This window comes from Deinococcus sp. JMULE3, assembly GCF_013337115.1.
In the GTDB taxonomy this organism is placed as follows: domain Bacteria; phylum Deinococcota; class Deinococci; order Deinococcales; family Deinococcaceae; genus Deinococcus.
Genome location: NZ_SGWE01000002.1, coordinates 1 through 113923 on the forward strand (window position 1 = coordinate 1; position 113923 = coordinate 113923).

General features: G+C 64.7%; 108 protein-coding genes and 2 pseudogenes (1 of these 110 cut by a window edge). 28 read left to right on the plus strand and 82 right to left on the minus strand.

Annotated elements, in window-relative coordinates:
- Positions 1-11: 11 nt before the first annotated feature.
- From EXW95_RS01355 to EXW95_RS01470, 24 genes are all read right to left on the minus strand, one after another.
- A complete protein-coding gene (locus EXW95_RS01355) occupies positions 12-263 on the minus strand; it encodes a hypothetical protein (protein ID WP_078305701.1) in 252 nt (83 codons plus the stop codon).
- Complete coding sequence (locus EXW95_RS01360) at positions 264-743, minus strand: hypothetical protein (protein WP_078305702.1); 480 nt, start codon at positions 741-743, stop codon at positions 264-266.
- Positions 744-783: 40 nt separating this feature from the next.
- Positions 784-5967 carry an N-6 DNA methylase gene (locus tag EXW95_RS01365; RefSeq protein ID WP_078305778.1) on the minus strand — a complete coding sequence of 1728 codons (5184 nt, stop codon included), beginning with the start codon at positions 5965-5967 and terminating at the stop codon, positions 784-786.
- 393 nt (positions 5968-6360) lie between these two features.
- Positions 6361-7311 (minus strand): ParB/RepB/Spo0J family partition protein, encoded by a 951-nt coding sequence (locus EXW95_RS01370; protein ID WP_078305703.1) that lies wholly within the window; start codon positions 7309-7311, stop codon positions 6361-6363.
- Positions 7308-8273 carry a ParA family protein gene (locus EXW95_RS01375; protein ID WP_078305704.1) on the minus strand — a complete coding sequence of 322 codons (966 nt, stop codon included), beginning with the start codon at positions 8271-8273 and terminating at the stop codon, positions 7308-7310. The genes EXW95_RS01370 and EXW95_RS01375 overlap by 4 nt, the downstream gene beginning before the upstream one ends.
- A gap of 94 nt (positions 8274-8367) precedes the next feature.
- A complete protein-coding gene (locus tag EXW95_RS01380; RefSeq protein ID WP_078305705.1) occupies positions 8368-9102 on the minus strand; it encodes a hypothetical protein in 735 nt (244 codons plus the stop codon).
- Between the two features lie 105 nt (positions 9103-9207).
- A complete protein-coding gene (locus EXW95_RS01385; protein WP_078305706.1) occupies positions 9208-9819 on the minus strand; it encodes a hypothetical protein in 612 nt (203 codons plus the stop codon).
- Positions 9820-10027: 208 nt separating this feature from the next.
- On the minus strand, positions 10028-10432 hold the full coding sequence (locus EXW95_RS01390) for a hypothetical protein (protein WP_144012361.1): 405 nt from the start codon (positions 10430-10432) through the stop codon (positions 10028-10030).
- Between the two features lie 81 nt (positions 10433-10513).
- A complete protein-coding gene (locus EXW95_RS01395) occupies positions 10514-11626 on the minus strand; it encodes a hypothetical protein (RefSeq protein WP_058979767.1) in 1113 nt (370 codons plus the stop codon).
- Positions 11627-11672: 46 nt separating this feature from the next.
- Positions 11673-13172, minus strand: coding sequence for a VWA domain-containing protein (locus EXW95_RS01400; RefSeq protein WP_240501493.1), 1500 nt, complete (start codon positions 13170-13172; stop codon positions 11673-11675).
- A 76-nt stretch (positions 13173-13248) separates the two neighbouring features.
- On the minus strand, positions 13249-14769 hold the full coding sequence (locus EXW95_RS01405; RefSeq protein WP_078305708.1) for an AAA family ATPase: 1521 nt from the start codon (positions 14767-14769) through the stop codon (positions 13249-13251).
- Between the two features lie 35 nt (positions 14770-14804).
- Positions 14805-15551 (minus strand): SprT-like domain-containing protein, encoded by a 747-nt coding sequence (locus EXW95_RS01410; protein WP_205684184.1) that lies wholly within the window; start codon positions 15549-15551, stop codon positions 14805-14807.
- A 34-nt stretch (positions 15552-15585) separates the two neighbouring features.
- Positions 15586-15873: a hypothetical protein gene (locus EXW95_RS01415; RefSeq protein WP_078305710.1), complete on the minus strand. Its 288-nt coding sequence runs from the start codon at positions 15871-15873 to the stop codon at positions 15586-15588.
- Positions 15873-16661 carry a ParB N-terminal domain-containing protein gene (locus tag EXW95_RS01420; RefSeq protein ID WP_174366045.1) on the minus strand — a complete coding sequence of 263 codons (789 nt, stop codon included), beginning with the start codon at positions 16659-16661 and terminating at the stop codon, positions 15873-15875. The genes EXW95_RS01415 and EXW95_RS01420 overlap by 1 nt, the downstream gene beginning before the upstream one ends.
- A 151-nt stretch (positions 16662-16812) precedes the next feature.
- Positions 16813-17493, minus strand: coding sequence for a hypothetical protein (locus tag EXW95_RS01425; RefSeq protein ID WP_078305712.1), 681 nt, complete (start codon positions 17491-17493; stop codon positions 16813-16815).
- A 37-nt stretch (positions 17494-17530) separates the two neighbouring features.
- Positions 17531-17854 carry a hypothetical protein gene (locus EXW95_RS01430; RefSeq protein ID WP_144012362.1) on the minus strand — a complete coding sequence of 108 codons (324 nt, stop codon included), beginning with the start codon at positions 17852-17854 and terminating at the stop codon, positions 17531-17533.
- Between the two features lie 68 nt (positions 17855-17922).
- Entirely contained in the window at positions 17923-18378 is a 456-nt protein-coding gene (locus tag EXW95_RS01435; protein ID WP_078305714.1) for a hypothetical protein, read from the minus strand.
- Positions 18379-18681: 303 nt separating this feature from the next.
- Positions 18682-19110, minus strand: a complete 429-nt coding sequence (locus EXW95_RS01440; RefSeq protein WP_058979406.1) for a hypothetical protein — start codon at positions 19108-19110, stop codon at positions 18682-18684.
- Between the two features lie 40 nt (positions 19111-19150).
- Complete coding sequence (locus tag EXW95_RS01445; protein WP_078305715.1) at positions 19151-19585, minus strand: DUF4326 domain-containing protein; 435 nt, start codon at positions 19583-19585, stop codon at positions 19151-19153.
- Between the two features lie 42 nt (positions 19586-19627).
- Positions 19628-20320: a hypothetical protein gene (locus tag EXW95_RS01450; protein ID WP_078305716.1), complete on the minus strand. Its 693-nt coding sequence runs from the start codon at positions 20318-20320 to the stop codon at positions 19628-19630.
- 214 nt (positions 20321-20534) lie between these two features.
- Positions 20535-21146, minus strand: a complete 612-nt coding sequence (locus EXW95_RS01455) for a hypothetical protein (protein WP_078305717.1) — start codon at positions 21144-21146, stop codon at positions 20535-20537.
- A 77-nt stretch (positions 21147-21223) separates the two neighbouring features.
- Complete coding sequence (locus EXW95_RS01460; protein ID WP_058979415.1) at positions 21224-21433, minus strand: hypothetical protein; 210 nt, start codon at positions 21431-21433, stop codon at positions 21224-21226.
- Complete coding sequence (locus EXW95_RS01465; RefSeq protein ID WP_160329956.1) at positions 21415-21552, minus strand: hypothetical protein; 138 nt, start codon at positions 21550-21552, stop codon at positions 21415-21417. The genes EXW95_RS01460 and EXW95_RS01465 overlap by 19 nt, the downstream gene beginning before the upstream one ends.
- Before the next feature lie 37 nt (positions 21553-21589).
- Positions 21590-21880, minus strand: a complete 291-nt coding sequence (locus EXW95_RS01470) for a hypothetical protein (RefSeq protein ID WP_078305719.1) — start codon at positions 21878-21880, stop codon at positions 21590-21592.
- Positions 21881-23020: 1140 nt separating this feature from the next.
- On the opposite strand from EXW95_RS01470, the gene EXW95_RS01475 reads away from it, so the two are divergent.
- The 3 genes from EXW95_RS01475 to EXW95_RS01485 all read left to right on the plus strand — a co-directional run bounded on the left by EXW95_RS01475 (position 23021) and on the right by EXW95_RS01485 (position 25291).
- Positions 23021-23509: a hypothetical protein gene (locus EXW95_RS01475; RefSeq protein ID WP_144012364.1), complete on the plus strand. Its 489-nt coding sequence runs from the start codon at positions 23021-23023 to the stop codon at positions 23507-23509.
- A gap of 188 nt (positions 23510-23697) precedes the next feature.
- Entirely contained in the window at positions 23698-24744 is a 1047-nt protein-coding gene (locus EXW95_RS01480; protein WP_174366046.1) for a transposase, read from the plus strand.
- Positions 24745-24772: 28 nt separating this feature from the next.
- Positions 24773-25291: a hypothetical protein gene (locus EXW95_RS01485; RefSeq protein WP_174366047.1), complete on the plus strand. Its 519-nt coding sequence runs from the start codon at positions 24773-24775 to the stop codon at positions 25289-25291.
- Between the two features lie 61 nt (positions 25292-25352).
- Here EXW95_RS01485 and EXW95_RS01490 read toward each other — a convergent pair whose 3' ends face one another.
- Genes EXW95_RS01490 through EXW95_RS01505 form a run of 4 tightly spaced genes read right to left on the minus strand, consistent with a single transcriptional unit; the run spans position 25353 to position 29997 of the window.
- Positions 25353-26375, minus strand: coding sequence for an AAA family ATPase (locus EXW95_RS01490; protein WP_078305722.1), 1023 nt, complete (start codon positions 26373-26375; stop codon positions 25353-25355).
- A gap of 2 nt (positions 26376-26377) precedes the next feature.
- Complete coding sequence (locus tag EXW95_RS01495; protein ID WP_078305723.1) at positions 26378-26773, minus strand: hypothetical protein; 396 nt, start codon at positions 26771-26773, stop codon at positions 26378-26380.
- Between the two features lie 5 nt (positions 26774-26778).
- A complete protein-coding gene (locus EXW95_RS01500; protein WP_078305724.1) occupies positions 26779-27285 on the minus strand; it encodes a hypothetical protein in 507 nt (168 codons plus the stop codon).
- A gap of 39 nt (positions 27286-27324) precedes the next feature.
- Positions 27325-29997: a type IV secretory system conjugative DNA transfer family protein gene (locus EXW95_RS01505; RefSeq protein WP_078305725.1), complete on the minus strand. Its 2673-nt coding sequence runs from the start codon at positions 29995-29997 to the stop codon at positions 27325-27327.
- 1354 nt (positions 29998-31351) lie between these two features.
- Between EXW95_RS01505 and EXW95_RS01510 the strand changes: the two genes are divergently transcribed.
- Positions 31352-32767 carry a hypothetical protein gene (locus EXW95_RS01510; RefSeq protein ID WP_144012365.1) on the plus strand — a complete coding sequence of 472 codons (1416 nt, stop codon included), beginning with the start codon at positions 31352-31354 and terminating at the stop codon, positions 32765-32767.
- A gap of 461 nt (positions 32768-33228) precedes the next feature.
- Here EXW95_RS01510 and EXW95_RS01515 read toward each other — a convergent pair whose 3' ends face one another.
- The 4 genes from EXW95_RS01515 to EXW95_RS01530 are packed head-to-tail and all read right to left on the minus strand — an operon-like array spanning position 33229 to position 37577.
- Entirely contained in the window at positions 33229-34287 is a 1059-nt protein-coding gene (locus EXW95_RS01515; RefSeq protein WP_078305729.1) for a hypothetical protein, read from the minus strand.
- A 7-nt stretch (positions 34288-34294) separates the two neighbouring features.
- The gene (locus tag EXW95_RS01520; protein WP_078305730.1) at positions 34295-36886 is read right to left on the minus strand and encodes a VirB4 family type IV secretion system protein; all 2592 of its coding nucleotides are present in this window, start codon (positions 36884-36886) and stop codon (positions 34295-34297) included.
- Positions 36887-37210 carry a hypothetical protein gene (locus EXW95_RS01525; protein ID WP_078305731.1) on the minus strand — a complete coding sequence of 108 codons (324 nt, stop codon included), beginning with the start codon at positions 37208-37210 and terminating at the stop codon, positions 36887-36889.
- A gap of 10 nt (positions 37211-37220) precedes the next feature.
- Complete coding sequence (locus EXW95_RS01530; protein ID WP_078305732.1) at positions 37221-37577, minus strand: hypothetical protein; 357 nt, start codon at positions 37575-37577, stop codon at positions 37221-37223.
- 142 nt (positions 37578-37719) lie between these two features.
- On the opposite strand from EXW95_RS01530, the gene EXW95_RS20320 reads away from it, so the two are divergent.
- Positions 37720-39477: a hypothetical protein gene (locus EXW95_RS20320; protein ID WP_217449152.1), complete on the plus strand. Its 1758-nt coding sequence runs from the start codon at positions 37720-37722 to the stop codon at positions 39475-39477.
- A 32-nt stretch (positions 39478-39509) separates the two neighbouring features.
- Positions 39510-40040, plus strand: coding sequence for a hypothetical protein (locus EXW95_RS01540; RefSeq protein ID WP_078305733.1), 531 nt, complete (start codon positions 39510-39512; stop codon positions 40038-40040).
- Here the strand turns inward: EXW95_RS01540 and EXW95_RS01545 are convergent.
- The 12 genes from EXW95_RS01545 to EXW95_RS01600 all read right to left on the minus strand — a co-directional run bounded on the left by EXW95_RS01545 (position 40019) and on the right by EXW95_RS01600 (position 51737).
- Positions 40019-40564 carry a hypothetical protein gene (locus tag EXW95_RS01545; protein WP_078305734.1) on the minus strand — a complete coding sequence of 182 codons (546 nt, stop codon included), beginning with the start codon at positions 40562-40564 and terminating at the stop codon, positions 40019-40021. The genes EXW95_RS01540 and EXW95_RS01545 overlap by 22 nt on opposite strands.
- Positions 40561-41511 carry a hypothetical protein gene (locus EXW95_RS01550; RefSeq protein ID WP_078305735.1) on the minus strand — a complete coding sequence of 317 codons (951 nt, stop codon included), beginning with the start codon at positions 41509-41511 and terminating at the stop codon, positions 40561-40563. The genes EXW95_RS01545 and EXW95_RS01550 overlap by 4 nt, the downstream gene beginning before the upstream one ends.
- Positions 41508-42164, minus strand: a complete 657-nt coding sequence (locus EXW95_RS01555; protein WP_078305736.1) for a hypothetical protein — start codon at positions 42162-42164, stop codon at positions 41508-41510. Before EXW95_RS01555 ends, EXW95_RS01550 begins: the two co-directional genes overlap by 4 nt.
- A 159-nt stretch (positions 42165-42323) precedes the next feature.
- Complete coding sequence (locus EXW95_RS20425) at positions 42324-43775, minus strand: transcription elongation factor (protein ID WP_240501494.1); 1452 nt, start codon at positions 43773-43775, stop codon at positions 42324-42326.
- A gap of 61 nt (positions 43776-43836) precedes the next feature.
- A complete protein-coding gene (locus EXW95_RS01565) occupies positions 43837-45840 on the minus strand; it encodes a hypothetical protein (protein ID WP_078305737.1) in 2004 nt (667 codons plus the stop codon).
- A gap of 100 nt (positions 45841-45940) precedes the next feature.
- Positions 45941-46414 (minus strand): hypothetical protein, encoded by a 474-nt coding sequence (locus EXW95_RS01570; RefSeq protein ID WP_078305738.1) that lies wholly within the window; start codon positions 46412-46414, stop codon positions 45941-45943.
- Between the two features lie 387 nt (positions 46415-46801).
- Positions 46802-47692 (minus strand): single-stranded DNA-binding protein, encoded by an 891-nt coding sequence (gene ssb, locus EXW95_RS01575; protein WP_078305739.1) that lies wholly within the window; start codon positions 47690-47692, stop codon positions 46802-46804.
- Between the two features lie 157 nt (positions 47693-47849).
- Positions 47850-48032 (minus strand): hypothetical protein, encoded by a 183-nt coding sequence (locus EXW95_RS01580; protein ID WP_055364262.1) that lies wholly within the window; start codon positions 48030-48032, stop codon positions 47850-47852.
- Between the two features lie 185 nt (positions 48033-48217).
- A complete protein-coding gene (locus tag EXW95_RS01585; protein ID WP_078305740.1) occupies positions 48218-49414 on the minus strand; it encodes a bifunctional DNA primase/polymerase in 1197 nt (398 codons plus the stop codon).
- Positions 49398-49862 (minus strand): hypothetical protein, encoded by a 465-nt coding sequence (locus EXW95_RS01590; protein WP_078305741.1) that lies wholly within the window; start codon positions 49860-49862, stop codon positions 49398-49400. The genes EXW95_RS01585 and EXW95_RS01590 overlap by 17 nt, the downstream gene beginning before the upstream one ends.
- Positions 49859-50698 carry a hypothetical protein gene (locus EXW95_RS01595; protein ID WP_078305742.1) on the minus strand — a complete coding sequence of 280 codons (840 nt, stop codon included), beginning with the start codon at positions 50696-50698 and terminating at the stop codon, positions 49859-49861. Before EXW95_RS01595 ends, EXW95_RS01590 begins: the two co-directional genes overlap by 4 nt.
- 1 nt (position 50699) lies before the next feature.
- Positions 50700-51737: a hypothetical protein gene (locus EXW95_RS01600; protein ID WP_254605451.1), complete on the minus strand. Its 1038-nt coding sequence runs from the start codon at positions 51735-51737 to the stop codon at positions 50700-50702.
- Between the two features lie 199 nt (positions 51738-51936).
- On the opposite strand from EXW95_RS01600, the gene EXW95_RS01605 reads away from it, so the two are divergent.
- Together EXW95_RS01605 and EXW95_RS01610 are read left to right on the plus strand one after the other, a co-directional pair.
- Positions 51937-52503: a hypothetical protein gene (locus tag EXW95_RS01605; RefSeq protein ID WP_078305744.1), complete on the plus strand. Its 567-nt coding sequence runs from the start codon at positions 51937-51939 to the stop codon at positions 52501-52503.
- Positions 52504-52996: 493 nt separating this feature from the next.
- A complete protein-coding gene (locus EXW95_RS01610; RefSeq protein ID WP_144012366.1) occupies positions 52997-55642 on the plus strand; it encodes a hypothetical protein in 2646 nt (881 codons plus the stop codon).
- On the opposite strand, the gene EXW95_RS01615 is transcribed toward EXW95_RS01610, so the two are convergent.
- A complete protein-coding gene (locus EXW95_RS01615) occupies positions 55605-56120 on the minus strand; it encodes a hypothetical protein (RefSeq protein WP_160329957.1) in 516 nt (171 codons plus the stop codon). The two genes, EXW95_RS01610 and EXW95_RS01615, sit on opposite strands and share 38 nt — an antisense overlap.
- A gap of 85 nt (positions 56121-56205) precedes the next feature.
- Here EXW95_RS01615 and EXW95_RS01620 point away from each other — a divergent pair, with 85 nt between their 5' ends.
- Positions 56206-56673, plus strand: coding sequence for a C39 family peptidase (locus tag EXW95_RS01620; protein ID WP_058979574.1), 468 nt, complete (start codon positions 56206-56208; stop codon positions 56671-56673).
- Positions 56674-56681: 8 nt separating this feature from the next.
- Here EXW95_RS01620 and EXW95_RS01625 read toward each other — a convergent pair whose 3' ends face one another.
- The 8 genes from EXW95_RS01625 to EXW95_RS01660 form a co-directional block, all read right to left on the minus strand.
- Entirely contained in the window at positions 56682-58097 is a 1416-nt protein-coding gene (locus EXW95_RS01625; protein WP_078305747.1) for a type II secretion system protein, read from the minus strand.
- A 34-nt stretch (positions 58098-58131) separates the two neighbouring features.
- Positions 58132-59136 (minus strand): hypothetical protein, encoded by a 1005-nt coding sequence (locus EXW95_RS01630; RefSeq protein ID WP_144012367.1) that lies wholly within the window; start codon positions 59134-59136, stop codon positions 58132-58134.
- Between the two features lie 62 nt (positions 59137-59198).
- Positions 59199-60071, minus strand: a complete 873-nt coding sequence (locus EXW95_RS01635) for a hypothetical protein (protein WP_078305749.1) — start codon at positions 60069-60071, stop codon at positions 59199-59201.
- Between the two features lie 81 nt (positions 60072-60152).
- A complete protein-coding gene (locus tag EXW95_RS21225; RefSeq protein WP_144012368.1) occupies positions 60153-60914 on the minus strand; it encodes a CAP domain-containing protein in 762 nt (253 codons plus the stop codon).
- A gap of 167 nt (positions 60915-61081) precedes the next feature.
- A complete protein-coding gene (locus EXW95_RS01645) occupies positions 61082-62872 on the minus strand; it encodes a prepilin-type N-terminal cleavage/methylation domain-containing protein (protein ID WP_078305751.1) in 1791 nt (596 codons plus the stop codon).
- Positions 62873-62966: 94 nt separating this feature from the next.
- A complete protein-coding gene (locus EXW95_RS01650; protein ID WP_144012369.1) occupies positions 62967-63365 on the minus strand; it encodes a hypothetical protein in 399 nt (132 codons plus the stop codon).
- Positions 63365-63760, minus strand: coding sequence for a Tfp pilus assembly protein FimT/FimU (locus EXW95_RS01655; RefSeq protein ID WP_144012370.1), 396 nt, complete (start codon positions 63758-63760; stop codon positions 63365-63367). The genes EXW95_RS01650 and EXW95_RS01655 overlap by 1 nt, the downstream gene beginning before the upstream one ends.
- Complete coding sequence (locus tag EXW95_RS01660) at positions 63757-64134, minus strand: type II secretion system protein (protein ID WP_078305754.1); 378 nt, start codon at positions 64132-64134, stop codon at positions 63757-63759. Before EXW95_RS01660 ends, EXW95_RS01655 begins: the two co-directional genes overlap by 4 nt.
- Before the next feature lie 466 nt (positions 64135-64600).
- Between EXW95_RS01660 and EXW95_RS01665 the strand changes: the two genes are divergently transcribed.
- Positions 64601-65647, plus strand: coding sequence for a transposase (locus EXW95_RS01665; protein ID WP_174366046.1), 1047 nt, complete (start codon positions 64601-64603; stop codon positions 65645-65647).
- Here EXW95_RS01665 and EXW95_RS21230 read toward each other — a convergent pair.
- The 6 genes and pseudogenes from EXW95_RS21230 to EXW95_RS01695 all read right to left on the minus strand — a co-directional run bounded on the left by EXW95_RS21230 (position 65581) and on the right by EXW95_RS01695 (position 70806).
- Positions 65581-66060, minus strand: a complete 480-nt coding sequence (locus EXW95_RS21230; RefSeq protein WP_174366048.1) for a transposase — start codon at positions 66058-66060, stop codon at positions 65581-65583. The genes EXW95_RS01665 and EXW95_RS21230 overlap by 67 nt on opposite strands.
- On the minus strand, positions 66057-66578 hold the full coding sequence (locus tag EXW95_RS01675) for a helix-turn-helix domain-containing protein (protein ID WP_078305756.1): 522 nt from the start codon (positions 66576-66578) through the stop codon (positions 66057-66059). The genes EXW95_RS21230 and EXW95_RS01675 overlap by 4 nt, the downstream gene beginning before the upstream one ends.
- A 199-nt stretch (positions 66579-66777) precedes the next feature.
- Positions 66778-67074: a hypothetical protein gene (locus tag EXW95_RS01680; protein ID WP_144012372.1), complete on the minus strand. Its 297-nt coding sequence runs from the start codon at positions 67072-67074 to the stop codon at positions 66778-66780.
- 80 nt (positions 67075-67154) lie between these two features.
- Positions 67155-68525, minus strand: a complete 1371-nt coding sequence (locus EXW95_RS01685) for a replication initiator protein A (protein WP_078305757.1) — start codon at positions 68523-68525, stop codon at positions 67155-67157.
- Between the two features lie 97 nt (positions 68526-68622).
- Positions 68623-69619 (minus strand): annotated as a pseudogene (locus EXW95_RS01690) (IS4 family transposase).
- Positions 69620-69843: 224 nt separating this feature from the next.
- Positions 69844-70806: a transposase gene (locus tag EXW95_RS01695; RefSeq protein ID WP_078305783.1), complete on the minus strand. Its 963-nt coding sequence runs from the start codon at positions 70804-70806 to the stop codon at positions 69844-69846.
- Between the two features lie 342 nt (positions 70807-71148).
- Here EXW95_RS01695 and EXW95_RS01700 point away from each other — a divergent pair, with 342 nt between their 5' ends.
- Entirely contained in the window at positions 71149-71631 is a 483-nt protein-coding gene (locus tag EXW95_RS01700; protein ID WP_078305758.1) for a hypothetical protein, read from the plus strand.
- A gap of 112 nt (positions 71632-71743) precedes the next feature.
- On the opposite strand, the gene EXW95_RS21115 is transcribed toward EXW95_RS01700, so the two are convergent.
- Complete coding sequence (locus tag EXW95_RS21115; protein ID WP_078305759.1) at positions 71744-72376, minus strand: J domain-containing protein; 633 nt, start codon at positions 72374-72376, stop codon at positions 71744-71746.
- Positions 72377-72686: 310 nt separating this feature from the next.
- Here EXW95_RS21115 and EXW95_RS01710 point away from each other — a divergent pair, with 310 nt between their 5' ends.
- From EXW95_RS01710 to EXW95_RS01755, 10 genes are all read left to right on the plus strand, one after another.
- Positions 72687-72956, plus strand: coding sequence for a transposase (locus EXW95_RS01710; protein ID WP_078305587.1), 270 nt, complete (start codon positions 72687-72689; stop codon positions 72954-72956).
- The gene (locus tag EXW95_RS01715) at positions 72953-73864 is read left to right on the plus strand and encodes an IS3 family transposase (protein ID WP_078305761.1); all 912 of its coding nucleotides are present in this window, start codon (positions 72953-72955) and stop codon (positions 73862-73864) included. Before EXW95_RS01710 ends, EXW95_RS01715 begins: the two co-directional genes overlap by 4 nt.
- Before the next feature lie 526 nt (positions 73865-74390).
- Positions 74391-75044 (plus strand): hypothetical protein, encoded by a 654-nt coding sequence (locus EXW95_RS01720; protein ID WP_144012374.1) that lies wholly within the window; start codon positions 74391-74393, stop codon positions 75042-75044.
- Positions 75041-75685 carry an MOSC domain-containing protein gene (locus EXW95_RS01725; protein ID WP_078305588.1) on the plus strand — a complete coding sequence of 215 codons (645 nt, stop codon included), beginning with the start codon at positions 75041-75043 and terminating at the stop codon, positions 75683-75685. The genes EXW95_RS01720 and EXW95_RS01725 overlap by 4 nt, the downstream gene beginning before the upstream one ends.
- Positions 75682-76359 (plus strand): hypothetical protein, encoded by a 678-nt coding sequence (locus tag EXW95_RS01730; RefSeq protein WP_078305589.1) that lies wholly within the window; start codon positions 75682-75684, stop codon positions 76357-76359. The genes EXW95_RS01725 and EXW95_RS01730 overlap by 4 nt, the downstream gene beginning before the upstream one ends.
- Entirely contained in the window at positions 76337-77686 is a 1350-nt protein-coding gene (locus tag EXW95_RS01735; protein ID WP_078305590.1) for a SidA/IucD/PvdA family monooxygenase, read from the plus strand. The genes EXW95_RS01730 and EXW95_RS01735 overlap by 23 nt, the downstream gene beginning before the upstream one ends.
- 63 nt (positions 77687-77749) lie before the next feature.
- Positions 77750-78937 carry an MFS transporter gene (locus EXW95_RS01740; protein WP_168174663.1) on the plus strand — a complete coding sequence of 396 codons (1188 nt, stop codon included), beginning with the start codon at positions 77750-77752 and terminating at the stop codon, positions 78935-78937.
- A 54-nt stretch (positions 78938-78991) separates the two neighbouring features.
- Positions 78992-80233 carry an ATP-grasp domain-containing protein gene (locus EXW95_RS01745; RefSeq protein ID WP_078305592.1) on the plus strand — a complete coding sequence of 414 codons (1242 nt, stop codon included), beginning with the start codon at positions 78992-78994 and terminating at the stop codon, positions 80231-80233.
- 7 nt (positions 80234-80240) lie between these two features.
- Positions 80241-81431, plus strand: coding sequence for a hypothetical protein (locus EXW95_RS01750; protein WP_144012329.1), 1191 nt, complete (start codon positions 80241-80243; stop codon positions 81429-81431).
- Positions 81428-82558 (plus strand): acetyl-CoA carboxylase biotin carboxylase subunit family protein, encoded by a 1131-nt coding sequence (locus EXW95_RS01755; protein WP_174366049.1) that lies wholly within the window; start codon positions 81428-81430, stop codon positions 82556-82558. The genes EXW95_RS01750 and EXW95_RS01755 overlap by 4 nt, the downstream gene beginning before the upstream one ends.
- A gap of 560 nt (positions 82559-83118) precedes the next feature.
- On the opposite strand, the gene EXW95_RS01760 is transcribed toward EXW95_RS01755, so the two are convergent.
- Complete coding sequence (locus EXW95_RS01760) at positions 83119-85029, minus strand: hypothetical protein (RefSeq protein ID WP_144012330.1); 1911 nt, start codon at positions 85027-85029, stop codon at positions 83119-83121.
- A gap of 257 nt (positions 85030-85286) precedes the next feature.
- Between EXW95_RS01760 and EXW95_RS21235 the strand changes: the two genes are divergently transcribed.
- Together EXW95_RS21235 and EXW95_RS01770 are read left to right on the plus strand one after the other, a co-directional pair.
- The gene (locus tag EXW95_RS21235; RefSeq protein ID WP_078305598.1) at positions 85287-85499 is read left to right on the plus strand and encodes a KTSC domain-containing protein; all 213 of its coding nucleotides are present in this window, start codon (positions 85287-85289) and stop codon (positions 85497-85499) included.
- A 117-nt stretch (positions 85500-85616) separates the two neighbouring features.
- Positions 85617-86987 carry an IS66 family transposase gene (locus tag EXW95_RS01770; RefSeq protein WP_254605453.1) on the plus strand — a complete coding sequence of 457 codons (1371 nt, stop codon included), beginning with the start codon at positions 85617-85619 and terminating at the stop codon, positions 86985-86987.
- A 31-nt stretch (positions 86988-87018) separates the two neighbouring features.
- Here the strand turns inward: EXW95_RS01770 and EXW95_RS01775 are convergent, their stop codons facing one another.
- Together EXW95_RS01775 and EXW95_RS01780 are read right to left on the minus strand one after the other, a co-directional pair.
- Entirely contained in the window at positions 87019-87156 is a 138-nt protein-coding gene (locus EXW95_RS01775; RefSeq protein ID WP_168174665.1) for a hypothetical protein, read from the minus strand.
- A gap of 228 nt (positions 87157-87384) precedes the next feature.
- Positions 87385-88431: a transposase gene (locus EXW95_RS01780; protein WP_174366046.1), complete on the minus strand. Its 1047-nt coding sequence runs from the start codon at positions 88429-88431 to the stop codon at positions 87385-87387.
- 180 nt (positions 88432-88611) lie between these two features.
- Between EXW95_RS01780 and istB the strand changes: the two genes are divergently transcribed.
- Positions 88612-89370 (plus strand): IS21-like element helper ATPase IstB, encoded by a 759-nt coding sequence (gene istB / locus EXW95_RS01785; protein ID WP_078305607.1) that lies wholly within the window; start codon positions 88612-88614, stop codon positions 89368-89370.
- Between the two features lie 100 nt (positions 89371-89470).
- Positions 89471-89806 (plus strand): annotated as a pseudogene (locus tag EXW95_RS20445) (IS4 family transposase); the annotation flags it as partial.
- A 43-nt stretch (positions 89807-89849) separates the two neighbouring features.
- On the opposite strand, the gene EXW95_RS01790 reads toward EXW95_RS20445, so the two are convergent.
- From EXW95_RS01790 to EXW95_RS01810, 5 genes are all read right to left on the minus strand, one after another.
- Complete coding sequence (locus EXW95_RS01790; RefSeq protein WP_144012332.1) at positions 89850-90578, minus strand: hypothetical protein; 729 nt, start codon at positions 90576-90578, stop codon at positions 89850-89852.
- A gap of 190 nt (positions 90579-90768) precedes the next feature.
- A complete protein-coding gene (locus EXW95_RS01795; RefSeq protein ID WP_144012333.1) occupies positions 90769-91353 on the minus strand; it encodes a hypothetical protein in 585 nt (194 codons plus the stop codon).
- Positions 91354-91592: 239 nt separating this feature from the next.
- Positions 91593-93341, minus strand: a complete 1749-nt coding sequence (locus EXW95_RS01800; RefSeq protein ID WP_144012334.1) for a hypothetical protein — start codon at positions 93339-93341, stop codon at positions 91593-91595.
- Positions 93342-93374: 33 nt separating this feature from the next.
- A complete protein-coding gene (locus tag EXW95_RS01805; RefSeq protein ID WP_174366050.1) occupies positions 93375-93524 on the minus strand; it encodes a hypothetical protein in 150 nt (49 codons plus the stop codon).
- Positions 93525-93725: 201 nt separating this feature from the next.
- Entirely contained in the window at positions 93726-95369 is a 1644-nt protein-coding gene (locus EXW95_RS01810) for a M3 family metallopeptidase (RefSeq protein ID WP_078305611.1), read from the minus strand.
- Positions 95370-95888: 519 nt separating this feature from the next.
- On the opposite strand from EXW95_RS01810, the gene EXW95_RS01815 reads away from it, so the two are divergent.
- Positions 95889-96668: a hypothetical protein gene (locus EXW95_RS01815; protein ID WP_144012335.1), complete on the plus strand. Its 780-nt coding sequence runs from the start codon at positions 95889-95891 to the stop codon at positions 96666-96668.
- Positions 96669-96773: 105 nt separating this feature from the next.
- On the opposite strand, the gene EXW95_RS01820 is transcribed toward EXW95_RS01815, so the two are convergent.
- The 7 genes from EXW95_RS01820 to EXW95_RS01850 all read right to left on the minus strand — a co-directional run bounded on the left by EXW95_RS01820 (position 96774) and on the right by EXW95_RS01850 (position 108114).
- A complete protein-coding gene (locus EXW95_RS01820) occupies positions 96774-98000 on the minus strand; it encodes a type II secretion system F family protein (protein ID WP_078305612.1) in 1227 nt (408 codons plus the stop codon).
- A gap of 115 nt (positions 98001-98115) precedes the next feature.
- Positions 98116-99213 carry a hypothetical protein gene (locus tag EXW95_RS01825; RefSeq protein ID WP_144012336.1) on the minus strand — a complete coding sequence of 366 codons (1098 nt, stop codon included), beginning with the start codon at positions 99211-99213 and terminating at the stop codon, positions 98116-98118.
- Positions 99214-99258: 45 nt separating this feature from the next.
- Positions 99259-101520: a type II secretion system protein GspD gene (locus EXW95_RS01830; protein WP_078305616.1), complete on the minus strand. Its 2262-nt coding sequence runs from the start codon at positions 101518-101520 to the stop codon at positions 99259-99261.
- 1521 nt (positions 101521-103041) lie between these two features.
- Positions 103042-103614, minus strand: a complete 573-nt coding sequence (locus tag EXW95_RS01835) for a type 4a pilus biogenesis protein PilO (protein ID WP_078305618.1) — start codon at positions 103612-103614, stop codon at positions 103042-103044.
- Positions 103611-104906 carry a hypothetical protein gene (locus EXW95_RS01840; RefSeq protein ID WP_078305619.1) on the minus strand — a complete coding sequence of 432 codons (1296 nt, stop codon included), beginning with the start codon at positions 104904-104906 and terminating at the stop codon, positions 103611-103613. Before EXW95_RS01840 ends, EXW95_RS01835 begins: the two co-directional genes overlap by 4 nt.
- The gene (locus tag EXW95_RS01845; RefSeq protein WP_078305769.1) at positions 104903-106033 is read right to left on the minus strand and encodes a type IV pilus twitching motility protein PilT; all 1131 of its coding nucleotides are present in this window, start codon (positions 106031-106033) and stop codon (positions 104903-104905) included. Before EXW95_RS01845 ends, EXW95_RS01840 begins: the two co-directional genes overlap by 4 nt.
- A 14-nt stretch (positions 106034-106047) precedes the next feature.
- The gene (locus EXW95_RS01850; protein ID WP_078305620.1) at positions 106048-108114 is read right to left on the minus strand and encodes a GspE/PulE family protein; all 2067 of its coding nucleotides are present in this window, start codon (positions 108112-108114) and stop codon (positions 106048-106050) included.
- Positions 108115-108251: 137 nt separating this feature from the next.
- Here EXW95_RS01850 and EXW95_RS01855 point away from each other — a divergent pair, with 137 nt between their 5' ends.
- Positions 108252-108800 (plus strand): HD-GYP domain-containing protein, encoded by a 549-nt coding sequence (locus EXW95_RS01855; protein ID WP_078305621.1) that lies wholly within the window; start codon positions 108252-108254, stop codon positions 108798-108800.
- Here the strand turns inward: EXW95_RS01855 and EXW95_RS01860 are convergent.
- The 4 genes from EXW95_RS01860 to EXW95_RS01870 are packed head-to-tail and all read right to left on the minus strand — an operon-like array spanning position 108780 to position 110197.
- Positions 108780-109232, minus strand: coding sequence for a DUF2227 family putative metal-binding protein (locus EXW95_RS01860; protein WP_078305622.1), 453 nt, complete (start codon positions 109230-109232; stop codon positions 108780-108782). The genes EXW95_RS01855 and EXW95_RS01860 overlap by 21 nt on opposite strands.
- Before the next feature lie 4 nt (positions 109233-109236).
- Positions 109237-109680 (minus strand): hypothetical protein, encoded by a 444-nt coding sequence (locus EXW95_RS01865; RefSeq protein WP_174366051.1) that lies wholly within the window; start codon positions 109678-109680, stop codon positions 109237-109239.
- A complete protein-coding gene (locus EXW95_RS20935) occupies positions 109677-109808 on the minus strand; it encodes a hypothetical protein (RefSeq protein ID WP_256434980.1) in 132 nt (43 codons plus the stop codon). The genes EXW95_RS01865 and EXW95_RS20935 overlap by 4 nt, the downstream gene beginning before the upstream one ends.
- Positions 109805-110197, minus strand: coding sequence for a hypothetical protein (locus EXW95_RS01870; RefSeq protein WP_078305624.1), 393 nt, complete (start codon positions 110195-110197; stop codon positions 109805-109807). The genes EXW95_RS20935 and EXW95_RS01870 overlap by 4 nt, the downstream gene beginning before the upstream one ends.
- Between EXW95_RS01870 and EXW95_RS01875 the strand changes: the two genes are divergently transcribed.
- Entirely contained in the window at positions 110196-111053 is an 858-nt protein-coding gene (locus tag EXW95_RS01875) for a hypothetical protein (RefSeq protein ID WP_174366052.1), read from the plus strand. The genes EXW95_RS01870 and EXW95_RS01875 overlap by 2 nt on opposite strands.
- A gap of 243 nt (positions 111054-111296) precedes the next feature.
- On the opposite strand, the gene EXW95_RS01880 is transcribed toward EXW95_RS01875, so the two are convergent.
- The 3 genes from EXW95_RS01880 to EXW95_RS01890 all read right to left on the minus strand — a co-directional run.
- Positions 111297-112169 (minus strand): site-specific integrase, encoded by an 873-nt coding sequence (locus EXW95_RS01880; protein WP_346417600.1) that lies wholly within the window; start codon positions 112167-112169, stop codon positions 111297-111299.
- Positions 112170-112669: 500 nt separating this feature from the next.
- Complete coding sequence (locus EXW95_RS01885; RefSeq protein WP_144012337.1) at positions 112670-113317, minus strand: hypothetical protein; 648 nt, start codon at positions 113315-113317, stop codon at positions 112670-112672.
- 277 nt (positions 113318-113594) lie between these two features.
- Positions 113595-113923, minus strand: partial view of an NAD(P)/FAD-dependent oxidoreductase gene (locus tag EXW95_RS01890; RefSeq protein ID WP_078305770.1) — the 3' portion only. 712 nt of this gene lie beyond the right edge of the window; 329 of the gene's 1041 nt are visible here — the last part of the coding sequence; the start codon falls outside the window, past its right edge — the gene reads right to left on this strand; it ends in the stop codon at positions 113595-113597.

Sequence of the window (113923 nt, forward strand, 5' to 3'; positions counted from 1 at the left end):
CGGGTGGGCCATCACTGATCATCTGGGGGCAGCGGATCGAAGTGTGCCCGTTCGAGGGGCGTGAAGAAGCCCCGAATGTCCAGCACGAATTCCGCTGGGGCGCCGCACTCGGGCCGCGCGAGAAACATGAAATCGATGATGCCGATCTCCCCGTGGCATTCCGGGTGCGGGCACCGGTCGTTCACGCGCACCAGGTCGCCCGCGTTCAGGCCGTCCAGGGTGAAGGTCGTGGGGGGCTCACCGGGCGAGTCCTGGCCGGGCACTCAGTTCAGCCCCAGGATGGCCCAGTCACGGGCCTCGGCGAGCGCTTCACTCGTGAGGTCCCCCTCCAGCTGCGCGCGTGCCCCGCCACTCAGGTCACTGGAGATCCCGCCGATCGTGCGGCAGGCCAGGTCCTCCCCGGCGGCGTTCGTGACCCGGCAGGTGATCCGCTGGACGTGCCACGTGACGCCGCACAGGGCCCGGCGGCGCGCGGCGCGCATCACGTCCGTGCGGGCTTCCCGCAGGGCCTGTTCGGGGGTGAACCCCAGGAACGTGATCCGCACGCGGGCTTCGTCCGCTTCACTCCAGGCGGGCGTGAAGTGCAGGCCGTCCCGGATGGGCACGCTGGTGGGGGTGGGTTCCGGGGTGAGGGTCCCCAGGGTGTGGTCGGCGACAAAGTCCTGCTGTGGGTCGGGCGTGTAGGTCAGGGTGGTGCTCAGGGGCAGCTGGGGCTGGTGGAAGGAGATCGTGGTGGTGTGCATGATGCCCGCGTGGCCCCCTGCTGGGGGCCAGAGCTCCTGATCAGATGGCTGCGAGGAGGAGCTGATCCATCCGGGCGCGGACTCGGGGGTCGTGCTGCCGGAGGAGCGTGCGGGTCTGCTCCGCGCGGGTGTGGTCGGGCAGGACCAGCGTGACCATCCGTACGTCCCGCTCGGCGCGGTACTCGACGATCACGAGCGGGCAGCCGTCCACCGCGCCGGGCGTGAGCGTGTCGCCCTGGATGGCGTACACCTGCGCGGGGCGGGTGGGGAGCTGCTCGGTGACGGTCAGGCCGTACCGCAGGCGCAGCGGGGGGCGCTGGACAGTCCGGACAGCGGGTGCGGGGCGCGGGGTGGGCATGGTCTCCCCCACCGGGTCTGCTGCCGCGACGGCCGGAACAGGCTGGATCTCCGGCACCGGGGCGAGCTCGATGGGGACCGCAGGCTGAGCCGGTGTCTGGGGCGCGACTTCAGCGCTCAGGATGCGCTCCTGAAGTTCGGCGCGCAGGCGGGTGAGGCCTTCCGCGCCGTACGCGCCTTCCACGCGGGTGGGCTGCACGTGCCGGGCCCTGGCAAGGTCCACGTGCGCGATGACGTCCACGTTCCCGCCCACGTCCGTGACCCGGATGCCCGTGTCTGCGCCGCGCAGGTCCCGGACGGTCACGGGGTTGCCCTGGTGCTCGAACGTCAGCCCGGCGTGGATGGGCAGGCCCTCCACCCACAGGATCGGCTGCTGAAGGCGGGTGAGCGCGGCCATGGGGTTCGCCACGGCGCGCAGGGCCTGCACCTGACCGTGCAGGCCGCGCAGGGCGGTCACCAGGCGATTGATCCCGGCGACGTCCTGCGTGCTCGGGCCGTGCTCGCGGCTGCGGGCGGTCCGGTCGCGCTTCTCCAGCAGGCTGAGCGCTTCGAGGTACTCGCGGATGACCGTGAGGTCTGCCAGCAGGCTCGCGGCGTGACTCTCCGCCTGCCGGGCCTCCCGCTTGGCGCGGATGGCGTGGCGGGTGGCGTCCGGGTTGCGGCTGAGCATGACGGCCAGTTCCTCGCCGTCGAAGCCCACGTCGGTGTTCTCGCAGCTGGTGAGGGTGGGGTCGAACACCTGCTGCGCCCAGCCCTTCTTGCCCATCATGTTCTGGAAGCGGATGACGTCGAAGCTGCCCCGGGCGAAGTACACGTGGTTGCGGATCTCCTTCACCCAGGTGCCCTGGCGGCGGCCGCGTCCGATGCGCTGCACGAACGCCATGTGGTGGTGCGGGTAGTCCAGATGGTGGAGGTCGGTGGCACCCTGGTAATTGCCGCCCTGTTCGATCACGCTGCTGCCGATCACGCAGGTCAGGACGCCACGGCGGAACCGGCGTTCGACCGTCAGGCGTTCCCCGCCCTGGTGCGTGCTCGCGGTGATGATCTCGATTTCACCGGCGGGGTACCCGGCCGCGATGAGCTGGTCGCGCAGGGCCGTGTACGTCATGCCGCCTTCGCCGCCGGTGTACATGAACACGACATTCCGGCCCCCCTGGGCGCGCGCGGCCAGGCAGGCCTCGACACACGCCGCGAAACGGGCATTCGGGGCCTGGACGTTCATCAGCGGGGGGTGCAGGGTGAGCTTGCTCAGGCGGGAGAAGATCGAGAACAGGTGCTTCTCCCCGTCACTCTCAGCCTCGCTGATGGTGGCCTGCTCCGCGTCGTACTCGTCCTGCACGACCGGGTGCAGGTCGAACAGGTGCTCGACGGTGGTCAGGGGCGGCAGGGGCATGCCCACCCGGTCGTGCATCTGGCAGGTGTCCTCCGTCTCCCGGATGACGTGCTGGCCGATGATGGCGCGCAACTCATCGAGGTTCCGGAAGCCTACGACGCACGAGCGGAACTCCACGTCACCTTCCGGGAGGGTGATCAGGCGGGGTTCGATCACGCAGAAGCGGGCGGTGAAGGCCTGCACGTTCGTGATGCCGTACGCGGGCAGCGCGTCGGTCACGAGGGAGAGCATGTTCCAGATCTCCAGCGGGCTGTTGGTGAACCACGTGGCGCTCAGGGCAACCGTGCACCCGCCACGCTCGCGGATGAAGCGGGCCTTATGGTTGCCGTCCAGCGCGCGGTTACTCTCCCCTCCTCCACCCAGGAATTTGGGGCTGGAGTCGCCGTACACGGCGGGCGCGGCGTACGTGTTCTTCAGGGCGTGCGCCTCATCCCACAGGACCGCGTCGATGCCGAGCGCTTCGAAGGGCACGTCGGTGCTCGTGGCGACCTTCACGCGCCCCAGGTGCCGCTGCGTGAACTTCTCGCCGGCCGCGAGCGCGCGGTGCCCACCCATCTTCCGGTGCCGCTCGTCGAACGTGGTTGTGGTGGCCAGTGCGCTCATCAGCGTCTCGTCGCTCTGTACGTACTTCTTGCGGGTCTCTTCGAGCATGGGGATCATCTCGAAGGCCTCGTACGTCATGATCACGAGGTCCGGGGGGCTGGTGAGCAGCGCGGCGATCTTCGCGCGGCGGCGGTCTCCGGTGTCCGTCAGGACCCTGGGTTCGCCGTCCTCGTCCAGCGCGACGCTGCCGTCCGGCGCACGGACGGGTTCCCCGCCGATCACGCTGATCCGCAACCCCGGGAGGGCCGTGGCGGCGTTCATGACCCAGTCCCCCAGGCGGGAGAGCGGCACGACCACCGCGGGCAGGCGGGCGCGGCCAGACTGGAGAAGCAGTTCAGCCAGCATCAGCGCGGTCAACGTCTTCCCAAGCCCAACTGAAAAGTCCAGGATGACGCCGTCCATACGCGCGGCGGCGCGGACGTGTCCGGCCTGGAAGGGATGCGCGAGCGGCCCCTGGTACCGGGGGAGCGTCAGGGGGCGCAGGTCGGGCGTGGCGGTCAGCAGGCCGTACCGGTGCTCGTTCAGGGTGAGTTCCACCGTGCCCACGTGCTCACTGCCGAGCAGCCACGTGCGGAAGTGCGCGGCGAGCTGCCGTTCGAACTGCACCGCGCGGGCCTGATGCGCGTGGCGTTCGGCCGTGATCTGCTCGGGCGTCTTCACGTCCTGGTTCACGACCGGTTCGACCGGCGTGCGGAAGTTCAGGTACGCCTCCAGTTCCCGCACGCGCCCAGGACTGATGGCCTGCCGCTCCTTCAGGGCGAGCTCGTCGTCCAGGGCGTTGCGCAGGCGCAGGGTGACACCGTGTTCACCGCGCGTCGCCTGGATGAGGTTCACTGGCGCACCGTCGGCGTCCCACGAGTTGCGCTTGACGGCCACGCAGGTCCCGAGGTTGGCGTTCACCCAGTCGGCCAGGACGTGCTCGGGGATCAGGGGGTCCCGCGCCTCGAGCGTCATGTCTGTGATGTCCACCCAGAGGGCGCGTTCCCGGCAGGTCTGCGCCTGCTGCAGGAGGGCCTGGCGCTCGGTGCCGGTGTGATCGGCGGCCAGGGTCTCGGCGAGGCGGGCCTTCTCGTGGGCGCGGCCCCGGTAGTACGTGCTGGCCGCCTCCCAGGTGTGCCCGGTGAAGGCGTACTGGGCGAGCAGGTGCGCGGCGGCGTCCCCATCCGTGACCTGAGCGTACCGGGCGAGGCTCGTGATGGTGAGCAGGCCGTACGCTTCGAGCTGCTGGGCGACCTCGCCGATCGTGCCGGGCGTGATGGGGGGCTCCCGGTCGGTGAGTTCGGTCAGGAGGGCCGGGACGTCCCCGTTCGCTTCGACGAGCGCGTGCAGGGCGGGCGCTGATTTCGCGGCGCGGCGCAGCAGGGTCAGGTCGTACGCGCCGTGCGTGCTCAGGTGGGTGTCGTGCAGGCGTAGGGCGGTGTCGCGCGCGGCGTGCTGCTGGCCACTGCGGGCCGCCGTGATGGCCTGGGCGACGGTTAGGGCGCTGAGTACGGCGGGGTTGCTCAGGTGCGAGCCGTACTGCCAGCGGCCGCCCTGGAAGCGGTACGTGCCGCACGCACTGGTCTCTCCGTCCGTGATGGGGTGCGCCTGGGGGCGGGCCTGCCGGGCACGGGCTTCGACGTCTGTGCCGAGCAGGGTCTGGATGGCCGCGAGCGCACCGGGCAGCGTGAGGATGTCGTTCACGCGCGCACTGGCCTGCTTGGTGAGGGTCTCCAGGTCCACGCGCAGCCCACCGGGGTACACGGGGTCGCCGAAGCGACCGTCCGCAATCTTGGCCTGGTGGCGGGGCGTGCCGAGGGGTTCCCCGGCGTACTGGAGCTTCCACTCGGTCCCGCTGCGGTAGAAGACGCCTTCCCCGTTCACGATCTGGCGGAGGTACCCGCTGTGCGTCAGGCGCTGCTCGCGCAGCTGGGCCTGCTCCTCATGCGTGAGGGCGTTCAGTGCTTCGGCCACGCCGGCATCGTGGCGGCGCAGCACCAGCAGGACGGTAGTGACGCCCGCCCCAGCCGCCCGGAAGGCCCCCTCGGGCACGGCGGACAGCATCAGGGGGTGCGCGAGGTCGATCAGCGCCTCGCGGTGCGGGCGGTCGCTGTCCACGCGGAACATGCTCTCGGGCACGACAACGGTCATCAGGCCGCCGGGGGTGACGCGGCGCAGGCCTTCGAGGACGAAGTACCAGTGCGCCTGCCGGAGGTCGGGGCGGTGCAATCTCGCCTGGGCGCCGCGTGTGCCGAAGGGCGGGTTGCCGATCACGAGATCGAACGGGGCGTCCTCGCTCTGCGTGGTGTACGTCTCAAAGGAGGCGTTCCAGACGGTCACGTGAGGGTGCAGAGCCTGCGCGACAGCGGCGCTGGTCTCGTCGAGTTCCACGCCGACCACGTCACTGAACTTGGGGGCGCGCGCGAGGAAGGCGCCGCCACCGCAGCTGAATTCGAGGATGCGGCGGGTGCTGCCGAGCGCCTGGCTGAGGTCGTACGCGACCTGCACGAGTTCGCCGGGGGTGTAGAAGGCGCTGGTGCTGGCGCTGTGCTCGCCGAGGCCACCTTCACCACTCCAGGCGCGCAGAGCGGCGTGATCGGCCGGGGTGACGCCGCGGGCGAGGATGTCGCGGACGGCCTGGTTGGCCTTCAGGCGAGCGTCCGTGCTGACGATGGGCAGAGCCTCTACGCCGTAGGGTTCGGCGCTGGAGGCGGGAGCGTACGTCGGCGCGGAGCGCATCCGGAATGCGTCGAGGGCTGGATCCACTGTGATCACAGCGGGGGCGGCCTGAGTGGGGTGTGCGGCGCCCTTGCTCTTGACCTTGCCCTGGCTGGCCTTGCGGGCAGGCTGGGCTGCGGGCGTGACGGCATCAAACAGACTGATCAGTGACATGTGCCCGACTGGGCCCGTGACCTGGTCACGGGCCATAGCTTCCTTACAACAGGGTTGACGCGCATCAACCCCGGGTATGGAGCTGGGTTGACGCGCATCAACCCCGGGGTATGAAGCTGGGTTGACGCGCATCAACCCCGGGGTACGAAGCTGGGTTGACGCGCATCAACCCCGGGGTACGAAGCTGGGTTGACGCGCATCAACCCCGGGGTACGAAGCTGGGTTGACGCGCATCAACCCCGGGGTACGAAGCTGGGTTGACGCGCATCAACCCCGGGGTACGAAGCTGGGTTGACGCGCATCAACCCTGGGATGCAAGAGCGAACCGGAAAAGGCTAATAGCTTGAGAGGAGGCGATATCGCCTCCTCTTGTTCATCTCGGCAAGGCCTGGCTCAGGATGGCGCGAACGCCTCCTCAAGCTGGCGAAGCAGGTCGTGCACGTGAGCCTGCTGCGCGGTGGTGAGCGCATTGAGTCGGGCGGGTTTCAGATGCCGGGTGACACGGAGAGCAGCGTCATAGACCTCAGGGCGTTCTTGTGCACCCTTGAGGACTTCGTTCACACGGTCCTTCGCGGTTCGGGTGCTCCAGGCACCATCGACGGCCTGCTGAAGGAGGGTGGACCGCTCCGGGCGTTCTCCTAGCCGCACAAGTTCCAGCGCGACAGTGGGCGCCACCGTCCGGCCGTACACCGCACGAATCTCTGCCGGGCGCAACCGCAGCACGCGGGCGTACTTGGTGTTGAAGGTAGAGAGACTGGCACTGGTAAGGACTTTAAGTTTATCCTGCAGGTCGTGGGGATCCTCGCCCGTCTTCAGGACGCGGCTCATCAAGCCAGGGAGGGCATCCATTTCGACATTCAGTTGGGCGGCGAGCGTCCGGAACACACCGCGCACCACCTCGAACTGATCGAGTTCCTCACGCTGCGTGTTCTCCAACGTGGACAGCGCGTCAAGCTGATCATCCCGGAAGCTGTAGACGCTCGCAAGGACGACGGTGTCACCGAGTAGACGGCGGCTGTGGTACCGCCGCCACCCAGCGACCAGTTGGTAGCGGTAGGGACCAGTGCGGTCAGGGTGGGGGCGCAGCAGGACTGGTTGTAGTTGGCCGTATTCCTGGATGGCCGCCATCAGGCCTGCGAGATCCGCCTCGCCGTATGGGTCATTCCCAAGGCTGCCTCGAGGGTTCCAGTCGCCCGTGATGTCGATCTCGCTGAGCGAGATCTCGTGCACGCCTGAGGCGTAAGCTGCCTTCACCACCTGATTCAGTTCGTCGTTTGACGCCTGCGCACGGATCTGCTGGTCGTGCAGGGAGAGACCACCTGGCCGGCCACGCCGACCACTCATGGGGCCACCAGCTGAGCCTGGCGGGCGGCAGCATGCACGACCGCGTCCGTGACGGCATTGATCTCCTGCACGGCCGGACTCTTGGGTCGGTACACCGCGACGGGCTGCATCGCGTTGGGCGCATCCTTGTAGATGCCGGGGCGGAAGGCGATGGGCGGCGCGGTGGGGCCGAGATCGGCATACACCTGCGTCAGGGCGTCGTATACCTCGGCGTCGTGGAGAAGATTTTTGTTGTAGCCAGTGACGACGAACAGACCGAAGTTCAGGCCCGGGTTGATGGCACGGGCCTGCCGAATGACCCGGCTGACGTTGTCGATGTTGTCCAGGCCCTTTGAGCCGGTGACAGGCATGATCATCAGATCGCTTGCGGCAATGCAGGCCAGGACGAGAGCGTTGTCCGCGGGGGGTGTGTCAATCAGGACGTAGTCGTAGCGGTGACTGAGGGCTTGAATGGCGCGGCGCAGTCGGCCCTGTTCTTCGGGGAGCTGTCCACTCAGGTAGAGTTCGGCGCCTTTGAGGTGGCGGTTCGAGGGGATGACGTCCATGTCGAAGGCTGGGATCGGTTGAGGGAGGGTGTCGGCGGTCTCGTCGAGCACCTGGCGGATGGTGGCCTGGACGCTCAGGGCTGTAGGGACCGAGCCGTCTTCAGGGGTTTGGAAGAGGCCGAGCCACCGCGTGAGGCTGGCCTGGGGGTCTGCGTCAATGAGGAGAACCCGGTGACCGCGAGTGGCGAGTGCGTAGCCCAGGTCGCGGGTGAGGCTGGTCTTGCCGCTGCCGCCAGCTTGGTTGTAGGTGGCGAGGACAGTCATGGTGGGGCGCATGGGGGTCTCCTTGGGTACGGTCGTGAGGGGAACGATGCGGGCTACGTCGGTGGCGTAGTGCCTCAGGGTGAACTCCTGCCCACGCTGCACCGCGCTCAGGACGGCGGGCAGTTGCTGGCGGAGTTGAGAGGTGAGCACCACGCCCTCCGGTCGCTGATCTGGGGTCCGCTTCTTTCGGGGCACGAGAGTAAGGTACAAATGTTGAACACTTTTTACAAGGTGCCCCGTGCATGCCTCAGAACAGCCGCTCAGTGCCGGGCTTCATCTCGCCCCACCGCGGGGCGGGGCGACGCCGCTCCCGCCAGTGCGCCACGCGCGCCGGGTCCAGCGTCATGGCCCGCAGGTCCGCCGCGCCCAGCAGCTTCTCATCCGCCGCGCCCCGCAGCCACGACCCGATCTCCCGCGCGCCCCGCTCCACGCCTCGGAAGCCCACGTACGTGCCGTCCACGCTGTCGCAATGGCAGAAACTCAGGTGCCGGACGCGCCGCGCGCTGTTCACGCGGCCCACGTGGGTTCGCAGGCCCTCGGCGTTCGCCCGTTCCAGGAGCGCTGCCCCCACCGCCTCCCGCCAGGGGTCACTGCCGCCCAGGAAGGCCACGTCGCAGGGCGGCAACTCCAGTTCCTCTGCACCGTCTTGCAGGCAGTACGCGAGGGGGAACCCCAGCTCGGCGAGTTCCGGCGCGGCCGCGTGGAATGCCGCGAGGGTGCTGCGTCCGCAACCGGGGACATCGGGGACCACCACGAACTGGCAGCGGGCGATCAACTCCGGGTCGTGCACGCGCCGCAGGTGCTCGACGAACTCGTCATAGTGGAAGCCGTGCTTGCTCAGGGCGTCGCAGTCCGACGCCCAGGGGCGCTGGGACGTCAGTATGCTGCCCAGTCCACCCACGCGCGGTCCGGTCATCACCCCAATGTCCGGGTGGGCGTCCAGGTCGTCCAAGTCACTGCTCGTGCTCGCGAAATACAACATGCGCGCTGGCGGGGCCGGGCCGCATCGCGGACAGGCCATCACTGACGTTCTCGAAGGGAAATTTGGCCGCACCTGCGGCCACTTCCTTGAGTTACACGTGCTGGATCACCAGCGGGGTGGGATGGTTCGTGTGGAGCGGCGCTCCAGCAGCGCTGCCGTGACGGCCTGGAGCGCGCGCGCGTGACTGAGCGCACTGGCCGGGTCAATCTGCGGCGTCTCGACCGTGTACCCCATGCCGGGCAGGCTCGGCAGGTACCGCGCGTACGGATTCAGTGTCCGGTCCTGCTCGTCCACGATCGCCTGGAGGTCCAGTGGCGTCAGGGGCGGTGTACCCAGTGGAAGGCTGGCGGCCACGGCCGCCGTGATGAAGCGCCCGGTCCACGCGATCAGGGTGACTGGACCGGCTGACCGCAGGGCCTCCAGCATTTGCGGGTACACCTGGGTGAAGGGTGGCTCGCTCGCGAGGTCCAGGGTCGTGAGGCCATGCCGCCGGTACGCACCTCCCTCGATGGGCCCGAGTGGCTGGGCGCGCCAGACGTGCTCGGCACCCGGGGTGATCAGGGCCAGTTCGATGACCTCGCCGGGTAGGCCGGTGGTGAGGACACCCACGAACGCGAGGGGCGCGCCGGGGAACACGCCATGGGTGTGGAGGGCGTCCGCGTAGAGGGTCATGCGCTGGGCGGCCTGCTCTTCGAAGGTCTTCGGGATCTCGATCATGGGGGTCTCCTGGTGGAAGGTCGTTCCATGCAGGACGTGGCCGCACGCGGTTCGCGTGCGGCCTGTGGTGGGATCATCGGTGGGGGAGGCGCGGCTGGTGCGGGCTGGGCCGGTGGGGGAGACTGCGGGGGGCACGGTGCGGGGCGCTCTCGCGGCGGAGTCGGGTGGGGTGCATGACCCTGACCTGGCCTCCGCCAGGAGGCCACGCCTAGAGAGGCGGCAGGCCGAGCAGATCGCGCAGGTTCAGGTTCAGTTTCGGGACGGCCTCGTCGTACGTCTCCCGGGCGAGTCGCTCGGCTTCCTCCATGCTGGTCGCTTCCCCGGTCGCGGTGCCGTTGTGGAAGACCGCGCCCCGGCGGACCAGGCCGCGCAGGGTGTGGCGGTGCAGGGCGCGCTCCACGCGCTCACCCTGGATGGCCACCCGGTACGCGTCAGCCCGTTCCGTGTCCTGCACGGTGGTCAGGACTTCCAGCCCGAGTTTCTCCACCTCGGCGGCGGTGCTGGGGACCATCCAGACGCGCTGCGCGGGGTACATGGCGCGCAAGGCGTCGACGATCGCCTCGCCGATCGGCCAGCGGTACGCGGCACACACGGGTCCATCCTTGCTGGTCATCACCTTGATCATGCTCAATGAAGAGCAACACGCCCCCCACCGTGTCAAGTGGGGGGCGTGGGAGCGGAGTTGAGACTCGCTTCAGGAGCGGGCCATCAGGGGCCAGCCTGCGTAATCCTGCGTGACGCCGAGCAGGGGGGTGAGGCGTGCGGCGTGCTGCACTTCCAGCTGCGCCGGCCAGAGGGCGAGGGAGTCCGGTTCCACGTCCTGGTGCTGCTCAGCGTGCAGCACGTCAGCCAGGGCCAGCACCCCGGCGCGGCCGAGCACGTCGCAGAAGTCCCCCTCCGCGAGGGCGGGGATCTGCCGCACGCGAGGCGCGCCCACACGGAATGCGAGGTCCTGGATGCGGGCCCGCATACGCTCGCCACTCTCGTCCGCGTCGGCGTACACCCATACCTCGCGGTCCAGGCCGTCGAGGAAGGGCGTGGTGTCGGTGCCGGGCAGGCCCTGCACGTCGAAGTCCAACCCCAACTCCCGGATGACTCGCCAGGCCGCGGCTGCGTTGAGTTCACCCTCGATGACCAGGAGGCGGCTGGCCTGTCCGTACCGTGGGTTGCACCAGGCGGGCGTGCCGTGGCCGGGAACCATGACGGAGTACTTGCTGCGCGCCGCGCCGTGCACACGACGCTTGAAGTTCACGACGCGCCCGGTGGGGCCCCGCACGGCGAAGACCAGGTCGTTCCCGAGGGCGGCAACGTCGAGTTCGCTGGGGGGCCACAGGCCGCGCCGGGCGAGGTCTTTCGCGGCCGGATGGTCCTCGTGCAGGGGGGTGAGCCGCCGGCGGAGGGCCTCCGCATCCCGGTGTGTGACCGCGCGCAGGTCCGCCAGTGCCTCCTGCGCGAGTGCGAGGACGTCCACGGGGGGTTTCTCGGTCGCGGTGCTGGGCGTGAAGCCCTGATCGGGCGTGCCCGTGAAGCGGAGGAGTTCCGCCCGGGCGTCCGGGCCGCTGAAGCCGAGGCTGATCAGGAAGGTGTAGGCGGTACCGCTCCCGGCGTTGCGCCCGCGCTTCTTCCACATCCACGTTCCGGCGCGGTTGCGCCAGACGCTGAAGCTGGGGTCGGCTTCCTGCATGCCGGGGCGGGGATCATGGATGGTGCCGCCCTTGGTGCCGAGGCCCCGGGCGGCCGGTGCGCCGCAGTGCGTGGCAATCAGGGCGCGCAGGTCGCAGGCATCGATGGCTGTGGTGAGACTCATACGCCTCCCGTGGCCCAGCCCTCTGGCTGGGCCACTCCTGCCGGGTTCAGCGGAGCAGGGTGCGCAGGAATGTCAGGACGTGTGTGGTGAGCTGAGCCGGATCGCTCATCAGCACGCAGGGGCCGAACGCGCGCTCGTACGCGGCGGCCACGTCCGGCTGCACGTCGAGCAGGATCGGCACGACGAGGCCATCATGCCGCGCGCGCAGCTGGGCGCACTGGGTGTAATCACGCTCCATGAGGGCGCCGTCGCTGAGGATCACGGTGATACTCCGGCCGGGCAGGACGGGGGACCACAGGCCCTGGAGTGTGGGGGCGAGGCGGGTGTTGCCGTACGCCTGCAGGTCCGCCACGGCATTCAGGGCGGCGGTGGGCAGCGTGCCCGTCTGAATGAGCGGCTGCGCATCATCGGCGAACGCAGTGGCCAGGATGGGCGTGCCGCTCTGCTGCGCGGCCAGCGTCAGGATGAACGCCATGCGCCGGGCGTGCGCGAGTCGATCCTGGTAATTCATGCTGCTGCTCACGTCGATCGCGAGCCGCAGGTGCGCCGGACCGGGACGCTTCACGCCGACCTTCAGGTCGAAGGGGCGCTCGCTGCCCGTTTCGTGCCGGTCGTACCGGTAGCGGCCTCGGTCGCGGCTGGGTTGCGTCCGGTCCGGCAGGGCCGGGGGGCACAGGGCTGCGGCGAGGCGGCGGGCCTCACCCTGCACCTGGGCCTGGAGGTGCTCGGCGCGGGGCGTCACCTGCGGATCCACCTCCGGTTTGATCGGGCGGGGCTCCGCACCGTGCAACTGGCCGGGCCCGTCTCCAGCGGCACTCCCCTGGAGGGATGGACCGGGTGTCTGCGGCAGCAGGGCCTGCCCACCTCCATCGAGGAAGAAACGGAACTCCTCGCGTTCGGGCGCCTGCTCGGGGAGATTCAGGATCTGCAGGATGCGCCGGGCGGCGTCGACGACCGCGTCGTACGTGGGGGCGACCCAGGCCTCCTCCACGATCGCCTTCACCTCGGGCCACAGGCCTGCGTCCGCCTGATCGGGCGTGAAGGACCAGATGGGGTGGTGGCAGGTGAAGCGGTGCAGGAGGCAACCACGCAGGACGTCCCCGCCCAGGCCACCCTGCTCGATGGCGTGCGCGGCGTCCACGTCCGCTGCCAGCTGGAACAGCGCCGTGAGGTGCGGGAAGTCCACGGCGGTGAGGCGCTCCATGCGTTCGTCCTCGAGCATGTTCACGAGCTGGCCGTGCAGGCCCGCGGGGAGCAGGCCGGAGTGGTGCGTGTGCCCGGCCTCGTGCGCGATGAGGGATTCGAGGTAGGTCTGCTGGAACTCGTGCAGGTCCGCCGGCAGGCCACGCACGTGGCGGGCGAGGTGCAGGGGCGGGTACGGGTACTCGGGGTTGCACACGACGACGTGATTGACCATGTCGACGTAGGCGGACGGTTCGCTGGGGGTGAGGGTGAGGCGGTAGGTGGGCCGCCAGGAGTAGTACCGCCAGGCGTCCCACGCCCACTTCTGAATGCGGGGGGTCTGCCACCATTTCTGCTGGGTCATGCGTATACCGTGGCCCCCAGCGTCTGGGGGCCAGAACTCCCCACATGAAGAAAGCCCCCCGGAGGGGGCCACCGCCTCACGCGGCCTTGTGAAGCAGGCCCTTGCGGAACTGTTCCTCTAGGCGGGCCTTCAGGGCGTTCACGGCCGCCGGGTCGGGCAGGCCCTCGTCGGTCAACTCGCAGCAGAACGGCGTGACGGTGACGAGCAGCGCCTCGCGCAAGGCGTTGGTCTCGGAGAGGCCCGCCTGGACGAGGTCCTGCACTTCCGCGAGGAAGTTCAGAGTGACACCGGTGTTCATGGGCCGGGCGAGCAGCTGCCCCTGGTCGACCGTCATGCTGCGTGTGGCCACTTCCAGGGCGTACGCGACACGCGCCGTCCCAGGTGTGGCCGCCTTCGCGTAGACCGGCATGATCACCGCCTCGGCAGGGTAGGAAACGAACATGACACGCTGGAAGCGCCGCAGGAGGGCGGGGTCGAGCTCGCCGCTCTGCGTGTACGAGCTGCCGGCGTTCGTGGTGCACAGGACGCTGAGCAGGCGCGTCGGGGCGTACAGGACTTCACCGGCGCCGGGGAGATCCAGGGTGTAGTACCGCCCGTCGGGCACGTCGACGCCCAGCGTGGCTTTGAGTTCCGTGGCGCTGACGTCGTCGAGCAGGCCGATCAGGGCGTTGCGGTGGTACGCGTCCAGGCGGAGCAGCTCGTCGATCAGGAGGGTGGTGCGCGTGCCCTGCTGCGCGAGGCGCATGGCCCGGGCGAGCGGGCCGTCCACCCAGCGGGCGCCCTGCAGGGTGGGGGAGATGAATCCGATCATGTCGCGGTCCTCCAGACCGGGGCGGCCCTTGAGGGACACGATGGTCGAACCGGTGGACAGGGCGACGCGCTTGCCGAGTTCGGTCTTCCCGCAGCCGGTGGGGCCGACGAGCAGGGCGCGGATGCCGTACGCGGCCCGCCGGGTGAGGCGGCCTTCCTCGCTGAGATCCGCACCGGGCTCGCCGGGCTGGCGGGGGGACTGCCCGAGGAGGACCGGGGAGTGCGTCCACGCGCTGGGGGCGGAGAGGGGCCCGGTGATCCAGGAGCAGGTATCCGCGTAGAGCTTCCCGGTGTAGTACAGGGTGTCCAGGACGCGCTGGAGATCATCCTTGAATTCAGCGGTGTGGCTGAGCGTGGCCAGTTGATCCTCAGTGGCGGGGAGGGTGACCGCGTGCTGGTCGATGGTGTGCAGGAGGGCACCCCACCGTTCGGCGAGTTCGGTGTGCTTGGCCGCGAGCTGGGCTTCGGCGATCAGGAGGATGTACGGGCGCACGGTCTGCCCGGCATTCACCCACGTCGCCTGGGCGGGGTGGGAGGCCATGAGGACGGGCTGCCCGTCCTTGTCGATGGTCTGGACGGTGAGGCGGTTGGGGATGCGTTCAGCCTCCACGCGGCCCAGCAGGACCTGGGCGACTGCTTCAGCCGCAGCCCACGGGATGATGCGCATCCGGTTGGACGTGTCGAGCTGGCTGTGCAGATGCTGTGGGATCTGCACCCGGCCGCCCTTCCCGAGCCCAGGGAACTTCGCCGTCTTGAAGGAGAACACGCTGCTGGTGTTGATGGTCATGCTCGTCTCGTGGCCCACCCGCGGTGGGCCAGCGCTCAGTCCTGCGCGGCACTGAGCGGTTGGTTGCAGGTCAGGCACGCCACGTTCAGGCCTGGTTTCCCCCACACCTGGACCTGGCACGTCTGGCACTGGTACTTCACCCGAGTGGGTCGCCTGGGCTGCACCGGGATCGGTTCAATGGACGCGCGGACGGGTGAGGGGGGTGCCGTCAGGGTGAACCACTCCACGCCCGGCACGGCGGTGGACTCTGGTTCCAAGTCAACCGTGGGGGCCTCCACGTGCAGTGCAGCTGCTGGCAGCAGCCGGTCGTACCACGTGACCACGAAACTGGTCGCCAGGAGCGCCCGGCACGCCGTGAGAAACGGGCCTTCCACGATGTAATCCGACATGGACTCCCCGGTGGTGCGCCCGCCCGGCGCGCCCGTCGTGGAGGGATGCAGGCCCAGTTCGATCATGCGGGTGGCCCACTGCCGGTTGTGATATCCCCGGCGGCCTGGCTTCCCGTGTTCGAACTGCCAGAGGTGAACCATCTCGTGCACGAGGGTACCGAGGGTCGCTTCCAGTGGCTGCACCGCGAAGTACGCCGGGTTCAAGGCGATCTCGTGCACTTCCGCGCCACTGGCGGACACGAACCGCCGTGGACTGAAGTACCCCGACGTCTTGTGCTTGCGTTGCAGGGTGATCAGTGCCGCAGGGAGCGTCCCCGCGAACAGGGCGGCATTGAAGTGATCGAACGCGGTCTGAAGTTCCGCGTAGGCCTGCGGGGTGGGATTGGATTGCACAATCCACACCCTGCGGGGCGTGGGGGTGACGACCTCAGAGGTCGAGGGAGACGTACCCCGGACCATGCCGGGCCGTCACCGCGTCGTGGAGTTCGGGCATCTCCTCCGGCCGGAGGGCCATGAGTGTCCGGCCCTGCGCGTCGAACGCGGCGAGCGTGACGTCGAGCACCGGACGGCGGTGGCGGCCGTGAGTGGTCAGCCGCTCGTGCCGCACGACTCGCGTCGCGGTGGGGTACATGCGGCGCACGGCCGGGTAGAGGGACTCGTGCAGGGTGCCCTGCCGTGTCCGGGTCTTCCGTTTCGTGCGTGGTGTGGGGGCCATCAGTGCACCACGGCGCGGTGGACGTGCGCCGCCTGCACGGGGGTCACGGGCGGCACCGACCCGGTGAGCACCTGCGTCAGGGCCTGCACGCTCACGCCCCGCCGTTCGCAGAGCGCCCGGACTTCCTCGGCGAGGATCGTCTCTGGGGGCAGCAGCGTGGGTGGGGGCGGCGCCGCGGCCATGAGGCGCGCCCCGAGGCTGCTGGCACGGGCCACGGTGACCACCTTCAGCTGCGCGGCCGTGAACGGCTTGCCCGCCTGGGCCGCCTCCCGGATCTCCCGCACGGCCCGCTCGGCGTGCACGCCCCGGAGTTTCGCGGCGCGCTCGGCGACACTCAGGCTCAGGGTGCGCGTCCCGATCAGGTCCAGGACGTCGCCCGGCAGACTGAGCAGGGACAGGCGGGCGCGGATGACTTGCACGGGAACGCCGGTGTTCGCGGCGATGCCCGACTCGGTGAGCGTCTGCGTGAGCGTGCCGTACAGACGGGCTTCCTCCACGGGGTTGGCACTGCGGTTGTGCACCCCGGCGACCACCAGGGCCCACTGCGCCTCGGTCAGTCCGGCGTACACGTCCGCCTGCACGTGCGTCCAGCCGAGCGACCGGGCGGCCGCGACGCGGCGATTCCCATCCCGGATGCGGTACTCGCCGCTGGGCAGGGATTCCAGCACGATGGGTTGGAGCTGCCCGGTGCAGCGCAGCGCGCCCTTGAGGTGGTTGCTGGCGCCGTGCGTGTCCTCGGTGAGGTCGTCGACGGGCACGGCGGTGCTGAAGGGCGTGGGCACGGTCACGTTGAGCAGGGGTGGGGGGCATCGGTCGGCATACGAATGTCATGGCCCCCGGGTGTCCGGGGGCCACCACTGCTGGAAGAGGCCGGAGGACTCAGTGCGAGCGGGAGCGGGCACCTCGCACTGGGCGTCCGGCGTGCGCCACCCCGGTCTGTTATTCCTGCGCGACGAAGACCGGGAGGCCGCTCTGTCCCGCCCGCTTCTCCCGGTCGGCCTGGACGCTGGGGTCGGGGTGCTGGATGACGGTGAGGGCCGTGATGGGCACGACCATGAACACGCCGAGCGCGTAGTCCGGGGCAGGGGAGAGGGGTGCCTTGACGGGGTAGGTGCCGTCCGCCAGTCGGCGCTGGCCGGGCCCGGCGTTCGGCGCGACGTGCCAGCCCAGACCGATGCAGCCCTCCTGCGCCGTGTGCCCCTTTCCGCATGGGCAGGCGAATCCGTCGGGGGTGGTGAGCGTGCTCGCGTTCTTGACGACGGCCCTAGGGTGCAGGAGGTACAGGCAACTCTGGGCGGTGAGATCCCCCAGGGGCGCGGTGCGACTGACCTTTCGACTGACGCCTTTGCGGCGCGCCTCTTCGATGAAGTCCGCCATCTCCGGGTAGGAGTCTGCGCCCACCCAGTCCAGGACATGCGTGACACCGTGCTCGTCCGTGAAGGTGCTGATACCGATGGCACTGACGCCCATCTCAACCGGGTCGACCTCAAGGGGCAGGTCCATCAGGCGGTCCTCGATGGGCGAGCCGCCCTTCATCAGGCCGCACTCCAGGTACAGTTCCCCGGCGGTGCGTCCACTGCCGCACAGTCGGCGACCTCCAGCTGCTTGAATTCCGTTCATGCGGGCGAGGTGGCCCCCGGGGTCGGGGGCCAGAGCTTCAGTCGTCCGCTTCGGGGATCGCCTGCCAGTCGTACGCGTGGCGAGGGTACGCGTCCAGGTGGGCGATGGCCGCCGCGAGAAACGCCCCTCGGCAGTCCAGGGGAACGCACGTCCGGAACTCGAAGTGGAAACCCTGGAAGGTGATGGTGCCCTCTGGCGTGGCGTCGATGCTGAGGCGTGGCCAGACACCCTGCGCCGTGGCATCCCGTGGGTGCATCTCGGTCCACATCAGGCCGAACTGCTCGGCCAGCGCCTCTATCGCGTCGTCATAACTCTCGCGCAGGCGGTCCAGCTGCGCACTCAGTGTTTCGTCCCCGGTCATGCAGACGAGGTGGCCCCCGACGCAGGGGGCCAGCACTTCACGGGCAGGTCGCCGGGCCGCTCAGCGCGTCACGAGGGTCGTGCCACAACCCGGACGGGCTGATCAGCAGGGCGTCCCAGCAGCTCGCCGTGCATCCAGATCCAGTGCACCTCGCCCGGGCTCCCCGTGTCCGCTTCGAGCAGGGCCTGGACGTCCGGTGGGAAGGTGCAGCGTGTGAGCAGTTCACTGGACGTGCCGACCTCTCCGGGAGGGAGGTGGACGTGCAGAAGGGGGGAGAGGAGCTGGGCACGCCCGAACGATGCGTGCCGCTCACCCCGGACGTCCCACGCCTGAGAGGGGGTGAGCACGAAGGGCGTCATGCCTTCCGCCCGTTCGAATTGGCCGAGGTCCCAGGCACTCGTCCCGGCATACCCAGCAGCGCGGGCGGCCTGCAAGGCGGTCGTGACACTGGGAGCGTAGACCGCGCACTGCCAGGTGTTCGGGCCATCGGGACCATCGGCGACGAGATCGAATCGGCTGAGCATGGGAGGGACGTGGCCTGCGGGCGCAGGCCAGGACTGGAGCGGTGAGCGGGGGTCTCGCACTGGGCGTTCGGCGTGCGCCACCCCGGTCCCTTCTCCTCCCGCGTGATGGAGGAGTGGGGCGATCCAGGGGGTCTACGACTGTCGGTGGTGGATTGCCGCCTTCGCGCGCAGGCCGCTTGCGGACTGCGTGCAGCCACCCCGCGGCGCGTTCCGGGTCTGGCGTTGCCGGGCTGCGGTGGGCGCGCCGTGCGCCCGCCGCCGTCCCCGCCCATGCCCCGCCGAACACTGGAGTCCTGGTGCAGCTCAGGGTTCGCCGGTCAAGTACGCACTGAGCGGGGTGAGCAGCGCGCCGCGGATGGGAGCGATCACGTCCTCCCAGTCGCGGGGCGTGGCGGCCGCCTGCAGCTGGTCGGTGAGGTCGTCGGCGGCCTGATCGGTTGGGGTGACGATGGTCACGCCGAGCACCTCGTACCCGCGTGGGGCCTGGTCGTGCAGGTGGATGATCCACACGGCCCAGCCCTTCTGGGCGGCGCGGCGGACATCGGCGGTGAACAGGCGGGCGGGGGCGCGGATGACCTGCCGGTCCTCGCGGGTCAGCAGGGCGAGGTCGAGGAAGCCGTTGCCGTCGGCGCGACCGAGGCGGTGCCCGTTGGGGGTGCAGTACTCGGCCGCTTCGAAAGCCGTTACCTCGAACGTGTCTTCAGGGGCGAGGGTCAGGGTGTACGGGTCCATGCCCGGCGCGTGGCTCCGGCCGTGCCGGGGCCAGGTCTGTTCAGGCGGGGCGGGGGAGCGTCTGCGCGTAGCCGAGGATGGCCGCGCGGATGTGCTCAGCGTGGCAGGGTCTGGGTGTGCACCAGCACTGGAGGTGCACGGGTCCCTGCGTGGCGAGGGCGGTGAGTCGCAGCACGGCACGGCGTTGTGGGGTATCCGTCCGGCACTGCTCCCGCAGGACGTGCAGGTACAGCGCGGCTGCCTCTCCCTGCTCGAAGCCGAGGCGGTGCAGCGCCCGCTGTGCCTGCTCGCGTTCGGTGCCCGTGAGGTGCGTCGCGTGGATCAGGTGACTCGTCCACGCGGCGGCCTCACTCGTCCAGCGGCTCCGTCCGATGACGGGCAGGGGGTTGCCGAGGACACTGCCCCGGCCTCGTCCGACGTACTCGATGTGTCCAGTGTCGTGGGAATCGCCGAGGCGGCCGACGGTGATGAGCATGACGCCAGACCGGCCCCACGCAGGGGTGGGGCCAGGACTGGGTCAGACATACGGAGCGCGGCCGTGCGGCCAACTCTCACCTGTCTCCAGGGTGAGCGCCTGCGAGAGGAGGAGCACGGTGCGGGTGGCCGCGTGCCCCGGGTCATACCAGCAGCCGTACGGGTACGGGTGATCGTGCCCGGTCGCGTCGAGTGCCGTCCGTGAGATGTAGAAGGCGAGCGTGTCCGGGTCAGTAATGCTGGGCGTGACGTTCAGGGTCCGCCAATCGAGCAGGCGTGCCTGCTTCTCGTTGCTGCCCGGCCCGACCGGGATAGGGGCAGGGAGCAGGGTGTGCAGGAAGGGATTCCAGGTGTTCACGGTGGCGAACAGGACGCCGCTCGTGGGTTCGAACAGGTGGCCGCTGGCGAGCACCGTGTCATCCCGAGCGCGCAGGGAGATCTCGTGTCCACCCTGCACGCAGAGGAACCAGTCGCCGCTCGCGGCGGGAGACTGTTGGAGGAAGCGCGTGGCGAGTGGGGGGCCGAGCAGAGGGGCAAGGCAGCGGTCCAGTTCCTCCGGGAGGAGGGCAGCCGCGTCCACGGTGACCCGGTCACCCTGGAGGGTGCCGAGGGCGCGGCCTGTCTCCGCGTCGAGGATCTGCCACGAGTCCTCCAGGGCCCGGAGGGCGGCTTTCGCGGTGAGGCCGAGGAGGGTGAGGCAGGTCGTGGCGTGCAGGATGAGGTTGGGTGGGCTCATGCGCGCGGCCTGGCCCGCGGTGCGCGGGCCACGACTGGCGGAGCATGAAGAAAGGGAGGGAGGCACGTGGCCTCCCCCCACCGGTCAAGTTCGGCGTAACTGATTCAGGCGCGTGTTGGCGTGCTGCTCGTCCATCCACGTGGCGCGTCGGCCGTCGGGGTGACGCCCGGTCGTCATGAGGCGCAGGAGGGCCTGGATCTCCCGTTCGCGGGGGTCAGTCTGCGGCATTGGCGACCCCCTGGGCGTTCAGGGCGATGACTTCCATCACGTCGAACGCACGCGCGCCGGCTGCCGTGTCCACGCGGTCGCGGCGGAGGATGCAGGTGAGGGTGAGTTCCGCGGCGGCGTGTCGGGCGCCCAGGGTGGGGGCGAGGGCGCGCCAGGCTTCGCAGTTGAAGTAGTGCGTGTGCCCCTTCCGGTCGCGCACGCCCACGCGCGCTTCAGTGACGCCGATGGGTTTACGCACGGGGTCGCGGGTGAGGAACGCGGCGAAGCGGAACTCGTTCACGGCCTGCAGGAGGAAGGGCGTGGACCCCTTGCGCGTGATCGGCCCGGCGTGGGGGGTGAGGGTCACGCCGAGCAAGCTCACGGCACTGGCCTTCTGCCCGTCGCGGCCCTGGAAGACCTGTTGGGTACCCATGCAGGTGATGCGCGCGACGCTCCCCTCAGCGGGCAGGGTGGCCAGTTTGCGGGGGCCGGTGAAGGTCACCGTGTGAATCCAGGTGACGCCCCGGTGCCCGTTGTCGGTGATCCCGGCGAGCTTCACGGTGGTCTGCGTGTCGGTGGTCGTGGCATTGAGAACGACGCCGGTCAGGGTGCCTTGCATGACGGCCGCGTGGCCCGCGGTGCGCGGGCCAGGACTGGACGGCAGGCGGTCCGGGCAGGGTGAATGCCGGGCCCTGTTCAGGTACGGATGATCACGCCCACCGGAGTCACCCGGGGCTCGGCGAGCTGGGCGTGATGCAAGGCGTCCTGGGCCAGGGTGCGAGCGGCGAGGCCCGCCCGGTAGTCGTCCGGGCAGGCGAGCGCCGTGCGTTGATGCTCCAGGGCCGCCTGTAGGAGGGAGCGGGCGAGCTGCTCATGCTCGCGGGGACTCATGGGGTACCGGACCATGCGGGGGTGCTCGCCTGGATGGTCGAGGACACGGTGAGAGACAGGAAGGCGAAGCCACCTGCCCAGCTGGTGACGATGACGGTGAGGGTGATCGCGCGGAGGTTCAGGCGTCGGTTCATGCAAGCCGCGTGGCCCGCGGTGCGCGGGCCAGGACTGTTAGAGGCGGCCGAGGTCGCGGACCTCATTCGGCACCGGACCGAGCGCGATGATGGCCGCCGTCAGCTCCGGCAGGGCGCGACCGGCGAGGCGGGTCACGTCCGCCGTGAGGTCCGCGATGGAGTACGAGAAGCGGCCGCCCGGGTGGTGGAAGAGGGACTCGAACACCGGGTCCTCCTGCCCTTCCCGGTACACGTCCAGGAAGTGGATGTTGAGAGGCGGATCGAAGCCCGCGTCGAACGAGAGGGTGGTGCCGTCGGGCAGTTGAGTGCTGGCGAGGACTTTCGACATGCGCCCGGCTGGGCCCGCGTGAGCGGGCCACCGCTGTGCTCCGGCTCCGTTTGAGCGCCCGCAACCCGGCCTGGGCTGCACGGTTCGACAGGCGCTGAGGCATGGGCCGGTGGCGCGAAAAGGCGGTGACTCACGCCACGCTCACAAAAGCTGGATGTGATACTGTAAAAAACGAACCACACCACAAAATCAATCACAGTAAAATCCCCAATTTGAAACGAGGCCGATGTAACGGTTTCCCCTTCACCACCAGGGAAAAAACAGCACTTCGACCGGGGGGTCCGAAACATCCCAGATGGGACGCTTATGTAACGCCCTTTTTCGACCAAACGAAACCCACATCACACATGAAGACGCCTCATCAAACATGTGAAAAACGCCGCGTTATTACGCGCTTGGACGGCAGGTCATCAGCTTTTTCGCGAGCAGCACCGCCAGTTAGAAAAGCTGGAACCAGAATCGCCAAGTTTTATTTGGCTCACTTAGAAAAGCTGGAACCAAGACCGCCATATCGGGGACAACCATCTGGAAAAGCTGGAACCAGCATGACCAAGCTGCGCGAAGTTTCCAAATTGAAGCTGAAATTAGGTCACATCAGATCAACTTGGCAAAACTGGAACCAGAACCGCCTAGTGGTATAAGAATTCCTGGAAGAGTTCGAACCAAGACCGCCAAGACATGCTGAGATCACTTGGAAAAGCTGGTACCTAAATCGCCACCTCATGCCCACCGACTGGTTCGATCGCGGTAGCAGGTTGAGCTGGGCGGTAGACATCTTCCTGGTACGCCGATGACTCCCGCGATACATCGTACGAATGCTCCCCTCTGAGACGTCTGAAGCGGAATGATGCAGAGGTCGTCGTGTGCCGCACGACTCCCTTCATCTCAGCTGTGAGCGGTGGGCTGATGCGGGCATACGCATCGAACAAGGAAGGCATGCTTGGTACTGCATGCGGGACTGAGTGCGACCTAGACGCGCCCAGGAATTGAGACTGTAGCGATGAGTGGCCTGCTTGTCCTCCGGGCTGACTCCCCGTGGCTCAATGGGATGCAGCAGATCAACTCGGGCTTCTGCCAAACCGATACCAGCAGTGCGCGCGAACTGCGAGTCGTCACCCCCAGGACATCTACGGTAGTCATATGACAAATCTTGAACTGGACCGTCAACCTGATTACGCCACCGTCAATGAACTGGCCGACCGCCTTGGGCTCGGCCGCCGGAGTGCCCTGAATGTGATGAATACCTGCGCCGCGCACCTGGGCATTCCCATCTACACGGCCGAACGCAATCAGCTGCAAATCAAGCGTGCGGACTTCGATCAAGTCGTTGAACTTGCCAACCTTCTCCGCAGTGTTGGCCTCAGTGTGCATCAGGTTGAAGCCATTCGGGCCTGCAGCAATCCTCTGCTCTGGACTTTGCTTGCTCGGCCAGTTCCTTCGTCCCCTACCGATCCTTACGATCCGATCACACGCATTGAGGCTAGCCTGACAGACTTTCTCCAGAAGCAGGAGGCCGTCATGAAGCAGCAGCTTGACCTCCTTCATCACGTCGTCAGTTTGCTCCCAGCTGCTCCAGCACCGACACCTACCCCGGTTCCCGCTGCTGTTCGCCGTGAGCCGCGCGAGTGACCGGACAGGCCGGTCCTCGCCGCCGCTGGACACGCCCGGCCCTCGTGCTGATCTTCGTCACGTTCCCACTCTGGAGTGCTTCATTCTGGCAAGAGTTTCCACGCGAGAGAGAACAGCGACCAGAACGAAGGCCCAAGAGGCAGGGGCTTGAAATTCCCCGGTCTCATGGGCCTTGATGCGAAGTGACTATGCCTCGCATCCCTAGCCTACCGCACAGCATCATCACCGCCCAGCTGAACCGGGTCACCAGCCTCAGTGGCCTCGTCCCCTACAGCACCCTGCGGAAAAGTGCCATCTCCAAAGAGATGGCACGGGACTCCTTCGCATCGACAGAAGACCTCCAGCGTCGAGCCAGGAACGCGCCTTCCGGCGCGTTCCTGGCCATCGATTTCGTCATGGTGCCCCACGCCGGACGGACGATGGAAGGCGTGAACTACCACTACAGCGGTCAGGCTCAGACCCGTCTGGGCCATCAGTTCACCTCCGCGGCCCTGGTCAGGTTCGGTGAAGATCCAGTTCCGTTGCTCGAGCGCTTCAAGGTTTCCCAGCCCCTTGAGACGACCTGTTACCCGTACCGCACCGCCACGCAGGAAATGATCCACGTCGTTCAGGATTGCCTCGCGGCGGGCGTCCCCATGGCGGGTCTGCTGCTGGATGGAGAGTTCGGGCGGGACGCGGCCGTGACCTTCAGTCGCGAGCATCAGATTCCGGTCTTGATCCGTGCCAAAGCCAATATGACCGTGCAGTTCGAGGGTGAGTCCCTCACCCTCGGTGCGCTGAGCCGGCAGTTCCCTCCGGAACGCTGTCACCTGTACGCGGAGTTCGGGTGGCGCGTCCGTCGATTGCCGGTTGCCCGTGAGGTCGGTGGGTTCGATGTCCTGATCGTGTGGCGCAAGGTGCACGGGGAGTGGACACGGTTTTTCCTGTTCAGCACGTTTGGTGGTGACGTCACGGTTCGCTCACTGCTGCGGGCCTGGAAGGCCCGCTGGGGAATCGAGGTGATCCACCGGTTCTTCAAGCAGAATCTGGGGCTGGGACGCTGTCATTGCCGGACGCTCCAGGCGCAGGAGAACTGGGTGTGGTGCGTGGTGGAAGCCTTTCACGCAGTGCTACGGGTGCGTCGGGAAGGACCGGGCATGACGTGGCGAGCCGCACAACGGCAGGCAGCTCAGAATGCCGAACAGTACGTCCTGACCGGCCTTGAGCAGGACGGACCCCTGCTTGACGCCGCGTGACACGACATCAGCAGGGAAGTGGAAACTCTTGTTCTGGCGAACTACCACCCGCGCCATGGACGCCCGGAACGAGCGTGAGGCCTGCCTCGCCTTCATTCACGCCCGCCCCGGCTGGACTACCGCCACTGACCTCGAGCGGCGTCTCGACGATCTCCAACTCACCGCAGATGCAGAGTTCAGTCAGGACCTCCAGGTCGCTCAGGCACAGCTCGCGGCGCATGCTGCACCGGCCGGACACATACGTCTGTACGGCCTCCCGGCTCACGCGACCCAACACTGGTGGTTCGGTCGGGCACAGCTTCCCGGCCGGGCCTTCACGCTGCGGGCGCCGGACTTCCAGCGCGTGCCGGGCCTGAGTGTTCTCGTGCTGGATCTGCCGTGGAAGGGCGGTGTGTTCCTGCCGGTGGAACTGATGACCCCCTGCGGGACGTACCACCAGACCGTCACGTTGCTCCTCCGGACAGACGATGTGGGCAGTGTGCGGATCAGGACGCAGAAGGGCCGCGTGCAGGTCAGCGAGCAGGTGATTCCCGTCACCCGTCCGTGATGGGCCCCGCACAAGAGAGGGGGGGAAGCCAGTGCTTCCCCCCCTCTTCCTGCTCTTCCTGTCACCCGGTCAAGGCCTGTTCGCGGTGCCCCCAGCGACTGCCCTGCGCCACGCTCACCTGCACTCCGGGCGGTAACCGGTCGTGGGCTACCTCGTCAAAACATTCCTCCAGATTCTCGAAGATGACGTACTCCCCGCGGCCGCGCACGAGGATGCCGAGGGACGCGACGGGCGGCCCAGTGATGCCGTCCTCGTTGCGTTGAATGAGCGGCCAGAGGGTCCGCTCGTCCTTCTCCTGGTACGCACTCCGGAGACTGCCAGCGTGCCAGGTCATGACCGCGCGCGCACCCCGAGACCGGGCGTATGCAATCGCGCGGGCGTCCCCCGGGCTGCTGACCTCGTCCACCACCATCCACCGCGGCTGGAAGTTCTTCACCGTCTGATTGAGCTTCTCGAACTGCAAGGTCGGGTCCCCGATCGGCACGCGACTCACCCAGTCCGTGATCGGGTGAGGCTGAAAGCCGTCCCCCAGAATCTCGTTCGAGGAGTCGTTCACGAACAGTCGCCCGGCCAGCCGCTCGCCCAGAATCCGGATGCAATCTCGCAGCAGCGCCGTCTTCCCACTCCCGGGAAGTCCCATGATCACCAAGCCATCCTGCGCGACCGACAGCCACTCCCGGAGCGGCTCAGCCAGACCCACGAAGGCCTTCGCCACGCGGACGGTGACGAGGCTCGTGTGCCCCATCGTGTCCAGTCGACCGAAGCGGTGCAGGGTGCCCTCCAGCCCCAGGCGTCCGTCCGCGCGCCACTGCCCCACGGAGTCCAGCACCTTCATGTCATCCAGGGTCAGTTCAATCGGATAGATGACGTGCGCGTGCTGGTACAGAACCTCCACGGGCCCGAACGCCTGCATGCGAATCTCCTCGACCTCCCGAATGCGGGACTCGACGAGCACCTGCACCCGGCCGGGCAACATGCGCAGCAGATGATCGAATTCACTCGCCGTGCTGACGTCGAACACCGGTTGTGGGGGCAGCGTGACCCGCCGCGTCACGCGGGCGATGCCTGGGATATCCGCGTGCATGATCAGGCCTCGCCGATCGTGACGGTGCCCCGTTTGAGCTGTGAGCTGGACCGGGCCGTGAGGGTGAGCGCCACGATGCCGAGGCCGAGCATGCAGCCGGTCATGCCGGCGGCGAACCACCAGACGCCCCAGATCACGGCGGCGATCAGGAGGAGGAGTTCGTAGCGGAAGGGGAGTGCGCTGAGTAGTCGGTCCATGATGGTTTCGTCCTCTGTGCCCCGTTTGTACTGGCTGAGATTGCGGGCATGCAGGAGCACGAGCATGACCGAGAAAGCGCCGACGAACCCTGGCAGGCCCGCGAACATGGGCCAGAACAGCAGGCCGATGAGCGTGACCCCGAGGAGGAGTTCGTAGCGGTACGTGATCCGTTGAAGCAGACGGTCGATGGTTGGTTCCATACCCCTCACCGTGCAGGACGTGGGGGTGACTGGCGTCCGGCGTTGTCGTACCGGAGTTTCAGCAGATCCACTCGCGGGGTAGGACCAGTCGCTGTGACCTGCGTCGCCCAGAGGTTCAACCGGGAGAGCGTGCCGGCATCCCTGGTGATCGCCACCGGTGCCGTGAGGTCGGCATCCAGTGCGGCACCCGAAGCCAGCCACGCCCCGTCCACGAGGATCCAGGGTGTCGTGATCGCCCCGGGGTAGAGGTACGTGTTGATGCCGCTGGGCCCGTGCGAGACGTTCAGCAGGTACCCGCCGCGCTTCACGGTGGCCCGCTCAGTAATGAGGAACACGCGGGTGCCTCGGGCGGCCGTCACCTTCAGTGCAGCAGCGACGGCCTCGTTCATGACACGGGGGAGAACGGCGATCACCTCCCGTCGGGCACCCTGAATGGACTTGGCCACATCGGCAGTGCTCTGCGCCTCCACGGAGGACGCGCAGAGCAGCAAGAGACAGAAAATTCGGCGCATGTCGCGAGCGTGACATGCGCCGGGGTGACGACTTGACCGTCAGGGCGAGCTGGGTGGCCCCCCCACGACACTGTTCACGAGGTCCGCCTTCGATTGCCGCTTTTGCTCCTTCCGGGACAGCTTGCCCTCCCCAGTCGGTTCGGCTTCTGCGGCCCGCGCCTGACGGACGGCGGCTGCCGTCGCAGCGAGTGACTGGACGGGGATCTGGTTGTGATCCCGACTGCCAATCCGCTTCTGCGGGAACCGGAGGACGCCCTCACCCCTGAAGATCTCCCGGGTGCGGGTCATAGTGCACAGCAGGGTCCCGTCGATCACCTGAGCGGCAAGCTCGGTCGGCGTGGTGGGGGGGTCGGTACTCGCGCACTGGGCTTCATACGCCGCACGCTCGGGCGTGCCGCTGATGCTCAGGGCGTTATCCCGGAGCCACCGGTAGACGGCGTAGGCGTCCGGATAGTCCGCCAGATCGGCTTTCAGGTCCTCGGGGAGGGCCGCCTGTGCCTTCTTGGTCAGGCGGGCGTGCGAGGTGGTCCGGGTGCGCTCGAGGAGTCCGCCGATCACCAATCGCGTGACGGCATTCTTGCCGTTGACGGTATCCGCATCATCATCCAGACGCACCGTCACCACCCGCTCCGGCAGTTGCAACTCAATCTCGATCAGTTCAGTCATGCACGCCCGCAGCCACTGCACCACCTCCGCGTCCGGCAGGTTGGCACCACTCCCCGTCGCGCCCTGGGCGGGAGCGGGCTGCGGTGCCGCCGACGCGGGGACGGGGCGTGAGGGCGTGCCCCGATGGTCCTGAGCCGGTACGCTCGTTGCGCCTGCGAGTGCACCGTCCTGGATGATCCGGGCCGTGTACGCCACCAGGCCGCCCGGGCAACGCGCGATGGTCTCCTGGTAGAACCCGTGAAGCAGGTTGGGCTTCGACCCTGGCTTGATGCCACTTCCCTCCACGGTCGCCATGGTCATGGGCGCGAGCTGCGTCCTGATCGGCTGGTGACCATTCACGCGGACCACCGCTTCGCCCAGCGTGAATTGAGAGAACTCCTCATAGGAGAGCAGGTCTCGCTCGACGAGCTTGGCGGACACGGCATTGCTGCCCTCGTGCTCCAGCACGCGGATGGAGCGGCTACCCGTCACCCCGACTTCCGTGGCGGTCGTCTTGCCGATCAGGTCCCGGATCTTCTTCGCGTCATCCCCATTGATGCCGCGCGGGAACACGATCACGCGGGCCACCACGTTCGTCGTGATGGCCTTCCAGTACGCCTCCCCGTATACCAGTTGGCCCTGCGCGTCGTTCTGAATCCCAAGGTGGTGGGAGATGTTGTACGAGCGCAGCGTCCCCAGGGACCGCATCATGTAGTTGATCTTCCCGATGCTGGGCAGCTCGTCCATCATGTACGCCAGGTGCACCCTGAGGCGGCCGCCCTGCTCCGCCGCTACACGCATGGCCGCTGCATCCAGCAGGCGTTTGTAGAGTCGGAAGAGCACCTCGCCTGAGCCGTCCATCATGTTCTTCTGGTTGATGCCCACCATCACCAAGGAGGGCTGACGGAAGCATTCCTCCAGTTGCGTGGTCTCGGTCGGAAGGCCACTCGTGGCCCGGACGACGTCTTGATTGAAGAACACCTTGAGGGCACTGATGATGCCGTTCTTGGTCTCGGCGAAGTTGCTCTCGCCCGCGTCCCGGTACCCGGTGAGGATCGCTTTCGCCTGCTCGTCCCTGGCCGTCTCGACCCATTCCATGAGGCGGTCGTCGGGCAGCATGGCGTGTTCCAGGACGTGACCCATGTGGGCCCGGTCGCCCATCTCCGTGCGGAGGAGCCACATCAGCGCGGCGATCATGAAGCGCTTCTTGTCGTTGTAGTGCTTCCCACGCTCCTCCATGAACTCTGGAGGTGGGAACACGGCGTCCGCCACCTCCAGCGCGTCCGAGAAGGAGAAGACGCCCGCGATCAGATTCACGCGCGCCCCATACGGCTCATACGGCGCGAGCAGCACCGTGCGCCGCTTCCGCGCGTGCCAGTACCCGATCGTCTCGTAGAACCCGCTGTCCTTCTGCGGCCACTTCACGTCGAACACCACGCACGTGATGCCCAGGTGCGCGCCCAGGAAGATGTTCGGCTGGAAGAACGACGTCGTCTTCCCGCTCCGGATGCCGCCCCACACCAGGGTGTTCTGGCACCAGTCCTCCAGCGGGATGTACATGGGCGGCAGGTCCTTGGAATCGAACGTGCCGCCCACCTCGCCGCTCTTGAGGTACCCGAGGAATCCGATGAACGGGTCGTTCGTGGAATCACTCCCGAACATGTACCGCTTCAGGGCCGCCTTGTTTTCCCAACGGGCAAGCCCTGGATCCTTCTGCGGGACCGCCTTGCGACTGGGGAAGAATTTCATCGTGAGGGGAATGGCGATGACGGGCAGCAGGAGGGCCAGCCAGTACCAGGCCATGCCCGCGGAGAACTGCGCGCTGAGCCAGGGGCCACACTTCTCGTCAGTTCCACAGGCGATCAGCAGGGCGGCCATGGCGTCCTCCTTCAACTGGCGGGCCTGCGCAAGGCCAGTGTGCTGGAAGATCAAGGCGGCCGACCGTTGACCGACGTCCAGGGCCTGCATGAGCAGGACGCCCACGGCGAGCATGGTGCTGCTCATGGCCGCAACGGCGACGGGACTCGGCGGGTTCGCCTGCGGCCGCTCCGGTTGAGAGGGCGTCACGGCGCGCTCCGGAGACGCCGCCAGATGGCCGGTACCGTCACGCTGACGGGAGGAGTGGGGTGGGTGCTGCAGGGCTGTGCGGGTGACGTGGGGGTGTAGAGCGGGGAGACGCGAACGGCGCCTCCCCGAACTCTCCACGCCGTTTGATGGGCGTGTGTCATGTTCAGTCCTCTTTCTGGTCTGACGTCGAGGGCGGATTCGTCTGTCCGGCGCTGGCAGGGGTGACCTTGGGTGCCGGGGCGGGGGAGACCCTGGGTGCAGGAGCGGGGGGTTCAGCGGGGGCTGGAGGCGTGGGCGTGCTTGCCGGTGTCGCTGCAGCAGACTGCGGGTTCGGCGTGACTGGAGCAGCCTGGGGTGCAGGTGCAGGCATCGGTGCCGGTGCAGGCGCAGGAGCAGGACGAGGTGCCGGTGCCGGAGTTGGCCGGGGTGCAGGAGCAGGAGACGCTGGTGTCGGTGCAGTCGGCACCGTAGGCGTCTCTGCAGGCGTCGATGGGGCCGGGGCAGGAGCTGGACGCGGCGCGGGGGCGGGAGACACTGGTGTCGGTGCAGTCGGCGCAGCCGGAGCCGAGGGGGTCGCGGCAGGCGTCGGTGCGGGTGCAGGGGGAGTGGGACGAGGTGCAGGAGTCGGTGTCGGGGTCGCTGGAGCAGTCGGGGCCTGTGCTGGCGTTGGGGCGGGCGCAGCAGCAGACGGCGTCTCACTCGCCGGTGCAGTGGTCGGCCTCGGGGCAGGCGGGGCTTCCGGAGTCGAGGTGGGCGCTGACGGGGCCGATGGCGCAGGGGCCGGGGAAGCGGTCGGCGCTGCCGCGGGCGTGCTCGCCGCTGCCGCTTCACGATTGGCCAGTCGTGCCTGGGAGATCTCGTTCCGGGACGGCGCACGTGCGGGCGTGGGCGCAGGGGCCGGTGCGGGCGCAGGTGCGGGGCTCGGGCCCAGCGGACTCACGTCCACCCCCGGAATCGCACGCCCTCCACTGGACGCCGCATGAATAGCCCGCCTCGGCACGCCCCCAAGGACCACTGCGGGTCTCGGACCCTGCTCTGCCCGCTGCCGGTTCCGTTCTGCTTCCACATCCAGTGGATTCGGAGCGGGTGGGGGTGCCTGGTTCGGCGTTCCGGAGTACGCCGGCAGGTTCGTTCCTTCTCCCCGGAGCGACTGGCCGTCTTGCGTTGCCTGCCGTGGGGTCACGATGGCGGGTCCCGGGCGGGCAGAACCTTCACTGCCGCCCTGGGCTCGCATGGCACTGATGGCCCGGCCGCTCGGGGGGCGGACGTCGTCGGCGTACGCGGTCGCGCCTCGGATCGCAGCAGCGCGGTCTGCCGTCGCAGTTGCCTCAGCCTCGGCAACGGTCACCCTGGGGTGCAGTTCTGCCGCGTCTGCGTCGCGCGGCCCGAACTGATTGGTACTGTCCGGTCCGCGCCTCGCCTGGATATCCTCGCGAATGGCCCGAATGTCACTCCGCACGGCCCGCGCGGGTCCAGCGACACCGGCCTCCCAGGCCTGGCCAGCCTTCTGCGCGTTGGCCGTTCCACCCCAGGCGGACGCGGCAACCTGCGCCCGAGCTGCCTGGAGGCTCTGACCGGCGGACGCCCGCACTGCCTTGGCGCCCGTGCTGAAGGATTCCTGGGCCTGGGTACCCACGGCCGTAGCGACGCCACGCCCGCCCGCGACCGCAGCGCCCGCGCGTCCCTGACCATTCTCGCGGGCACTCCGGAAGGCTGCGTACCCCGCGCCAATCGGCGTGCTCATGCTGGGTGCTGTGACTGCTTCGGGCGGAACATTGGGATTGGTGGCCGCCGCGCCCTGAGCGCCTTCCGTGACGGTTTCAGGAGGGACACTGCCGGATGCACTGACCGATCCACTGGGCACACCTGGTGCGGCACTCTCCCCGCCAGCGGTGCTCCCTCCAGTGGAGGTCCCGCCACTTCGTTTGCCGAGCATGCCGCCCACGGCTTTGGCCTGCACGGCTTTCATGAGCATTTCAGCGCCTGCCAGTTTCGCGGCGCCGCCCAGGACTTTCGTGAGCGCTCCAGTTTCCACGCCAGAGGACTCACCGCCGCCAGAGATCCCGATCAGTCCAGCAATGCCACTGGGCAATCTGCGGAGTGCGGACGCGGCAATCGACAGGCCGACGATCAAGGCGGCCACCATCAGGATCATCTGCCCGAACAGTTCTTTCAGGCTGCTCAGGTCGGACTGAATCGGGAGCATGACCTGCTCGTTGAGCTGGCACCCGATCTCCGTGAAGCTGCACCCCTGATCGATACTCCGCTGGTACCGTTGGAGGTTCGTGGCCACTTCAGCGTTCATCTTGGTCACCGTCGGCGTCAGGCGAGCCGCAGGGATGCTCAGGCCCACCGTGGTGACGCTCGCCACCCCAACCGGCATGAGCGCGGCCGTCAACATGGCCGCGAGGTACGAAGCACCAACGTACCCGGCGGGTTGGAATCGGCCCAGCACCAGGAAGGCAATGGCGATGGGCAACAGCAGCAGGGACAGTTGCAGACCGAACCCCACCGCGAAGATGATCCCGGCGAAAATGGCGAACAGCCCGTACAGGAGGAGGAAGCCGATGTTGAACACCCAGCCGTTCCCGGAGAAGGCCTGATTGATGCCAGCCTGATCCTTCTCCAGCTGCTGGGCGTACAGGCTGTTCACGAGGTTGGGGTCCTTCAAGTCGCCCGAAATTTCCCCAGCCTTGATCGCGTCCAGCTGCTTGCGGATCTCCGCTGCCTGAGAGCCGCGCGCGACGAGCAGGGCGACGTTCTTCCCTAACGCTCGTGTTTGCTCCTGCACGCTCGTCGGGCCTTCCGTCATGGCGCGGGTGCCTACAGCTGCTGACATGCTGTACAGGCTGACGAATCCTTCCATGGCACTGGCCTGAATGTCGGGCAACAGTCCCTTGTTCTCCCGGGCGGGGGACACGAGCAGGCCGATCACGGCGGCGATCATGAAGGGCATGAGCGCCTTCTCCGGCGCCCCACCCATGACCGCGGCGAAGAGCTTCCAGAAGAAGAACGCGGCCGTCAGGGTCAGGCCGACGGTCGCCATGCCAGTCCAGAGGCCCCACCGTGCCCAGAGGTCGATGTTCTGAGCGAAGAGGCAGGGCGCGTTGGGGAGGAACGCACTCAGGGTCACGTCAGCGGTTGACGCGACGGCTGCGGTGGGGCACTCGACGGGGGTGCCTGCGGCGTGCGCCACCCCGGCAAGCAGGACCAGCAGGGGCAGCGCACGAATCACTTGCTGCCGCCCATCAGGCTGCGGATGTCACTGCGCCGCTCATCACTCGGGCGGAGTGTCTGCCCGATGCTGTCCGCGAGCAGGTCCGTGCGTTTGACCATGGACTTGTACTCTTCCTCCTGGCGGCGCGTGGTCTCCTCGATGAGCTGCCGGTTCCGCGCGGTCCGCTCCCGCTCCTGCTGCTGGAAGTGACTGAGCAGCTGGTCGTTCTGCTCGTTCGTGATGGTCTGGTTCTGGCTGATCGTGGCGAGCTGCTGACTGAGGGCATCGAACCCACCCGCGTTGACGTTCAGTTGCTCGATGGCCATGGTGCCCAGGATCTTCAGGGCCCCCTCGGCACTCAGGGTCGCCTGGAGGTTCGCGGCCTGCCCGGGCGCGCGGCGGGCGGCGTCCGCGGCCACCTGACTGGTGCGGGTCACGAGTTTCATCGAGTCTCGCTGACTGGCGGCCATTTCACCCGCCTGCCGGATGCGGGTGCGGAGGCCTTTCAGTTCCTCCTCCCGCTGCACGAGGGCACGGTACCTCGGCATGTCCCGCTGGGACTGGGCCTGGCTGATCTGTGAGCGCACGTCCGCGATCTGCTGGTCTGCTGACGACAGGATGCGCGCGACGCTGCCCCGGGGGTCGTTCGGGTCGATGGTGCGGGCGTTCCCATTCAGGGAACTCAGGCCGCCGAACTGCCCGACCAGGCTGTTGATGCTGTTCACGCGGTCGGAGAAGTTGCTGTTACTGAACATCTGCCGGACCGTGTTCCGGGCTTCGTTGATCTGCTTGACGTACGCCATGCCACGGTTCCCGGCGTCGATGATGGGCATGATCGTCGTCTTCATGTCCATGTAGGTATTGACGATGGGTTTGAGCATCTGCGCGAACGGCCCGATGACGGGGACCATCGTGAGTAGATCAATGGCTTTGGAGAGCATGGCGATCGTGCTGTCGACAGTCATCATGACGTTGTTGGCGCCGTCGAGCGCCCCGCTGATGGGGTCGAGGATGTCGTCCTGGGCGAGTGCGGGGCCGGATATGAAGGCCGTGAGCGCCAGTGTTCGGGTCACTGCGGGTCTATGCGGCATGCTGCTCCTCCTGCGCGATGTGAATGGCGGCCCGGGCTTCATCCCCGGCGTACAGTTCTGCCGCCACGTGGGCCCGGTAGTCTGCTTCCTCCTTTTCACTGGTGCTCATCCAGTACGCCTCCCGGGAGAGCCACAGCTGGCCGACATCGCCGTCCAGGTGCCCACTCCCGCCGTTCTGGAGGACAAGGACCTCGCGGAACCGGTTCGCTTCGCCGCTCAGCGAGGCGTACAGGGCACGCATGGACGCATTCAGATCGAAGAGTGCGGCGACATCTTCTCGCTCGGACGGCTTGCTCTCCAGCAGGATGCGGGTGTTCGCGTTGTTGACGACGTCCTTATAGGCTTTTGCGGTCTCGATGTTCTGCATGGCCAGGATGGGAATCATCCCGAGGGAACGGCCCGTCATGAACAGGCGGTTGGTGAGCTGGACGAGACCGGGAAGCTCCTTCGCGACCCCCGCTTCTTCTATGACGATGACCTTCCGGCCTTCCATGTTCATGCTTCGATTCCAGACGAGTTCGTTGGTCAGCAGCGTCCCGATGGTCAGGAGCTGGGGGTGGTCAATCATGCCGCTGATATCGAGGTACAGGTACCGGGACTGAACGTTCACGGTGGTGGGGCCGTCCAACAGGCTCCCGATTGGCGTTTTTTCGGTGGTGTAGGCCCGGAGTTCGTTGGCGACGTCGCTCACCTCACGGCGCAGCTCCGACTCGGACTGGACGGGCTTGTCCCCCACGATGTTCAGACGCGAAATGATGTCCGCGAAGTCCGTCAGGGTCCCCTCGCCCGTGTAGCGGTCGACCACCTCACCGCCCCGGTCCACGGGCCGGGAGAACCGTCGGTAGAACACCTGGATGGCCTCGTGCAGAATGCTGACGCGCCGCCCACTCAGGTCGTTGATGCGCAGGGCGCGCATCAACTCCAGCAGGTACGAGATTTTTTCGGCAGTGACCGTGTCGTCCTCATCGCGAAGATCGAATGGATTGATGCGGACCCGCTCGCCGGAGGGGAGCCGGGCGTTGGGCTTGATGCTGACGATGGCATCGGCGGCACCAAGCGCCGTGAAGAGTGGGAGGTAGTCCCGTTTCGGGTCGACGACCGTCAGGGAGGCCTGATGTCGGTGCACCAGCCCGGCAGCGAGCATGGAGATCAGAACGCTCTTCCCCCCGCCACTGCTGCCCGCTACCACCACGCCCGCGTTGCGGATACCCGGTGCGACTGGCGAGATCGAGAACACGTTGCCCCGTCGGCCTCGCAGGGGCAGCACGCCTTCACGCGTTCCCGACCATGGACCAGCCTGCGGCATGCAATCGACCGCGTTCCGGTAGTACGCCGCCACCTGATACGCGCTGCGCTTCCCGCTGAAGGGCGCATTCTGCAGGTACAGGTGAATGCCGTCCGCGTGCGACGCGATGCGGGGCATGCAGCCCCCGACCGAACTGAAGGCCGCGAGTGTCCGCTCACGCCGTTCGTCCAGTTCCTCCTGAGAGCGAGCGAAGATGATGGCGTGCATGCTCATTTCCGTGAGGACCTGCCCCATCTCCAGGGCCTGCACCAGGGCCGTCCCTTCCGAGATGCGCGTGTACACTTCACGCCCGGCCTTCATGGAGGGATCACTGGCAGCCGTTTCCTGCTTGTCCAGTGACTCGTTGATCTGCGCGCGGACTTTCGGGGCGTCCACGACCAGGTACTCGACCATGAACGTGGAGTGCGTGCCGCCCAGGGCCTGGATGATTTCTTCCGTGGCACCGACGTGGGTGCTCCGGGTCGGCTTGAGGAACGACACGATGCCCACCCGGGTGTGGCCGACGGTGAAGCAGGCGTCATGGTCCAGATCGATACCGCTGCACGCGACCTGGGCGCGCATGGTCGCCACGAAGGGACGTGGCGCCTTGGGATTGTTCTTGAGCTTCTGGCCGACGCGGTAGGCGGCCAGGTCACCGGCGTCGAGATCCCGTTGATAGACGGGTTTCTCCGCGCTGGCCATACCCGGGTTGAAGTAATCGACGATACGCGCCCAGACGTCGTCACTGGACATGGGGCTCGTGCGCATACCGCCGAGGGTGAGCTGCCGGGCGAGGCGACTCTGGAGCGTGGCCGCTTTGGAGACCAGGGCTTGCAGGTTGACGTCCTTGTACGGCGTCTTCTTGGGTCGGCCGGGCACGGTGAGGGTCACCGTGAAGTAGGCCGAGCTGTCGCTGACCCAGTGGCCACGCCGCATGCGTTCGAGGACCGCGTGATTCGCCTGGAGCATCCGCTCGACGGGACTGCCATCCCGCTCGATGGGCGCGAGTTGGGCGAGTGCCGTCCGGGTGGCCGGGCGATTGTCCAGGTAGAAGCGCACCACGGCGCCGGCAGGCAGCGCTCCCTGAATCGCGGCCATGATGCGGTCCCGATTGGCCACCCGGACGTCCGGCGTGGCCCGGGCCGCGGACAGGAGATCGACGTTCAGCCCGAACGTCATCTTGTTGTCGAGCGTGAAGACCGTGCCGTTCTCGAGGCCGTGGTACGTCAACTGCTGGGTGAGGTTACTTTGGTTCTCCGCCACTTTCAGGGCGTTGCCGACGTCGTGGTAGGGCATTCAGTCCACCTTGAAGGGAATGGGTTCCGGGTCCGGACGGGTGGTGAGGCCGCCCCGGAAGTAGACGGTGGCGACGTAATGCTCCAGGAACACGGGGGGAAGCTGCTGGAAGATGTAGCGGACAATGGGCACCGTCACGAACCGGAACGAGGCCCACGCGACGGCACCCGAGACGACCGGGGCAAACCCCCAGTCGCCGAGGAGGAGCTGCATGAAGAAGTAAGGGAAGGCGGCCAGGACGACGGCGAGCATGAAATGCGTCACCTCGTCCAGGCCCGCCTTCGGGACCCCCTTCCGGTACTGTGGGAATGGAATCTCGTCCATACGTGGTCCGTCAGCAGACGATGCCGAACGACGCGCCCAGGGAGATCAGGGCGGGGATGATCACGACGGCGCCGATGCCCCGGAAGAGGTAGACGTTGCCGCCGCGGCCGCCGAAGATCATCAGGATCGCGCCGATGATGAAGAACACGAGGGCGACCAGCGTGACCCACTTGCTCTGGGGGAGGATGTTCACGTACTTGCAGAACACCCCGGCTTTGTCGTCCATGTTCTTCTGGAAGGCTTCGGGGGTGGCCTGCGCGAACGCACTTGAGGTGACGGCGAGGGTGAGCAGGACCACGAGGCGCAGGTACAGGGCGTTCACGGCGTGCAGGGCGGAAACGGGGCGGACAGGGTTCTGAGTGTTCATGGGTGGACCTCCATCCCGCACCGTGAGGGACGTAGGGGTGACCGCCCACGCAGGGGAAGTACCCCCCCCTTCGGGGGTATTCCAGATGCGCGTGGAAATTCGGGGTGCATGTCGTCACCCCGAGGACAGGCACGCTGACGGCATGCCATATCACGCTGAACACCGCGCCGAGATCGAACGTCAACTCCATGCCCTGGACCCCGACCTGACGCTGGTCGAGCCGGAGAGCCCCGAATTCTCGACCTTCCTCGGGCAGGTCTCCGCTCAGGACGCCACGCTCGCCCGGCGGATCAATGAGGCCGTGATCGACGAGCAGGCTGAGGAGGCCCGCGAGCTGTTCGGGAAGGCGAGTCAGAAGGGCAACGCCATGACGGTCCTGACCACGCAGTTCCAGCGAGCTCAGGGGAAAAGTGCACGAGGGAAGGGGCGGGTGCGTCCGGCCACGTTCGTCGTGGGCGCCGGAGGCCTGCTGCTTGCGGCCGTGCTGATCACGGCGGTCATGCCGGAGAAAAAGGCCGCCGCATCCAAGAGTGAAGAGGCCGTGTCGGAGGCCGTCACCCCCACGGTCGCGGCCGCGCCGACCAGTAGCCTGCCGCAGAGTACGCAGGACACCCCCACACCTGTTGAGCCGATCACGCCGAGCAGCACGCCGGTGGCTGCACCGGAACCCATCTCGCCGACACCGGTCACCCCTACGCCTGCTGCGCCAGCACCAGTCGAGCCGGTCACGCCCGTGCAGAGTGCATACCCAGACGTGACGCCCATGCCAGTCACCTCTGCGCCCGTCACCCCTACGCCGGTGCCCGTCACGTCGACGCGTCTCCCTGATCCGTACGGGGGTTCAGTTGCGGCCCCGCAGCCGATCACGGCGGCGCCCGTGCCCGTGACGGCCAGGGCCACCCCCGTGACGGTCACCCCTACGTCTGCCTTCACCGGGGTAGCCCCTGCTGCGTCTGCGGCACCCGTCGAACGACAGGCCCTGATCTCCCAGCAACCTGCAGGGGCAGCCAGTCAGCCGGAGACCCGTCCCGCGGTCGTGGCGACGACGCCCGCGCCAGCGACCCCGCGTGCGGCCTTGACTTCCACGACGCCTGCGGCATCGGCTGCACCCCAGGCGACGGGCTTGGTGTCTCGCGCGGCCACGGAGCGGCCATCTGCCAACGCGACGGGCGGTCTCGTTTCCAGTGCTGCTGCCACGCCCGCGCAGTCGGGTGCCCTGGTCAGCGCGAGCACTGCGACTTCGCAGGCCACCACGACGGGCGGCTTCGTGTCCACGAGTTCGGGGCGTACCGTGCAACCCGAACTCTCCACCCCGGCCACCCCTGCGTCTTCACCCGCCCCTACGCCCTCCGCAGCTCCTCAGGTGGCCGGTGATGCCCGCAGTGTGGCCATGCCGGGGAGTGTGGTGGAAGCGACCCTGACGACACCGGTCGCCGTGTATCCCGGAGTCACGCATCCCGTCTGGGCACGCTCTGCTGACGGGGCGATGTGGCGGGGCACGGCTTCCCTCGATGACCGTGGACGGATCCTGCTGGCCTTCACGATGCTGCTCACGCAGACGGGCACGCAGGTACCTGTCACTGCTTATGTGGAGTCGTCGGACGGCCCTGGTATTGGCGGGCGCGTGCGGACCGCGTCACCGAATGCCGCCAGGACGGCGCTGAATGGCCTGCTCACTGGCGTTCAGTCCTTCGTGCAGTCCCAGTCGGCCAAGTCAACGACGTACTCCGCGTCAGGCCTGGTCACGACGCAGGAGCGCCCGCAGAACTTCTGGCTCGCGCTGGGCGGCAACCTGGCCCAGGCGTTCGTCGTGCCGGACACCAAAGCGCAGGTCGTGCCCTTCGGACAGCTGCCCGCCGGAGAGCCGCTCGCCATCCGAATCGACGTGAGCGTGAAGTGATTCAATCACCTCCCAGCCCTCGCCCCACGCCCATGGACCGGCTCGCTCAGGCGAACCGGAATCGGCAGGCGATCGAGGAGCTGCTCGCAGTTGACGACGTGCTGACCGACGCGATGCTATCCAGGGTGGGGCTGGACGGCACGCGTTTCCCTGGGCTGACCCTGTCCGTGCAGCCCATGCGGAAGAGCTCCTGGACGGTGGACGTGACGTTTCGCGCAGCCTCGGACTCCAGGCTGCGGGACGCGCCGATCAGCTCCCTGTCCCACGCGGCAGGCACAGCGGCCATGCGGTGGCAGCTGGCCGCGAGTGCCGAGCAGTGGACGATTGACCGGGGCGGCCGTTTTCACCGACCGGACGCTGTCATGAAGGACGGGGAAGAGCTGGTCGCCATGGAGTACGACGCGGGATACGACCGCCGCACGATCCGCCGCAAGGTGCGTCAGTTCGAACCGTACAGCAGACTGGTCTGGGCGACCCCCAGCGCGATCCGATCCGCCCGGATGAAGGCGGACTACCCGCACGTAGAGGTCATCACGGTGGACTACTGGAGTGCCCAGACCTGAAGGTGACGCTGGTACTGGACCTGCCGGTCGTAGTTCTCGGGCCGGGTGACGACCAGAATGAGCGTGCTGGAGTGCAGTCGGAGGGTGCTGCGGTGCCGCCGGATGAGGGTGGCCACCCACTTCGTGCTGGGGGGCCCACTCGACACGCGGATGTAGAGCACGTGCTCTCGCCCGGCGGCATCGTTCAGGCGCAGTGAGCGGGACCCCACAAGGGTCACGGTGTACCCACGCGCGACGGCCATGAGGGTCGCTTCGCGCAGCGCCACTTCATCCGTAGCCGTGCTCGCGGAGAGGGGTTTCGGGTTCGTGAGCTGGCACGCCGCCCGGCCAGCCGTACCCAGGATGACCACAGGACCGAGGACGCCGTGCACGACCCGCAGGAGGTCCTGCTGGACCAGGGCGGCCACGTCCACGCGGCCATCGAGATCCGCGAGTCGGCGGCTCCCGATGGCCAGGTCGTGCAGGAGAGAGGAAACGTCCGCCAGAGCATCGGCGGACGTTTCCCGGTTCAGGGGTTCACTCAACTGGCACCCAGGCGCTCGACCGTGACCGTCCGCAAGACCTCAGCGGCCGCCTGCCCGTCCACGCTGCTGCCCTGCCACTGGGCGTTGATGCTGGTGGGGGCAGTGGTCAGATCGACCTGACCGTACTTCGTTTCGCCTGGGTTGACGCGCACCACGGCGTCCGTCGCCCCCAGGCCTTGAACGCCGTTCAGAGTGAGGCGCCGTTCGTCGAACGTGACCGGGACGCTCCCGGAGTTGGTAATCCGGTAGTAGACCCTCGTCTGCTGCCCGTTGGTCAGGGCGCGAAACTCGACGTCCGCCCGTGCTGGCAGAGACACGGGCACGGACACAGGAGAGACGGCGGGTTGTGGGGTGACCTGCGACGTGACCGCCCTGGTCGGCGTGGAGGTCGTCGTCCGAGGAACGGTTGCAGTGGGGGCAGATGCAGTGGGGGTTGCAGCGACTGCACGGGAGGCCGTGGCCGGAGCTGGCACGCTGGTCTGCGGGAGCGCGTTGGTGGGTGCGGCCTGAGTGGGGAAGCCGGGGATCTGCTGCTCGGGTTCCGGCGCCTGATCAGCGCGAACGATGATGTTCCGCACACCGCCACCGCGGGACGGCGCAAGGCGCGCCTGGAAGAAGTACACGCTGTCAGCCGTCATCACCAGGATCGGGTACGAGCCGGTGCTGGCCGTCGCTCCGATCACCACCCGTTGACCGCGCTGGGAGAACTGCAGGACGCCCTCGCGGGACGTGATGACATCCACCACGTCATCGGGGAGATTGAGCACCCAGATTTCGCCCATGGCGATATCGAGAATCCCGTACGCCTGCTTCAGATCACTGGCGCGGTACTCGCGGGTGATGCTGCCGCCCATGTACGTGTTCTGGGGGGCCTCCATTGGAGCTGCGGAGGCGAGGCCAAAGGCCAGTGATGCTCCCAGGATGACCATCTTCAGACGCGTTTTCATTTCTGCTCCTCAACGTTCACGGTGAGTGGGGTGGTGACGGTTTGTGTGCCATCGGACGTCGTGATCTGCAGGACGTACGCTCCGACGGTCTGAGTGGCGGCCGCGCTGATCGTGAAGCCGAGCGGGTCGGTGTCCCGCGTGACGCTCAGCGCGCCCGTGATGCCGGTGATCCGCACGTCGGTAGCGAGTTCTCCAGCGCGGTCCGGCGTGATGGAGACTCGGCGCTGCTGGCCGGGCTGCAACGTCAGGGCCGTGATGGGTTTGACGGTGTACGGCGTACGGGTCGTGGGGGTGACCGTCACGGCCAGGACGGCCGTACCGCTCCCGCCCGTGGCAGTGACGGCCAGCGGCACGCTGTAGGTCCCTGGGGCCGCCCCGGACTGCACGGCGACGGTCAGGGCGCCCGTGCTGGGCGTCACGGTCAATTCCGCCGGAACTTCGCGGGCGGTGATGTTCAGGCCCGTGACGGTGTCAGTGGTGCCACTGACTTTGCCGGTCACCTGGACGCGTGTAGAGCTGCCCGGTGGGAGGGTGACGGCACTGGGATTGAGGGTGACCTCGATGGTCTGAATGAACGGATTGCTGAAGGCCCCGTTGCCGCATGAAGACAGCAGGAGGGCGGCGGGCAACAGCACGGTGCTGAGTCGTCGCATGCCCCGAGTGTGTGTGACGTAGGGGTGACGAAACAGGAAACCCCCGAGACACAAGGTCAATCGGGGGCATCTTCTGCGGGTGAGCGCAGTTCGCGTGCAGGCCTGGGACGCAAGGTCAACCAGTAGGGCAGGCGAAGTCAACGGGGTGATGATGAGGGTTCAGGTGATGCTGAGGATGTGGATCACGTTCACAACCTGGACTGGTTGTTCCCGCTTGTAGGTGACGAGTGTGGACGTGTACTGGGTGTGCACGTCGTTGATGGCTGGTGCGGTCACGCCTTCTGGGACGTGGCGCTTACTCGTGACGGTTCCGGCAGTCATGATCTGACGGCTGGTGGTGGGCACGAGGCGGTGGTGCGTGGAGGTGACGGTCACGGTCTGTCCAGCGGTGGCGTGGAGCAGGGCCTGACCGAGTGATCCGGCGGTGCTGACTTCGCCGATCTGGGGGTGTCCATCGGTGAGGCGGACAGTTTTGGGGACGCCGGCGATGGTGATCTCGAAGGTGCGGCCGATGTTGCTGTCCACGTCACCCGGTTCCACGTCGAGCAGGTCGCGTTCGAGTTGACTGATCGCGGCGTCTGTTTCGAACATGCGGGTGCGGGCTTCATCGTAGGCGGCACTTTCACGCAGGTCCCCGTCTTCGATCGCGCTGCCCATCAGTTCGGAGATGGTCTCTCGTTCCTGTCGGAGGGCGCTCAGGCGGGTGAGCATGTCGGCGTGTGCCGCGACGGAAACCACACGTTTCTTCGCCGTGGTGGTCCGGCTGGGGCGCCGTTTCTGGGGAGTGGGTTCCGGGACGGTCCGCTGAGGAGGGGTGGGCGTGTACGGCTTCCACTTCTCGACGGGTGCAATCTTCCGGACGCGGAAGGCGGGTTGGCCTTCGCTGTGGAGGTAGACGCGCCTGCTGTCATCCACGCCGTCCATCTGATCGAGCGCGGCCAGCACGCGGGCGCGCAGGTACGTGTCACTGATGGTTTCGGCGAGGACCCGGGCGTCACGAGGTGACGCGTCCCAGGGGATGAGCAGGCCTTCGACGTCGAGGACCTCGGTCAGGAGGCTCTCGCTGAGGACCTGATACTCACTGTGCGCGAATTGGGTGGCTTCCAGCGCGCCCGCTTCACCCCTGGAGAGGACGGTTTCCGCGTTGAACACGCGGTCCACTTCCATCCATGAACGGGAGAGACGCACCAGGGCGCTTTCGGCACGGAGGTCGATGTCCACGCCCTCGCGGGTGTGCACGGTCAAGGGGTCAATGAAGTCGCGTTCCGTCACGGCCACGCGGTCACCGGACTTCACGCCAGCGAACGGCATGCCTTCGGTGATCGCGGTGCGTTGGTGGCGCGCCATGACCCCAGCCTTCACAAGGGCGAAGAACGCGTCGTATAGGGCGGGGTACTGCTGTTTTGTGCCGATCAGGACGCCGGCCAGGGGCGCCGTGATCGTCACGTCATCGCCGCGTTTGCGGGCAGCGGCTCGCTGGGCGGCCACACTGGCCTGCTTGTCCACGCAGCGTTCGAGGAAGTCAGGGTCGATGGTCCGGCGAAGGAAATCGGCGACGTTCCGCTTGGGGGCGTGGGGGGCGAGCTGGGCCAGATCAAGTCGGTCATTCATGGGTGCTCCAGGGGAGCGGTGGGGGGATCTCTCCCCACCGCAATGGGGAAAGAGATTCAGTTCAGAAGGGCACGTGAATTTCGCTTGCGCCTTCGGGGATGGACCACCAGGCGTCAGCCCACCACGCGAGCGGGTTCTGTAGGGCCAGGTGATCGTCCAGGATGTTGTCCTGATCGACCAGGGCGAGGAGTGCACGGCCCAGGTTCAGGTCGGTGCCGCTCTCTTCGAGGGCTTCGGCGCAGTTCGTGAGCGTTTCGCTGACGCGATGCGCCGCCAGGTACTGGGTCCGGATGTCCTTGGCGTGATCCAGGGCGGCGATCCATTCCGCTTCTGGGGCGACGTCCGCGGCAGCTTCAGCAGCAGCGAGTTCGCCTTCCAGGCGGAGGAGGGTCAGTCGGGCGTCGCGCGCCCGGGCGTCGGCGCTCTGAGCGCAGGCTTCGAGCGCGAGTTGCATGGGACGGACGTAGCGGGTGCCACCCTGAACCCGGACGCGCTGGGCGCGGCGGGTCGTGATAGGCACGTGGGCGAGCTGATCAAGTGCGTCTTCCGCGTGTTTGATGCGCACACCGGCTTTCACGCAGGCGGCCACGAAGGTCCGGTCGGCCTTACCCTGACGGTCCAGCTTCCGGCCGTAGAGCACGGCGGCCGCCAGGTTGAACCGGAAGAGGAGGGTGGGGTTGGCCCGGTGCAGGGCACCGGCGACGGCTTCGTCGTCCTTGGACGCACGCTGGAGGGGGGTACCGATCAGCGCCGTCAGGAGGGCGGAGCCCAGCTGGGACGGACGGGAGACGGCGGTCTTGCCGCGCAGGGCTGCCTGCACGCCGCGCAGCGCTTCACGGACATCATCCATGGGCGCGTTCAGGGGCGTACCGGTCAGGGTGAGCGCGAGACGTGCCGCCGCGATGGCGTCATGTCCCTGGCCGGGAATCCCGGCCTGCTCGCAGAACTGAGCGAACCGGTCCCGCACCTGACGTTCCTGCTGCCGCTTCCGGTGCACGGGAAGGAGTTCCCGGACAGGAAGGCGAGTGAGGACCGCACCGTGGATGGGGCCGAACCGCTGGTAGGCGCGCAGGGCGCGGATCTGATCCAGCTGGTGGAGCGGGGCTTCGTAACGCTGGGGCGCCACGGGTTCAGCGGTGAGGATGTCCGCGAGACGCTGGTCGCCGTCTTCGCCAGTGACGGCGTCGAGGCGGTGCGCTTTCGCGTTCCGGTTCACCCACAGTTCCGTGACGGTGGCCAGTGCGCGGGCCTGCCGCATCGTCGACTCGCTCAGTTTCGGGCGGGCCAGGATGGCGCGGGCATTCGCTCGCACAGCGCGGGCGATCCACGCGGGCGTCAGGGGCAACACGCTGGTGCGGGCTTCCGGGAGGGCTTTCGTGGGGATGGTCTTCCCGTTGACACCGGCGGCCAGGAAGGTCGCGGTGACGCGGCGCAGACCGCCTTTTTTCACGATGAGGTTCTTGCGGCCTTTCGGGAGGTGGCTCGCGGGACGGGTCGTCTTGGCCAGACGGACCCACTCGTCGAAGAGGGCGCCGTCGTTGCCGACCGTGGCGAGGAGCCTGGAGCGCCCGGAGGCGATCGCAGCGGGTGCGCCACTGGCACGCTTGTCGTCGACCAGACGTTCGGCCGCCATGGGCATCTCTGCGGGCAGTTTGTACTGCACCCAGGCCAGCCAGCGGAAGCCGTTCTGGTTGGGGTTCCAACCGGTCCGGCGGATTTTCCCGCCTTCGGTTTCAGTGACTCGCGGGAGCAGCTTGTTCAGCTGGTGCAGGGCGCCGTCATACGCTTCGAGCAGCCCGCCGAAACGGGTGCTGTATTCGTACGCGACTTCCAGGATCAGCGGGCCAGCGTTGCGCGCGAGCTGGTCACGAGCGAAGAGCTGCTGGTCAGGCGTTCCCTCCGTGGCCATGGAGGCCAGGTGCAGGGTCTCGACGTCCGTGAGTCGGACGTAGTCGTTTTTTACCTGACGCAGCACTTCGAGGAACACATCCTCCCCGAGCACGTTCGGGACGGCAAGTACGGTTTGGTGGCGCTTCTCGCTCCAGATTTCACGTTTCATGGTCATGGGAGGCTCCTGGTGGAGGTCCGGACCGAAGCTGCAGCGCCGTGCCCCGTATGGGACCCCGGCACGCAGTTCGTGCCGGGAAGGATCGGGTGGACGGGGCTTAACGGGGCAGCAGCTGCTGAAGCTGGTTGGTGGGCACGATGACCCGGTAACCGACCCCGCTGGTGGGGCGGAAGTTGACGACACTGGTGTCGCCATGCGTGAGGATGATCAGACGCACGGACCCGCTCACGGGCACGGTCCTGGACTGCATGCGGTCCCAGCGCGCTTCGCGTTGAGCGTCCTTGATCGTGTCGATCAGGTCGCCGACGTGCAGCGTGACGGGCGCGAGGCCAGCGGCCTGCAGGCGGATGACCATGCGGCCATCCTTCAGGTTGTCCGTGCTGCGCTGAACGAGCGTCAGGCGGGTGCTGTGCTCTTCCCAGCCTTGCAGGGTGACGATCAGACCGCTGATGAGGAAAGCGGCGATAGTGGCCACGCCGAAACCGGCGGGCAGGTCGAGCAGGATGACGGCGGCCATCAGGGCGAGGGCGATGACGGCAACGGCGAACTGCTGACGGGTGATGATGAGCATGACGCACTCCTTGTGCCCACGGATGGGCGGTGAAGGCGGAGTGCGTCAGCAATCAATGTGTGGGCCCGGGAGGGCGCCAGCACACTGCTTGCTGACGCACTCCTGAGCGAAAAAAGAGAAATCCTGCCGGTCCCCGTGAAAGGGGGTGCCCTCGTGGGGGCCGGCAGGATTTCGACAACGGGGGCGAAGTGACCTTCGCGGAGAAACTGAGATGACTGTAGCACCTTCTGCGCCGCGCTACAGCGGGAAATGCCACGTCGGATCCACCAATGAGAAAATCCCCGAGACGCAAGGTCAATCGGGGATCATCCAGCCGGATAGGGCTGTTGTTGTACGGTTCGAGGACACAAGGTCAACTCGGCGCGTACAGCATCTCAACGGGGTGACTCAGAAAGGCAGGTCCTCGTCGGGCGGGAAGTGATCATCCAGTCCCTGATCGATGTCGAGTCCTCCCGAGTGGGTGGGGGCGGGGCGCGTCGGGGCCGGGCTGCTGGAGCGGGAGGCTCCGGCGGCGACAGGCTGACGTGCGGGGGCGGGCGCGGCACTGCGGGTCGGCGTGCTGCCCTGCGCGGTGGTGCCACGGGCGAGCGCTTCGACAAGGGACGCTTCCACCTTGGTGGTGTTGCGCTTGTTGCCGTCGCGATCCGTCCAGGCTTCGTTGGTGAGGCGTCCCTGCACGAGCACGGGATCCCCTTTGCGGAGGTCCTTCATGCGTTCGGCGAGTTCGCGCCACAGGGTGACGTCGATCCAGTGGGTCTTCTCCTGCTTCTGACCCTGACGGTCGTTCCAGGTCTCGTTCACGGCCAGGCCGAGTCCGAGCACGGCGTCGCCGGCGGGTGTGTAGCGGAGTTCGGGGTCACGGGTGACGTTGCCGATCAGGATGACTTCGTTCATGCCGCCACTCATCCGCACACCGCCTCCGGCGTCCTGAATGAGTTCCGGCGAGTACCCGAGCTGCTCCATGCGCTGGGCTTTGACGCGGACCATGCTGCGCTTGCCGCCTTCCGGTGCGTCCCACTGGCTGTACTCCACGCTGCCTTCGACCATCACGGCGTCGCCGGCCTTGAGGTTGCGTTCGGCCTGCCATTCGGCGGGTTTGCCGAGGATGGACACGCGGTGGTACCAGGGGAGTTTGCGGGGCTGGCCGTCACTGCCGGTGATGTGATCTTCACCGGCGATGGTGGCTTCGAAGACGGCGGTGCCGCTGGGGGTGTAGCGCATTTCGGGGTCGCGAGCGAGAACGCCGATCAGGAAAACGTGATTCATGCCTCGTGCCATGGTGTACTCCTTGCCTCCAGTGTGGAGGACTTCAGGTCCGGGGGCTGTCCGCCCTCCGGTGAGAAGGGGGATCAGCTGGGCGGGTGAAGTCGAGTGCGGTCGGGGGAGCCCGGCACGCTTTGGACGGTGCCGGGCCGCTCGAGGCGACCCACAAGGGTTACTGGTGGTTCAGGCGGGCCTGAACGGCGGGGAAGAGGTGGAGTCGGTCGGTGCGGATGGGTTCGCCCAGGGCGAGGCTGGTGCCTTGCTCCTGTGCTCTCACAGCTGCTCTGAGACTCTTGGGGCAGGCCCCGAACTGGAACTTGGACGTGCCGCCGACGGTGTATTCGAGTACGAACATGAGGCCTCCTTCCGGAGGCTGCAGTGGGGCCCGGAGGCCGCATCAGCAGCCTCCGGGCAAAGCAAAACCCCACCGTGCACGTGCGTGCAATCCCGAACGGGAACGGTGGGGTTTTGACAACGGGGGCAGGGGGTGAACCCTGCAGGATTTCGTGCTGCCATTGTTGGCAGAGTCCAGCCCCCGCGTCAAGTGCTCCTCCCGTACCGCACCCGCCGGGCGCGCAGGAAGGTGTCCAAGGACCCGGGCATGGCTTCACGGCGCTCGTGTGCGACGTAGGCCGCGCGAGCGGTCTTCGGGGCCGCGTCATGGCCGATCAAGCGCAGGTACCGGATGGTGTCCTCGATGGGCCGTCCAGTGGCCGCCCACTCGCGCGCGACCAGGTGCGCCGCCCGCGCTTGATCTTCGGGTGGGAGCTGGGCGTATACGTCCTCCAACGCCTGAGTGGCGGTCTGTGGCGTAGAACGGGCATCTGTGCTGCTGTACCCCCACGGCTCGCCACGTGGTGCGGTGTACGCGGTGCGCATGCTCGCGCGGTACTCGTCCAGGGTGTACGGTGCCCCCCGACCATCCGGGTGTTGGTGCCCGACATGGCTGACGTACGTCTGGCCGACCTGGAGCACTTCCGCGTGGCTGTAGCCGTTGTTGTACAGCGCCCACGCAAGGTGATACCCCGTGTCGTTCCGGCCACCGAGTGTTCCGTCCTGAACTTTCTGGAGTGCCCAGTCGAGGATGCGGCTGCTGGGGTATCGGTCGTCACCGCGGGGGAGAGGACCGGTCATCGGTGGTGGCGCCGGGAGTGGTGGCACCAGGCGGAGCGCTTCGCGCAGGGTCAGGGGCAGGTCGTCGAGCGTGTCGATGTCCGCCGGGTCCCGGAGGTACACGTAAGGCCCCTTGCGGGTCACGGTCGGCGGCAGGATGGCGTTTCCGCCGTCGCCCCGGACGTCGACGCAGTCGGGGGCGCCGTGGGTGGACTTCCCGACCAGATTCCCGACGCGCCACTCGGGTGCCCGTAAGTGCCAGTGATAGCCGCCGCCCGTGCGGACGTGCGGCCGGATACCCAGCGAGTGGGCGTACGCGCGGCCTTCGTCACCGTCGAAGTCAATGACGATCCGGCCACTGATGCGGCCGGTCACGAGTGCCATCCCGACGTTCTGCGTGTTGGCAAACCACGCCGTGACGGTTTCTGCGGAGGGGGCGGCAGTCTGGAGGGGCTTCCAGCTGGCCCGGAGGCGCGCGGGGTTCTCAGGGTCTGGACGGTGGTAGCCCGTCCGGATTAGCAGGGCACTGTGTGGATCCTTGTCCCGGTCATTGCCTGCGTGCACGGGGAGGATGGAGCACCCCCGTGCCAGGCACGCGAGGGCTTCATCAAGCAGCGCTGCCATCGTTCACTTCGACCTGGGGTTCAGTGCTCGGCTGGCTCTCGTCCACGGGTTGCTGGGTACCTTCTGCACCTTTCTTCGGAGTCACGGCTGCGGGTTTCCCGGGTTGACGCTCTTGCACGGTCGATTTTGGGGTACGGTCCGGGCGGGGCTGAGAGCGAGCCTCAATGATGGCCGCCAGGAGGGACGCGTCAATGTGCACCGCGATGTTCGCCGGGATGGGCGCGTTGGTGGGCTTGAGGAGGGCCCGGATTTTGGCACTGATGTCGCTGAGCCACGCCTGGGAGTTCGCGTCGAGCAGCATGAGGTAGTCCTGCTGCTCACCGGAACTGGCCACGGGCACAGCGGCCAGCGTGCCACTGCGGACGGCCTCGTGGACGAGGCGGCTGAACAATGGGCGCAGAGCCTCAGGGAACGTCTGGGCGGCTTGGCTGGAGAAGGTGGTGGTCATGCGGGGTGTACCTCGCTGAGGGTTCTGAGCAGGCGGGCCAGTTGCCGCGGGCTGGTCAGGCAGAGTTTCATGGGTTGCAGGAGCGCGTCCTCAAGGGTTTGAACCTTGTGTTGCAGGGCGGGGAGCTCGTCGTTGTGCATCAGGGTGCCCAGCACGAGAAGGTGCCCGTTCTCCGTGCTGTGGGGGTACAGGCGTCTGGTGGTGAAGGGGACGACCGGGTGGTCTCGCAGAACGCCAGGGGTAGGCGGATACGTCGTGGGGTCGATGTAAGGCAGGCCGAGCATGGCAGCCCGCGCGTCCGCTTCTTCCTCCGGATTGGGCCGGTAGTTCTCCCACGCAGACCTGGGCAGGAGCGCCGCCAGGGCAGCGGCATCCTCCACGTCCCGCCAGTGCGCGCGCGCATCCGGATAGACCAGCGTGAAGAGTTCCCGGAAGGTCGCGGGCGGGGCCAGATCAATGCGGAGCGTGGCCTGACCGCCCGGCACGAGTGGGTTGAAGTGGGCGCGGAGCGACGCGAAGTCCGTCACGCGGGCGAGCGGGTCAGGGCTGAGCAGGTGAATGGTGGTGAAGGCCCTGACACGTGGGAGAACCAGGTGGTCGAGGGCGAGGTGGAGGGGCAGCAGGCGGGCGTCGATCGGGCCAGCAGCGGCCGGGTGAGGGACAAACGTGCGGTTGCTGCGGTGGGCGAGTTGCGCCCAGACGGTGTCGGTCTGGGCGCCCAGGTGCCGGTGGAGGGCGTTGAGGACGCTGCCGCCATGCTTCAGTTCTGCCGCCGTGCTGGCCAGTACCGGGGCTGGAATCAGCCCCGTTCGCGCGTACTGGTCAAGGGTCTGCATGTCAGAGGATGTTGCCGTCTGCCCAGCACGTGCTGGCCGCGAACCGGGCAAAGCGGTCGAAGAGTGGATTGGGCGCTCGGGCCGCCTGGATCTGCGTGCGGATGCGGAATGCCTCGCGGGCCAGGGACCGCAGGCGGGTCCCACTGCGGCCCAGATCATGCGTGCCTTCCTGCTTGGCGAGATGATCGGCTTGTTCCCAGATTCGCCGCGCGCCATCTGTGGAGTGGTGGACGTCGATGCGGCCACCGCCGCCTCCGACTTGGAGGACCCATTCCATCATGTTGAGTTCCGCGTCGATCAGATCGTCGCCAGTGGACGCCGTGGCGTGGACGACGATGGTGCCGAGGCCGACCATGACGACGCCGGTATACACGCGTTCGTAGTCCGTGATGGCGGCGGTGTGGACGACGTAGGTGACGAGGGGGCTGGGGGTGGGCATCTTGCCGTCTTTCATGAGCTTCATCAGGTCACGCCAGATGGGGGATTCCCGCTCGGGGCGCGCGAGGACGAAGCTCTTGCCGGATTTCGCCAGCGAGCGGGCGAGTTCGCCGTACTCGTCACTTTTATTGCGCAGGTCACGGATGGCGTTGGTGATTTCGGATTCGGTGGTGTGAATGCGAATGGTGCTGCGCGTGCGGCTGAGGCGAGCGGCCTCGGTCAGGGCTTGCACGACCCAGTTGTCGTCCTGTGGTTGGGAGTGGTAGTTGCCGATCGTGGCGTCCAGGCGCGCGTCCTTGAGCACGTGGACGTAGGTGAGGATGCCCGCGAACCGGGTGATGTAAATGTCGTCGAACTGACGGTATGACCGCTTTGGAGGGGCTGGCTCGGCCGTCTGGCCCTGAGCGGGCAGCTGTGCCGTGGGCTGGGAAGCTGCGGGTGCCGGGGGCGGTGGCGTGAACGCGGGTTGCACCTGCGGTTCTACGACCCTCGGTTCCACGATCTGCGGTTCTCTGACCGTCGGCTCCACGATCTGCGGTTCTCTGACCGTCGGCTCCACGATCTGTGGTTCTACGACCGTCGGCTCCACGACCTGTCGCACAGCGACTGGTTGGGCTGGGCGGGCCAGCACGGGGGTTGGACTTGGTATGGGTGAATCGCTCATAGGTGACCTCCAGCGGTGTGCCGCGTGTGGGTGGAGCAGGGCGGCCGGTTGCCCTCACGGGTGGACCGGTGCGCCGGGTGGCACGCGGCGTTTGACCCTGCGGCTGCGGCGCACGCGGCCCGCGAGGGTGAGGCCGGTGGACCAGCGTGCGGGGTGCGGGGCGCACCGGCGCGCGGCGGGTGGCGGCGACCAAGGGCTCGGTGATCGGCGCGGTCGCGGGCTGGGGTGCCGGCAGGTCACGGAGGTACTCCAGCACAAGCAACGAGCCAGTGCGGAGGGCGGCGCAGCCTCGCTCGACCAACTGCTCGGCGGCCTGAAGGATGGTGGACCGGGCGAGCTTGAGCTCGGTCACCATGCGGGTGATGCTGTCCCGCCGCGCGTTCAGATTTTTTACGTGGTCGAGGACGCGCTGGATGTCCTGGTCGTTGGCGTCAGGCGCAGGTTGCTCGGGCTGTACGACACTCAGGATCCGGGTGCGTTTGCCGTGCAGGCTGATCGTCACGATGGACTGCGGACCATCCAGCAGCCAGGCCAAAAAGGCCGCGCTGATCCCGAGGCGTTTGATGATGGGCAGCCGGACGCTGGGACCGTGGCGCTTGAGGTCCTCGGCGAGGAGGTGCAGGTGGTTGGTCCGGGCGGCGTTGATCTGGGCGGTGACGACGTAGTAGACGCCGGCCACGCAGGTGATGGTGCCATCGGCTAGGCCCTGGGTGAGTTGTGTCCGAACGTGGTCTTTGCAGATCGGCGCAGCCGCGCGCAGCTCCGTGAGGATCTGCATGGTGGTCATGCACATCCCGGTTGTGCTCAGGTGTTGGAGGACGCGGCTCATGCGCGCACCGTGTCAAATTAATTCTCTCCAAGTCTGATCGGGAGGGCGATGCGCTTTTCGTTGTTTGGGACGGTGTTTTCGCCCAATCTCTCCAATTCTCATGTTCTTATTTTTACTCAGAATGAAATACTTAACAAAATTTTCTTAATCTTGTAGTCAGACTTGGAGATATTGAGAATTTTGTGAGGTTTTGGGGGTATTATGAGTGAAATTTGGAGATAAGTATTATGAGAGTTGGAGATAAATATAGCCGTTTTTGGCGAATTCCACTCATAATTCAGTCAGACTTGGAGAGATTGAGGGGTTCCATGTCTAGACAGATTTGATCACAGATGCCCGTTCCCCCTGCTGAGAGGATGCCGTACCCATGCCAAACCGTCCACACATCCTCACCGACCTGCGTAATCCAGCGACCACCGTCGTCTCCCTCGTGGCCGGCAACGGGTATGGCAAATCGACCCATCTGGTCGCCCTCAGCACTGATCCAGGGCACCTCTACATCCGGTTGAGCGACGCCGACCCTGATCCGATCAGCATCGCCCGGGTCATTGCTCGCGCACTCCCATCTCACCCGGGCAATCAGCTCCCGTACGAGCTCGCCCGGAGCACCGTGACTGAACGCGCGGCAGCGGCCGCCTTGCGGCATGACCTGAACCTGCACGCCCCCCTCACGCTCCTGCTCGACGACGCCGAAACGCTGAACAACGACGGCCGCCGCTTCTTCACCAACCTGCTTCCTCAACTCTCTGGCATCCGCTGGATCGTGGCCAGCACCACGCCAGAGGACTTCCCCACCCGCACCCTGCGCCTACGCAATGTGCCCACTCAACTGATCACAGACCGCGAACTTGCCCTGAGCACGGACGAGATGCGCAACATGGGCCTGACTGACGCGCAGATGGAATTAACGCAGGGTTGGCCAGCCGCCGTCTCGCTGATCACCCTGGGTGACGACCCCCGCGTGGTCGCGCAGGAGCTGCTCCTGACCGTGCCAGACACGATCATCCCGTCCCTTCGCCGCGCGAGCCTGCTGCCGACTTGGCGCACCCTTGATCCAGTCAACACCGCCTTAAACCTCACGGAAGGGTGGCTTGCGACGGCCCTGTCGTATGGCGTGCCCTGTACTCGCCTCGACAGCGACGCGTGGGTGCCGCACCCCATCGTGCGGGAAGAGCTGCGCCTCCAACTGCGAGTCCTGCCGTCGGAGTACGCCAGCGCCCAACAGGCGATCGCTGGGGCACTCGAAGTGCATCAACCCATGGCGGCCGTCGAGGCATACCTGGCCAGTGGCGCCGGTACGGAGGCCCGTGCACTCCTCGAGCGGATGCTGCCGACCCTGCGGAGCGCAGAACAGCTGTCGGCGGCCCTCCCGCTCTTCCAGCGGGCCTCACCTGAACCTGGCTCACCCCTGCACGTCGCATTCGCCCAAGCGTGCTTCGAAGCAGGCGCCCTGGTCCGCGGACTCAGCATGGCCGAACAAGCCCTTGGGGCCGGCGCCGACCCCGCCAGCACACACGCCTTGATCGGCCAATTCCGGTACCGCACCGGGAACTACGAGCTCGCCGTGCAGCACCTGCAGGCCGCTATCACCTCCTCCACCCAGGCGCCGCCCTACGCGCTCCTCGCGCAGCTCAGCCTGGTGTACGCGCAGCATGCCCAGCAGCTCACAGGGGACGCTGCTCGCGAGTACGCGCAGAAAGCGGATGAAGCGGCCTATACCGTCCTGGCGACCGGAGACCTGACAGAGGAGCTGGGCAGCGCCATGGTCCTGGCCCGTGTCGCCCGTACCCTGGCGTGCGCGGTCCTGGGTGCCCGCCAGGCGGGCCGTGAAAGTGCCCGTCTCGCCCGGGAGGCCGCTGAGGTCCTGACGCCCAGCCTGGACGTCCTGACAGCCCTGCACCAGCTGGCCCGGTACTGGGCGGATGACGGCGATCTGGATACCGCGGCCGAGCTCCTCGCCCTGGCCGTGTCCATGGATACGGCGCAGCGGGATACCGCCCTGCAGGTGGCAGTGACTCGGGCGCGCCTGTACCTGCGGCACGGTGATGCGGATTCCTGCGCGCACTACGCCACGCAGGCCGCGTCCATCGCGGAAGAGCTGCATCATCAGCCGGCGCTGCGCGAAGCGTTGATCCTGCTGGCTGCCACAGCCGTCCTGCCTGTCGGTGACGCAACGTCCATCCGCCTCCAGCGCCTGCGCGACCGTCTGGGCCATGAACGCGACGTCAACACGGCTCTGGCATACCTCGATCAGGCCTTCCTGAACCCCAATCGCCGGGTGTCCGGCAATCGCCTGCAACTGCCCCTGGAACTGCGCGCTCTCCTGGTGGTCGCCGCGCTGCGGTCGCAGACCCTCGACATCACGCTGTCCAGCGAACTGGACTTCCTGTACCGTCGGCTCGGCGCCGGCGTCATCAACAGTTACGGGCAGCTGTTGCAGGTGGCGATTCCCCGCCTGCTGCAGGGGGTGCACAACCGGCAGAACCTGGAAGTCGCCATCCTCCGGCCCATGCCGGAAATTCGCGTGAACGGGACAGTACTCGACTTGCAGCCCGTCCTGGTGCTGCCCATGATCATCCTCGCCCAGCGTGGCGAATTGGCCGTCTCAGCCGCGCAGGACGTGTATGCCCCCGACTACCGTGGGAAGCCGGAACAGAATCACTACAAGTTGAAAACCGCGTTCAAGGCGGCTACGGGTCAGACTGCGCCGCTCGGGTCCGAACGCGGCAGTCTGACGCTCTCCGGCTGGCACGTACGGAGTGATCTGAACGCGCTCAGCGAGTGTCCATTCCAGGATCTGCTGCGGCTGTACCGCGCCCCGGTGTACGCCCGACACGATCCGACACCCGCCCTGACGGATCTGCGGGATGAAGCCCGGCGGATCCTCGCGCAGCGGCTCGCGCAGTGGTCACGAGTCGACCCGGACGCCGCAGAGGCCGCCCGGGTCGAACTGTGCACGCGTGATCCGCTGCTGATCAGCCTGTCTCATCCAGCGGGTGCGTTGGCACCGTGAACCCAGGCGGGGGAATGCGGAAACCCCGCTCAGCTGGAGGATACCGGTGCTGCTCTGGACCCTCCCACCACGCGGCCCGAATCGTGGCCTGGATTTCCTGTGCTTCATGGGCCGTCTGGGCCCGTGCGATCACCGTCCAGCGGCCGTAGTCCTCTGGGGTCGCGTACGCCGTCTCGAACATCGTCCCGTCGTCGGCTTCCTCACAGGTGAAGTACGTGTACAGGTACACGTCCCCACGCAACATCAGGTCGGCAAACCCCACGACCCGTTCCGCTCGCTTCCAGTACCAGTCGGGAACGTATTCGACTGCGGCCACGGTCCGGTCGGGCATCAGCATGCGTGCCCGGCCGGGCGCGATAGGCCTGGGATCCAAGAATGTGAAAACGCGCCCTGCCATTTCGATCACCCCTATACCGATGAAACTCTCCGGTATGACATCAAACCGCATTGCTGCCCTCCTGTTCTGGGCAACGGTCACTCATCTTACGATGGGCGGGGGAGCTGTGGCACAGCATGTGCCCGTTAGGTACGTGTCCCAGCCGTCTGGGTACGTGTTGCAGGGCATGCCCTTGGTACGCCAGACCTTCAACGCCTGTGGTCCTGCCAGTATCACGCAGGTCCTCGAGTACTACGGGATTCGGGTGACACAGGCGGCCGTCTCTGCTCAGACCCGCCCTACGTCCCGCTCGTATATGACCGCGCGCGCGATCGTTGATTACGCCCCACAAGTTGGGATGGAGGCGCGCCTGTTCCGTGGTGGCAGTGTTCAAACCGTTCGCTCGGCCATCCGGAATGGACTGCCGCTGATCGTCCTGCAGACGCAGATGATCGCCGGGCGCAGCATCCCGCACTGGCGGGTTGCATCCGGATTCGACGACGCCCGCCGTCTGGTGTACCTCATGGATCCCCTGCTGGGGTACGTCACCATGCCCTACGCAGATTTCGAACGGGTCTGGGCGGATCATCAGGGCACCTTCGCGGTCCTGTACCCCCCCGCCCTGCGGGACGTGGTGCGCCGCGCCATCGGCTGAGGAGCGGATCATTGGTCCACCGTGACCGTGGCTGCGCGCCACCGTGCAGCCAGCCGGGGCACACCGACTGGCGCGAGGCCCGTGCGGGCTCTGGCATCGCCCTGGATGTACAGCTGCGCGTTGACCCCGGTCGGTGCACCGATCAGCGATCCGAACAGGGTTAACGGGGCTGTCACGAGGAACTGATCCGTGATGACTGTCGCGTGGGTCCGCACGGTGCGAGTCGTCACGGTCACCCTGGAGGCCTGAATGGACAGGGCGTCCGTGGACAGGTCTGACGTGCAGGAGTCGACTGAGCAACTGGTCTGCGTGTACGTGAGGTTCCCGTCCACCTTCGCGGCCCCCGTCACGACGAGGCTCAGTGAGCGCGCCACGCTCGGCGCGTCAGGGTTGACGGGACGGATCACCACCTCCGACCCTGCGGGCGTGATGCCGATCGCGCCGGTCCACCCTGAGATGAGGGTGGCGTTCCGCACGCTCCCTTCCTGTAGGTCGCCGTCTGTCGTCCCGAGGTACGTCGTGCACGCGAAGAACGACACGCAAGCTCGGATGTACTGCTCACCACTTGCCAGGACACCGAGGTCGACGGTGTTGGCCACGATCGTGAGGCCTGACAGGCTGGGTGTGGTCATCCCGGCCGTCTCTCCCGCTTGGCCGACGCTGAGGGCACCGGTGAGGTCAGCCGGGTGAGCGGGCGTGGGGACGATGGACATGACATTGGTGCGGGTGTCGGCGAGATTGACTTCAGCGGCGCCGACACATCCGGCCGTGACGACCTGACAGTTGCTGGTGCTGAGGGCTCCACTGAGATCCACCGTACCTCGCAGCGTCAGTCGGCCATCCACGTGCGCGTCTCCCTGGATGCGGACGCGCGAATCGAGCGTGGTGTCGCCGGCGCTCAGCAGGGCGTACGCGCTGGCAGGGGGCGCACCATAGCGCGCGTTGAGTGTGCCTCGGCGAACGGTGGGGCGACTCGGCGGTCCTGCCACGAGGAAGAATTCGGCCTCCATGGCCCATAGGTTCGTGCCCGTGCTTTTCAACTGGAGGGTTGGAGCTGTCTGTCCTTCGGGCAGCCCCGTACCGCACGCCGTGGAGGAGAAGTAGATCCGAATCTGGCTTCCACTCCCGTCGATGTTCCGGGTGCACCACTCGTCGACCTGGCGTTGCAACTGGCTTTGGAGTTCTCCGGTCGCATGTGAACTCGCGGCTGGTAGGGACCGGAGGAGTGTGCCTGCATTGGCTTCCAGGAGGCGTTGACCGTAGGTCAGGGTGTTCTGTTCCTGGATGCGAATGAGGGTGCCCCGCGCGACGGCGCGTGCGGTCCGGTCGCTGGTGTTGGCGGATTGCAGCATGGCGCCGCTGACGGCGGCCAGGATCACAAGGACGATCAGGACCCAGATGAGGGTAAAGCCTCTCGGTTGCATGCCGTCAGCGTGGCGTGCGTGGGGGTGGCGACACTCATGGTGTGGTGTGCTGAGATGCCGTCGGGCGCGACGAGCTGGCCGGGTGCAACGGGTAGTACGCGACGGGCCAGTTCTGGCTGGTCCGGTGTGTACAGGGCAAGAGATCACGCGGGACGGCCGCGAGGGCCAGGGCAAGATGCCGGGCCTCCTGAGCGCCCCATTGGCCCTGGCTGACCGCCTGATAGTGAACGGTTGATCCGTCCGTGGCCCTGCCGTCCGGCTGGATGCGCTGAGTGGTCTGCCAACCCAGTTGCCAGGACGTCGTCCTCGTCAGGTAGGTGATGCTCCGGAGCGCACCACGCTCCTCCATGGTCTGCTGTACGCCGGGTCGGGGCAGATCTAGGACGAGGACCACCTCGCCGATTGACGCTTCCGGGTGGGAGAGGTGGACGACAGTGGCGTTGTGATGCCCAGCCGGTACCTGTGCGTCCCACAGGATCGGGGTGGTGTGGGCACTCTGGCGGCGGCCGCGGATATCAGTGATCAGCAACCGCACGTGGGGCGGCAGCATGATCGGTATTGGTGCGGCGTACAGACAGGCCTCCAGGCCATCCCAGTAACCATCCTGGGGAACGTGGAGTGGGTACTGCGCCTGCATGTATGCGGCACTGTGAGCATCGCAGTGCGCCGAGAGGTCGTGCTGGTTCAGGACCTGCTCTGCCGGGCCGTACCACACGCCCTGGGAAGTCAGGATGGGTTGAGAGAGGCGAACCTGCGGTCGTCCGCCCGCGCGATCCACGACCCAGGCGAGACGGGCTGCATCGATGGTCTGTCGGAGCAGCTGCTCGGCGAGCGGGGATGCTGTCGGAGAATCGCGCGTCATGAGGTCAGCTACGGCCGCACCGACGACAGCGCGGTAGAGGAGGCCATTGTGCAGGGTGCTGAGCGCGTACCGCTCCTGCAGATGCTGATTCAGGAGGGCGAGATCCTGCTGGCCGGGTTTGGGCGAGAAGGCCGCACTGTTCGGTCGGAGTGTGAGCGTACCCGCAGCGATATCCATGGTGTCCACCGTCCCATGCCGGGGGGTGACCACGTTTGTGTGGTGCCGTTTGTGGGAGATCACTAACGCAGATTGAGCTTGGCTGCCCGGTACTGCACGAAGGTGGCACTGCCCGGCAGCACCGTCCTGTCATTGAAGACGGGTTCGCTATAGACACGCAGATCCAGATCTGCTGCTCCCGCGGGGGCCTGAGTCAGAGGCACGGTCGCCGGGAATGCGGCGACGTTCAACCATTGCTCGTGCACCACCGCTCCCTGCCGGATCAGCCGTGCCGAGACCGTCGTCGCTGCGGGCAGAGTCCCGGTGAGCTGTAGCGCTCGCCCCTGCACGGAGCCCCTCACGCCCTGCACCAGACTGGCCGTCGCCGGCACAATGCCACCCGTGCTGAAGGCTGCCGCGAGGGCCACGTCGGCCGCTCTCACCTCAATGGTGACCGGCCCGGTCACCGGCAACGTCGACGCGAAAGCACTCATGCCGCCCAGCTGGAAGGGCGTGACCTGCAGGGGTTTCCCAATCACCTGGTCCCCCTTCTTCAGCGTGATCGTCATCTTCTCGGGACCTTTCCCGCTCGTGGTTCGGGCACGCACCACGACGAACGGATGCAGGCCTGGCGCTGAGGTGCCGGGCAGGAGTGTGCCCAGGCCAGGCATCACCTCCACCCCGTGCGTCCGGACATTCGCCTGGGCCTGTGTCACGCCCTCCTTCGCGGTGAGCGTTACGACCGTGCCGGTCGGCGTCAGACGTTTGACGATCAACGCGCCCCCACTCACCTCGATCACGTCGGGGGCATTGCTGGCGACCGTAGCTGAGCGACTATCCAGGATGGTCGTCAGGGGAATACGACGGCCGACTTCGAGACTCTCGGGCAGACGGATCGTGAGGGCGTGTGCGGTGCAACTCAGGGCCAAAGCGGCCGCCAGGATATGCTTGTGCATTTCTTGACCCTAGCCGGCATAGGGGTGACCACAACGAGCACGAAAAAAGGCCCCACAACGGGGCCTTGAAACGCAACAGGCTCAAAAGAACATCATGGTCCAGCTGTGCCCCCACCGGTTTGCAGCGGTGTTCGGTTCAGCGTACGCGTATCCGGCGCCCATGAACTTTGCGTTTGCGGACATCAGAATCGCACAGTGTGGGGCGCTGGCCATCCAAGCACGCAGCACTGCGTCGGCAGTGGGTCTGGTGCGCCCGGTAGCTACGATTTCTCCCGGACCGAAGTTGAGGGCGGGTACAGAAAATTCCTCGTACGCTCGGTCCTTGCGGGCACGGGGAGACGCTCCGTAGAAGAACGTCGAGTCGGTCTGAAGCTCGTCGTGACCGTCGTAGCTCACTTCTGCGACGTATGTGCTGTGCTTCCGCGCCGCGTAGGACAGGAGGCCTTGATATGTGAGTGGCTGGAGCTCATTTGCTCGGAAGGTACCCTCAGCGCAGGTTTTCGCTATTGCGGGTTGGCCGTTGAGCGTTCCTTTTGTGCGGAGCTCGTTGGCGAGTGTCATCACTTCGACTTCCTGTGTACTCGGACTGACTCGAACTGTGCCGATCACAGTCCCGTCCCCGCTGCCTACGGCAGCGCCGGCCACCGGAATAAACACCGTTGTGGGCGCTGGCGGTGGCGTAGGAGTTGGAGTGGGCGGAACGGGTTCCGGGGTGGGTGTGGGAGTTGGTGTGCTGGGTTCAGGGATATTGGTGGTGGGGGGCGGTGGGGTGGTGGGGGTCGTACCTCCACAGGAGGCGAGCAGGGCGCTCAGAAGGATCACAGATGCAGCAAGACGTTTCATGGTGGCTCCTAGTGGCGGACGTGGCGCCTGAGCGTGTGTGTGAGAGAAAGGAGAGGACTTGGCGGTACTCACGTTTGGGCGTCGTGGGCCACTGGAGTGCCAGCCAAATCCTCTCCTCTTAAAGAGCAATACCGGGGGCTCTTGTCAAGCGATAGTGATGACTAGTGTTAAAAACCACACGATCCATCACCATGTCCGTCGTAGAAGCACTGGGGTGGCCCACCGCCACCACCGCCACCACCGCCGCCGGAAGGTGGCGGAGTTGGTGTCGGACTCGGCTCTGGTGATGGTGTGGGTGTGGGACTCGGCGTAGGTGTGGGTGTAGGTGTGGGGCTCGGACTACTCGGTGGTGGGGTGACCGGTGTCGGCACTACAGGTGGATCAGGTGGATCCCTCGGTTCGCTAGCTCCGAGTCCGTAGTTCAACGTGACGTATTGCGTTCCACCCGCCGGAAGGGTCGCGACGACGTTGGTTGTGGCGTACGTCAGCCAATTGCTGCCATACACGACGTAGTTGCCTGCTGCAAGGCCCGAGAAGGTAACGGTTCCACTGCCTGATGTTTGCTTCGACGTCGCGCCGTTCGCAAGGTAGTAGTAGGTGATGTCGGCCATGCCTCCGGTCGGGAGGCCGATCACGTTGACGACCAACGTTCCGCCAGTCGGCGCGGTGTAGTTCACGGGGAGCGTGACGTTGCCGTTATTGGTGACGGTGATCGAGGAGGGGACGGTCGGTGTGTAGGTGACGCCACTGATGGTGACGGCGGGTGCGGACACGCTGTACGTTCCGGCGGCGACGCTGATGGCCGTGCTGCCGTTCGAGACGCTGATGGTCTGTGCGTCGGGGCCAGTCAGGGTGATGGTGCCCTGGCCGCCGGCGGGGAGGCCAGTGACGTTGGCGGTGATGGTGCCCCGGGCTTCGCGGTACGTGGTGGCCATGTAGATCTGGCCCCAGGTGTTCAGGAGTGTGGCGGGTGACCCGCGGACTTCTGGGACGTACGTGCGGCCGCCCGCGCTGACCTGCCGTGCGGTCATGGCGTACGTGCCGCGCTGGACGGGCTGGTAGCTCTGGCTGGACGTGGGGCGCTGTCCGTTGACGGCGGCGTCCGGGCCGCTCAGGCTCACGTCGGGTGTGGCGCCGGTGGGGAGGCCGGAGATGGTGACGTTCAGGCGGCCTTCGTTCGGGGTGATGGCGGCCGATTCGGTGCATCCCAGCATGCGGCGGATCCTAGACACCTGGAGGGGCACAGCGGCTGCGCGATCAGCTCGGGGATCGACACTGACTGGGACGAGGCCGACGAGTGTGCCAGCGGCTACGCGGTTCGCAGGAGCGCCTGCTGGGTCACGGATGAGGCGGCCGGACGGGGTCTCCTCGTACAGGTACGAGAACGAGACACCTTCACTGCTGCCCAGGCTGCTCGTGACGCCGTTGGTGGTGCGGCGGATGGTGCCGTCCTGGAGGGCCAGGGTGAGCGTGCGCGCCGGGTAGGCCACGACCGTGCCAGTGGTCGGCAGGCCTGGCTGGCAGTCGAGCGTGAATACGCCCGTGCTCGGCATGGCTGTCACGGTTGCGACCTTGCTGATGCCGGATGAGGTGACGAGCAGGACCTGACTACCTACAGTGGCCCGCAGGCCGGGCACGTAGATGGTCGAGGCCGTGGCGAAGTCTCGCTGGAGGGGCACGGTGGTTGAAGCGCCCGTCGTGAACACGGCGGTGAGTGTGGAGCTGGTGCCCGTGGTGAAGCCGGCGAAGCCCCCGTCGTTGAATTGCTCGACGAGGATCTGGGTGACGGCACTCACGCGGGTCGTGGCGCGCACTGTTTGGGCCTGTTCGGCGGAGGTACTGGTCGCGCGAGGGATGATGGCGACGACGAAGCCCACGACTAGGACAGCGATCGTGACGGCAACCAGGACCTCGATGAGGGTGAAGCCGCGTATGGGTGGGGGGGTGGATTTGATCATGATGACTCCTCAGGTGGTGTGACGGGGGCCGGATGGTGGATGGGGGGACCAGTGGTAAACGGTGGCACCCATCTGCGACGGGTGTGGGGGCGGGTCACGGGGTGCCGCCTGGGACAGTGACCACCTCGCTGATGGCGATACCGGGTCCTCGAATAGAAATCCGGACTCGGGGTGGGTTGCCGCCTTGGGGTACGACATCGCCGGTCAGGGCTGCTGAGAGATCGTTCCGTCGGCCCGCGCTCTGAGCAAGGAGGCGGAGTTCGTCCGAGGTAAGGGTGCGGGCCTGGGTGTACTGCGTGTTGCCACGCTGGGCAGCCTGAGCGGCGCCGTTCAGGGCATCGGCGGCATAGCCTGCAAGTTGCCCGGTTGCGACGACTCGAGCGGATTGCGCGGCCACTGCGGCGAACGCGGTGAGCGCGAGGAGGAGGAGGAGTGTGCCGACCAGGGCTTCGACGAGGGTGAGCCCGGACGTTCGGTGCGCGTGATGCCGCATCAGCACATCCCTGCTGCACTGGTGCCGTACATGGTCAGGCTGTACCGGCTGCATGTTCCGTTGGGCAGCGTGAGCGTGACGGTGCCTGTCGTGGAGCCGCTGGGCTGGATGGTAATGGTGCCGCCCGCCTGTGCCGGGGCGAAGGAGACGCGTTCTGTCCCGTCGACGGTGGTCACGGTGAGCTCCCGGGCCGTACCGGCGAGGGTGACGGTGGTGCGTTCGGCCATGGCCTGCCCGTGAGCACTTTCCAGGGCGGCCATGAACCGGCTCGGCAGGCCGTCCAGGGTGACGTCCTGGTTCTGCTTGGGCATGGCCGTGACGCCGATCGCGGTGAGGATGGCCGTGATGGCGATGACGACCAGGATCTCGGCCATGCTGAATCCGGCGCGGTTCACGGTGCACTCGCGGTGGAGCCGTCGGCGAGAGTAACGGTGACCCGGTACGTGCGTTGCGTTTCTGACACGGCGACGCAGGAGGTGCCGCGGGGGGCATCTGACCAGCCGTTTCCACCGTTTGGGGTCGTCACGCCGTTCGCGGTGATGTCGCGCGCCGACGTGCAGGTCACGGTCCCCCAAGTGGCCGTGGTCAGCTGGGGATTACCTGCCAGTGTCGTGTTCAGGGCCAGGCGGACGGCCTGGGCGTGGAGGGTGGCGGCCCTGCGGTCGGTGTCTTTGATCGCGCCCGCGTAGCTGGGCAGCAGCAGGGCGGCGAGGACCGCGATGATGGCGATCACCACCAGTAACTCGATCAGTGTGAATCCTTGGCGCATGCCTGCAGCGTGATGTGCGTGGGGGTGACGACACCGTTGCCCCCGTAGGGGGGAGGGGGTATTCAGGGGACAACAGTGGAAACCCCCTGGGATCAATGCTTGGTCGAGTGTGTTGGCGGTTCTCGGTCTGGGCAACGGTGCACACGCGGGTCTGCACGGCCTAAGGCGGACCCTTGGTCATGGATAAGACTCTGCAGGCAACCCGTTGTACTAAGTACAGCGCATTTAAGATTCAGATAAACCGAGTTCCGAGAATCTTGAGCCCAGTCAGCAGAGCATCCCGAAGTTCAGCGACCGAGTTGTAGCAGCGGCGGGGCATCAGGATGCCCTTCAGTCTGCGCCACACCTCCTCAATCAGGTTTAGAAACAAGAGTTTCCACGCGAGAGAGAACAGCGACCAGAACGAAGGCCCAAGAGGCAGGGGCTTGAAATTCCCCGGTCTCATGGGCCTTGATGCGAAGTGACTATGCCTCGCATCCCTAGCCTACCGCACAGCATCATCACCGCCCAGCTGAACCGGGTCACCAGCCTCAGTGGCCTCGTCCCCTACAGCACCCTGCGGAAAAGTGCCATCTCCAAAGAGATGGCACGGGACTCCTTCGCATCGACAGAAGACCTCCAGCGTCGAGCCAGGAACGCGCCTTCCGGCGCGTTCCTGGCCATCGATTTCGTCATGGTGCCCCACGCCGGACGGACGATGGAAGGCGTGAACTACCACTACAGCGGTCAGGCTCAGACCCGTCTGGGCCATCAGTTCACCTCCGCGGCCCTGGTCAGGTTCGGTGAAGATCCAGTTCCGTTGCTCGAGCGCTTCAAGGTTTCCCAGCCCCTTGAGACGACCTGTTACCCGTACCGCACCGCCACGCAGGAAATGATCCACGTCGTTCAGGATTGCCTCGCGGCGGGCGTCCCCATGGCGGGTCTGCTGCTGGATGGAGAGTTCGGGCGGGACGCGGCCGTGACCTTCAGTCGCGAGCATCAGATTCCGGTCTTGATCCGTGCCAAAGCCAATATGACCGTGCAGTTCGAGGGTGAGTCCCTCACCCTCGGTGCGCTGAGCCGGCAGTTCCCTCCGGAACGCTGTCACCTGTACGCGGAGTTCGGGTGGCGCGTCCGTCGATTGCCGGTTGCCCGTGAGGTCGGTGGGTTCGATGTCCTGATCGTGTGGCGCAAGGTGCACGGGGAGTGGACACGGTTTTTCCTGTTCAGCACGTTTGGTGGTGACGTCACGGTTCGCTCACTGCTGCGGGCCTGGAAGGCCCGCTGGGGAATCGAGGTGATCCACCGGTTCTTCAAGCAGAATCTGGGGCTGGGACGCTGTCATTGCCGGACGCTCCAGGCGCAGGAGAACTGGGTGTGGTGCGTGGTGGAAGCCTTTCACGCAGTGCTACGGGTGCGTCGGGAAGGACCGGGCATGACGTGGCGAGCCGCACAACGGCAGGCAGCTCAGAATGCCGAACAGTACGTCCTGACCGGCCTTGAGCAGGACGGACCCCTGCTTGACGCCGCGTGACACGACATCAGCAGGGAAGTGGAAACTCTTGTTAGAAAAGGAGCATACGGCGGGAGATACCGCAGATAGAGTCCCTGCTGCTCCCACACCCCACGTCGTTCCCTGATCAGAGCTCCCTTGTGAAAGGCCGCATTGTCCAGCACCACGACTGTGAGCTGCCCAGGACGGCATTCGGCGGCAAGCGTGTCCAGATAGGCCGTGACCTGATCCCCGGTGCAGGTTCCTGTGAGTTCGCGGACTTCGAGTACCTCTTCGTGACGATGCAGGCTGTAGGTTCCGATCAAGTTGATGCGCCCTGACGATCCCCACCGGGTGGGGATCGCGAATTGGTGCCCAGAACCACGCTTGAACCAGGTCGCACCCACCGACAACATCAGGGAGAGGCCCGTCTGATCAAGGTATTTCAGGGTCAATCTGCCGTCCAGTGCCCCTTTTTTAAGGTCTCGAGGGAGTCCTGATGGTGCTGAACGATGTCCGGGTCGAGCTGTTTGGCTGGTGAATAGCGGGCCCGCTTCCAGCTGTATCCCAGGCGCTGGAGATGATTAGCCAGCGCGCGAGGTCCGATGGTGACTCCGAACGTCCTGCTGATCTGCTCGGAGAGCAACGGAGCGTTCCAGAAGCGCTCTTCGAGCAGTTTCTCGCGGAGAAACTGCTCGATCTCTGGGGTCATGTGGGAAGGTCGACCCGGTGAACACGCGTCCGCCAACCCAGGAATGCCGTGTTGGGAGAATCTCGTCAGGTCATTGTGAATCGCCTGATGGTTCCGATTGAAGTGGTTGGACAGCTGAGGAACGGTCCAACCTTGTCGGTGAAGGCGCAGAATGCTGGCCCGAAGTCGGACCTTCGGGCAGGTGTGCCGACTGGTTTCCAGCTCACGAAGTCGCTGGTCATCTTCTTCGGAAATCTCAATGCGCCGATGGGAACGGGCCATGCCCAAGTCTACTTCTTTGGTGCGTCGTACTTAAATGACTGGTCCAGAACCGTGTGTGCGACGCGGTGGGCCTGTGCCATGAACGGCAGGGCGACCAACTCGACAACTGCGTGCCCTTTCTGGATGAAGTTTTCTTATGTTTTAAAAGCATTTAAAAATATAAGAAGATCTTCTTCTAGGCATCGAGGAAAATTCCGCCTCAGACGACAAAAAACAATTTTTTCACCCAAAGAGTCGGAGGTAATTCACCCAAAGAGTCGGTGGTGGATTTCAGCAATTCACTCAAAGAGTCGGAGGCAGGCAGTCCAGAACTCACCCAAAGAGTCGGAGGTAATTCACCCAAAGAGTCGGTGGTGGATTTCAGCAATTCACTCAAAGAGTCGGAGGCAGGCAGTCCAGAACTCACCCAAAGAGTCGGAGGTAATTCACCCAAAGAGTCGGTGGTGGATTTCGGCAATTCACCCAAAGAGTCGGAGGCAGGCAGTCCAGAACTCACCCAAAGAGTCGGAGGTGATTGAACGAAAAAGCGGAGGGATTTCCCTCCACTCCTGGTGTTCTATCAGTTGAGCAAACAGATCAGACAGCCTGCTCCCAACGATCAAGTTGTGCGGCCACTGACGATGGATCAAGGTCGGAAAGCTGCCGTGACAAGTCGAACGTCGTGATTCGGCCATCTTTGTAGAGTTCCCATAACCGGGGCTTGTACTGCCGGATGTTGGCTTCCTGCCAAGATCTAGACACGACTTTAAAGGTCATCTCGAAGGCAGCTTGGTTTGGTGTTGGCATGACGTCGTCAATGGGTAAAAGCTCCCGGATAGGTTGTCTGGCCGTGGGTTTTTCTGGCAAACCGGTGACGCTGTTGTACTTGCCTGGATTGATCAACATGTCGTGGAGTAGCCCTGGTCGGCTGCGAACTTTCCGGCTGTAGTCAGTCTGGAGCAGCCTCTCGAACTGCCCCAGGACTGTCCGGACATGCTCTGGTGTCAGCTCAGTGGCCAACTGAATGGCGCGCTGTTCTCCGAGGTGTGGTCGGAGTAGTTGTGCAACCTCTGGGTTGACCGGCTGCATTTCTTCTGCAGCGAACGTGTATGACACGGTTTTGGCATCACCTCGGCCACTATATTTGACCTCCGCTAAGTAGCCTGCGCTCTGCAAGGCTGCATGTGCAGGTTCCAGGGCCCGCTGAATTTTCTGAACGAAGTTGAGCTCTGGAAGATGATGCGTCAACCCAAGGTGATCGGCCCAGGCGACGAGCGGGAGTTCCATGCACAGCGGCGCTGGTCCACTTGTCGTTGAGGTGGTGCGGAGGAGCGACAGTGCTCGGTAGACGCTCCGCCCCATCGGCTGTTTGATCTGACCGAGAATGGCACTATTGAGCGGCCTAATGTATCCAATGCGAATGCTTCTCGTCAGTTCCGGATCCAGGCGGATAACCAGCTTTGTTATGCCTTGCCACTGACCCGGATTCTTGACAGTGGGATCAGTAACGTTCTCAACCCAGTGTTTGCTGACGATGGACAGTTTGATGCTGCGTGCGTGCTGTTTACCCTCATCAAACCAGGCTTCGCTGATCTTGAGGGCGGTCCACTGGAGCCGCTCCAGAGATTCTTCAAGGCGCTGAAAGACACGCTCACAGTCCGGCAGACCGCTCAATCGAATGAGTTCGGTCGCGGTCAGCCGGATCTCGCCTCCAGGTTCAACATTCTGTAACACGGCTCCTGTGATCAGGCCCATCAACACGTCATTGTCGAGACCGTGTGGGACCACGTGACCATTAGCTGCGGTGCACTCAATGGCAATTTCTCCAAACGCGTCCAACTGGAGTCTCTTCTGCCAGTGCTGCAGCTTGGTTCGGTTTGTGGCTAGGATAACGTTCAGCCGAGCTAGGTTCAGCTCATCGTGATACTGCGCTTCACGAATTGGCTTCATGGGCAGCCCTTTAACCATGGCGCCATCATACGGTTTTGGAGTAATTCAATTTGGGCCGTCATGCCGACACCGTCCCATGTGTAGGGGTGATCGTCGCCTCGTTCTGACGGCCCTCTCAGCACCTGACACTTCGGGAATTTGACGTGTGGGTGGGCGGAAAAGGCGTTTTGAGCAGCTCAAAGCAGCCCCAGAAGGCCTCCCCGCCCCACCGCACCGCCTGACTCAGCACCTGCCACCCCATTCGCACCTGGCTGACCACCGCCCGTCCCCGATTGTCCTGCCGCGGTGGGCTCTCCTGCCCCGTCTGCGCACCCACCCGGGCCATCCACGCCAGTGCGACACACAGCAGTCCGAACAGCCGCGAGATCCGCTCAGGGGCCGTCATGTGGGTCGCCTCCAGGTTCAGCCCGCGGCCCTTCAACGACGAGAACGCGGACTCGATGCCCCAGCGGAGACGATACGTGCTCAATACGTCCAGGACGGGTAAATCAGAGGCGACGATCACCCTGTCCCCCGCGGGGGACAGGGTGATGACCACGTGCATCCACCCGCCATACACCCAGGTGCGCTCGAATAGCGTGCGGACTTCACCCGGTTGCAGTGTGGTGAACAGGTCCCGAGCGAGCTCATCCTCGACACGGGTGTTCTCCCGAATGCGCAGACACTGCCGGATGCGCTTCCAGCGCAGGGACGTGCACCACTCCTGCCCCACGAACTCCCGGTCCGCGATGAGCACGGCCCAGCGTCTGGCGGGCAGGACCTTGAGCAGACGGGCGACCAGGAGGATCCGGGCCCCGGTGCTGCTGTTCCCCTGGTGTGGAAGGATCGACCACACCAGCGGGATGACGGCGCCCCCGAGGATGGCCCCCAGGACCAGGATGTTCAGCGGGGTCTGGCCGTAGTGCCACGTCGTCCGGTCCATGATCTAGCGTGAGCTTGCCGTCGGGGAGCAGGGGAAGCAGGACGTCACAGACGTCCTGCGGGGTGAGCTGAGCATCGTGGAAGACGCGGGCCACGGTGCGGGTCTTGGATTCGAGACTGGCGTCCCGGGGCAAATGGAGCGCGATCTTGCGGTGCCGGGTGGACTCCGCCTGAAGCAGTGCCAGGAGCACTTCGGCCAGACGCCTCAGGGCATCAAGGCGGCGATGAGGCAGGTGGGCTTTGAGGTGGGCAGCCAGCGTGTCAGCATGCAGGCGGGCGGTATCGCGGATTGTCACAGACCCAGATACCGCCCTTTGTCATGCCGCACTGCGTCCAGAACGCCATTCAACCTGAAGTGTCAGGTGCTGAGGCCATCGGCTCATGGACGAGCCGCTCTGTACCGGACATCTTGCCTTCAAGCCGCGCCTGGCGCGTGAAATGGCGTGCTCAGCAGCCTGATCAGTGCGGGTAACTCGGGGAGATTCCACCGCAGGGCATGGCACAGCCGCTCCGCGCCGTACCGCACGAGGCTCATGGCCGGGCGGCCATTAGCCTTCACCTTGACCGGAACCTGCGCCTGGAGCCACACGCCGACCCGGAGGCAGCTGATCCAGGCCAGGACGACCAGCCCGAACAGACGTTCCAGCCGGTCCGGGTGGGTGATGCCGGTCCGCTCCACATCGAACCCGCGGACCTTGAGGCTCGCGAACGTGCACTCCACCGACCAGCGAGCCCGGTACAGCATGCAGGTGTCCCACACGCTGAAATCCGTGGCAATGGCCACCAGGTCCCCCGCGGGGGACCTGGTGGCCACGACCTGCATCACCTCACCGTAGACGTTGGCCCGCTCGGCGAGGCACCGCACCTCCCCGACCTGCAGATCTCCAAACCACGTGTCCACGCGCAGCTCGTCCACGACAGCGTTCTTCCGGATGCGGATGGCCCGTTTGATGCCCTTGCGTCTCAGGAACCGGAACCACTCCCCGCCGATGAATTCCCGGTCAGCGACCAGGCCCTTCCAGCGGCCCGCTGGAAGGGCCTTCAGGAGTCGTGAGACCAATTGGATGCGCCGGACCGTGCCGCTGTTGCCGTCGTGATCGAGAGCGGTCCAGACGAGCGGCACCGTGTACCCGTGCAACACGACGCCGAGGACCAGGAGGTTCAGGGGCGACTCGCCACGCTCCCAGGTCGTCCGGTCCATGCTGAGCAGCAGTTTCCCAGGGGGCAGCAGGGCCAGCAGGAAGGCCAGGAACACCGGTCCAGTCAGCTGGGGATCCCGGCACCCTCGTTCCACCCGGCGTTTCTTCGCGTCGAGGGAGCTTGCCCCAGGCAGGTGGGCGCACAGGTCACTCTGGTTCACGCTCCTCGCGGTCACCATCGCGAAGATCACGTCCACGACACGCTGCAGCGTGTCGTGGCGCAGGAAGGGCACGCAGGCTTTGAAATGGCGGGTGAGTTCAGTACGCTGGAGATCGGCGGGTTCTGGGATGGTCACACACCCAAAACACCGCCGTTTGTTGTGCCGATTCGCGACCGATCATACGTTCAGGAATTTTGCGTCCAGCACAGCCTCAACCTGAAGATGTCCGGTACAGAGGACGAGCCGATTTAACCAAGTGCACAGGGCCTGCCCGACATGTTCTCGGCTAACCTCTTAACCAACACTGGAAATTTTTATGGATATGGTCGTATTTGAATGGCGGGAGCCGCGTGACATTCTGTGCTGCACGTCAGCCGTCTCGTGCTGCAGCGCGAGACGAACAACGGAGATTTGCAGAACGCGCCGACCGTGGATATCGTGGCGGCCAGGCGCTTGGTGGCAGTGCGCATGAAGACCAAGTCCCCCCGTAACGGGGCCCGGTACTCGCAGACTCACTCCAGCCCAGCCAGGAGACAACCTGTGGGCAGTGAACAGAACAACGTTCAATTTGTGCGCTGGCTGGTGCTGGTCATCCTCGGGCTGATCACCCTGGCGTTGGCGCCGACCACGGTGGTCTACCGCTTGAGCTGGCGTGAGGAAATCCGAAGGGCGCCACACGATGTGCTGGCGTTGGGGTATAGGGGCATGGTAATTCCTCTGGGCTACGGCGCGCTGTCCCTCCTGGCCTTGGGCGCCACGATGAGCTTTTACACACTGACGTGCCCAAAGCGCTGGCAGGGCAAGTCGGTGCCGAGGTCGCTGGGGACTGACCCTCCGGCGTAAAGTCTTTCAGGCGGTCCGCCTGTGGTGCCCGTCAGGCCGTGTGTCAGAAGCCAGTTGGGTAAGTTAGGTCGCCGACGCGAACTGCTGTGGTCCTTGACGTGCAAGGCAGTCTTCAGCGCCCCGTCAGGGCTTCATACGCGGCATTGATCTGCTTCATCCGCTGTTCGGCCAGCAGCCGGAACTCTGGCCCCAGGCTGGCGACCCGGTCGGGGTGATACTGCTTGGCCAGTCGGCGGTAGGCCGCTTTGATGTCCTCCAATGTCGCGGTTGGGGACACCTCCAGCACCTCGTGTGGGGTGGACGCAGCGGCCTGAGGTGTGGTGCGCTCCTGCAGGGCGCCCACCAGCGCCCTGGCGTCCCCCCGCGCGGCCCAGAGGTCACCCACGGGTGTGAAGGCGGTGTCTTTCGTGCGGGGTTGCCACACCACGCCCTGGGCCTGAAGTTGCCGGGCAGCCAGGGTGACCTGCTCGTAAATCTCCGCCCAGCTCTTGGCCCGGTCCCCCTTCGGGGCACTGAGGTCCATCTCGTCGGTGCGGGCCTTCACGTCCAGGGCAAACCGTTCACCATTGCCGGTGATGAGCAGGGCGTCCGCGTCGCCGCCACGCGCCAGGATGATGCTGGTTTCCAGGGTCCAGCCGGTTGGGAGTGCCGCCTGCAGGTCCCGGAGCGCCTGCGCTTCGACCGCGCGGCCGTGGGCGGCGGGGTCCGCCTGTGGGGCCGCGCTGCCCGTCAGGTTCTGACGCATGGCGTCCCAGGCCTGGAGCTGCTGGGCCAGGGTGACCTGATCGGCGATCAGGGTGGTGACCCCGCGGCTGAGGCTGGTCTCGTACTCGCCTTCGGCGCGCCGGGGTTTGTGGCGGCGGCCACGGCGCGGAGGAGGACGCCCTGGGAGGCAGCAGCGGGAGTGGCCAGGGTCATGGGGGATGGCTGCACTGTACTGGCTGAGCGCCGCGCGGTTCTACAGATGTGTGTGGTCTGCCCCCCGAAAACTGGACGGGATGAAGTAGAGAGTCAGGCTCGCCCCCGCCAGCCGTAGGCTGGGAAGCGAGGCCCCTATGAAAAACCGGCAGTTCAGCGAAGATCAGATCATCAAGCTGCTCCAGGACGCCAAAAAGGGTGAGAAGCCAGTCGAGGACCTGTGCCGTGACTTCGGCTGCAGTCCGGCGTCCTTTTACGCCTGGAAGAAGAAGTACGGCGACACCACTGTTGGCGAAGCCAAGCGGCTTCGCCAACTCGAGAAAGAGAACGCCCGCCTGCTGAAAATAGTCGGGCAGCAACGCCTGGAAATCGATGCGATGAAGGACGTGATCCAGAAAAAGCGGTGACGCCCGCCGAGAGACGGGCGGCAGCGAGGCAACTCGTTGCCGCCCAGGTCAAGCCCGAACGGGCTTGCCTCCTGGTGGGCATTCCCAGATCCACCTGGTACTACCGTCCGAAGCCGCGTCACGATGGGGATCTCCGGCAGCGCATTCGCGAACTGGCCCTTGTGCATCCTCGACGCGGGTACCGGTTCATTCACGCGCTGCTCGTCCAGGAGGGACATCGCATCAACCGGAAGAAGGTCCGGCGCATCTGGCGCGAGGAGCACCTGACGGTCACGACCAGGCGCCGGAAGAAGATCCGCACTGGGGCGAGTGTTCCCATGCAGGCTGAGTTCCCGGATCACGTGTGGACGTATGACTTCCTGTTCGACCAGACGTTCGGGGGGACAACGCTGAAGATCCTGACGCTGACCGACGAGTTCACCCGTGAATCCCTGGCGCTGCGGGTGGCGGCGTCCTTCACATCCCTGGATGTGAAGGACGTGCTTCAGGACGTCATCGCGGCGCGTGGTGCACCCAGATTCATCCGGAGTGACAACGGGCCAGAGTTTATGGCTCGTGACCTGGGCATCTGGTTGGCTGTGAATGCGGTCGGCACCCGGTTCATTGAGCCGGGGAAGCCCTGGCAAAACGGCTACGCCGAGAGTTTTCACTCTCGGCTGCGGGAGGAATGCCTGAATCTGGAGGTGCTGTACTCGGCGCGGCACGCCCAGGTGGTGCTGGATGGCTACCAGGCGTTTTACAACGAGAGGCGGCCACATTCGTCGCTGGGCTACCGAACCCCTCACGAGCATGCCGAACAGTCCAGGGGGCGGCCGAACGCCCCCCTGTGCGGACAGAACACCGCACAGGCGAACGTCCGACCTTCCCCTGGTCAGGCAGGAACCGCTGATGATGTACCCTGCTCTTGAGCCGAGTCTCTACTCGAAACTGTCCAAAATTTGGGGCCAGCCCATGTGCAGAAACGGAGGCGCCCCGAGCTCCACCTGGAGAGGAGCACAGGCTCAAGGCAGAAGACACCAGGCTGAGTCAGACAGGGCACGTGTCCATGCTGCTGACCTGCGGATGACAATTGAGGGGCCTGCTTCACCACCGCGTATCCGGCCAGCCAGGAGTGTGTGCGGCGGCAGCCACACGAACGCCTTGCACGATCTGTGCGCCGACTCCGCCCATGCCCACCGCCATAGGCTGCTTCTGCGCACAGGGCCTCATGCCTATGGCCACTGGGGGCCTGGCCCCCAGCACCCGATGTGCTGCTCACATGTGCATGACAAAGCACGAGGGCTGCTCTATGGTTGTGCGCGCCCCGGTTCAGGGTCGCTCATCCAACATCACGATCTCATTTCGTCGTGTCGACTCGACACGGCTTGGGCCCCGTATGCCGCCGCGTGCTTGTCGTCTGCCGACAGCACAACGTTAACTATGGAAAGGAGTTAAATGCTGACATCGAGTTTGCCCACACAGGAGCTTGTTGAGAAGGAAATGTGGCAGTTTTTTGCCCGTGGCAAGGCCGGGTGTATTTTCGCCGCTGTTGCGGCCCGTCGGCCAGACTTTTTTCGCTGGCGGCAAACCATTGTGTGGAAACCGAGTATTTTGGAAATTGATCGGAGTATTGCAGAGGCACTGAGCGCAAAAAATGTCTCGACGTTAACCCTGGTGTTTCCAACAGTGACTTCAGTGAGAGACTTACGTGTGCTGATTGGCATGATACGAGCGAGTGAATTCCTCTTCGTCGAAGACGAGGTGAGTCACGACAACCTCCTCTGCCTTGGCATTCGGGCCCGCATCGGCCCGTTGACCTCATGGGTCACTGGATTTGCGACGCATGCCGACATGCCGGTCACCCGACGCGCGCCCTATACCGCCTTGACCCTGCGGATTAAACCCCGCCCGAAGTACAGCGCGGTCATGAAAAAAGCGCCAGAGAATGTTATACATCTCGCCGATATGAACATGCGGGGCCTGAGTCGGGAGCAGTTTCAACAGTACTGGGATCTTTCGCATACACATACAGCGCGACTCCTTGGTCACAAACCAAATATCTTCAGTGCAGCAAAAACGACTTTTGTTCTGCCGCGTCGCCACGAATGAAAATTCACGCTCTCTACCACCGGGCGGCACATGGGCACCCTGGGCGGCGCACAGAACAGCTCATCCTGACCTTGGCGGGCATCCAGGGCCATTTTCCGACGTCCCCTGTGCGGCAGGTGCTGGCCACAGACCTCCATACCCTCCATCAACTGGGATTGGAGCCTGGGGTTTTGAAAGAAGATCTGGTCCTCCAGGATATTGATCTTCACGCCCTCGCCTCTGGCAGTGAACTGGTCTTCGGCGCGGTGCGCTTGCGCCTGACGGTTCACTGCGAACCCTGCAAACAGGTGGGGACCTCCGTCTCCACGCGCACGTTGATGCACCGGCGTGGCTACCTCATGCAGATCATGGCACCGGGTCCGCTGACCCTGGGAAGCCCGGGTCACGTCCGGTCAGATGTGTATGAGGAGATCCCATACCGGGCGGTGGACCGGGTCGCGTGGTACTTGCGACGACTGGACGGTCCGATTGCCAGTACACAGCTCATGGAAGCGCTTGGATTGCCAATGGGCATGTGCCGTGCGCTGCCCCGAATGCTCCGGCACATTGACCCGACCGATGCCGGCAAAGTGACGTTTAAAAGCGCTGAGCGCCGTGCCCGTGCAGAGCGCCTGGCGACGCAGGCGAGAGGCCAGATATGACGCCAAACGGTGGAAAATTTATTGTTGTCTTGGGTGGCGATGGGGCCGGGAAAAGTACGTTGTTACGTACTCTGAAATCAAGCGGTTACTGCACGGTGGACTGGCGCGCCATGCAGGCAGACCCCGCCCTCGCCCAGGTGTATGGCTGGGCCCTGCACAGTGACTCGTCAGAAATCCGCCGACAACTTCAACCAGTCACACGAGCGTTGGACTTCATCAAATTCTATGTGGCGCTCTATGAACATGTTATCCGGCCTAAACTTGATGCTGGACAGGATGTCATCGTTGACTCGTACTACTTTAAATCATTCGCCAAAGAGATCCTCTTCAATGAGCGTGTTGATATCATGGGCAGTCTCCGCCATCTCTTGCCATTGCCCGACGCCATTGTGTATTTGCACGTCAGCCCAGAAATTTCCCTGCTCCGGCGAGGACAGCGGTTCTCCGGCCACGAGTCGTTTGATGGGGCCTGCACGCAGAGTTTCATTCACTTTCAGGATCGTCTCAAGTACGAAATCAACAATCTGATCCGCGACATTGATCGCTGCGATGTGGCCGTAGATGACAAAGATGCAGATGCGGTGGCTGCTGCAGTCTTCAAGCACTTTGCGCTTATAGGAATTCGTCCGATGAACGGACTGATGGAGGCACATGACGCCGCATCCTTCGCCTAAAGAGATTGTCATTTATGACCTGATCGGGATCGGCCTTGGTCCCGCCCAGCTCTCCTTCCTGATCGCGTGCGCTGAGCAGTCTGAATTGGCTGGTTGGAAGATGCTGCATTTGGAGCGGGGCGCTTCCTTTTCGTGGCATGCGGGCATGAGAACGGCCTACAGCATGATTCAGATGTCTTACCTGAAGGATCTGGTGACACTGCGTAATCCCCAAAGTGCGTTTACGTATATTAGCTTTTTACATGACCAGGGCCGTCTTCAGCAGGCAGCCAATCTGAACGATTACACGCCATCGAGATTCGAATATGCACAGTATCTCAGTTGGGTGTTGAACAAGCTCGCCCCCAACGTGCGTTACTCTGCCGAAGTCACCAATCTTGACAAGGTGTGCCTGCCTGAGCACGGAGAAGTCCTCCAGGTCACCTATCAAGACCCCCAGGGCCGCCGCTCCATCGAGTACACGCGGAATATTTACCTCGCGGCAGGAAAAACGCCCTTTGTTCCTGAACACTTGCAAGTCGCTGGCGGGGAGCAGGTGTGGCACACCTCGCACTTCAGCACGGCACTTGCGCACATCCGCAAACACCCGGCGCCCCGGGTGGCGGTGGTCGGCAGTGGCCAAAGTGCAGTTGAAGCACTCCTGACATTGCAAGACGCCTGTCCAGATCTCGAGTTGCACGCCATCTCTCGGGGCCAGCTGTTCCGCGCGGTTGATGCCAATCCGTATGTCAACGGCTTTTACACGTGGGAAAGTGAGCAACGTTTCCACCAGGCAGATCAGGCGTGGCGAGGGCAGGTCCGGGCCGAGCTGTCAAACTCAAACTACGGTGTCGCTGACGTCCGGCTGCTCAATGAGTTGGCCCGACGTGACTATGACGATCGCATCCTTGGTCGCCAACGCTTGCACCGACATTCCCACTGCGAAATTCTGGCCATCGATGAGGAGTCGTGCCTGCTGACTGTGACGCTGCAGGACAGGCAGATTGGTGGTCGACGCGTGCTCAACGTCGATTTTATCGTCTTTGCGACGGGGTATCACTCCGACAACATCAGGGACCTAACAGCTCCAGTCGAATCCTGCGTCGCCACCCCCGGGCAGCAGCTGACCCCTCACCCAGCTGCCGCCTGCCACATTTTGATTGCCGGTCAGAATGGGCCTTCATCCGGTCTGGCAGAAGAGACCATCACGAGCCTGGCACTGCGGGCAGGCGCCCACGTGTCCTTGCTGCTTCACCTAAATGCCCACCGGTTGTCTCCGGGCCCTGGGGTGCAGAGGCGCCCATCTGAGGAAGCCCACCCGACCGGACAAGTGCTTGTGCCATCGTGAACCCAGGGTGGCGAAGCTGGCATTGCCAGCTTCGCCACGACGCTCTGGAATGAAGGAGTTCTTTTGATCCCCAAACCGCTGCGCCCCTTACTTCTCCTGTCGGCTGTCTCGCGGCTGGGCGATCAGCTGTTGTATGTCGCCATGCCTCTCCTGGTCCTAGCGGAGACGGGGCAACCGGCTTATGCCATTCTCGCGGCAGCGGCACGTGGTCTCCCCTACGTCATTTCCCCCTTTATTGGCGCTGTCGTTGATCGGTATCCTTTAAGAACCGTCTACGTTGCTGCTCAGCTCATACAGGCCGTCGCCATTGGGGCCATTCCGCTTCTGAAGGGCCAACCAAGCATCGTCTTACTCCTGCTGATGATCTCAGGGGTGGGGGGGGTATGCTCAAGCCTGCTCAACTTCTACAAGCTGATCCCACTCTGGACGCCGCAAGAGCAGATTGAAGCGGCCATAGGGCGATTTGTCGCGCTGACGGATGCTGTCAAAGTCGTGGGGCCGCTCGTTGCGATCTCGATTGTCCTCTCGATCGGTGCGCCCGCCGCTATTTATGCTGATGCCGTCAGCTTTCTGGTGGCCGCGCTGGGCATTGCGTTCATCCTGCCTGCCACCCAAAAAAGCGAAGTGAGACGGACCAGTCTCGCGCAAGATCTGAAGGAAGGCTTTCGCTACTTCAAAGGCAGTCCAGAAATCCGTCGCCTGACCACCGCCATGTCCCTGTCCAATCTGGGCATTGGCGCGCTGGAGGTCCTGCTGCTCACCACACTGACCCACAGCATGCAGATCCCAGTGGCCCAGGCCAGCCTGGCGCTGAGTGTAGGGGCGTGCGCTGGGCTGGCTGGCAGTGGGCTGACCCGAAAGATCTTTCCTCGCCTCGGAACAACACAGCGGATTACGGTCTGGCTGGCATTGGCTGGCGTTGGCGCTCTATGCCTGACCGTTCCACACCCGCTCATGTTTGTGCTCGGCTTTGTGGTGATTAGTTTTGCAACCTCAGCGAGTAATGTCATCACGATCGCGTATCGGCAGAGCACCATTCCAAGCGAACTTCAAGGACGAGTCAACTCGATTATTCGCATGTTTATATCGGGTGCTGTGCCCATTTCAGGCATTCTTTTGGCAGCCCTGGGGACCTACACTCTTGGTGTGTCTCAAACGCAGTTCGTCGCGCTGATGTGCATTCTGGCGGTGATTGTCTGGCAGTTCGGCGCCTCGGGCGAGCGACAGAACATGTGGACCAAAACATCCTAATAAGTGCAGGTGCGGAGGCGCCGGTGCACGACCTCATCGGTTCAGGAGAGGGAAATGAGCAAATCAGAGATCAGCTGGGTGGTGCTCGTGCATGCCAGCGACAACATTTTGAAGACTGCTTTGAGTGAAGAGCTCAATGTCATTCTTCTGCGGAAGCAAAACCAGTGGACGTCGTATGGCCTGACTCAAGCCCAGGTTTGTTTAACGGTTGACGATGCGCTGGAGAATCTGGATGGTCTAGCGGCCGTGCTCAACCAATACCCTATCGGTGCGGTTCTCTCGTTTATGGAGTCAGGTGTGCTCTTGGCCGCTGCTCTGCGGGAGAGGTGTGGGCTTCCGGGCACACCTCTGGAGGCAGTACAACGTCTTAAAGATAAGGCGCTGATGCGGGCACATCTCCATGACAGGGGGTGCCACCATCTGTCGGTCGCTGCCCATGAGGTGACGCATCTGTCTGCTTTGCAGGCTCACCGCGCTGCCCTTCAGGGCCGGGTGATCGTTAAACCTGTCACGGGCACTGGGAGTGTCCACATCTACGCGCTGGATCCGGGCGACGACGTTCCTGCGCCGCTCATCAATGCGCTGGGCCAAGGCATCCGCTTTCTGGCAGAACCTTTTCTCCAGGGCTTGGAATTCAGTGTAGAGGCCCTCACGATCAACGGCAAACACCACATTGTTGCCGTGACCGAAAAGGTGGTGAACGAGCACTTTGTCGAAGTGGGCCACTGCATTCCGCCGCGGCGCATGTCGCCGGACGCGCTGCAGGGCATTGCCGCTGCGGTCCGTGAGTTTCTGACCGCTATAGGCCTGGTGACTGGGCCAAGTCACACTGAAGTGATGTGGCATGAAGGCCGCGTCACCATCATCGAATCGCACGACCGCGTTGGTGGTGACAAGATCACGGCGCTGGTCACCCAGGCCACGGGTGTTGACCTTATCCGGATGGGGCTGCGTCTGGCGGCTGGGCGGACTGTTGATCCTCCGCCTGAGCTCCAGTGTCTTGGTGCCGCGTGCGTCATCTTCCTGACGCCACCTCCAGGCCGGGTGCTCAGCATTTCATTGGTGCCTCTCCCCCCAGAGCTGCCGATTCTGGAACGGCGGGCGTTCGTACATCCAGGTGACGTCCTCACTCAGGTCAGAAGTTCAAAAGATCGCAGTGGTCTGGTGGTCGCCAGTGGCCCGACCCCAGAGGAGGCGTTTCACCACGCTCAACTGGGGGCTCGAAGCATTCAGTTTTCTATGGCAGTCGATCACTCGGCACACCCCCACCCTGTGCCCACATCACGTTCAACCTGAGGTAACCATGACTGCAAAGACTTTAAACATCCCCGCCGGTACCTATGGCATCGTGGCGCCCATTCAGTCGCTGTTCCAACGGGGGAGGAAGCCCACCGAATCACTCGTCCTGAGCCGCTCAACGCGAACCTGGCCAAAGACTCATACGGCCCGGTATGCCCCGCGCTCAGGCCATGCGCTTGACGGATTTTTCGGAGTCGATCAGGACAATAACGTGGTGCAGGCCGCACTGTCATATGAGGACCTGGGCTGGTCCCGGCGCAATGACTCTTTCACGGAGAACGAGAGCGACCTCAGTCTCGTCGGCTTGATTGATGTTCCAGCGGCCTCGACCGGCGAATACCGCTTGTTTCTCCTGTCTATGCAAAACAAGGACGAGCTTCTGTTTGTCCTGGCGGACACCTGGATTTCAGAGGGCTTTTCTCAACGCGAGTTGCTCGAGCGCATGTGCGCCTTCTCCTCACCTGTCAAGCACAGTATCGTCAGCCATAACGGTCGCCATCTGGTGTATCACAAAGGCGTCGAGTTGGAGCAAAAAATCCAGGTTCAGTCTCCCCATTCTGCCTTTCAACTTGCCCGCACATTTTTCGGTCTGGCGCCTGACTTCGGCCATCCAGCATTACACCTGGAATTTCTGTCCGAATGGCAGACGTATTTGCGCCAGGTCGATCTTTTTGAACGCTTTTCCGAAGGTCAGGGGACTGGGTACGTGGCCTTTACCCTCCTGCCAGATGGGCAGCTCATGGTGAAGGAAAAAGGTTTTCTGGAAGATGGTCTGCATCGGAGTGAACGCTTCGTCGAATTGCTCAGCCGCGATACACACCTGGGCACGTATTTGGACACGAGGTTTCCCGATTCGAGTTTCGAATATCGTGGCCGGTTTGATCGCTGGAAGTTCGATTTCAATGTCGAATTCCTTACCAGCGGGCATATTTTTTCTGTTGGCTTTGACGAAGTCTATGCTGGCGATGATTGTCTCAAACAGGTGGAGATCGAATACATTCGGTCCCGCATTCATTACGGGTATGAGTCGCAGGCACCCCAAGTGGAGGCTGATCTCGCTCACCTCTCCAATCATCTCCTTCAACTCTTGCATGATGGTGGCGTTACGGCCGAATTGACACACCTGTCCAAATTGAGTTTTCTTCGAATGCGCCAGGCAGGTCAGCCCGTTCAGCCCTGGCGGCCTCACGCATGACACCCCCTTCTGTCCTGTTGCTCCATAACCGCTCAATTGACCTGCTGATGGACAACGGTTTGTTGTGCCTTCCGCCCGCAGAGTTCGCGGTCCATCTCATCACCACAGATCGCGAGGGGGCAGCGCGTCACGCCCATCAGTTTGCTTCGATTGCGGCCTTCGACTATTTCGATGAAGACGTCATTCGCGCATTGTCCGCCTACCTCATCACGACCTACGGGATCACCAGTGTGGTTGGCACCACGGAGAAGGTGGTTTTATGGGCTGCGCTGCTGCGTGCCCAGTTTGGATTGCCTGGGGCCTCGCCGGACGTTATCGAAAGAATGCGGGATAAGGTGCGCATGAAAGAACGGCTGACGCTCACAGCTGTTCGCACGCCGGCCTACACCCGGGTGCATGCCTTGCAGGACATCGTGGACTTTCAAGCCCAGTTTGGCCGCATCGTCCTGAAGCCCACAGCGGGTGTTGGGAGCATGGGGCTGCAGATCCTCGATACCCCAGCACAGGTCCTCGCCCTGGATAAAGGGCATTTCTCTGATGGTGCGTGGCAGGTCGAAGAATTTATTGACGGTCATATGTTGCATTGCGACTTTATTGCTTTGGCGGGGCAGATCCAGTTCTGTTCTGTCAGTCAATACGTCACCCCACCAGGTCGGTACCAGGACGATTACTTTGGAGGCAGCTTTATTGTCACTGATGCGGGTCTCCAGGAGCGGGTGCGGCAGATCGCCCAGGAGATCGTTCAGGCCTTCGAGTTCGAAACGGGCGTCTGTCACTTGGAACTGTTTCATACGCCACGCGATGAACTGGTGTTCTGTGAAATTGCCGCACGTCCTGGCGGCGGCGGGATTGAATGGCCTGTTCAGCATCTGTACGGCATCAATTTGTTCAGCGAGCATGTTCGGGTCAGTTGTGTGGCGCCTGACACCATGACTTATCCTCGGCTGCCCCTTCGCGCTGGAACAGCAGGTTACGTCGGCCTGCTGGCGCGGCCAGGGTTTGAAGTGACGAACATCCAATCCTTCTCGGGGCACCCGAATATCAAGCGTGAATCCCTGCGCATTGCGGTCGGTTCCCGCCTGGGGGGCCCCCGGCACTGCACGGATTACATGGCACATTTTTTGTGACTGCAGAGGACAGGTCCGAGTTCCAGGAGATCGTGACGCACCTCTGCCGTGGCGCAGTGTCACTGAGGCCCTTCAGCGGGCCAGAGGTCTTGAACGTGTAGTGACGCTGTGACCAGCGCAACGGCGTGAATGTCCCGCCTGCCCAGATGACACAGGACGGACCTGACCATGGTGACTGACTTGCATGACGGCGTGGACCCGTTCGCCGTGCTTGGCCAGGCGGCTGACCGGCTGATGACACACACCCCGACGCCGCAGGCTGAGGATGACCTGCGCGCCCGCGTCGCCTGGCTGCACGATGTCCGTGGTGTGGCGCAGCAGTGCGAGGGAGCAACCGGCGATATCCGCTGGACGGATGTGAGTCCGAGAATAGCCTTGAAGGCTGTGTTTCTGTACGCCATGCAGCTTGGTCTCGAGATCCTCGGACCTGTCACCGTCATACGGGTGGTGGCAAGTTGTTGGGGTAACATGGAGCTGAAGGAGCAGGAGCTTCTCAGCGACTGGTTTGCCCTCGCTGTAATGGGGATCCTCTCTGGCTGTACCACCGCTTCACCCTCAGCTTACAGCAGCGCCTGCCATTCGGCCTCGTACTGCCGGATGCGGCGGGGATCACCCAGGCGCCGGGCTGCCTGGAGACGCACCTCATGCAGCTCTACCACGTTTGGTTCGACCAACAGGCACTGTTCGCACGTGGCGATCGCCCGCAGGGGCTCTCCCGCCTCCAGCCACGCCTGCGCCACCTGTTGCGCCAGCAAAGCCAGCCCCGCACGAGTTTCGAACCTGAGCCCTTCAGCCCATTCGCTGCCGTCCAGGCCAGGCAGAAAGGGGCCCTGATAGAGGCTCAGTGCCCGAGACAGATTCTGCGCGATCAGGGCCGCGCGCCATTCCAGGAGGTCCAGGCGCACGGCATAGCCCGCACCGATCTGGTAGCGCCGCGCGTGGTACGGCCCGTCAGTGATAATTACGTCCTCCCCGATGTGCCGCCGCGCTTCCGCCAGATGGGTCTTGATGGCACTGGCCGCAGCATTGGGGAATTTGTCCGGGTATAACACCAGCTGAAAGTCCTGCCGGGTCTGGCCTGGCCGCAGCACCAGGCACGCCAGAAGGGCTACGGCCCCTGGGCTCAGTGGCACAGCCTCGCCTTCCACGGTGACCTGCTCGGTCCCCAGGGTGGAGATGTCCAGGCGCGTCAGGGGCCCGTCCAGGCCCTGCACTGGCACGCCCCGCAGGCCAGCGGCGTTCCCGAGCAGACCAGAGAGCGCCGAGCGGAGCGCTGGATCGAGTGCGCCGGCGTGCAGGCTCTCGGCCACATCCTCCAGGTCCGCCGTGAACGCCGGCAGCATCTGCAATCGGGCGAAATCTTCGGCGGCCGCCTGCAATTGGGCTGGAAAGTCAGCGGAGCGGCTGAGGTACAGGGCGTGCGCGTGATGGAGTTTCGCCCGCGCGGCCCAGACCGGCTGGCCTTGCGCCGTGGACCCTTCCGTCGCCTGGGTCAGGTCCCGCGCGGCCTGCAGCGGCTGGCCTTCCCGCCAAGCCAGAATGCCCCGGGCCAGCAGCACGGCGGGTGGCAGTGACTGACCAGGCGGGGTCACCCACAGGTACAGCGCTGCATACCCCTGCGCGAAGCGCCCCTGCCGCCCGTGGTATTCCGCGAGTCTGGGCGCCAGCCACCGGGCGATCTCCACATCCTCCAGAGCGTCGGTCATCCCCTGCAGGGTCGTGAGCACCTGGCCGTACTGCCGCCACTCGCCCCGCCGGGCGTGCAGCATGGCCATGCTGGTCATCAGGTGCCCTTTGGCGCGCTGGGAGGACGTGGTGTCCAGCAAAGCCCTGGCTTCTTCCAGCGCGTCCCCGATGTCGTGGGCCTCCCCCACAGCCACGAGCAGATCGAGCCAGCCCTGCAAGGCGGTCAGCCGCGGCAAGGGGTTGGGAGCCGCCGGCAGGTTGAGCAGCACCGCGCGGTAGAGCCGGGTGGCGCGCGCCACCTGCCCGCTTGTGACGAGCATCCGGGCCAGCGACACCGTTACTCGGACCGCCCCAGCTTCGTCCCCGAGGGCCAGGTAGCCGTGCATCGCCCGCTCCACGCGCCGGAGACCTGACTCAGTCGCGCCCTGCTGAAACTCGGTCACACCCCACCAGCGTTCCAGCCGCCACTGGAGCTCACCGTCCATTTGATTGGCGTATTCAGCGAAGTGTGCCTGGGCTTCCCCCCACCGGCCCGTGGCGCGCAGGAGATTGCCGTATTCCACGGTGGCTTCCCGGTCACCGGTCAGATGGGCGCGCAGCAGCTCAGGTTCGGCCTGCTGGAACCGCCCCAACCGCAGTGCACTGACACCCAGCAGACGCCGTTCACTGGTCGTCAGGTGTGCCTGACCCTGCAGATCGGTGACGAGTTGCTCGTACTGGCCCTGCTCGAAGAGTCTTGAACGCTGCACTGGACGCCTTTTCCGATGTTCGACCGATGCCTTCATAGCTTCGGCGGGATGAAATTCATGTCTGTGTTGAGGCTGCTGTTCGGCCTGGTGGTCGCGTCATGGGGCGTGGCTCAGGCGGAACCCACGATACCGCCCCCCACCCCGCCCGCGACTGGCAGCACGCCCAATGGGCTGGGTAGCAACGACTACGGCTTGGAGTGACGTGTCAGTACGGGGCACGTGCCGAGGTTAGAGCGTTGCCCTTCGGTCATTGAAATTGAACAGACAGGTTATTCACTTTCAGGAGGATCTCGATGCACCACGTCCCCGTTTCATCAAGCAATCTCGCTTCTGTTGGCTATGACGCTCTTACGCAGACTTTGGAAGTCGCTTTCCAGAATGGCAGTCTGTATAGCTATGCGGGCGTCCCTGCTGCAGTTCATCAAGACTTGATGAGCGCGTCGTCGCACGGTACGTACTTCTCCGCCAACATTCGGAACAAATACCCCACACGCAAACTGCGCTAGATGGCAATATGTCTGTGATTAGCGCGCTTTCGAGTGCCCGGCCGGAAGCCGGGCACTTCTGCCGTTACCATGCTGTCCATGGGCACTGGGGCGACTGAGAAGGATCTCTTCGAGATCATGCGTCGTCAGTCTGAGCAGATCGACCAACTGATCGCCGAGAACAAGGCCCTCAAAGCGGAAATCGCCCGCCTGAAGAAGCGCATCAAGGAACTCGAACGGCGGGAACGCAAGTACGCCGCCCCCTTCAGTCGGGAGAAGCGCACCGCCGATCCCAAATCACCAGGACGCCGTCCTGGTGAAGGTACCTTCGCCCACAAGGCCTCACCCACGCCACAGCAGATCACGGCCACCGTGGAGGTCGACACGCCCAACACCTGTCCTCGCTGTGGGTTCACGGGCCTGCTGATCTTCACCCGTCAGGACAAGGCCTGGGTCACGGAACTCGTCCCCCAGAACGCCATGCAGGTCACCGAGTACCACGTGCCCGTCATGGAGTGCCCGCAGTGTCACCACGCAGTGCGTGGTGACCATCCCGACCTGAAAGCCGATCAGGTCGGTGCGACTGCCCATCGACTCGGCCCCGTCCTGCACGCCACCCTGCAGACCCTGCATCACGAGCTAGGCCTGCCGGTCCGCCGAATCGGTCGGGTCATGGACCTCCTCGGCGGCCTCCAGATCACGCAGGGTGCGATCACGCAAGCCGCCCAGCGGCTTGCGGCCGACGGAAGCGCCCTGGCGGCCCACGTCGACGCACTGCAGACACAGATCCAGCAGGCGCCCTACGTGCATCACGACGACACCGGCTGGCGGATCGGCGCCCAGAACGCCTGGGTAGGCGCCTTCCGCAGCGCCGACACCGTGCTGTTCCGCGCGAACCTGCGTCACACGAACGTGGAAGTCCGGGAAGGTCTGGGGCAGAACTTCGCCGGCGTGCTGATCAGTGACCGTTTCTCCTCGTACGACAGCCGCTTCCTGCAGGACGTCCGGCAGCAGAAGTGCCTGGCGCACCTGATCCGCAACGCAGATGAGGTCGCCGCTGGTCTCCAGCGGCGACCCGGGCGGGGAGAGCTGTACGGGCAACGGGTCGCGCAGGTGTTCCGGGACGGCATCCGATTGCACCAGGACGTGACGACTGGGGTCTGTACGCGAGAGGAGTACGCGCAGCAGGGTGAGGAACTCACCCTGCGTCTGGACGCCCTGCTGAACCGGGCACCGCTGAAGTCGAAAGCGAACGAGCGACTCCGACTGGGCATCCTGAAGCAGAGCGTGCTCGAGCGGTTGTGGCGGTTCCTGAAGGACCCGGACATTCCACCGACGAACAACGCCGCGGAACGTGCCCTGCGGACAGTGGTGATGGCGAGGAAGGTCTCGCAGTGCAGCAAAAATGCGGTGGGTGCGCAGACGTACATGCGGATCAAGTCCACCGTGGAGACCGCGCGGTTGCGCGGTCAGGACCCTGTCGTGGTCCTGACCGGCTTGATGCGCTAACTGGGCGCTTGACCTTTCGACCGACCGCTAATCACAGACGGCGGAACATATGCCGACCCATCATCGGCAGCTCGCTGCTCTGAACGCGGATGCCTTGATCCAGCAAGCCCAAGCCATTGGTGAACAGACCGCCGCGCTGGTCTGCGCCATTTTCGATGGTGAACAGCATCCTGAACAGCAAAAACGCACGGTGTTGGGCATTCTCCGGTTGCACCGTGAATATGGCGCGCGGCTGGAAGCCGCGTGCCGCCGTGCCCTATTTTTGCAGGCCCACAGCCTGCAGAGCGTCCGTTCCATCCTGAAGCACCGCCTGGACGAGGCCGAACTGCCCGCGGCCTCTGAGGTGCTGCCCGTGGCGGTTCACAGCAAGAGTTTCCACTTCCCTGCTGATGTCGTGTCACGCGGCGTCAAGCAGGGGTCCGTCCTGCTCAAGGCCGGTCAGGACGTACTGTTCGGCATTCTGAGCTGCCTGCCGTTGTGCGGCTCGCCACGTCATGCCCGGTCCTTCCCGACGCACCCGTAGCACTGCGTGAAAGGCTTCCACCACGCACCACACCCAGTTCTCCTGCGCCTGGAGCGTCCGGCAATGACAGCGTCCCAGCCCCAGATTCTGCTTGAAGAACCGGTGGATCACCTCGATTCCCCAGCGGGCCTTCCAGGCCCGCAGCAGTGAGCGAACCGTGACGTCACCACCAAACGTGCTGAACAGGAAAAACCGTGTCCACTCCCCGTGCACCTTGCGCCACACGATCAGGACATCGAACCCACCGACCTCACGGGCAACCGGCAATCGACGGACGCGCCACCCGAACTCCGCGTACAGGTGACAGCGTTCCGGAGGGAACTGCCGGCTCAGCGCACCGAGGGTGAGGGACTCACCCTCGAACTGCACGGTCATATTGGCTTTGGCACGGATCAAGACCGGAATCTGATGCTCGCGACTGAAGGTCACGGCCGCGTCCCGCCCGAACTCTCCATCCAGCAGCAGACCCGCCATGGGGACGCCCGCCGCGAGGCAATCCTGAACGACGTGGATCATTTCCTGCGTGGCGGTGCGGTACGGGTAACAGGTCGTCTCAAGGGGCTGGGAAACCTTGAAGCGCTCGAGCAACGGAACTGGATCTTCACCGAACCTGACCAGGGCCGCGGAGGTGAACTGATGGCCCAGACGGGTCTGAGCCTGACCGCTGTAGTGGTAGTTCACGCCTTCCATCGTCCGTCCGGCGTGGGGCACCATGACGAAATCGATGGCCAGGAACGCGCCGGAAGGCGCGTTCCTGGCTCGACGCTGGAGGTCTTCTGTCGATGCGAAGGAGTCCCGTGCCATCTCTTTGGAGATGGCACTTTTCCGCAGGGTGCTGTAGGGGACGAGGCCACTGAGGCTGGTGACCCGGTTCAGCTGGGCGGTGATGATGCTGTGCGGTAGGCTAGGGATGCGAGGCATAGTCACTTCGCATCAAGGCCCATGAGACCGGGGAATTTCAAGCCCCTGCCTCTTGGGCCTTCGTTCTGGTCGCTGTTCTCTCTCGCGTGGAAACTCTTGTTCACAGCAATCTCCGTGGCCCGCAGTACTTCGCCGATCTCGACGAACCCGACACGGACCGCGTGTTGAATTGAGGTTTTGATGCTCCTGCACCCTGTGATTCAACAACTCCGCACGCTCAAACTCGATGGCATGGCCCTGGCGCTTCAGGAACAGCAGGAACAGGCCAGCATCCGCGAACTGAGCTTCGAAGAACGCTTGACCCTCCTGTTGGAACGCGAGCGCGTCATTCGGGATACCAAAGGCATGCCGCGCCGCCTGTCGGCGGCGCGGCTGAAACAGAACGTCAGCATGGAGGAGGTGGATGTCAAACATCCACGTGGGCTCGACGCCAAACTGTTCAGGTCACTTCACAGCGGGCAATGGATCGCCGAAAAGAGAGGTGTCATCATCACCGGCCCGACGGGGGTCGGCAAGACGTTCATTGGGTGTGCCCTGGCACACCAGGCCTGCCGCCAGGGGTTTACCGCGCTGTACGCACAAACAGGACGACTGCTTGGGGACATGACGCTGGCCAAAGGCGACGGGCGGTACCTGAAGTTGCTCGCTCACCTGGCCAAGGTGCAGGTGCTGATTCTGGACGACTGGGGGCTGGATGTGCCGACGCCAGAAGGCAGAAGAATTCTCCTGGAGATTCTGGATGACCGCTATGAGCGGTCATCCACCATCATCACCAGTCAATTTCCGACGTCGGCCTGGCACGCCAATCTGGGTGATCCGACACTGGCGGACGCGATCTTGGATCGCGTCCTGCATCACGCCTACCGGATTGAATTGAAGGGAGAAAGTCTGCGGAAGAGGTCGCGTCACTTGACCCCATCAGCCGTCAGCCTTTCATAATGGACACAGCTCGTCTGCCGTGGGGGAGAGTGCCGGATAACCTCAGCATGAGGTGCCGGATAACTCCAGCGGCGACTGCCGGATTAGCCAGCATACGCACCGCTGGGGCATCGAGTCCGCGTTCTCGTCGTTGAAGGGCCGCGGGCTGAACCTGGAGGCGACCCACATGACGGCCCCTGAGCGGATCTCGCGGCTGTTCGGACTGCTGTGTGTCGCACTGGCGTGGATGGCCCGGGTGGGTGCGCAGACGGGGCAGGAGAGCCCACCGCGGCAGGACAATCGGGGACGGGCGGTGGTCAGCCAGGTGCGAATGGGGTGGCAGGTGCTGAGTCAGGCGGTGCGGTGGGGCGGGGAGGCCTTCTGGGGCTGCTTTGAGCTGCTCAAAACGTCTTTTCCGCCCACCCACACGTCAAATTCCCGAAGTGTCAGGTGCTGAGGACGGCCCTACATGCGATTGCTGAGACAGGGTCCCCAGCAGCTCAGACGGAAAGTGCTTCGCGGACATGACTCAAGGCGTAGTTCGCCCAGTGCTTACGGTGAACTTCGTTCGCGGTCTCCAGGTCATGCGTATGCTGGCGCAGTGCCTGAAGCATGACTCTGCACGGGACATTGGTGTCTGTCTGATCTGCAGTGAGCAACGCCGAGTTGAATGCGATGAGAGCCTCTCGATCCGCCTCAGTGCCTAAATGACGGGCTGCATTGAAGGTTGAATGCCCCGGGAAGACCGCCCAACTGACTTCCGACTCGTCTTTACGCCAGTAGGCGGCTAGGTATCCGCCCTCGTCGCGGATCAATACTTCACCGCTTCCCACACGGATTCTGAGGGCCTGCGAGCGGATGTTCAGGAAACCGGTTGGCGTATCCATGACCCGAAAGGTCGCTAGATGCGGCAGTAGCGCTTGGCGCAACTGTTCCTCGAGGTATGGCACGAGATGTGGAACGAGAAAAACACCATCGAGCTCTACGCGACCACATGGATGCACTGTGAGGTCTGGCGTAGCGTGATGATCGGAGAGTTCCGGCAGTACTGCTACGAATCCGCACGCAAGGGCGTGCGCGTCAGGGAGAAGGTAGACCAGACCAACAGGCGTCAGGATGCGTGTGACAGGCAGGCTGGAGTGCGGTCGATCCGGCGCGTTGTACAGAGTGTGGTTGGCGTTAGAAAGATGCGGACCAGAGAAGAGGACGATGTGTGAAGTACTGGTCATGGTCTGAACCTCAGATCGAGAGGGCGTTTCGTACGTGCTGCACTGTAAATTCCGTCCAGTGCCGGTGGTGATCGCGTGTTGCGATCTGAATGTCGGCCTGGTGAATGTGCAGTGCAGCTAATCCGATAGCGATGGGTGTCAGATGATCCTGCTGCTGATAAGCCGCGGTGAGCTCCTGATCGAAGTCACGTCATGCCGTCTGGTTCTGCCGTGTACACGTGATCACAGGTCGTAAGTTCAACGTGGATGTGTTGTCCTGAAACGTAGCCCAGCGATAGTTCTGCCGGCCCGACTCCCAGGAGACTGTCAGGTAGTTATCTGCATCGCGGACACACGCTTCGCCCGTGCCGACGGCCATGCGAACAGCCTGATCACTTACGCTGAGCAGGCCTTCTGGCAGGGGGAGGGCACGTAACTGCTCTAGGTGGAGGGACACCACATGCTGAATCTCCAGCTCAAGGAAAGGCTGGAGCGCGTGATGCAGGTACACCCCATCAAACTGAATTTGCCCGCAGGCTTGGACGGTGACAGCGGGGGTGGCGTGGTGCGGGGAGAGCCGTGGATGAATGGCTAGGAATCCCGTCGCAAGCGAATCTCGGCTGCGGATGAGATGCAGTGTACCGATGTCGGTGTACAGGCGGCATGTGAAGGCGAGGGCTGCGGCCTTTACGCCTGCGGCTACAGGCATGCGGGGTGAACCCGGGACGGTCAACAACCCCGTGCAGGGTCCAAACTCTTGGCGATACAGAGGAGTGATCTGGTGTGCGGGCGTCATACGTCCATCCAAAGGACCGCTGTGACCCGTATGGCGCCACGCGTGAGCATGTGGCATGCCGTTGCCGTGACGGACCGATGGATCACGACCGGCGCCCCCAAGATCCCCGTGCGATGTTGCATGTCCGGATACTAATGGGGAGATGAAGTAATCGGCTGACAGGCAGCCGAATACTTCATGTGAAAATGATGAGTTGGGGAATTGTGTGTTGTAAGTCAGATCATGACTAGCTGCATTGCTTACTGAGCTTCGAGCATCTTTCTCGTCAGTCCTTTGGGCGTCAGATTGCCCTCCAGTAAGTCGCGGGTCGCCCGCTCCACCGCTTCTAGCGTTCCCATCATGGGATAGATCGCGGTCGTCGTCGGCCGAATCCCATAAGTCGCCAAGATAGAACGTGCCCGGAAGTGGTAGACGTCGTTCCGGTGTGAGAGCAGTCCGTATGCAATTCGAACTGCGGAGACAGGTTGACGCCAGAGGGTGACCTCGCCAACTTGCTGCAGAAGGTCTTTCTTCTTTCGGCGACTTCCTCCCAGGTCGCTCTGAATGAATGAAAAGTCCCTGCGGAGGTCGAAGTCCAGCGCTCGGAGCACCAGGTCACAGGCATAGACCGGTGGCAGCGTCACGTCATCAAAGACAAGATTCTGCTGTCCGACTTTCATGACATTCCGAACGGCAAACGCACACGCGGTAATAGGGTCAGGCATCAATGCGAGATAGGCCGCTGCTGTGGGATGCCAGCGCTGCAGCAGTTTCGCTAGTCCAGGCGCGCTGGCATAGCGAATTTTCTCAGCCTCAGCAAAGACCTTACGCAATTTGGATTCAAATTTCGCGACGGAGAAATCTTCTGGCGCGGCCCAACTCAACGCGAGCTCGAGCCCGGCGCCGAGAGAGAGCACACGCACATCGAACATCTCATCAGGTAGGGCATCCAGGCGTTCCAGCACGCCAGCCGCTGATGAAAACTCACCGCGTCCTAGGTACGCAGTTGCGCGTACCCATTTGGCGAACACATGTTGCCATTGATAAATTCGTAGGCCATCGTCGTCTGATTGCTCACAGATGTGGAGAGCTGTCGCAAAGTGGGCCGCTCGCTCCTCTGCCTCTTTTCCCTCGCGAGGTGTTGCGGTGGCCATCATCAGGGCCCGCATTGCTTCAGTGATCCAACCGAACGGCTCTTCACCCAGTGCAGTGGGTGGCACTTCACCAGTGAGGCCACCGATGCCCCAAAGGGCGGCATTGCGCTGCATCATCGAGTGTGCTCGGACCTGGTAGGCGCCGTCCGTGCGCTCTGCCAAACTGGTTAAGATACTTTCAGCCTCAACATAATTTCCAAGGATATAGAGACTGTTTGCAAGGACCAGTTCTGTGTAGCGCCAGGAGTACCGGAAGCCTTTCTTCCGGTCGTCCTGTACGAGGGCGGCCGTGGTTTCTACATGTCCCGCGGTAGAATGACAGGATATCAAGATTGCCCGTGCCCGTGCTGTGGATACTGCGGCACTCATTTCCTCTGCAATAAATAATGCTTGCGATGCAAATCGAATCGCTTGATCAAAATCCTGCTCATTCAGGGCGAGCACGGAGAGAGGAATATAAATGCCGATCTGAGCTTCCATGACTAAATCGCTCATGGGTAATTTGCTTAGACGGTCCAGCGCAAAATCAAGAGCTCCTCGCATTTCCGCAACCCGGACATGCATTTGAGGCCCACCTTCTTGTAAAATTTTGATTGAGCGCCGATAAACAGCAAATCCCTTGGCTGTCTCATTGGCAACCGCATCATTCATGGATAGGCCATGTTTAATGAGCCGCTCCATTTGCGGGGTGGTGCGCCAATACGAGACAATGAGCGCCCGAATGTACGCCTCAGTTGTTCCGAGGGCTTCGAGCGCTTCAACTATTTTTTCGGGGGGGATTGAATCTTCCAGTTGTTCCAAGAACCAATCTTGAAAAATTTGAGATGATCCAAGGTCAATTCCGTGGACGTCCATTCAGTACCTCTTCCCGATGTTATTGATTGTGTTTTAATCGTGATCAGTAGTGAGCGAGCCGCAGCAGTTCCCACCACCTGTGGCTCCACTGGTCGTGAAGCTCTTTCCGTCTGCGGCATATGCAAAAGCCGCACCTAAAGCCATGCCAGCAACAAGTAAGTAAGCAGCAATCTTCTTAAACATAATGACTCCTATGTGTAGTTGACCGTCAACTTAAGTTAACGCAGAAGGCTAATTGGAATCGGTGGTGTAGGAAGCACAGCATTTCACATTGCTGTCATCCGAAGCGAGTGTATGACCGTCTGCTGCAATCGCAAATGCGGAACATACACCAAGTCCTAAAACCAGCAAATAGGCGGCGATTTTCTTAAACATAATAATCCCCTATGTCAACCATTCTGCGAGAACTGTTCGGGCCAAAGCTAGCTGTTCCTTCTGAAATGGGTACGCAATACCAGCCTCGGCGAAAATCCGTTTACTCCCTGTGGTCGCGCCTAACAGCATACTGGACTTCAGGCGTTCAAGAGCCGCATTTCGGTCCTGGTTGAACGCGTGCACGAATTGGAGCGCTGCGATCATCGCAATCGCAAAATCCACGTTGTAGAAAGCAAAACGGAAGGTATGGGGCTTCTGCCAACCTTTCTTCAGAATGTCCTCGAATCCGCTCCAATCCACGCCTGAGGTCTGGACCAACCGGAGGAACTCCGCATCGATCTCCTCGGCAGTCGGCTGTTGCTCCTGCTGATAGATCCAGAGCTCCAGTCGAGTTCTCTCCTCAACATCGCGGAAGCGTTCCATGATGCGCTCAGCCGTGGAACGTAGATACCAGGTCCGCTCATCTTCTGCGATATTGTGAAGCTCAAAGAACTCTAACAGGCCTATATAGGTGAATACGAATGCATAGAATTCCTGAACTTCCCAGAAATTCATAAAATCCCAGAAAACATGATCTGGATTGCTTGATATGGTGTGATTATGTATAGCGTGACCCAGTTCGTGCAAAAAACCCCGGAAGAGATTGACGCCGCCGGTAAAATTACAGACCAGTACTGAACGACCGGTGGCCATAAAATGAGCGCAGATATTGCCGTTTGGCTTCCCAGGTCTGGGCGCTAGATCGAACCCTTCATACTGTTGGATCTGGTGAACAACTTCCCCGAATCGGGTATCCAGGCTGTTCAGGACTTGGATTGCCGTAGGTACATATTGATCGAGAGGAAGATCGAATGATTTGGGCTCAACAAGTGCGACCTGCAGATCCCACGGTCGCAGTGTGGGGACGCCTAAGGCCTGCGCTCGGTGTGTATGGAGGGAAACATCGACAGGATGGAAGACCTCACTGATCGTCCGAAGCAGTTCCTCCGTGCCTGCAATGGTGTCATTGCGGTCTAACCAACTGTAACTGGCGTAGTTGGCTTGGCCTGCCTCCGCTGCCATTGCCCGGCGTACGCTGAGTATCTTCGCGAAGAGGTCGTCAAGTCCTGACGCAGAGGCCATTTCAACAGCCTTGACAGCGTTCCAGACGGCCTCACGTTCGTTGCGGTCTTGGCTTTCGCGCAGGATGCGCTCAGCGTCCGCCATCGTCAGCATCTTGCCCGCAAACATAACGTGGTGTTGGCTTACGACATCTTGGTATTGCTTCGTCAGTCGCCTGAATTCCTGCTCCAGTTCGGCCATGCGGGGTGAGGGTGCGGGCCCACTGGCGATCAATGCGGAGACGGCAGGGTTGACAGATTCTAGACCGATCTGGTTGGCCAGTTCGTTCAGGACGCCGTCGAGCTTCTCGAGTTCAGGTAACCAGTGTTGCGTGTAGCGCTTGTGTAGAGCGTCGGTGGCTTCGTCGCCCGGGCGCTGATATTGACCGACGATTTGCTCGATCCAGAGCGTTTGGACACGCATTTTGAGCTGGCTCCAGGTGGCGAACCAGGAGGGCAGGTTCGATTGATCAACGGACACCTCGATCAGCGCCCGGTAATCAGCCATGAGCGCTTGTGCCCTGGCATCCAGGTCTTCGAGCGGGGTGGACATGGCTTAAACTATAGCGTCGTATGCCGAATTTAAGCCGTCTTGACCACATGCTGGCGACCGTACCAGCCGTCATCTTGACGCTGGTTGCGTCTGCCCATGTTTGGCGTTGGCATCACGAGACTGTGAGTGCATGGCGAGGTGGAGGCTTCGGTATGTATTCGACGATGAGTGATCAGCGGGGTCGTCGTGTGTTCATTTTCGTCCGTGATCAGTATGGTGATTGGCAGCGCGCGGAGGCGCCGCAGGCTATGAGGCGGGCGAATGAGACAATTATGATTCGAGCTTCTCGACGTAATCTCATTAATTATGGGGAGCAGATAGCGTGTAATTCAGAGATTAGATTTAAATATCCAGAATTGAAAGCAGTTCGAGTGGATTTTAGAGAAATATCATTTGACGACAAAATGTACACAGTTACCAATTCATTAAAGGAGTCAGTTACAGTTGAGCCTTGTCGGTAAAAAATCTACCATAGAAAGTTTACTTAAGACTGTGGATACATGGCAGACAATCTGCCTCATGACCCTTTTCACTTTGTTGACATTCACCGGATTAAATAAACAAATTGAAATGATATACGGTTGTATATTTATATTCGCCGTGATATTTAGAAGTGTTCTCGATAGAGAATTATTCTGGTTTGTAGTTTTATTGCTTGTATTGATACCGTCGATTATTGACTGGTGGTCTCTTGGAGGCCATGCATTTCTTGTACTATATTGGATTATTGCTATTTTCCTATCGTTTTTTTCTAAGGATAGATTGAACTTTGTCGGTAAGGCGGGGCAATATCTGATTGGCTGTGTGTTCCTTTTTGCGGCTATTTGGAAATTAATGTCACCAGAATTTGCCGATGGCGATGCGATGAAATACTTTATGATCACAACCGTGCCTATGGGAATAACCACAAGCCCATTTACAGGTTTGGATAGACATAGCCTATCAATAAATATTAACAATATTAGTCAGCTATTGGCGCAAGATACGACTCAAACTGTAAACCTGGTTGGGAGATTCAGCGTTGACCGCCCGGCGGCAGTATTCACTGCAATTACTCAATTTATAGAAATCACAATTGCATTTGCTTTTATTGCTCCACTGTCTTATAAATGGTCGATTATTAGAGAAATACTTCTAATTTTATTTTTTTTAACAGCATATATAATTATGCCTGTTCCCGGATTCGCTGTGCTTTTCTCTTGCATTGGCTTCGCATTTTCCAAGTCGATATATTCAAAAGCCTTTTTTATATTCGCATTTTTCTTATGGCAAATCATCACCTTACCATTTTTGGGATAATTCTTAGCTCGACATCGTCATGCGATAAATGAATTCATTAAAGCAGCTTAGAGCCCCTTTTTCTAAGGGGCTCTAAGCTTGGTTCAGATTGTAGTTGAAAAGAGTTCAGGAGCCAGAGCCGATACTGTTCATCATGGTCGTCATCGGGAGGAACACGGACACAACGATGACCCCCACCACACCGCCCAGGAAAACGATCAGGATCGGTTCAATGGCGGTCGTCAGGCCTTCGACCTGGGTCGTCACCTCGTCGTTGTACATCTCCCCAAGGTAGTTCAGTGTTTCCTTGAGTTTGGACTTGTCCTCGGCTGCGCGGAATTGCAGCCAGTACTGCTCAGGGAATTGTTTGGGATGGCCGGCCATGACGGGGAACATGGGCAGTCCATCAATGGCCTGTGCGCGCATTTCCCGGAAGTGCTTCTGGTACACGTCGTTCGCGGCGAGCTGTGCGGTGATGGAGAGGGCGTCATCGAGGGGGATGCTGTTCTTCAGCATCACGGAGAGGCCGCGGCTGACGCGGGCGAGAATGAACGTCCTGGTCATCGGCCCGACCAACGGTAACCGCAGGATCCACTCGTCAATCCGGTAGTGACCATCTGGGGTGCTGCGGTACCACCGGAAGAGCAGCACGATCCCCACGATCACCCCCACGACACCCAGTGTGACCAGTGGGTTCGAAGCGAGCTCACTGATCGACTTCACGACCTTGGTCAGCGGAGGCAATTCCGCCTTCAGGCCGTCCAGGATGCCCATGAACGTGGGGACAACCTTGGCCATGATGAAGTACGTCACGATGAAGCACGCGGCCATGATGATGGCGGGGAGGGTCAGGCCTTTCTTGACCATGCCCGCGATCCGCAGCTGCCACTTGTACATCTCGCTGAGCTCTTTCAGGCTTGGGGCGATGCTGCCGCCTTCAGCCCCCATTTTGATGAAGGCGACGAACACCGGGTCGAATGCGTGGGCGTACTGCTTGCGAGCGACCACTTCGTCGAGGGGATGACCTTCGTCGACTTCCTTGCGGACACTCTCGATGGCCGCGCGAAGCTGCCGGTTGGTGGTGGTCCGGGCCGCCACGCCCAAGGCTTCGCTCTGCGCGACACTGCCCGACCCGAGGAGCTGCGCGAACTGCTGCGTGAACATGGCCCGGTCCTTCAGGCTGGGGGGGCGGTTCTCCCAGGGCATGGTGATGTCCTGGTTGCGGGTGATGCTGGTGACCTGCACGCCCATGCCGGTCACCATCCTCTGGGCTTCCTCCTCCGTCGCGGCGACGATCTTGCCCTTGCGTTCTGCGCCGCGGGCGTCGAAGCCCTTGTAATTCCAGGTCCTCATGCGGCCAGTGAGCTCGCAGCTGGGATGAGCCAAGCCATCCCGATCAGGGCGGCCCCGAGCAGCCAATCGACGCACACAGGGCGGGCGGTGGTGGCCAGCGCGGTCACAGGGCGTCTCATTCGGGCATCCATGCGTAGGCGATGGGGTAGACGCGGCCCTGCGTGTCCTTCGCCTGCCAGGTGATCGTGATGGGCGCGGCGGACCGCGTGAGGACGGAGATCGTGCCGACCAGCATCGCGCGGGGCATGAGGACGCCGTTCGTGCCACCGCTGCTGTCCCGCTGCGCGAGCTGCGCTTCGACGGGCTGGCCGTTCTGGTAGGCGCGCAGGGAGGCGGGGTCGATCTGCATGGCCTGGCTGCTGCTGGTGTTGCTGAGTGAGTAGGTGACGTTGGTGCCGCGCCCGCGGAAGTTCACGCGCAGGTACTCGGGGACGAGCGTCGTGGTGGGGGTGTACTGGGCCTGCTGTACCTGCGGTGCCACGCTGGGGACTGCCGTGGCGGGTGCAGAGGCCACTTGCGGAGCCGTCGTAGTTGGCGTGAAGGCGGTGGCAGCGGCCGGGAACGCACTGGGAGCGGTCGGGAACGCCGCCTGCTGGAACAGGTTGTTCGCCGAAGGGAAGGTGGTAGGTGCTGGTGCGGCGGGTTGCTGGAGGGGAGCTGCCGCAGTGGGGAAGTTCGCCAGCGTTGGCGCGGGGGTACTACTCACTGCTGCCGTGCTGGGTGCCGTCCAGTTCATGGCGGGTGCCGAGGCTACGGGCATGGCAGAGGCCAGGGTCGGCACTGCCGTGCCCGGGACACTGATGGCGGCGGCTGGGCTGGTGGGGAAGGTCTGGGCCTGGGGGGTAGCCTGCGGCATGACCGGGACGGAGGCGGCCTGGGGCGCTGCGGCGGGCGTGGTGGAGCGCCCGGACGAGATCGCCTGGGTGATGCGCATCCACTCTGCCTGGTACCGCACGGTCTCCTCCAGGGTGGCCACGCGGATGGTTTGCGGGCTCTGGATGTAGATGCTGATGCCGGTCCCCTCGTAATTCGGGATGAAATACGTGCCGTTGGCAATGGTCACAGTTCCGTACGGCAGGAGCTGCACGTTCAGGGGCATGACCATCGGCTGGGCGCCGGGCGCGGTCACCACGGCATTGACGGCCGTCTGTGCGGCGCTGAGGCTGGCGGAGCTGAGGAGGGCGGTCAGGACAACGGTGAGTAACTTCTTCATGGGATACCTCGCTGGGAGCAGTGTGCGTGCAGTAGGGGTGACGATTTAACGGCCGGGGATCTTGATCTGCGTGACGCCCGCGCCTGGGGTCACCGTGGGGACAGCCGGGCCGCGCGTGTCGGACCGGTCGGCGGCCTGCAGGCTGATCAGGAGCACGCTGGTGCCCTTCGTGACGCTGGTCTTGCCGAACAGGGCACCGAGTACGGGGATTTCACTGAGGATTGGCACGCCCTTCTTCGTGGCGCTGTCGTCGGTGGACAGGACGCCGCCCAGGAGGAGGGTCTCGCCGGGGGTGACGGTGGCGATCGTGGTGAGGGTCTGCTTCTCGACGAGGATGGAATTCTGGACGCCGGCGCGGGGCGTCTGCCCGAGGTCGAGCTGGATCTGGAGTTCCACGCGGCCGTCAGGGCTCAGGCGGGGCGTCAGGGTGACGTTCAGGCCGTAGTCGTAGGTTTCGCGGGTCTGCGTGGTGGTGCTCGTTCCGCCGCCCGTGCTGGTGTTCGTCACCGGGAGGAGCAGCTGGCCACCATTGCGGAACACACTGGGCCGACCGTCCTGCGCGACGAACGAGGTGTCGAGCAGGGTGTTTGCGCGGCCGCTGGTGCGGGCGGCCTGGAGTTTCGCCTCCACGGTGACGGGGCTCAGTCCAGCCGAGTACCCGGCAGTGAGTGCACCGTCCGTGTGCCCGATGCTGAAGCCGCCCACGCCGACCTTCCAGTCGAGACCGAGGTCTGAGCCGTTGCTGCCGCTGATCTGTTCGATGCGCAGTGCCATGCGGACATCGGGCAGTCGCGCGTCGAGATCCTCGATGGTGCGCTTCACGCGGGCCACAGCGTCCGGGTTGCCGGTGAGGACCACACTTCGCGTCCGGTCATCCGCGACCACCCGCACGCCCCCAATCAGGGTGGCGCCCGCGCTCTGTCCCGCGCTCTGACTGGTCGAAGGAGTACTGCCCTGGGTGGTAGATGACGCTGTGCTGCCAGTTCCCTGTGCTGCTGTGCCGGTCGTGGCCTTCTCGCCGCCCTCCGCCTTGGTGCCGTCCTGCGCGTACAGGGTCCCCAGCTGCTGCACGAGGGTGGCTGCCGTGGCGTACGCGAGCGGAACGCGCAGGGTGACGGCCTCCATCGTCGGGACCGGGGTGGGCGTGCCCAGACGCACCTGCTGCAGGTAGGCACTGACACGCACCTGCTCGATCGGCGTGGCCCGCACTTCCAGGCCGCCGCTGACCACGCGGACGGATGCGTTCGGGAAGATCTCCTTCAGGGTCGCGTCCGTCCCGCTGGACACGTCCGGGTACACCACGATGACGCGCATGGCTTCGCGCACTTCAGCGGCACTCAGGGCGGTCTGGAAGGCCGTCAGGTCGTCGGCGGGGCCGCGAAGGACGTACGTGCCCGCGTCCAGCGGTGTGGGCTTCAGGGTGCTGCTGACACTCGCGGCGATGCGGGTGACGAGGTCAGCACTGAGGGACGTCTGGATGGTGCGCTGCTGCTGCACGTCGGCCGGTGGCACGGCCAGGGGAACGGGCTCCTGATCGGTGGTCGTGGCCGTTCGGTCGGGGGCGTCCTTCTCCAGCTGCGCGAGGGTGATCTTCGCGGCGGTGAGCGCGGCGGCGCTGGGCGCCTGAAGGTACGCGCGGCCGTACGCGGCGAAGAGTTTCACGTCGTGCAGGGCTGCCAGGGTCGTGCGGGCCAGGTCGGGGTCCGTGCGGGTCATGGGCACGCTGTCGGTGATGGTGCCTGGAGCGGCGGGTGTGCTCACCTGAGTCGTGAGGAGGGCCTGCACCTGGGCGACCTGCTCCGCCGTGCCACTGACGATGCTCGCCTCGCCCACGGGGACGATGGTCGTCCCGGTGAGGGTGGCCAGGCGAGCCGCGTCATCGGCCGTCAGCAGCACGGGGACGGTCACGAGGATGGGCTTGGGCGCGGTCAGCAGGGCGTTGATGGCGCCTGGCGGGGCGATGACCAGCGTGTCGCCGATGAGTTGCGCGGCGATCTTGTCGCTGTACAGGCTGAGGAGGCGTTCGAGGGCAGCTTTGCCGGTCAGGCCCTTGATGGAGAGGGTGACGGGCACGCTTGGGATATCCCGGGAGAGGAGGGTGAGGCCAGTCGCTTTGGCGATGGCAGTCAGGACGGTGGAGAGTGGTGCGCCACTGGGGAGCGTGACGGTGACCGTCTTGGCGAGCTTCGGGTTGCTGGGGAGCGTGACCGCGAGTGCGGGCGTGGCGGTGACGGCCGCCGGGGTGGCGGCGTACGCGGTGAGGGATGCGCTGGACAGGGCCAGCATCAGGGTCAACATGCGGTTCATTCGGCCTCCTGGAGCAGCACGGTGCGCGTGCCACTTGCATCACGGAGTGTGAGTTGCGTAGGGGTGACCGTCACAACCTTCACGCTGGTCCCCGGGATGACCTGCCCCGCTGCGACCGTCTCATCCCGGCCACTGACGGTGAGCAGCGCGATGGTTTGGCCGCCCTCGGATTGCACCGAGCCGAGGTACGTCACGGATGCAGACGTGGGGGTGACGGGCGCAACAGGGGCCGCTGCGGTCTCACTGGGTGCAGGGGTCAGGACGGTGACGGCGACGGCGCTGCCCGTGCTCTGCGGGCGGGGCGCGGGCAGGACCGTGACGGGCTGGGCGGTAACAGGCAGTGGAGTGACAGGCTCAGGGGCGGGGGCACGTACCGGGGTGGCGCGTACGTGATCGGTGCGACCTGCACCGGTTTCACCGACTGAACGGGCAGCGGCGTGGGTGCGCTCACGATCGGAACCGGAGCGACTGGAGCTGTGTCAATGGGAACGACCGTGGGGGTGGCGGTCTGGAAGGGTGCGGGCGCTGATTGCTGCACGGCACTCTGAACGGTGGCTCGTGCGGCGCCGGTGCTGCTGGGTGCGCCCGAACCGAACGAGCTGGAGAGCGCTGGATCTGGAGTGACGAGCGCCGAGGCGACTTCCTCACTGGGTGTTGCTTTCACGGGCGGCTGTTCAGCGGCCTCTTCACCACTGGCGGGCGTGATGCCGGTCCGGCTGGGGTCTGTGGCGGCAGACGGCACCGTGGCCGCCGGGACGCTGGTGCTGGTGGGTTCTGAGGTTGGGTGGCCTGAGAGTGCCGACGAGATTTCTGCGGCCGTAGGCGTTTTCCTGGAAGTTGTGGTGGTGCCTGGCGTTCCCACGCTTCCGCTCCCCTCCGGTGATGGGGTCAGGGCGCTGGCAGGTTCGGTCGGTGCGGTGGTGCCGAGCGTTCCTGTTGCGACGGGGGGGCGCGGGTCGTGATGGAGCGCGCGGGCGAGAAGGATCACGCCGAGAACTCCGAGTGCGGCCGTCATGATCAAGAGGCGGGGTGCGGGCTTATTGCGGCCCTTCGACGCGGCGTTGGGTGTCGCTCCTGAACCCCCATAGGCGGCCTGAGGAGGAACCTTTGAAACCTTTGAGGCCTTTGGGGGCCGACTGGGGCGGGTGAATTTCTTCAGGCCGCGCTGCTTGGGCGCGCCCTGTTGAGGGCTGCTGATCGCGGGCTCAGATGCTGGGGTCGATTCAGGGCTAGGTAGCTGAAACTCGGGCTCCGGGTGTTCTGGTTCCTGATCCACAGATGGGACGGATTCTCTGGGTGCTGGGGGCAGCGACACGTCTGGTTTGGGTGCGGGGCGTGGGCGTGGTGCTGCTTTCGCGGCTGCAGGAGCAGGGACAGGTGCAGGTGCAGCAGGGGTGACCGAGGGCGTGGGTGCAGGGGCGGCCACGGGCTGCGGGGCCGCAGGTGCGGATTCACGGACCGGTGCAGGAGCAGGCCGGGCCGGGACCGGGCGAGGGATGGGGTGTTGCTGGTCTTCTTGCGTCATGGTGTCCCTCCGGTCGGGATGGCAGTGGGTGTTGTCGAGGGGGGCGCTTTCACTGGTGTGCTGTCGCGGGTGTAGGTGGTGAGTTTCAGGGAGCCGGTCACCTGACCGTCGTCTCCGGCCGACAGGCTGATCCCGCGGGCGGTGAAGGCGCGGGGGAGCGCGGCGATGGTCTGCACGTAGGCCTGCGTGCGGGCGTACGTGCCGCTGATATCCAGGTCCAGATCCACGGCGGTGACGCCTGCGACATCACTGACGCGCACGGTGCGGGAGAGCTTGCCTGTGGTGATCCCGAGGCGCTGGGCGGCCAGTTGGAGGGTGTCCAGTACGCGAGGGAGTTCCTCGCTGTCAGGGAGGCTCTGCTGGAGTTCAGCGTCCGCGCGGCGCAGCTCGGCTTCTCTCTGCTGCTCGGCTGGGAGTGCGGCTGCGTCGGCACTGAGGCGGTCGATCTCGCTGCGTAGGCGGGTCTGCTCGGCCCGGGCGGTCTGCACCATCGGCCAGGTGACCTTCACGACCCCGAGTACGCCCAGGAGGCTGACGGCGACGGCTGGGAGGAGGGCTTTCTGGTTCATGGGGTGCCTCCGGCGGTCGCGGCGCCCGACACGGCACCGGGTGATGTCGTTGCATTCGGCGTCGGTGAGGCCTGCGGTGTGGGTGTGGCCGCCTGTGAAATGGGTGCGGTCCGGAAGGTGACATCGCAGGACTGGGCCTTGCAGGCGATGTTGCGCACGTCCACGCTGAGGCCGCCCACCTGGTAGGCGCGGACGAGGTCCTGCGGGCTGCGGGTGACCGCGCTCAGGTCGTACGTGCGGTCCACGGCGGTGCCGAAGGCGCGGGTGTCCGTTTCCGTGGGTGAGTTCGGTCCCGCGAGGCGGACGAGGGCCCCCTGGATGGAACCGGCTCGTGCCGCGATGAGGGGGAGATCGGCGGCGAGCGGACCCTTGTTGCTCATGAGGGTCTGCGCCTGCGTGACTTTCGCGGCAAGTTGCTCGTTCCGGGCGCGGAGGCGTTGGGTCTCCAGGGCCTGCTGTTCGAGCGTGGCGCGCTGTCCTTCCAGGACGGCGTTCTGTCCTTTCGTGGCCGTCGCGAGCGCGAACAGACCGCCGTTGATGATCGCGGTGGCGGCCAGCGCGACGTACAGACTTGGGTGGATGGTGGTGGCGGCATCCAGGCGGCGTGAGAATGCGGCGACGACCCCGCCGGCCGTCGCGGGCTGCTTGGGCGCAGGGACCTTGGCGCCCCGGAGGGCCACATCGAGTGGCAGCCACGTCGCCGTGATGGGGGCAGGGAGTGTCAGGCCAGCGGCGGGTTCCCCGATCACGATGAGGTGCGGCGTATCACCGTTGGCGATCGGGCGATTGAGTGCCGTGTGTGCGACCTTCTCCAGGTCCTGGCGGTCGTTGCGGGCCTGGGAGCGGGTGACGAGGTGTGCAGGGGACGCGACGGTGACCTCGAACGTGTCGTCGAGGGGGTGGATGATCACGGCGCTGTCGGGGAGGCCCGCGGCTCGCAGGGCGGCGCTGGCGAAGGGGATGACCTCGGTGATGCGGAGGCCGGTGCCGCGGGCGGCCGCGTTGACCTGGGCGACCAGGGCTCGGTCGTGCAGGGTAAATAACGTGTCTGAACCCGGAGTGGTGGAGACGAAACTCTGGAATTTCGTGTCCAGAAACGGCAGGAGGTTGTCCTTCGGAACGGCAGGCGGAGCCTTCTCCTGCTGGAGCTGCCCGTGCAGGACCAGGAGGGTAGGGCCCTTCGCTTTGATGCTGCTGGCCATGGCGCGCAGGTTCTTGATCGATCCTGGCTCGGCGGTTTTCGTAGGGCTCAGGAGGAGGGCCTGGGTGCCGTCGAAGTAGAGGACGTTCATTCGGCACTCCATTTCTCGGGCTGGATGGCGTACTCCTGGGCGACCTCTTCGCTGATGATCCCGGCTGCCACGGCCCGCTTGAGTTCGTTATCCATGCTGCGGTTCCCGTACGGGTTGCGGGCTTTGAGGGTGTCTCGGAGGGACTGCAGGTATCCGTTGTCCGTTTCGCCGTTGGGGCGGATGATGCTGCGCTGGTTGCTGGTCAGCACCATGGCCTCGTGGATGACCTGCCGCTTCCCGGCGATGGTGGGGACGAGCTGCTGCGCGAAGATGCCGACGAGAATTTCGGAGAGGGCGTGCCGGGCGCGGTTCTGCTCCTCGGCCGGGAACTCGTTGATGATGCGTTCGACGGTGGCGGCGCTCTCGTTGTTGTGCAGGGTGGAGAGTACGAGGTGCCCGGTGGCCGCGGCGCGGAAGGCGGCGTTGATGGTTTCCGCATCCCGCATCTCGCCGACGAGGATGATGTCGGGTTTCTGCCGGAGCGCGGCGCGCAGGGCGCCACTGAAGGAGCTGGTGTCCACGCCGACTTCCCGCTGGAGGATCTGGCTGCGTTTGCTGCGGAACACGAACTCGATGGGGTCCTCGATCGTGATGATGTTGTGGCACTGGGTGCGGTTCACGTGATCGACGAAGCTGGCGAGCGTGGTGCTCTTCCCGCTCCCGGTCGGCCCGGTCACAAGGATGAGGCCGCGCTTCTGGCGCATCACCCACTTGAAGCCTTCAGTGAGGTGACCGACGCCGTGCGGCGTTTCGCCCATCTCGTCGTCCAGGAGGCGCAGTTCGTTGAAGCTGGGAATCTCGCGGGGGAGGGGCCGCAGGACGAGGTAGGGCCGCCCGTGCTCCTTGCCACCACTCACGCGGAAGTTACTGAGGCTGGTGGACGTGCGGTAGTCGGCGTCCCAGGGTTGACTGTCCGGGATGTCCCGGTAGCGGGTGTCCCGGCAGAGTTTCTGGTGAAGGTTCGTGACATCGTTGCCGGTCAAGAGGGCGTACTGCGTCTGCGGGGTCCAGACGCCGTGCAGGGCGATCAGGGGGGGCTGGCCGGTTTTGAGCTGGATGTCAGAGGCGCCCGCGCGGGTGAGGTCGTCGAGGACGGTGCTGATGTTTTCGGGGGTGACTGGGATCATGGTGGCCTCGGGGATCACTTGACGCGGGTCAGGACGCTGTGGAGGTTGGCCTGATGGGCCGCGACTTTCTCCATGCCGTCCTGGTGAAGGGTTTTCAGGCCGGCCATGGTGGCGGCGAGTTCGAGGGCACCCTGATCGCGGGATGCGATGGCCGCGCGGACGTCGGGGGTGACGGGAAGGACTTCGTGTACGGGGATGAGCTTGTAATCACCCTGGCCGTGGCACAGGGGGCAGGTCCGGCCGCCCTGCTGGCCCGTGCCGCGCAGCATGGTGGCGCCGGGTGTGGGGGCGTACTGCTCGGGCATGAGTTCTTCCACGCTGCATTCGGGGCAGGGGCGGCCCACGAGGCGCTGTGAGACGACCACGCGCAGGGTCTCGGCGACGGCGTACGCGGGCACGCCGAGGTCGATCAGGCGGGAGATGGTGGCCAGGGCGCTGTTGGTGTGCAGGGTGGAGAGGACCAGGTGACCGGTCTGGGCGGCGTGCACGGACGTTTCAGCGGTTTCCTCGTCGCGGATCTCGCCGACGAACACGATGTCCGGGTCCTGGCGGAGGATGGCGCGCAGGACTCGCGCGAAGTTCAGCGAGGTGCTGGGGTCATCGGTGCGGCGGATCTCGGTCTGTACGATGCGGGGCTGCTCGTACTCGATAGGGTCTTCGATGGTGCTGATCTTCCGGCCGGGCGTGTTGAGGCCCTTGAGGACGGTGTGCATGAGGGTGGTCTTGCCGCTGCCGGTGGGACCGGTGACGAGCAGGAGGCCATTGGAGCCGGTCGTCGCTTCGCGCATCAGGGCGAGGTTGTGCTCGCTGAACCCGGTGTCGTCGAGGGTGGGGAGGGTGCCGCTGTCCTTGAGGAGGCGCAGGACGATGCTGTCACCGTGATTGCTGGGGAGGCTGGAGACGCGCATGCGCAGCAGCTGCTCCTTGCCGTTGACGACCAGGGGGATCGCGATGCGGTTGTCCTGCGGGAGCTGGCTTTCCAGACTCATGCCGCTGAGCATCTTCAGGCGGTTGATCATCTGCGTGGCGAGGCTTGTGGGCACCAGGCTGCGTTCGATGAGGTTGCCGTGGAGGCGCTCGCGGATCATCAGGCCCGTGCGTTCCGGCTGGAAGTGGATGTCGCTGGCGTCGTTGCTGGCCGCCTCGATGATCGCGCTGCTGATCCGTTTGGCAACGGGGCTGTTCGGGTCGGCGGAGTCCAGGTCGACGATGTCCTGGTCGCGTTGGCGTCCGGCGGCTTCACGTTCGAGCTCGGCATCCTGTGCGGCGCGGGTGTACAGGGTGAGGATGAGGTGGTCGAGGTCGGGTTCGGAGGCGACGGCGACCTCGATCTCCATGTGCTGGAGTTCGTCCTCGACGGCGGTCAGGGAGAACGTGTCGGTGGGGTCCTGCACGAGGATGGTGAGGACGTTGCCGCGTTTGGAGTGGGGCACGATGCGGTACTGGTTGATGGTGGCGTCGCTGAGCATGTTCCGGACGTCCGGGTGGGGCGGATCGCGGCGGGCACTGATGTACGGCGTCCCGGTGAACTTGGCGTAGGCCTGCGCAAGTTCTTCTGGGGTGATGCGCCCATCCTGCAGGAGGCGTTCCTGGTAGTTGGACTGCGTGAGTTCGTCAGGGCGGATCTCGCCGTAGCCCAGGAGGTACAGGGCGTCCATGACGGTCCGCATGGGGCGCTCCCGTTCGGGCGCGGGCGCTTCAGTGGTGCGGGCGGTGGGCGGGGGTGGCGTGGCGGGGGCCTGCGGTCGGAAGGCGACGAGACCCTGCGCGTACTCCTCAGCCGTGAGGTCCCAGGGGTCGTCGGCGGCCCAGACGTCCTGTCCGCGGTGGGTCCCGATGTACATGCCGTGCGGGGCGTCCTCTGCGGGTGCGGCTTGTTCGACCACGGGGAACTGGATGAGGTTCAGGGCACCGGTCAGGTGGCCTTCGGGGATGCCAGCACGCCTTGCGAGGGCGAGGGGGGAGTGGTGGGGGTGGTCGAGGTCGGTGGTGTCATGGCCGTACCGGGCGAGGGCCTGCAGGAAGCTGGCCGTGTACGGGGCGGCGTGGCGTTCCACTGGGGGTGGCGTGTGGCTGCTCATGATGCCTCTGTGATCTGGTCGATTGGCATGGCTGTACGGTGCCTGTCCTGGGGGTGACGAATGCGGGGTCACCCCCCCCCGCTGGGGGATGTGGGTGGTAGGTGGGGCGCCACCCCCACGGCGGGGAGGCTGCCGGTATGCACGACATCACCCTGTGGCCGTCCGTTGGCGGCGTTCTTGAGGCCTGTGGGCGCGAGCACGCCCTGGACGTGGCGCACCTGGCGCGGTGGGCGGCGCCTGCATTGGGGATTGATCCTGAAGTGGCGTACGTGGCTGGGCTGCTGCACGACGTGGGGAAGATCAGTGTGCCGGTGGACATCCTGGGGGCGGAGCGGGCCCTGTCGGCGTCGGAGTGGACGCTGGTGCGGGCGCATCCGGTGGAGGGGGAGGGTCTGATCCGGAAGTGGTGGCCGGACGCGCCGCTGGCAGTCCTGCATGCGGTGCGGCATCACCATGAGCGCCTGGATGGCCAGGGGTACCCGGACCAGCTGCGTTCGCTGCCGGACTTGACAGCGCTCATTGCAGCGGCAGACGTGTATGTGGCGCTGCGCGAGGCGCGGCCGTACCGGGTGTCGAGGAGTGTGCAGGAGAGCGCTGAAATCCTGCGGGGCGAGCCTCTGCCCGCGCACGTGATTTCGGCGGTGTTGGATGCAGTTGTGCCGTGCTCAGCGTCGCGTGTGGTGTGATCGATCCAGGGGCATGATGCCGTCACACAGGAGGTGCAGCCACTGTGCGAGGAAGTACCCGATGACGGCGATGGTCATGTGATTCCAGCTGGGGAGCGTAGGGGTGATTTGCAAGTGCTGCGCGCCCCACACCAGCGGGGCCGCCCAGAGGGCGAGGTACGCGAGGCGGATCGTGGGCCCAGCCAGGTAGGTGTGGCTCATGCCGCGGTGGCGACTGAGGGCGGCGTAGGGTGCCCAGATGAAGCGCATCTTGCCCCAGCGGCGCCTGGCGTCGTTGCGGTGGAGGTCCAGGTCCGGCGTAACGAGAAGCGTGCCGAAGGCGAGACCCGCTCCGAGGGCCAGGGCAGTTTCTGCGTATCCCGCGAGGATCAGGGCGCCGCACGTGATGGACGTGGCGGTCAGGTTAACGGTGGTGTGCTGGTAGCCGTGCATGGTCTCAGCGTGAGTCGCCTGGGGGTGACCGGCGGGCCTGGAGGGCGCGTAGGCCGAACGTGATCAGGAGTAGGGTGGCCGCGCTGAGCAGGCCCAACCACTCCGTGAAGGTCGCGCCGATGGCGAAGGTGAGCAGGGTGAACAGGGCGAGTGCGGTGTGCCAGCTGTTCCGTCCGAAGAGGGCGAGTTCCGGGGCGGGGTTGAGGGCGTGGACGGCGCCGAGGCACCCGGCAGTGAGCCCGATGATCATGGCGTAGGCGGGGGCGGGCACGCCGCCTTGCAGCGTGGCGTAGCCCACCAGGCCAATGAAAAGGGTCAAGGTGATCAGGAGTGCATCCCGGGAAGTAATGGGGACGGCGGTCGCTCGGGGTGCGAACGCGAGGGTGAAGGCCAGGACGGTCAGGGCCGCTGCCACGAGCAGCCCGGCGGGGTGGCTGAGGAGGGTCACGCTGAGGACAGCAGCGGGTGGGAGGAGCAGCGTGAAGGGAGGGTGCCCCCGATCCGCGAGGCGCTGGCGGCACTGACGGCCCCCAGCAGGACGAGTGTGATGAGCACGATCGTATCCGTGGGGTTCATTTGGCCTCCTGCTGTGCCGCGTTGAGATGGTCTGTCGCGAGCTGTACGGCGCGGTCCAAGTGCGCCGTGGGGAGGTACCCGAGGTGCTGCCCGAAGCCGTCGTCGAGGTCGAAACCGCCCTGAGGGGCCGGGCGCAAGCGACCCGCATGCCCGGTGGTCGTGATGAGCCAGTGCTCATCGCCCTGCGTCACAAGGTGATGTTCGGTTGACGCCAGGCCGTCGATGAGGGGGAGCAGAGCCCGGAGGCGGCGCGCGGCGGCGGGCGTCGTGGCTAGAACGGCGAACCGGGTGGTGTCCCCTGTGGAGGAGGTGTGGGCCAGGGTGACCGCGTGGGCGGTGGGGAGCGCGCCGTCTGGCGTGACCAGAAGTTGCTGGAGTGCAGGAATCATGTCCGGCAGTGTGCGGGTCGTGGGGGTGACGGTCCGTCACCCCGAGCGCAACTACGGTGAGCGCATGACCTTCTTGCCGTCCTTCTTCCGTCGCCGGCGCGTGCCCCCGGTGACCTGCGCGCTGGATCCGGCGCGGCACCTCATGCGGGAGGTGATGGAGGCTGGACCTACGGAGCAAGTGGAGGTCTCGATGCGGGAGGGACGGGTCACAGCCTTCACGCTACGTGGGCCTGCGGGACACGAGGCGTTCATCGTGCAGGGCACTCGCGCGGTCGGACGTGGTGGGAGCTTCGATCTGAGCAGCCCGGCGGAACGGGGCATGCTGCGGAGCACGGTCCAGGCAGCGGTCCTGACAGCGGATGATCACCTGGAGTTGCAGAGTACGGCGGCCGCGGCTGGGTGCAGTCTGGTGCGAGGGGTTGATCTGCTGGACGGTGCGGAGCGCTGGACGCCCCTTCGGGCGGTGCATGCGGATGGGCGGGTGGTCTGGGCGGCGGAGGTGACGCGGGCCTTGTCTGGGATGCCGTTGGAGCAGTACGTGTGGGCGGGTGGGTACCGGGTGGGGGCGTACCGGCATCACGAGCCTCTGGGCATTGTGCGGTTGATGGCCCAGACGGATGAGGCGTTACGGGCGCAGGGGATCGTGCCGGAGAGGCTGCCCGCGCTGCTCGTGACGAGCGCGTGGCTGGTGCGATCCGGAGTGGTCGCTTCCCTGCTAGAGGGCACTGCGCTGGACGGTGATTTGATGGTTCCGGGTGATTTCGAGTGGCAGGAGACTGCATATCAGCAGCTGTGGTTGTCGTTGACGCGGGCGGAAGTGCGGCGTGCGGGGTGGGAGGGACGGCGACTTGGGTAGACCTGTCCGCGTGGCGGTGGCGGGCCGGGTGAGGTGCGTCAGGTGTGGCAGCGTGCGGAGGGGTGACGTGTCAAGGTGGTGGGGTGAATCATCACGATCTGGCCAATGCCGCGCAGCTGGCTGAACTGCAGGAATGGGTTGCGGCCGCGGTTGGTGCGGGGCGGCCTCAGCCGGTTCGTCGGTGTGAGAATCAGTCGAGTGCCGAGATTGGGGAGATCTCGGATCTGGCTGTGTCGGATGTGGTCACCAGCCCACCAGATCATCCTTGAGGTCATCGGTGGCGAGTTTCGCGTAGCCCTTCCTTGTCGTGTCGATACTCTCGTGTCCGAGGTGCGCCGCGACCCGCCCGAAGTCCTTGACCTGTTGCAGCAGCCGCGTCCCGGCGTACTTCCGGCCCGGGTGGAAGCCCCGGAACTTCACGCCAGCGGCCTGGAAGGCCTTGTCCAGGTGGTACCGGGCGGTCATCGGTGAGGCGTACCGGAACACGCGGTCCCGGGGCGTGGTGCGCTTGCCGTCCGTGTGTTCGGGGCCGCCCGGGGCGTAGAGGCCGCGGTAGTGGCGGGTGGCGCGGGCGAGACTGGTGCTCATGGCGACCAGGCGCTCCTTGCGGCCCTTGCCGCTGCGGACATGGACGCGCCGGTTCGCCTCGTCGAGATCCTCCCAGGTCAGGGCGAGCGCTTCACTGATCCGCAGACCCGCGTGTGCAGTGAGGAACAGCAGGAACTTCACGTGCACGTCCGCGTGATCGAGAACGTCCGCGAGCTCGTCTTCCTGGTACGGCGGGCGTTTGACGATGCCCGGCGTGCGGTCCTTGGGGATCTTCACGTCCATGAAGGGATCGGCCTCGGTGGCGCCCGCCCAGCGCAGCGCCCGATACAGGCAGTTCGCGGCGGCCACTTTGAGCTGTACGCCTGCAGGCTTGCGGCCCGCGCTCAGCATCGCGGCCACGTAACTCGAAGCGTCGCGGCGACCAGGCCGCAGGAGGTTCACGGCATTCGAAGTGGCGTGATCGAGGAACTGCCGGACGCCCAGGGTGTAGGCCTCGATGGTGCGGGGACTGGTGAGCAGGCCGCTGGCCCCCTCGTGGGTGAGATACGCCTGGGTGAGGGAGATCAAGCCACCAATGTCTTTTTCGCCGGCGGCCTGAACGGCGCGGCGGCGAAGTTCGTCGTCGGGCAGGCTAGCCCACGTTTGGGCCTGGGCCAGTCTACCGTTGCGGTAGTGGTCAAGTGTCATTGGGCTGTCCGAAGAGCGGGCATGTCTTATCTTACCTAAAAACGTTTAGAGCAGATAAAAGAGACCCGGAGCTTCTACAGAATCGCAAGGCTGCACTGCCCCCAACACCTGGCAATCGATGTGCAGAACCCACAGCAGTTCAACTCCGCATCGGCCGATGTGAGTTATCCCCCTGCTACACCCCTCAATCAGACTTGCAGGGGCCTTCCTGACCTTCCTGTGGGCTTGCCAATTTCTATAGCGTGCAGGACGTACCTTTTCAACCACCGTGATTCGAGGTCCGTCATCCCTCGTTCCACGAACAGGCTTCGGTGGGGCACACCCGACACACTCTGGGAGATCTACGCGTCCCCACAAGATGCAACGTGCAGCGTCAGAGCCTATGGCACCCAATTGGAAAGGTCTAGCCGCAGAGCGCCATCGTGGAAGGCCAACGTGTAGGCACGATCGAGGTCAAACACAACGAACACGCCCAACTGGTATGCATACCTGAGGGCGGGATCCGCCGGATTCCTCGTGGTGAACTGAATCAGCTTGGCGATATCCAACAAGACGTCGGGCGCTCTCATCTGACTGGCGCGCTTGGCCTCGACGATCAAGAGATTATGATCGTTCTCGTTACGTCGGTGCACGATGAGATCCGGTGACACGCCCGAGAGAGCAGCGCGTTGAGCCGTAGGGCCACCAAAGTTGAAGTTCCCTGGAAAGCGAGAGAGTTCGTTTCGAATCTCATCACTAATGTGTGTATCCGTCACTCCACGCAGGTGCTTGTCTTCTGCCCCATTCGCGTTGTACTCGCCATCCACGTCCGGGCGAGGGACGAGGTGACCAAAGCATTCCGTGAGGTACTGACGCACTTGTCCTACCAACATTCGTTCACCTAGCCTACGCCGGACCAATTCGCGGTCACGGTCACAGTCGTAGAACATCCGGAGCGCCTCCTGTAAAAGGTCACGGTACAGCTCCAACTCCTGTGGGGTTGCGGGTGGTGCGCCGTTTGGATTGGCATATCGTCTGTTGTCAGTCATGGTCACTCCTGTGTGTGTTCACTTGCGTGGCGTCAGCATCCGCTGCAGGGCCCAAGCCCGTCACTTCCGCTCCCTTCGTCAACGTGCTGGCTGTGAAGGGTAGCCAGGAGGTCCGCACACCTGATCCGGTCGGCCACTGCATAGGGTTGCATAACTTCTGATGTCAGGCTGAGCAAGTGCGCCACTTCCGGCACGGTCAGTTCCTCCCTGCCCTGCTGGGCGAGTTGCCAGCACACCGCAGGCACAAGCTGGGCGGGCACATGGGCGAGCAGGGCATTCATACCGTCACTCCCATACGTGCCCCATCGGGCAGAGTGTCATAGAAGATGGCGTGCGCGGCTTGCATCGCTGCCATGGCGCCGCCTGCTACCGCAAACGCGATCTGGTTGCCCTTTGTGATGTCGCCGCAGGCGTAGACGCCAGGTACGGTCGTCATCTGCTGTGCGTCGACCGTGATCCCATGTTGGGCGATCTCGCAGCCGATCTGCTCCGCCAGGGTCGCGCGCAGCTCTCTCTGCCCGTGCGCGTAGAGCACGTCCCGATTCAGCGTCAGGCCGCTCTCGAATGTGAGTATCACCCCACCCCCATCCCGGCCATCCACGCGGA

Bases quoted from the DNA above. Each gene is read 5' to 3' on its own strand.
- EXW95_RS01525 (WP_078305731.1), bottom strand. From the start codon at position 37,210: ATGGACGAGATTCCATTCCCACAGTACCGGAAGGGGGTCCCGAAGGCG.
- EXW95_RS01825 (WP_144012336.1), bottom strand. From the start codon at position 99,213: ATGAAGAAGTTACTCACCGTTGTCCTGACCGCCCTCCTCAGCTCCGCC.
- EXW95_RS20320 (WP_217449152.1), top strand. From the start codon at position 37,720: ATGCCATATCACGCTGAACACCGCGCCGAGATCGAACGTCAACTCCAT.
- EXW95_RS01465 (WP_160329956.1), bottom strand. From the start codon at position 21,552: ATGAACCGACGCCTGAACCTCCGCGCGATCACCCTCACCGTCATCGTC.
- EXW95_RS01415 (WP_078305710.1), bottom strand. From the start codon at position 15,873: ATGGCCCCCACACCACGCACGAAACGGAAGACCCGGACACGGCAGGGC.
- EXW95_RS01580 (WP_055364262.1), bottom strand. From the start codon at position 48,032: ATGTTCGTACTCGAATACACCGTCGGCGGCACGTCCAAGTTCCAGTTC.
- EXW95_RS20935 (WP_256434980.1), bottom strand. From the start codon at position 109,808: ATGAACCCCACGGATACGATCGTGCTCATCACACTCGTCCTGCTGGGG.
- EXW95_RS01735 (WP_078305590.1), top strand. From the start codon at position 76,337: ATGACGCCGCATCCTTCGCCTAAAGAGATTGTCATTTATGACCTGATC.
- EXW95_RS01730 (WP_078305589.1), top strand. From the start codon at position 75,682: ATGACGCCAAACGGTGGAAAATTTATTGTTGTCTTGGGTGGCGATGGG.
- EXW95_RS01695 (WP_078305783.1), bottom strand. From the start codon at position 70,806: ATGGTGACCGCGAGGAGCGTGAACCAGAGTGACCTGTGCGCCCACCTG.
- EXW95_RS01830 (WP_078305616.1), bottom strand. From the start codon at position 101,520: ATGAACCGCATGTTGACCCTGATGCTGGCCCTGTCCAGCGCATCCCTC.
- EXW95_RS01790 (WP_144012332.1), bottom strand. From the start codon at position 90,578: ATGACCAGTACTTCACACATCGTCCTCTTCTCTGGTCCGCATCTTTCT.
- EXW95_RS01540 (WP_078305733.1), top strand. From the start codon at position 39,510: ATGGACCGGCTCGCTCAGGCGAACCGGAATCGGCAGGCGATCGAGGAG.
- EXW95_RS01835 (WP_078305618.1), bottom strand. From the start codon at position 103,614: ATGAACCAGAAAGCCCTCCTCCCAGCCGTCGCCGTCAGCCTCCTGGGC.
- EXW95_RS01445 (WP_078305715.1), bottom strand. From the start codon at position 19,585: ATGCTCATCACCGTCGGCCGCCTCGGCGATTCCCACGACACTGGACAC.
- EXW95_RS01815 (WP_144012335.1), top strand. From the start codon at position 95,889: ATGACCCTTTTCACTTTGTTGACATTCACCGGATTAAATAAACAAATT.
- EXW95_RS01490 (WP_078305722.1), bottom strand. From the start codon at position 26,375: ATGCACGCGGATATCCCAGGCATCGCCCGCGTGACGCGGCGGGTCACG.
- EXW95_RS01430 (WP_144012362.1), bottom strand. From the start codon at position 17,854: ATGACCGGGGACGAAACACTGAGTGCGCAGCTGGACCGCCTGCGCGAG.
- EXW95_RS01805 (WP_174366050.1), bottom strand. From the start codon at position 93,524: ATGTTTAAGAAGATTGCTGCTTACTTACTTGTTGCTGGCATGGCTTTA.
- EXW95_RS01845 (WP_078305769.1), bottom strand. From the start codon at position 106,033: ATGATCCCAGTCACCCCCGAAAACATCAGCACCGTCCTCGACGACCTC.
- EXW95_RS01365 (WP_078305778.1), bottom strand. From the start codon at position 5,967: ATGTCACTGATCAGTCTGTTTGATGCCGTCACGCCCGCAGCCCAGCCT.
- EXW95_RS01685 (WP_078305757.1), bottom strand. From the start codon at position 68,525: ATGGTTAAAGGGCTGCCCATGAAGCCAATTCGTGAAGCGCAGTATCAC.
- EXW95_RS01440 (WP_058979406.1), bottom strand. From the start codon at position 19,110: ATGGACCCGTACACCCTGACCCTCGCCCCTGAAGACACGTTCGAGGTA.
- EXW95_RS01745 (WP_078305592.1), top strand. From the start codon at position 78,992: ATGAGCAAATCAGAGATCAGCTGGGTGGTGCTCGTGCATGCCAGCGAC.
- EXW95_RS01675 (WP_078305756.1), bottom strand. From the start codon at position 66,578: ATGGCCCGTTCCCATCGGCGCATTGAGATTTCCGAAGAAGATGACCAG.
- EXW95_RS01630 (WP_144012367.1), bottom strand. From the start codon at position 59,136: ATGGATATCGCTGCGGGTACGCTCACACTCCGACCGAACAGTGCGGCC.
- EXW95_RS01405 (WP_078305708.1), bottom strand. From the start codon at position 14,769: ATGACCATCAACACCAGCAGCGTGTTCTCCTTCAAGACGGCGAAGTTC.
- EXW95_RS21225 (WP_144012368.1), bottom strand. From the start codon at position 60,914: ATGAAACGTCTTGCTGCATCTGTGATCCTTCTGAGCGCCCTGCTCGCC.
- EXW95_RS01820 (WP_078305612.1), bottom strand. From the start codon at position 98,000: ATGAGGACCTGGAATTACAAGGGCTTCGACGCCCGCGGCGCAGAACGC.
- EXW95_RS01840 (WP_078305619.1), bottom strand. From the start codon at position 104,906: ATGAACGTCCTCTACTTCGACGGCACCCAGGCCCTCCTCCTGAGCCCT.
- EXW95_RS01460 (WP_058979415.1), bottom strand. From the start codon at position 21,433: ATGGTCCGGTACCCCATGAGTCCCCGCGAGCATGAGCAGCTCGCCCGC.
- EXW95_RS01385 (WP_078305706.1), bottom strand. From the start codon at position 9,819: ATGATCGAGATCCCGAAGACCTTCGAAGAGCAGGCCGCCCAGCGCATG.
- EXW95_RS01885 (WP_144012337.1), bottom strand. From the start codon at position 113,317: ATGACTGACAACAGACGATATGCCAATCCAAACGGCGCACCACCCGCA.
- EXW95_RS01495 (WP_078305723.1), bottom strand. From the start codon at position 26,773: ATGGAACCAACCATCGACCGTCTGCTTCAACGGATCACGTACCGCTAC.
- EXW95_RS01770 (WP_254605453.1), top strand. From the start codon at position 85,617: ATGCGTCGTCAGTCTGAGCAGATCGACCAACTGATCGCCGAGAACAAG.
- EXW95_RS01400 (WP_240501493.1), bottom strand. From the start codon at position 13,172: ATGACCCAGCAGAAATGGTGGCAGACCCCCCGCATTCAGAAGTGGGCG.
- EXW95_RS01500 (WP_078305724.1), bottom strand. From the start codon at position 27,285: ATGCGCCGAATTTTCTGTCTCTTGCTGCTCTGCGCGTCCTCCGTGGAG.
- EXW95_RS01875 (WP_174366052.1), top strand. From the start codon at position 110,196: ATGTCCGGCAGTGTGCGGGTCGTGGGGGTGACGGTCCGTCACCCCGAG.
- EXW95_RS01470 (WP_078305719.1), bottom strand. From the start codon at position 21,880: ATGTCGAAAGTCCTCGCCAGCACTCAACTGCCCGACGGCACCACCCTC.
- EXW95_RS01650 (WP_144012369.1), bottom strand. From the start codon at position 63,365: ATGCGGCATCACGCGCACCGAACGTCCGGGCTCACCCTCGTCGAAGCC.
- EXW95_RS01710 (WP_078305587.1), top strand. From the start codon at position 72,687: ATGAAAAACCGGCAGTTCAGCGAAGATCAGATCATCAAGCTGCTCCAG.
- EXW95_RS01860 (WP_078305622.1), bottom strand. From the start codon at position 109,232: ATGCACGGCTACCAGCACACCACCGTTAACCTGACCGCCACGTCCATC.
- EXW95_RS01450 (WP_078305716.1), bottom strand. From the start codon at position 20,320: ATGAGCCCACCCAACCTCATCCTGCACGCCACGACCTGCCTCACCCTC.
- EXW95_RS01800 (WP_144012334.1), bottom strand. From the start codon at position 93,341: ATGGACGTCCACGGAATTGACCTTGGATCATCTCAAATTTTTCAAGAT.
- EXW95_RS21115 (WP_078305759.1), bottom strand. From the start codon at position 72,376: ATGCGTCAGAACCTGACGGGCAGCGCGGCCCCACAGGCGGACCCCGCC.
- EXW95_RS01530 (WP_078305732.1), bottom strand. From the start codon at position 37,577: ATGAACACTCAGAACCCTGTCCGCCCCGTTTCCGCCCTGCACGCCGTG.
- EXW95_RS01645 (WP_078305751.1), bottom strand. From the start codon at position 62,872: ATGATCAAATCCACCCCCCCACCCATACGCGGCTTCACCCTCATCGAG.
- EXW95_RS01620 (WP_058979574.1), top strand. From the start codon at position 56,206: ATGCCCTTGGTACGCCAGACCTTCAACGCCTGTGGTCCTGCCAGTATC.
- EXW95_RS01625 (WP_078305747.1), bottom strand. From the start codon at position 58,097: ATGCAACCGAGAGGCTTTACCCTCATCTGGGTCCTGATCGTCCTTGTG.
- EXW95_RS01760 (WP_144012330.1), bottom strand. From the start codon at position 85,029: ATGAAGGCATCGGTCGAACATCGGAAAAGGCGTCCAGTGCAGCGTTCA.
- ssb (WP_078305739.1), bottom strand. From the start codon at position 47,692: ATGGCACGAGGCATGAATCACGTTTTCCTGATCGGCGTTCTCGCTCGC.
- EXW95_RS01550 (WP_078305735.1), bottom strand. From the start codon at position 41,511: ATGAAAACGCGTCTGAAGATGGTCATCCTGGGAGCATCACTGGCCTTT.
- EXW95_RS01725 (WP_078305588.1), top strand. From the start codon at position 75,041: ATGAAAATTCACGCTCTCTACCACCGGGCGGCACATGGGCACCCTGGG.
- EXW95_RS01720 (WP_144012374.1), top strand. From the start codon at position 74,391: ATGCTGACATCGAGTTTGCCCACACAGGAGCTTGTTGAGAAGGAAATG.
- EXW95_RS01475 (WP_144012364.1), top strand. From the start codon at position 23,021: ATGACAAATCTTGAACTGGACCGTCAACCTGATTACGCCACCGTCAAT.
- EXW95_RS01390 (WP_144012361.1), bottom strand. From the start codon at position 10,432: ATGACCAGCAAGGATGGACCCGTGTGTGCCGCGTACCGCTGGCCGATC.
- EXW95_RS01775 (WP_168174665.1), bottom strand. From the start codon at position 87,156: ATGCTGTTCACCATCGAAAATGGCGCAGACCAGCGCGGCGGTCTGTTC.
- EXW95_RS01870 (WP_078305624.1), bottom strand. From the start codon at position 110,197: ATGATTCCTGCACTCCAGCAACTTCTGGTCACGCCAGACGGCGCGCTC.
- EXW95_RS01795 (WP_144012333.1), bottom strand. From the start codon at position 91,353: ATGACGCCCGCACACCAGATCACTCCTCTGTATCGCCAAGAGTTTGGA.
- EXW95_RS01810 (WP_078305611.1), bottom strand. From the start codon at position 95,369: ATGTCCACCCCGCTCGAAGACCTGGATGCCAGGGCACAAGCGCTCATG.
- EXW95_RS01565 (WP_078305737.1), bottom strand. From the start codon at position 45,840: ATGACCATGAAACGTGAAATCTGGAGCGAGAAGCGCCACCAAACCGTA.
- EXW95_RS01635 (WP_078305749.1), bottom strand. From the start codon at position 60,071: ATGCACAAGCATATCCTGGCGGCCGCTTTGGCCCTGAGTTGCACCGCA.
- EXW95_RS20425 (WP_240501494.1), bottom strand. From the start codon at position 43,775: ATGAATGACCGACTTGATCTGGCCCAGCTCGCCCCCCACGCCCCCAAG.
- EXW95_RS01595 (WP_078305742.1), bottom strand. From the start codon at position 50,698: ATGCAGACCCTTGACCAGTACGCGCGAACGGGGCTGATTCCAGCCCCG.
- EXW95_RS01610 (WP_144012366.1), top strand. From the start codon at position 52,997: ATGCCAAACCGTCCACACATCCTCACCGACCTGCGTAATCCAGCGACC.
- EXW95_RS01755 (WP_174366049.1), top strand. From the start codon at position 81,428: ATGACACCCCCTTCTGTCCTGTTGCTCCATAACCGCTCAATTGACCTG.
- EXW95_RS01585 (WP_078305740.1), bottom strand. From the start codon at position 49,414: ATGGCAGCGCTGCTTGATGAAGCCCTCGCGTGCCTGGCACGGGGGTGC.
- EXW95_RS01380 (WP_078305705.1), bottom strand. From the start codon at position 9,102: ATGTTGTATTTCGCGAGCACGAGCAGTGACTTGGACGACCTGGACGCC.
- EXW95_RS01665 (WP_174366046.1), top strand. From the start codon at position 64,601: ATGCCTCGCATCCCTAGCCTACCGCACAGCATCATCACCGCCCAGCTG.
- EXW95_RS01395 (WP_058979767.1), bottom strand. From the start codon at position 11,626: ATGAGTCTCACCACAGCCATCGATGCCTGCGACCTGCGCGCCCTGATT.
- EXW95_RS01570 (WP_078305738.1), bottom strand. From the start codon at position 46,414: ATGCTCATCATCACCCGTCAGCAGTTCGCCGTTGCCGTCATCGCCCTC.
- EXW95_RS01660 (WP_078305754.1), bottom strand. From the start codon at position 64,134: ATGCGCCAAGGATTCACACTGATCGAGTTACTGGTGGTGATCGCCATC.
- EXW95_RS01555 (WP_078305736.1), bottom strand. From the start codon at position 42,164: ATGCGACGACTCAGCACCGTGCTGTTGCCCGCCGCCCTCCTGCTGTCT.
- EXW95_RS21235 (WP_078305598.1), top strand. From the start codon at position 85,287: ATGCACCACGTCCCCGTTTCATCAAGCAATCTCGCTTCTGTTGGCTAT.
- istB (WP_078305607.1), top strand. From the start codon at position 88,612: ATGCTCCTGCACCCTGTGATTCAACAACTCCGCACGCTCAAACTCGAT.
- EXW95_RS01520 (WP_078305730.1), bottom strand. From the start codon at position 36,886: ATGCCCTACCACGACGTCGGCAACGCCCTGAAAGTGGCGGAGAACCAA.
- EXW95_RS01590 (WP_078305741.1), bottom strand. From the start codon at position 49,862: ATGACCACCACCTTCTCCAGCCAAGCCGCCCAGACGTTCCCTGAGGCT.
- EXW95_RS01480 (WP_174366046.1), top strand. From the start codon at position 23,698: ATGCCTCGCATCCCTAGCCTACCGCACAGCATCATCACCGCCCAGCTG.
- EXW95_RS01750 (WP_144012329.1), top strand. From the start codon at position 80,241: ATGACTGCAAAGACTTTAAACATCCCCGCCGGTACCTATGGCATCGTG.
- EXW95_RS01425 (WP_078305712.1), bottom strand. From the start codon at position 17,493: ATGAACGGAATTCAAGCAGCTGGAGGTCGCCGACTGTGCGGCAGTGGA.
- EXW95_RS01370 (WP_078305703.1), bottom strand. From the start codon at position 7,311: ATGAGTGGTCGGCGTGGCCGGCCAGGTGGTCTCTCCCTGCACGACCAG.
- EXW95_RS01435 (WP_078305714.1), bottom strand. From the start codon at position 18,378: ATGCTCAGCCGATTCGATCTCGTCGCCGATGGTCCCGATGGCCCGAAC.
- EXW95_RS01360 (WP_078305702.1), bottom strand. From the start codon at position 743: ATGCACACCACCACGATCTCCTTCCACCAGCCCCAGCTGCCCCTGAGC.
- EXW95_RS01850 (WP_078305620.1), bottom strand. From the start codon at position 108,114: ATGAGCAGCCACACGCCACCCCCAGTGGAACGCCACGCCGCCCCGTAC.
- EXW95_RS01855 (WP_078305621.1), top strand. From the start codon at position 108,252: ATGCACGACATCACCCTGTGGCCGTCCGTTGGCGGCGTTCTTGAGGCC.
- EXW95_RS01455 (WP_078305717.1), bottom strand. From the start codon at position 21,146: ATGCAAGGCACCCTGACCGGCGTCGTTCTCAATGCCACGACCACCGAC.
- EXW95_RS01780 (WP_174366046.1), bottom strand. From the start codon at position 88,431: ATGCCTCGCATCCCTAGCCTACCGCACAGCATCATCACCGCCCAGCTG.